Genomic DNA, 96,491 nt, shown 5'->3' on the forward strand with positions numbered 1-96,491 from the left:
GCACCCTGCTCCCACAGCCGCTCCTGCACCGCGTGATGCGCCTCGATGTCGGAGCGCGTCATGCTGATGTTCTCCGGCGCCTCGCTCACGACGGCGCAGAGCGAGTCACCGCTGACCGCCCGCACGGGAGCGTCGTCCTCGCCCACGCCGACCAGGCCGTCGAGGTCGAGCGAGTCCGACGACTGCGTAATGGCATAGATGTAGAGGGCCATCGTCAATCGCCGTCCTCCGAGGATCGCCGCGACGACCGGTGCTCACGGCGGCGGTCGTCATCGCGCTTCTCCCGATCGCGAGACCGCTCTTCCCGCTTCTCTTCCTTCTCCTCGCCCTGACCGGTCAGGGAGTCGGTGAAGGCCTCGACAGCCCCGGTCAGTGCACCCTTGGTCTTGCCCTTCGCTCCGCCCTCGGTCGTCTTCTCCATGACGTCCGTCAGCTGCGACGGGGCGTTCCTGCCGCTCTCCAGGTCGAGGCGGTTACAGGCCTCGGCGAAGCGGAGATACGTGTCGACGCTCGCCACGACGACGCGAGCGTCGATCTTCGCGATCTCGATCCCGACCAGGGACACCCTGACGAATGCGTCGATGACGAGGCCGCGATCGAGTATCAGATCCAGCACGTCGTAGAGATTTCCGGTGCCGCCGCCTTGCCCAGGCATTGCGCCACCCTGCTGCACCACAGACACGTTGTCCTCCCTCGGTCCGAGGGAGCGGCATGCTCAGCGGTCGTTCTGGTCGACCTGAGCTCGCGTATATCGCTTGCCGCGCTCGTACCCCAGCAACTGCCCGTCCGGGCGCAACGCAACCTCGTAACTTGCCAGGATGCTGGTGGTCTCCGGAATTCGTTCGATCTCGACGACCTCGATCTGCGCTGTCCAGCCCTCCTCGGTCGGCCTCAGGGCCGAAACCGACTCGGGAGTCCGGCCCAGAAGCGCGGTGAGCTGCTCCACGGCATTGCGGAGCGCTTCCGCGGCGGGCACTCGATCGGGTGCTCCGGTGGATTCGCCGGCGTCGTCGTCTCCCGACTCGCTCTCGGAGTCGGATTCAGCCCCCGCGTCCGCTTCGGGCGCGTCCTCGTCGTCGACGTCGTCCTGGCCGTCGTCCTCGATGTCGTCCTCGACGTCGTCGTCCCGGTCGTCGTCCCGGTCGTCGTCTTCGACGTCGTCGTCCTCGACGTCCTCGTCCGAGTCGTCGTCCTCGACGTCCTCGTCCACGTCGTCGTCCACGTCGACCTCGTCCGCGTCGTCCTCGACGTCGGAATCCGTGTCGACATCCATGTCGTCGGTCTCTTCGTCGGCGTCGGGCGGGAGTTCTTCGGGGTCGTCCTTCTTGTGCTTGTCGGCGTTAGTCGTGACGGTTCACCGCCAAAATGGGCCTGAAGTCCAGTGGACTCGGTCTGAATTCCACGATATCCCTCACGTTCAGCAGTCGCCACGAGTGCCGCAATGGCGCAAAGTATTCCCTGGATCACCCACGCATAAGTGCGGACGGCGCGGGAAGTTGCGCGATAAACGAGTGAGGGCGACGGAGGTGGCTCATGGAGATTTCGGGCATCATCAGCGCACTCGTGATCGGAACGATCATCGGCCTGCTCGGACGGTTGGTTCTGCCGGGCCGGCAGCATGTGCCGATCTGGCTGATGATCCTCGTCGGTATCGCGGCGGCGCTGGCCGGTACGGCCATCGCCGAAGCGGCCGACGTCGCCGACACGAGCGGGGTGGACTGGATCGAATGGCTCATCCAGATCGGGCTGGCCGCGCTCGGTGTCGCTCTGGTGGACAGGGCCAGGTCCAGATAGGGGATGCGGCAGGGAGGTCCGGGCGGCCGCTGCCGTCCGGACCTCGGGCCACGCGCGGTGGGGGCGGCCCGCCCGTCCATGAAGCGGCCCCTCGCGGACGTCTGACGCCCACTCGCGCCGGTAGGAGCCCCGCCAGGAGGTGGTCCGTGGTGAACGAGGTCCGACTCTCCCCGCGTGAGCGACGCGTCTTCGCCGAGATCGAGCAGACCCTCGGTGATCAGGACGAGATTTTCGCCGACCCCGAGCGCACGACGCGGCGGACAGTCGACCGGTGGCAGGCCCGATCCGTCGCCGGCATGCGGATGCCGGCCTTGAGCGGCTTCACCGTGCTGGTCGTGCGCTGGTGCCGTGGGCGGTCGGCGTCCCGGCGCAGGGCCTGAGCCGGCCCGCTCGCCGCGCCTCGCCCCCTCGGGCGAGGGACTGTCGGGCTCCTCCGGCACCCGGCGGGCATATCGGTGCCGAACGGGGGAATCCGCCCTGACACGCCGATGCGAGTGGAGGTGTGTCGTGAGCCTTTCCGACGAACGCGTCCGGGACGCGAAGCCCGACCCCGGGCAGCCCGGTGCCACGCGGATCATGCCCGTGGCCGACGGGCCACTGCTGATCGAAGGCCCCGTGGAGATCGTGCTTCCCGACGGGACGGTCCGCCGCTGCGAACGCCCCGTGATCGCGCTGTGCATGTGTCGGCGCAGTCTGAGGGAGCCGTTCTGCGACTCCAGCCACCGCCGTCGGATGCGGCGCACGGGCCGCGGAGGACGCGCCGGGCAGGCCGCGGCGGACGACGCGCGGTGAGCACCACGGCCCCGGCACGCGGCGAGGAGGCCACGCCATGACGACCACACACCCCCGCGAGACCCTCCTCGGCGGGACCGAGGAGCACACCCGCACGGCCCGGCCGGATCTGCCACCACCCCGTGGTGAGCTGTCGGCGGCCGTCGAAGCGTTTCTGCGGGGCAAGGCCCGCGCGCTCCCCGGGCGCCGGGCGACCTCGGACGCCGACCCCTTCGGCGCCGACCTGCACCTGGCCCTCCACCTCACCTACGAACTCCACTACCGGGGCTTCGAGGAGGTGCCGGACCAGATGGAGTGGGACCCGGACCTGTTGCGGCTGCGCGCCCTGCTGGAGCACCGCTTCGAGGACGCCCTGCGCGACGCCTGCGGGCACCACACGGGGGTGGACGAGGCGTTCGAGGAACTTCTCACCGAGCCGCCCGACGGCAGTGGCCTCTCCCACCACCTGCTCCGGCGCGGCACCCTGGAGCACGTTCGCGAGTACGCCGTCCTGCGGTCCGTGTACCAGCTCAGGGAGGCCGATCCGCACCTGTGGGTGGTGCCCCGGCTGCAGGGCCGCGCCAAGGCCGCCATGATGACGGTGCAGTTCGACGAGTACGGCTGCGGCCGTTCCGAGCGCATGCACGCGCGGCTCTACGCCGACCTGATGACCGACCTCGGTCTCGACGCCACGTACGGTCACTATCTGCCGCTGGTGGGCGCGCCCGCCCTCGCGACCGTGAACCTGATGTCGCTGCTCGGCCTCCACCGGGCCCGCCGTGGCGCCCTGGTCGGCCACTTCGCGGCTCTGGAGATCGCCTCCTCGCCCGCGTCCTCGCGGATCGCCGCCGCGCTGCGCCGACTTGGCGCCGGTGCTGCGGCGGTGCGGTTCTACGACGAGCACGTCGAGGCCGACGCCGTGCACGAGCAGCTGGTCCGCCGCGAGGTCGTCGGGGGTCTGCTGGCCGACGAGCCCGGCCTGGCCGGCGACGTCACCTTCGGCATCGAGGCCACCACCCTGCTCGAGGACACGTTCGCCCGGTCCGTCATCCACGCCTGGGAATCCGGCACCACCGCCCTGGAGGCACCGCTCGGCGACGGCGGGAGGAGGACCCCATGAACCTCACGGAAGGGCGCCGCGACGACGCCCGTGCCCCCCTCTCCCACCCGCACCGGCTCCGGCCGGGCGACGGGGGCGTCCGGCCCGGGCGGGCCGACCGGGCTCCGGTGCTTCCCCCGGACCACACCCAGGCCATCCTGGAGACCACGAAGGAGATCGCCGCCGTACTGAAGACCTCCGGCTGTCCCTTCGCCCTCGTCGGAAGCGTCGCGGCGTACGCGCACGGGATCCCGGTCCGGCTCCAGCACGACACCGACTTCGCCGTCCGCAGGCAGGACGCCGAGACCGTCACCGGACTGCTGCGTCAACGGGGGGTGCAGATCGTGGACCCCCCGGAGGACTGGCTGGTGAAGGCCCGCCGCGGGGGAGAGGAGGTCGACCTCATCTTCGCCCTGGCGGGCCGGCCCGTCACCGCGGAACTGCTCCGACGGGCCACGACGCTGCCCGTGGACTCCGTACACATGCCGGTCCTCGCCCCGACGGACCTCATGGTCGGGCGGCTCGCCGCCCTGTCCGAGCACCACTGCGACTTCGGTGCCCTGCTTCCCCTGGCCCGCGGGCTGCGTGAGCGCGTCGACTGGGACCAGGTGCGCCGCGAGACCTCGGAGAAGCCGATGGCGGCCGCCTTCCTGTATCTGCTGCAACTGCTCGACGTGATCCCGACCGACAGGGCGGCGGAAGGAGAGGCCGACGATGGGTGAGCACACCGCAGCCCACGAGGACGAGTACCGCATCGCACGGTTGCGCGAGCGGCTCGCCAGCGGCGGCACGGCCGAACTCGGCGTCCAGGTGGAACACCGGGGCGGCGCCGTGCTCCTGACGGGCACCGTGCCGACGGCGGCCCTGCGCGACGAGATCCTGCGGCTCGCCCACGACGAGCTGTCGGGACTGACGGTGCGCCCGGACCTCGCGGTGGCCTGCGCGGACGCGCCCGACCGATGGGAGGAGCTGCCGTGACCACGCCGACGACCGGAGCCGCCGCGGACGGGACCGCGCCCACGCCGGTCCCCGGCTCCACCACCGGATCCGGGGACGCGCACGACGCCGTCAGGGTGGCGGCCGTGGGCGACATCCACCTGAGCGCGGACTGCGCCGGACTGCTGCGGCCCGCCTTCTCCGTCCTGCCCGACTGCGCCGACCTGCTGCTGCTCGCCGGGGACCTGACCCGGCACGGCCTGGCGACGGAGGCCGAGGTGGTGGCGGGGGAGGTCCGTGAGATCGGGGTCCCGGTCGTGGCCGTTCTGGGGAACCACGACTACCACTCGGACGAGGAGGCGGCCGTCTCCCGGGTCCTCTCCGCGGCCGGGGTCAGCGTCCTGGAGGGGGACGCGGTCGTGATCGGCGTCGGCGGGCGGAAGGTCGGCGTCGCCGGCACCAAGGGGTTCTGCGGAGGCTTCGTCGGGCGCAGCGCGGGCGAGTTCGGCGAACCCGAGATGAAGGCCTTCGTGCGGACCACCCGGCGGAGCGCGGAGCGGCTGACGGCTGCGCTCGGTGACCTGTCCGCGGGCGGCTGCGCGGTGCGCATCGCGCTGACCCATTTCTCCCCCGTACCCGACACGCTGGCCGGCGAGCCGCTGGAGATCTACCCCTTCCTCGGCAGCTATCTCCTCGCCGAGGCCATCGACACCGCGGGCGCCGACCTCGCCGTGCACGGCCACGCCCACCTCGGCACCGAGCACGGCATGACGGCGGGTGGCGTACGGGTCCGCAACGTCGCCCAGCCCGTCATCGGCCGGGCGTTCGCGCTCTACCGACTGCCGGTGGACGGCCAGGGCGCCGCACCCGTGCTCCCCCTCTGAGGCGCGTTCCGGGGCGACCGCCCCCTGTCGGGGTGCACCCGCGCAGGAGACCCTCTCCGCCCACCCCGCCGGCGCCGCCCCCCGGTGCGGGAACCGGTCGGGCCCCCACTCCGCCATCGGCGCCGAGGGCTCCCCCCGGCGGGTCGCGCAGGGGCACCCCGTCCGGTGGAGGCCGCCGCGAAAACACCCCGAAGACGGGCGAGCGAGATCCCGGGCCGTGGGTACGGATGAGAAGTCGTCCCCTCCTGACGAGCCGAGCAGAGGAAGATCCCATGGACCCGTCCCCCCACCCCGACGAAGCGGCCGACGTCATCGTCGTCGGCGCCGGCCCCGCCGGCTGCAGCGCCGCCTACCACCTGGCACGGGCCGGGCACGACGTCCTGCTGCTCGAGAAGGCCACCTTCCCCCGCGACAAGGTCTGCGGGGACGGCCTCACGCCGCGTGCCGTCAAGGAACTCCTCGGCATGGGCATCGACGTGGCGGGCGACGGCTGGGTGAGGACGCGCGGCCTGCGTGTCCACGGCTCCGGCACCGCGGTGGAGATGCCGTGGCCCGTCGTCGCCTCCTACCCGGACTACGGGCTCGTACGGACCCGGCAGGACTTCGACCGGCTGCTCGCCCGGCAGGCCGTGACCGCCGGGGCGCGTCTGCTCGAGGGAACCAAGGTCATCGAGCCGCTCGTCGCCCCGGCCACCGGCCGGGTCAGCGGCGTCGTCGCCCGTCGGGACGGCGTCCGCCGCACCTACCGGGCGCCCTTGGTGGTCGCCGCCGACGGCGCCTCCAGCCGCCTCGCCGTCGCTCTCGGTCTCCACCCGCGCGCCGATCGGCCCATGGGCGTCGCCGTGCGCCGCTACTACACGGCACCGCACCGCAACCGGGACCACCTGGAGGCCTGGATCGACCTGGAGACCCGGGACAGCCGCGGAAGGGCCTCCATGCCGTTCGGCTACGGATGGATCTTCCCCGTCGGCGACGGCGCCTTCAACGTCGGCCTCGGCACCTTCCACATCGGACGCCGACCCGACGTCGACCACCGGCGGCTCTTCCGGGACTGGACCGCCCGCCTCCCCGCCGACTGGCACTTCGACGAGGAGCACGCCACCGGCCCGCTGCTCGGCGCACCGCTTCCCGCCGGGCTCAACCGGCGCCCGCAGTACACCCGAGGCCTGCTCCTGACCGGCGACGCGGGCGGAATGATCAACCCGCTCAGCGGCGAGGGCATCGACTACGCGATGGAGTCGGGCCGCCTCACCGCCGAGACCGTGACCCGGGCCCTCGCCCGCCCGACCGCCCCCGCCCGCGAGGAAGCCCTGCTGCGCTACCCCGAGGCCATCCGTGAGGCCTACGGGCGCTACTTCACGGTGGGACGGCTCGTCGTGCGTGCCCTGAACCACCCCCGGGTCATGCGGATCGTCGCCACCCGCAGCCTGAACCGGCCCGTCACCCAACGCTTCATGTTCAAGCTCTGGGCCAACCTGACCGACCCGCACAGCCCGGACGCCCTCGACCGGGTCATCACCGCCCTGCAACGCGCGGTTCCCGCCGCCTGACCCCCGGCCGGGCGGCGGCCCGCCCGGTGACCCGGCCGAGGTGTCCCTCTCCGTTCCGCTGGGCGGAGATTGAGTCGTACCTCGACGGGTACGCGCGGATCGAGCCCGTTTTGTCCAGGACGGTATGAGGAGGAATGACCGTGAGCATGGTGGAGCAGACCATCGATGTGGACGTTCCGCTGCGGAACGCCTACAACCAGTGGACCCAGTTCGAAGACTTCCCGAACTTCATGGAAGGTGTGGAGGCCGTCCGCCAGATCGACGACCGCCACTGTCACTGGAGCACCAAGGTCGCAGGAGTCCAGCGCGAGTTCGACACCGAGATCGTCGACCAGCTCCCCGACGAGCGCATCGCCTGGCGCACCGTGGGCGGTGACGTCAAGCAGAAGGGCGTCGTCACCTTCCAGTCCCTCGACCCGGACCACACCCGCGTCCGGCTGGCCATGGACATGGAACCCGAAGGCATGACCGAGAAGGCCGGCGACGCCCTCGGCTTCCTGGACCGCAGGGTCAAGGGCGACCTCAAGCGGTTCAAGGGCTTCATCGAGGAACGCGGGCACGAGACCGGCCAGTGGCGCGGCCGCATCCGTCCGTCGGGCGAACAGCACGGGGACACCACGGGCATGGGCGGCGGCGCGATGGGCTGACGCCACGTCCTGCCCCCTCGCAGCACACCGGTCGCGGCGCGGACCAGCACCAGGGGTCCCGCCGCGACCGGCGGTGCGCCGGGTCGCCGGCCCCCCCCGGGCCGCCGTGCGGCCCGGGGGGCCGACGACGCCGCCCGGCGGCCCCGACGCCGCCGCCGGGGGCGAGTGGTACAAGTGCCGCCTGCTTCCGGACGGACGGGTGCTCGTGGCCATCGGGGACGCCGCGGGCCACGGCCTCGACACCGTGGCCCGGATGGCCCAGCAGCGCCACGCCCTGGCCGGGCTCGCGCAGACCGGGGCCTCGGCGGGGGAGATCACGACCTGGCTGAACGAACTGGTCTGCAGCGATCCCGTCGGCCAGACCGCCACGGTGGTCGCCGGGCACATCGACGAGAGCCGCACCCTGCACTGGGCCGACGCCGGCCACCCGGCGCCCCTGCTGCTGCGGAACGGCCGCGCGGAACCCCTGGACCCGGCCCGGCGGGGCCCGCTGCTCGGTGCCCTCCCGGGGTACGGGTACGAGACGTCCTCGGTCCCGCTGCGGGAAGGTGACGTGCTGCTGCTCTACACCGACGGCATGGTGGAGCGCCGGGGCGAGGACGTGACGAAGGGCATCGAGCGCCTCGCGCACACGATGGGCCGTTCCTCCGAGCTCGACCCGCGGGAACTGGTGGACGTGCTCCTGGCCGACCCCGACCAGGCGGGGCCCGAGGACGACGCCTGCATGCTCGCGATCCGGGTGGAATGAACCGCAGGCGCGGGTCCGCCCTCCGGGCGGGCGCTGCGCCGAACGGGGAAGTCCCCGGCCCGGCCACCCGTGCGGAACGGAGGGAAGCGTCCAGATTCGACGCCATGGACAACACGGCCGTGGTGGTCATCGACATGCTCAACCCCTACCGGCACCGGGACGCCGACCTCCTGGTCCCCTCCGTCCGCACGGTGCTCCCCGCCGTGGTGCGGCTGCTGTCGGCCGCCCGGGAGGCCGAGGTGCCGGTGGTGTACGCCAACGACAACTTCGGCCAGTGGCGCTCCCACCACGGCGAGATCATCGACATCGCGATGGCGGGCGAGCATCCGGACCTGGTGGAGCCGGTCCTTCCGGACGAGGACGCCCTGTTCGTCGTCAAGGCCCGCCACTCCGTCTTCTACGAGACCCCGCTCGCCTACCTGCTCGGAACCATGGACATCACCCGCCTGGTCCTGGTGGGACAGGTCACCGAGCAGTGCGTGCTGTACTCCGCGCTGGACGCCCACATCCGCCACCTCGACGTCGTGGTGCCGACGAACGCGGTCGCCCACATCCACGCCGACCTCGCCGAAGCCGCCCTGCGCATGATGGAACGCAACATGGGCGCCCGGCTGATCGACGGATCCGTGCCGCTGCGAAGGTGACAGGGGGCGAAATCGGGGCACCCGCCTCCATGACCGTGACACCAGCGTCGACGAGGAGGTGCGTGATGCCCCGAGGATCCAGCGGCAAGCGTGAGCGCCAGTACGAGCACATCAAGGAGTCGGGCAAGAAGCGCGGGATGTCCGAGGACCGTGCCGAGGAGATGGCCTCCCGGACGGTGAACAAGGAACGCGCCCGCTCCGGGGAGAGCAAGACGGCGAGCCGCAGCTCGACCCAGGGCAAGTCCGCCTCGCAACGCGGCGGCGAGAAGTCCGGCGGTGGCGGTGGCGGCGGCGGTTCGAGCTCGTCCGGGCGCACCAAGGACGAGCTGTACGAGGAAGCCAAGGAGCGCAACATCCACGGCCGCTCGAACATGACCAAGCAGCAGCTGAAGAACGCCCTCGGCCACTGACCCGGGGGCCGGCGTCGCACCCGGCGGCGGACGGCACGGCGACCGGCGCCACCGCGGCGGGCCGGCGTACGGTCCGCCGCGGGAGGGTCGGGGCGGTCCTCACCGTGGCCGGCGGCCGGGCAGGAACTCCTGGACCTTGGCCTTGAAGCCCTGGCGGACCATGGCGGCCCGGTCGCTGTCGCCCTTCAGGACCGACGCGGCAGCGGCCTCGATCTGGTCGAGCGAGGCGTGCGGAGGGATCGGCGGCACGGCCGGGTCGGTGACGAAGTCCAGCACGCACGGCCGGTCGGCGGCGAGCGCGGACTCCCACGCGCCGCGCACCCCTTCGGGCGTCTGGACCCGGATGCCGTGCAGGCCGATGAGCCGGGCGAAGTCGGCGTACGGGACGTCCGGGAGCGACTGTGAGGGCAGGAACTGCGGCGCGCCGGTCATGGCGCGCATCTCCCAGGTGACCTGGTTGAGGTCCTGGTTGTTGAGCACGGCCACGATCAGCCGGGGATCCTCCCACTCCTGCCAGTACTTGGCGACGGTGATCAGCTCCGCCAGCCCGTTCATCTGCATCGCCCCGTCGCCGACCAGTGCGATCGCCGGACGGTCGCCGTGGGCGAACTTGGCCCCGATGCCGTACGGAACGCCCGGGCCCATGGTGGCGAGGGTGCCCGACAGCGAACCCCGCATCTGCCCGCGCAGCCTCAGATGGCGGGCGTACCAGTTGGCCGCGGAGCCGGAGTCGGCGGTCACGATGACGTCCTCGGGCAGCAGCTCGTCGAGCGCGTGCACGACGTACTCGGGATTGACCGGGTCGGCCTCGACCGCGGCCCGCCGCTCCATGACCTCCCACCAGCGGGCGGTGTCCTTCTCGATCCTCTCGCGCCAGCCCTCGGCCCTGCCGCCCGGCTCCAGCAGCGGCAGCAGCCGGCTCAGGGCCTCGCGGGCGTCGCCGACCAGGTTGACCTCGAACGGGTAGCGCAGCCCGACCATGTGCGGGTCGATGTCGATCTGTACGGCCCGGGCCTGCCCGAACTCCGGCAGGAACTGGGTGTACGGGAACGACGAGCCGATCACGAGGAGCGTGTCGCAGTCCTTCATCAGCTCGTACGACGGCCGGGTGCCGAGCAGACCGATGGAACCGGTGACGTACGGCAGGTCGTCGTCCAGCGCGTCCTTGCCGAGCAGGGCCTTGGCGACGCCCGCACCCAGGCGCTCGGCGACCGCCATGACCTCCTGCCGGGCGCCGCGGGCACCCTGCCCGATCAGGATCGCCACCTTCTCACCGGCGTTGAGCACCTCGGCGGCACGCGCGAGGTCCGCGTCACCGGGCACCGGCGCGTAGGCGGGCATCCCGAGGCTGGACGGGACCATCTTGAAGGCGTGCTCGGGAGGCGTGTAGTCGAGTTCCTGCACGTCGGCGGGGATGATGACGGCGGTCACCGACCGCCGGGCCTTCGCGGTGCGCATCGCGCGGTCGATCACGTTGGGCAGCTGCTCGGGAACGGTGACCGTCTCGCAGAAGTCGGAGGCCACGTCCTTGTAGAGGGCCATGAGGTCGACCTCCTGCTGGTACGAGCCGCCCATGGCGCTGCGATGGGTCTGCCCGACGACGGCGACGACCGGCACATGGTCCAGCTTGGCGTCGTACAGGCCGTTGAGCAGGTGGATCGCACCCGGTCCCGAGGTGGCGACGCACACCCCGACCCTGCCGGAGAACTTCGCGTAGCCCACGGCCTCCAACGCGGCCGTCTCCTCGTGGCGGGCCTGCACGAACCGCGGCTCGTCGTCGGCCCGGCCCCAGGCCGCGAGCAACCCGTTGATGCCGTCGCCGGGATAGCCGAAGACGTGTTCCACCTCCCAGTCGCGCAGACGCTGGAGGACATGGTCGGAGACCTTCATCGACATGATGCGACACCTTTCGGCAGTGGTCGGCGCCCCGGAGCGTCCCGGCCGGCCGGTCGACCGGCCGTGCGTCCCCGCCTACCCCCGGGCACGCCCCGCACGCGGGTCGCTGCCGGGGTCCTCCGTGCGCGGCACGCCAGGCCCGGGCCGGGAGCGCCGGGGCCCCCGCAGGCGCGGACCGGGACGTGAACGGTCCCGCCCTACCGGCCGGGCCGGGGAACCTCAACCGCTCCGGCCCGGTCGTGCGCCCGGTCGACGGACCCGAGGGGCGGCGAGACCTGACGGGCGCGCGGCACCGGTCACCGGCCCGCCCGGCCCCCGCCCCCGGCCGCCCCGTGCGCCATGGGGTGCAGGGCTCCGCCCGGGGCCGGGAGCGCGCGGGCCGCGGCGGCGAGACGCATCTCCTCCAGCACGCCCGCCTGCCGGTCCGCCCGCTCCAGCAGCCGCTCCAGAAGGGCGTGTTCGAGCCGCGGGTCGGCGTCGGCGACGGTCCGCAGGGCGGACCAGCCGGCGGCCTTGCCCTCCACGCCCAGACGCATGGCCTCGAACTCCAGGACGTCGCTCAACGGTGAGCGGGACACCAGGCGCCCGTTGAGCTTCAGGCGTCCGGCCAGCTCCGCCAGGGCGCCCAGGGCCGCCCGGGCGTGCCGGGCCGGCACGTCGAGGGTCCGCATGATGTCCTGAAGGCTGTCCCGGTCCTCCGCGATCTCCTGGGCGATGCGCGCCAGCGGAGCCTCCAGCGGCGTGCCCCGATGGCGCCGGACGATCCGACGGATCAGCGCCAGTCCGCCCCGCGAACCCGCCAGATGGTCGTTGAGATAGATGGCCAGCAGCCGCCCGGGATCCGGGGCCGCGAGATGTCGCCGTGCCATGACCGCGCCTTTCGCTCACGGACAGCCCGCGGCTGCCCGTCGAGGGCCCCGGCCACGCTCCTGCCCGCACGGTTCCGGACGAAACCCGGTGGGCCGCCGCGAGCCGCCCCGCGTACTCGTCGTCGGACTGGGCACTCGGCCGGACAGGAAGCCCGTCACTTCGACAAGGAGGGCCCGCGATGAGGGCACTGACCTGGCACGGCACGGCCGACGTGCGCGTCGACACCGTGGAGGACCCGGTGATCGAGCAGCCGGCCGATGTGATCGTCAAAGTGACGACCACCGGACTGTGCGGTTCTGACCTGCACCTTTATCAGGTCTTCGGACCGTTCCTCGACGAGGGCGACATCCTGGGCCACGAACCGATGGGCATCGTCCAGGAAACGGGCCCGGAGGTCACCGCCGTGGTGCCCGGCGACCGGGTCGTGGTGCCCTTCAACATCTCCTGCGGCACCTGCTTCATGTGCGCCCAGGGGCTGCACTCGCAGTGCGAGACCACGCAGGTCCACGAGCACGGCATGGGCGCCTCCCTGTTCGGCTACACCAAGCTCTACGGCCAGGTGCCGGGCGGCCAGGCGGAGTACCTGCGGGTGCCGTTCGGCGACCACCTGCCGGTCAAGGTCCCCGACGGCCCGCCGGACGACCGGTTCGTCTACCTCTCCGACGTCCTTCCGACGGCCTGGCAGGCCGTCCGGTACGCCGCCGTCCCCCCGGGCGGCAGTCTCGCCGTCCTGGGCCTGGGCCCCATCGGCGACATGTGCACCCGCGTCGCGGCCCACCTCGGCGTGGACCCGGTCATCGGCATCGACCTCGTACCGGAACGCCTGGACCGGGCCCGCCGGAACGGCGTCCGGGTCTTCGACCTCGACCGGGACGACGTCGTGGACGCCGTCCGCGACGTGACCGACGGCCGCGGACCGGACGCGGTCATCGACGCGGTGGGCCTGGAAGCCCACGGTGCGCCGATGGCGGCGGGAGCCCAGAAGGTCACCGGGCTGCTGCCCGGCCCGCTGGCGGCCCGACTGATGAAGCGCTTCGGAGTGGACCGCCTCTCCGCCCTGCACCTGGCCATCGAACTGGTCCGCCGCGGCGGGACCGTATCCGTGTCGGGCGTCTACGGGGGCATGGCCGATCCCATGCCGATGCTGACCCTCTTCGACAAGCAGATCCAACTGCGCATGGGGCAGGCCAACGTACGGCGCTGGATGCCGGACCTCCTGCCCCTCGTCACCGACGGCGACCCCCTGGGCGTCGAGGACTTCGCCACCCACCGGCTGCCCCTGGACGAGGCACCCGAGGCCTACGCCATGTTCCAGAAGAAGCAGGACGGCGCCGTGAAGGTGCTGTTCACCCCCTGACGCCGCGGCCATGACCACGAGCTCGCACACCGGGCCGTCCGCCTCCCGGACGGGGGCACGCCGATGACGCGCCAGGCGCGGTTGCGGACCAGCGACCCGGGCGGAGCGGGCTACCGACGGGTCCGCTGCGGCCGCGGCTTCCGCTACCTCGATCCCGCGGGCCGGACGGTGCCCCCGGGTGAGGCACGCGACCGGATCCGGGCCCTCGCGGTGCCGCCGGCCTGGCGGGACGTATGGATCTGCCCCTGGCCCGACGGACACCTCCAGGCCACGGGCACCGACGCCGCCGGCCGACGCCAGTACCTCTACCACCAGCGCTTCCGAGCCCTGAGGGAAGCGGCCAAGCACGACCACGCCCGCGAGGTCTCCACCGCACTGCCCCGGCTGCGGGCCGCCGTCGAGCGCGACCTCGCGAGCCGCGGCCTGACCCGGACGCGGGTGCTGGCCTGCGCCACCCGCCTGCTGGACCTCGGATTCTTCCGGGTGGGCTCCCAGGCGTACGTACGGGACAACAGCACGTACGGCCTGACCACCCTGCGCCGCGAGCACGTGGACTGCGGGCGCGGCGAGATCTGCTTCCACTACCCCGCGAAGAACGGCACCGAGCGCACCTGTCGCGTCACGGACCCCGCCGCCCGGACCGCCGTGCGCTCACTGCTCCGCCGCCGCGACACCGGCCCGGCTCTCTTCGCGTACTGGGAGGGCCGGGCCTGGCACGAACTGCGCGCGACGGACCTCAACGACTACCTGCGCGACCGCTCCGGCGCCGAGATGACGGCCAAGGACTTCCGCACCTGGAACGCCACCGTCCTCGCGGCCGTCGCCCTCGCCGTCTCGCGGCGCGCCGAAGCGCCCCGGCGCGCCGTGACCCGTGCCGTGCGCGAGGTGAGCGCCTACCTCGGCAACACTCCGGCCGTGTGCCGCGCCTCGTACATCGACCCGAGGGTGGTGGAGTCCTACGAGCGGGGCCGGACCATCGCCCCGGCCCTGGAAGGCCTCGGCGCACGGCCGGGACGTCCGGCCATCCAGGGCCCCGTCGAGGAAGCCGTCCGCCGTCTCCTGGCCTGACCGGCCGCCCCACGGCGCACGGCCCGGCGGACGTTACGCGGGACACCGGGCGGGTAGCCGCCCCTGACAGCGGGACCTCGCATCCCAGGAGGCGACCGACATGGTCACGTACCGCACGACTCCCGTGAACGGCGGGGCACCGTGATCGCCCGGGCCGCCAACGTGGGCGAGCGACAGGAGACCTGTGACGAGCGGGCCGACCGCCTCTGGTCGGAACTCATGCACGAACTGCGGGTCGTCCTGACCGTCGTGCAGCTGCTCCTGGCCTTCCTGCTGGCAGCGGCGTTCACCCCCGCGTACGGGCAGCTCGACCACACCGACCGACTGCTCTACCTCGTCTGCGTGCTGAGCGGCGCCGCCGCGACCGCGGCACTGACGGCACCGGTCGCCCTTCACCGGCTCGTCACCGGCCTGGAGGTCAAGTCCGAGACGGTCGCCTGGGCGTCCCGCCTCGTGGCGACCGGCATGGTCCTCCTGCTCGTCATGACCGTCCTGGGGATCCTCGTCGTCCTCCGTCAGATCACCGGGGCCCTCCCCGCCCTCCTCCTGGCCGCCGCCCTGGCGCTGTGGTGGGCCATGTGCTGGGTCCTGCCGGCCCTCCTCCTCCGCCGCCGCCGTGCGCGCGAACGCCCGGGCGGGCTCGGGAGCGCGGCCACGGCCGCCACGAGGGGACCGCGGACCGCGTGGCCCTGGCGGACGCGCCGCCGGGCGGGGCCGACGGTGTCGGCAGCGGCAGGGGTCCTGCGCGGCCAGGCGGCGCGCGTGCGGCCGAACGGTGCCGCCGATGGGCGCGGGCGCGCGGCGCCGCGCCACTCGCCCGTGCCCGGAGAGGCGAGCCGGTGACGAGGCGTCGCGGATCCATGGCCCCGCTGCGGGGCCTGCCGGGTGCCGGGCACGAGGAAGGACCGTCCCGCACTCCCGACCGGAGGAGCGGTGGAGGCGAGGTGCCGTGATGGCCGGACCCGATGAGGAGCTGGACGGAGCCGGGCTGCTGGACGCGGTGCTGGCCGACACCGTGCGCCGTACCGGGGCTTCCGCCGGGGCCGTCTACCTGCTCGACGAGGCCACCCAGGTCCTGGACCTGACGGTGCTGTGCGGAGTGCCGCTGGAGGTCGCGTGGCCGTGGCTGCGGGTGCCGCTGGGCGCGCCCGTCCCGGTGAGTGACGCCATTCGCGAGAACCGCCTGGTGTGGGTGGGCTCGCAGAACGCCATGGCCCGCGCCTATCCGCGCGCCGCCGCCAGCCTGCCGTACCGCTTCGCCCTCGCCGCGGCCCCGCTCGCGGGCCGCGACCGGTGCCGGGGAGCGCTCATGCTCCTGTGGCCCGCCAGCCACCCCGCCGACGCCTCCCGGCGCGAGCGCGGTCACATCGCCTCCGCCGCCCGGCGCACGGCTCGCGTCCTGGACGAGGTCCCCGAGCCGTTCACCGCCCCCGATCGGCCCCGCCTCGTCCCGGTCGGCTCGTCCGCCCCCGCCCGGGGCGGGCAGCCCTCCCAGCCGGCCGCCGACTACGTCGAACGCCTGCCCGAGGGAGCCCTCGGCATGGACCTGGAGGGCCGGATCACCTTCCTGACCGCCGAGGCGGCGTCGCTGCTCGGCCGCGACGCCGGGCGGCTGCTGGGCACCAGGCCCTGGCAGTCCCTGCCCTGGCTGGACGACGCGGTGACCGAGGACCACTACCGCACCGCCGTCATCAGCCGCGATCCCGTCGCCTTCACGTCCCTGCGCCCCCCGGACACGTGGCTGCGCTTCCAGCTCTACCCGGACGCGAGCGGCATCAGCGTCCGTATCACCCGGGCCGCCGTGCCGGAGCACGGCCCGCCGCCGCCCGCCGAGGCGGTGCCGGCCACGCGTTCCGCCCCGTCCGGCCCCGCGACGGTCGGACGTCTCTACCAGTTGGTCCACCTGGCGGCGGCCCTGACCGAGACCGTGGCCGTCCGCGACGTCGTCGAGCTGGTCGCCGACCAGGTGCTGCCCGCTTTCGGCGCCGACGGCCTGGTGCTGTCCGCCGCCGACGCCGGACGCCTCAAGATCACCGGACACCACGGCTACGACCAGGAGACCATCGACCGGCTCGACGGCCTGCCCCTCGACACGGACCTCACTCCCGCCGGGCAGACGCTCGCCGACGGCGTCCCGTCGTTCTTCGCCGACCCCGACGAGATGGCACGCCGCTACCCGAGGGCGCCACGGATCAGTGGCAAGCAGGCATGGGCGTTCCTGCCGCTGATCGTCTCCGGCAGGCCCGTGGGCTGCTGCATCCTCTCCTACGACCGGCCCCGAGAGTTCAGCGCCGACGAACGGGCCGTCCTGACCTCGCTCGCCGGACTGATCGCCCAGGCCTTGGACCGCGCCCGCCTCTACGACGCCGCCCGCGACCTCGCGCGAGGCCTGCAGCAGGCCCTCCTGCCACACCGGCTGCCCGTGCTTCCGGGGCTGGACGCGGCGGCCCGCTACCTGCCGGCCAGCCACGGAATGGCCATCGGCGGCGATTTCTACGACCTGATCCGCCTCGACGGCGCCACCGCCGCCGCGGTGATCGGCGACGTCCAGGGCCACAGCGTGGCCGCCGCCGCCCTCATGGGGCAGGTCCGCACCGCCATCCACGCCACCGCCGGAGGGCCACCCGGACAGGTCCTCGCCCGCACCAACCGCGTCCTGGCCGACCTGGACTCCGATCTCCTGGTCTCCTGCTCGTACGCGCACATCGACCTCGCCCGTCAGGAAGCCGTCCTGGCCAGCGCGGGCCACCCGCCCCCGCTGCTGCACCGTCCCGGCCAGCGGGGGCACGCCGTGGAGATCGAACCGGGTCCGCTGCTCGGCATCGACCCCGACCTCGCCTACCCCGTCACCACACTGCCCCTCGGCCCCGGTGCGACCCTCGCCTTCTACACCGACGGCCTCGTCGAGGCACCGGGGGTGGATCCGGACCGTGCCGCCCACGCCCTGGCCGGCCGTCTCGCCGAGCACGGGGGACAGGACCTCGACCGGCTCATCGACACCCTCCTGCACCAGGCCCGGCCCACCGGCCTCTACACCGACGACATCGCCGTGCTCCTGCTGCGTACCGCCCCCCGGCCCGCATGACGGGCCCTCCGGCTGCCACGCGACGCGAGGCCGCTGCGGTCACGTCGTGCCGTTCTCCGCGAAGTCAAAAAGACGGGTGGTGCCCGTGAGGTCGAAGAGGCGGCGGAGGTGGTCGGGCAGGGGACCGACGAGGACGAGCCGGCCGGGACCGTTGCGGGCGGTGACCAGGGTGTGGAGGAAGGAGGAGTCGCCGAAGGCGATGCCCGACAGGTCGAGCAGGACGCGGGTGCCCCCGGCGTTGCGGGCGTCGGTCAGGGCCTGCCGCAGGCAGCCGACCGACTCCAGGTCGAACTCGCCGCTCGCCCGCAGCATCGCGGTGCCGTCGGGCCGCGTGGGCTGCCGGTGCACGCTCGTCCCGCCGGGTGCGCTGTAGAGGTGGCGACCGTCGGCCAGCGGCGTGTGCCGGACCCGGCCGTAGGCGGTGCGGTCGGCGGTCATCATGACGATGCGCCTCGATGTGCGTCGAGGGCGGGAGTCCCGGTGCCGAGTGGGTGGGCCCGGGGACCAGCCCGCCCGAGCGGTCGTCGGCTGGTGGGCGGGGCCGTCACGAGACCGTCGACGACCTGGGCCCGGGGGACGGGCCCCGGCCGGGGGCCGGCGGAAGCACCGGCCCTCCCGGGCGGGGGGCGTGCACGGGGGCACGTCCACCGGCCTCGTGGCCCTTTCCACGCCGCGCCTCTACCCGGCTTCCGGCCCGGCCATGCCCGTCGGCATGCGGCCGGCTTCGCGCGGCCGCCCGTGTACCTGGCCGGCTCCAGGCGCGCGCCCGTCGGCACCCGGCCGGCTCCGGGCGTGCGCCTGTCGGCACCCGGCCGGCTCCGGGCGTGCACCGACGCTTGCCCGGTATGCCGACGGGTGCCTGCGCGGAGCCGGCCGGTGTCCCGCCACGGTTGGCGGACCGTACGGTGGGCAGAGGCGGGGTGACCGGTGAGCCTGCCCGGGTTCGCCGTGCTCCGTACGACGAAGGACGTCCCCGTGTCACGCGAAGTGCTCGCCCCCGTACGTGTGGCCGACCGCCTCCCCGCTGACCCGCCTCGGGGCAGCGGGCCGACGACCGTGGGAGTGGAGGAGGAGTTCCTCCTGCTGGACCGGCGGACGGGCATGCCCGTGGCCCGTGGTCCGCGTGTCGTCGAAGCCGCGCGTGCCGTCCTGGGCGAACGCGCGCAGTCGGAGTTCTTCGGGGCGCAGGTGGAGGTGTGCACCCGCCCCACGGCCTGCCTCGCGGAGCTGCGGTCCGAACTGGCGCTGCTGCGGCAGGTGATGGCGGAGGCCGCGGCCGGTGAGGGCTGTCTGCTGGTCGCCGCCGGAACTCCGGTGATCCCTCCCGGGCGCCCACCGACCGTGACCCCGGACGAACGGTACGGGCGGATGGCCGCACGCTGGCCGTCCCTCGTCGGCTCGTACGACGGGATGGTGTGCGGCTGCCACATCCACCTCGGGGTGACCGGGCACGACCAGGCACTTGCCCTGTCCCGCCACATGCGCCCCTGGTTGCCGACCCTGCAGGCGCTCGCCGCCAACTCGCCCTTCTCCCTCGGCCACGACACCGGCTGGGCGAGCCGGCGCTTCGTGGAGCACGCGCGGTGGCCCGGAGTGGGCCCGGCCCCCCTGCTCGACGAGGCCGGGTACGAGCGCCTCGCCGACCACCTGGTGCGGGTCGGTGCGCTGCTGGACCGCCGGATGATCTACTGGTACGCACGCCCCTCCGAACACGTCCCCACCCTGGAGATCAGGCTCTGCGACGTCAACGCCGACCTCGACGTGGTCGTGCTGCTCACCACCCTCGCACGGGGGCTCGCCACCACCCTGCTGCCCGAGATCGCCGACGGCCGGCCGGTCCCGAGCATCCCCGAGCCACGTCTGCGTGCCGCGCACCGGGGGGCCGCGCGGCACGGGCTGGAAGGGGAGCGACTCGACCCCGTACGCGGGGAGTGCGTGCCCGCCATGACGTCCGTGGAGCTGCTGCTCGCGCGGGCCGGACCCGGACTGTCCTCCCTCGGCGACCTGGACCTCGCGCACGGACTCCTCGACCGGGTGCGGCGTTCCGGCGGCGGAGCCGCCCGTCAGCGGGCTTCGTACGCGAGGCGGGGCCGTCTCGACGACGTGGTCGGCGACCTGGTGCGCGCGACCTGCGGCACCACGACGTGAGGGCGCACGGGAGAGTTGTGCGCCCCCTTCCCGTGACCCGGCGGCACGGTGAGCGAGGGGGCGCAGGCCGGGCACCGACCCTGTGGAACACCACGAAGCGCGAGGAGGCGCCGTGACGGAGTTCGACACCTTCACCGATCGGCTCGACGGCCCGATGTACGTGGTCACGGCCGCGTCCGGCGGCGAACGGGCGGGTTGCCTGGTGGGCTTCGCCTCCCAGAGCTCCATCGACCCGCCGAGGTTCACCGTCTGGCTGTCGGTCGCCAACCACACCTATCGCCTCGCGCGCGAGGCCGACCACCTCACCGTGCACCTGCTCCACCGGGACGACCGGGCCCTCGCGGAGCTCTTCGGAGGGGAGACGGGCGACCGGATCGACAAGTTCGCCAGGGTCGGCTGGCATCCGGGAGAAGAGGGCAGCCCGGTCCTGGAGCAGCCCTCCGTGTGGTTCACCGGCCGGATCGAAGGCCGCGTCGAGGGCGGCGACCACGTGGGCTTCCTCCTGGTCCCCGTGGCGGCGTGCCCGCCCTACGAGGGGCAGCCGCCCCCGCTGCTCCGCTACCGGGAGCTGCGGGACCTCGAACCCGGCCACCCCGCCTGAGGCGACGAGGAGGCCGGTGAGCCCGCTCAGCACGCGACCGACCTGGCCGGCGAGCTGCGGGCCGGTGACCGATGGGCGACCATGGAGTCAGCCGCCGAGCGGCCTGTTCAGCGGCGGCCCGACCGCGGGGGCACCAGTGTTGCCCTGGCGCGCTGAGGAAGGCGCCCGGAGGGAGTCTCATGGGCTCACCCGCCGACTCCGGCCCGCAGGGTCCCCGGCCCGGGGAGCCGGACCGCCCTCTGGACGCGCAGGAGCGCGCGGAGTACGAGCGCCTCCGCCGGCACGCCGGCCTCCGGCACCGTCGGCTGCGGACGTGCGTGGCCTCCGTCCTCCTCGCCCTCGCCGTTCTGCTGGCCCCCCTCGGCGTGGTCGGCGCGTGGGCGAGCTCGCAGATCAACGACGTCGACCGCTACGTGCAGACCGTCGCGCCGCTGGCCCGCGATCCCGCCGTCCAGGACGTGGTCGTCGAGCGGGTCACCGACGGCGTGGTCGCACGCGTCGACGTCCGCCGGATCACCGACGCCCTCGCCGACATCCTGGCCGACCGGGACGCGCCCCGCTTCCTCGTCGACGCCGCCAGGTCCCTGGACGAACAGCTCAAGGACGGTCTGACGACCGCGGTGCGCTACGTGGTGAAGAAAGCGGTCACCAGCGACGCCTTCGCCGAGTCCTGGGACAACGTCAACCGCGGCGCCCACACCGCCGCGATGGACGTCCTGACCGGTGAGGGCGGCGGCGCGATCGAGATCAAGGACGACGCCCTCACCCTGAACGTCGGGGCGGTGGTCGAGGAGATGCAGAAGCAGCTCGTCGGCACGACGCTCGTCGACGCCGAGCAGATACCCGGCGCCGACACCTCGATCGTGCTGCTGCGGAACGACCGGCTGAGCGACGCCCGGGACGGTGCCCGCTGGCTCGGTGTGCTCGGCCCCTGGCTGCCGGTGACCGTCGCCGCCCTCGCCGGCCTCGGTGTCTGGGCGGCGCCGTCGCGCCGGAAGGCGGTGATGTCCGCGGGGATCGGCATCGGCGTGATGATGTGCGCGCTGCTCGTCGGGCTGTCCGTCGTCCGGCAGGTGTACCTGGACGCGGTGGCCCCGGTCGTACAGTCGCAGGAAGCCGCGGCGGCCGTCTACGACACGGTCATCAGGTTCCTCCGGCAGGCCGCGGTGACCGTGCTCGTGATCGCGCTGATCGCCGCGCTCGCGGGCTATCTGTACGGGCCCGGCCGCGGCGCCACCGCCGTCCGCTCGGCCGCCGGCCAGGGCGTCGGTGCCGCCGGTCACGCGCTGGTCCGCAGCGGGTGGGACACCGGCCGCGTCGGCGCGTGGCTGCGCACCCACCGCCCCCTGACCACGGGCACGGTGATCGCGGCGGGGACCCTCACCCTCTTCCTGTGGAGCTACCCCACGCCCGCGGTCGTCGCGCTCCTGCTCCTGTGCGCCGTGTTCGTCCTGGCGATCCTGGGCGTCCTCGCGGCCGCCACGGACGGCGCGGAGAAACACTGAGCGCGAGCCGGGCAGGGGCCGGGGGGCGCGATGTCCCGTCGCGCGCCGCCCACGCCCCGTTCACGCCGAGCGGCTACAGGCCGCTGACCTTGGCCGTCGCCGAGAGCTCGTAGACCAGGGTGATCGTGCGCCGGCCGCCCGGCGGGAGGGGGACGGCCCAATGGGCGATGCCCTCGGGATCGACCCCGTCGGGCGCCGGAGAGCAGGCCTCCCCGCGGACGCGTACCTCCACCGCCGAGACCTCGGAGACCGGGATCCGCTCCCGCAGCACGACCACCCGGTCGCCCTGCTCACCGGGCCCGGCGAACCGGGACAGGTGCAGGCGGACCGTACGGGTGATCACCGTGCGCTGGGTGAGGCCGGTGGTGTCGCGGGACTCCTCGGTCTCCCGGACCACCCGGTGGTCGTCACTGCTGCCGAAGGCGAGTTCGACGGGGGCACCGGGCGCCGTGAAGTCCAGCGTGCCGCGGCCCGTGAAACCACTCCCGCGGACCAGGTCCACGGGCCCGGCGAGCAGGGCGTGGCCGGACCGGTTGGCGAACCGCACCACCTGGGTGACGAGCGGCGACAGCTCCGGCGAGGAGGCGTACTCACTGGTCGCGGACGTGGTGAAGGAGGACACCGCCACCCGGTGCGCGCGGCCGTCCGCCGGCACGGAGACCGGCCCGGGGGCACTCAGGACCCGCACCTCGCCGCCGTCGTCCACGCCGGGCAGTCCCAGGACCGAGGCCGGGCCGAGGTCCCCGATCTCCTCCTCGCGCAGCTCGACGTCGACCGTACGGCGCTCCGCGGCGGAGCGGTCCGTCAGTGTCAGCCTGTCCTCGGTGAGCCGCGGGGGATCGGTGGCCAGCGCCGACCGGGCGGTGGACAACGTGAGCCGTACGTCCGACCAGTCCTCTCCCGTGTGCTGCCAGACCACGGCGTCGGTCTCCAGGGTCAGCGAGTCACCGTCCAGTACGGCCCGGTAGGCCGGCCGCCACAGCGCGCAGGGCGTGAGGTGGCTCAGGCGCAGCCCGACCGGCCCGGCGGCCGCGCTCTCCACCGTCAGCTCGACGTACGCGAGCAGCTCGGCGGGCTCCGACCCGGCCGCGTCCATGGCCCGCCGGACCTCCCCGAGCTCGGCCGCGAGAGTCGTCAGGCGGGCCTCCGCGGCGCGCAGCTCCTCGCCGTACGTGTCGCGCTCCGCGTCGACCCGGTCCAGTTCGGCGGCCCAGCGCTGCGTCTCGGTCTCCCCGTGTCCGGTGCCCTCGCCGATCTCCCGCAGGATATCGGCGGCGAGCCGGCCGAGCAGGTCGAGGCGCGTCCGCAGCCGGTCCCGGCGCCGCTCCAGGGCGGTCCGCTCCTCGCCGAGCGCGTGGACGCGCCGTCGCAGCGCGGAGTCGTCGGCGGACGGGCGCGGCCCCCGTGGCGTCCAGACGCGCACGATCCGCGCGTCCAGGGCGGTCGCCGGATGGGCGGCGGTGAGCTCGGCGTGCAGGGTGCGGTCGACGGCCAGTGCGCCGACCGGCCCGAGACGCAGCCGCTGGACCCCGGCCGTCAGGTCGAGCACGGCGCTGCGCTCGACGTGGGCGCGGTCCTCCAGGCAGGTGACGGCCGTGACGGGAAGGGCGATCGGCTGTGGATCCGTGGACATGATGCGCGTCAGCTCCTGCGGTTGCCGCCGGTCAGGGCCTTGCCGGCCGGGATGCGGATCTCGTAGCCGCCGTCGAGGGCGGTGGTGCCGCCGGCGGGCAGGTCCACCCGCCAGACGCGGGTGCCGGGGGCGTGCCGCTCGGGCCCCGCGCCGTCCTCGGGGGCCGCCCAGTCGGCCCGCTCCTCGATCCGGACGTCCGGATCGGAGGTGACGGGCACGCGCTCGCGGACCTCGACCGTGACCGGCCGGGCGAGCCGGTTCGCCAGCTCCACGTGGACGCGGTGGTCGAGCACGGTGATGTGGTTACGCAGGCCGGCGGTCGACTCGTACTGGTTCGTGCGCCGGGTGACCCGGACGCCCTCGGCCGGTCCGAGCCCCACCCGCCGGACCCCGCCGGGGGCGAGCGTGGGCAGCGCGGCGGTCAGCAGGTGGTCGTCGTCGACGGTGACCTCCACCGGCCCGGCGAGGAGGGCCTGGTCGGTGGCGTTCGAGACGACCAGCGTCGCGTACACGGTCGGCTCGACGGACGGCACGGACAGGTACTCGGTGCGCAGTCCGACCCGCAGCTCGGCCACGGTGACGGTGTGCCAGGTGCCGTCCGAAGGGATGTCGGCGGGGGCGGCGGCGTCGAAACGGTGGTCGAAGGAACCCGCCGACGCGCGGGGCCGCACGGCGTGCCCGGGCAGAGGCAGGGACGCCACCGCCTCGGCCCGGCGGCGGTGCTCGCCCGCCACCGCGTCGACGGGCGCCGCGGGAAACAGCCGGCCCCGGCGGCCGCCCCGTTCGTCGGGCCCGCTCAGGACGAGCCCGGCGTAGTCGAGCTCGGCGCCGCTGGGCTGCGGCGGACCGGGCGGGGGCGGCGGTACGGGCGCGGGGGCCGCCGCGGGCGCGGATGCGGCGGCCCGCGCCTGCGGCGGGGCCATGCCGGGAGCGGCGGGGGCGGGCGGGGCCATGCGGTAGGCGTCCGGGGACCCGCCGTACCCGCCGCCGGGCACGGGCAGGGGGGACGGCGGTGCGCCGAAGGCGGCCGGCGCCCCCGGCGGTGCGGCCGTCATCGGCGGCGGGGGCGGTGCCGACGGAAGGGGAGCGGGAACGGGAACCGGGACAGCGGCGGCGACGGAGCGGCCCGCGACGGCCCGGGGCGCCGAGCCCGCCGCGACCGGCCGGGGGCCCGCCGCGTCGTAACCGGTGAACAGGTCCGCGAGGCCCGCCGGGGGCTCGCGCCAGCCGGACGGCGTGGCGGTCGGCTGACGGCGGCCGATCCGCATCGAGCGGAGCTTCGGCAGGTCGGTACGGCGCCGCAGATCGGCGGTCGCGAGGGCGAGGCGTACCCCGGTCCAGTCCTCGCCCGTGCGCTGGGCGACGGAGGCGCGCAGCAGCAGGCGGCCGGTGCCGTCGCCCTGGCGGTGCTCCAAGCGGTACGTCGGCACCCAGACGGCACCCGGAACCCCGTACTCCAGCTCCAGCTCCACCTCGCCGTCGGCGGGACCGTCGGCGAGGCCGTCGGGGAGATCGAGGGCCAGGACCGCCGAGACCGTGGTCCGCACGGAGTCGGTGGGCGCGTCGGTCGAGGCCCGGGCGAGCCGGTCGACGGCGATGGCGAGCTCGTGTTCGAGCGTGCGCAACGCCTCCTCCAGCTCGGCGAGGCGGGCGTGCAGCGCGGTGAGCCGCTCGTCGACGAAAGCGGCGAGGTCCAGCCACGCCTCCACCGGGGTGCGGCGGTGCGGGGCATCGCGCCGGCGGGCCGGCGGCACCGGGCGCAGCCCCTCGGTCTCGCTGATCAGGCCCGCCTGCCGGTCCCGGCGCGCCTGTGCCGCCGCGTACGCGTCACGCAGCCGGTCGACCTCGCGGCGCAGCTCATGGGGCGACTCGCCGTCGAGCGGCTCGGCCTCCGTCTCCACCCGGGCCTCGGTGACGCGCACGCCGACGGCGCCGCCCACGACACGCGCCCGCAGCGATCCCGGGTCCAGCGAACGCGGCAGTCCCGTCACGCGCAGCCGCCCGCCGGGCGGCAGGACGCCCCGCGCCACGCGGCGGCAGAGCGCGCCCTGCGCGTACACCACCACCGATTCGAGGGTCGACCCCCACGTCCGTGCCGGCACAGTCCCCGCCGTCATGCGTCCCGCCCCCGCCGTCGCCTCCGCCCACGCCCACGCGTGCTGCGCGAAGCCTAGCCGCAGAACCGCTGGAACCCGCTCCGGAACCCTGCGGTCGTCCACAGGTTCCGGCGGGCGGGCCGGCGCGTCGGTGCAGGCCGCTAGGCTTTTGGAATGACCCTCACCGACGCCTCCTCCGAGACCTCCGACGCCTTGCAGGTGCTCCGCCGCGTCTTCGGATACGACTCCTTCCGCGGCGAGCAGGAAGCGATCATCGAGCAGGTCGTCTCGGGTGGCGACGCCCTCGTGCTGATGCCGACCGGCGGCGGCAAGTCCCTGTGCTATCAGATCCCGGCGCTGGTCAGACAGGGCACCGGCATCGTGATCTCGCCGCTGATCGCGCTCATGCAGGACCAGGTCGACGCGCTCACCGCGCTCGGCGTGCGGGCCGGGTTCCTGAACTCGACCCAGGACCCGTACGAGCGGCAGGCGGTCGAGCAGGCCTTTCTCGCCGGCGAGCTCGACGTCCTCTACCTGGCTCCCGAGCGGCTGCGCACCGAGGGCACGCAGCGGCTGCTCGACCGCGGCACGGTCTCCGTCTTCGCGATCGACGAGGCACACTGTGTCGCCCAGTGGGGCCACGACTTCCGGCCCGACTACCTCGGCCTCTCGATGCTGCACGAGCGCTGGCCCAAGGTGCCGCGGATCGCGCTGACCGCGACCGCCACCGAGGCCACCCGCGCCGAGATCGCCGAGCGTCTCGGTCTGCGCGAGGCCCGGCAGTTCGTCGCCAGCTTCGACCGGCCGAACATCCAGTACCGCATCGCCCCCAAGGCCAACGCGCCCAAGCAGCTCCTCGAACTGATCCGGACCGAGCACGCGGGGGACGCCGGCGTCGTCTACTGCCTGTCCCGGGCCTCGGTGGAGAAGACCGCCGCCTTCCTGGTGGAGCAGGGGATCGATGCCGTGCCGTACCACGCCGGCATGGACGCGGCCTCGCGGGCGGCGAACCAGGCGCGCTTCCTGCGCGAGGACGGGGTCGTGGTCGTCGCGACCATCGCCTTCGGCATGGGCATCGACAAGCCGGACGTGCGCTTCGTGGCCCACCTGGACCTGCCGAAGTCGGTCGAGGGCTACTACCAGGAGACCGGCCGCGCCGGGCGCGACGGCGAGCCGGCCACGGCCTGGCTCGCCTACGGCCTCCAGGACGTGGTCCAGCAGCGCAAGCTCATCGACGGCTCCGAGGGCGACGAGACCCACCGCCGCTCGCTGGCCGCGCACCTGGACGCGATGCTCGCCCTGTGCGAGACGGTCGAGTGCCGTCGCGTGCGGCTGCTCGCCTACTTCGGGCAGGCGGCCGAGCCGTGCGGCAACTGCGACACGTGCCTGACCCCGGCCGAGTCCTGGGACGGGACGGTCGCGGCGCAGAAACTGCTGTCCACGGTGTGGCGGCTGGCCAAGGAGCGGCGCCAGAAGTTCGGTGCCGGCCAGATCATCGACATCCTGCAGGGCAAGAAGACCGCCAAGGTGATCCAGTTCGACCACGACGCCCTCTCGGTCTTCGGCGTCGGGGCGGACCTGTCCACGGCGGAGTGGCGGGGCGTCGTCCGGCAGCTGCTGGCGCTCCGGCTGCTCGCGGTGGAGGGCGACTACGGGACGCTCGTCCTCACGGACGGCAGCGGCGACGTGCTCGGTGGGCGCCGCAGCGTCCCCATGCGCAAGGAGAAGGCTCCGGCCGCCGCCCGCAAGGCGTCCGGATCGGGCTCCGGCAAGGGCGCCCGCGTGCCGGTCGACCTTCCGGCGGGCGCCGTGCCGGTCTTCGAGGCGCTCCGCGCCTGGCGGGCCGCGACCGCCCGCGAGCAGGGCGTCCCGGCCTACGTCGTCTTCCACGACGCGACCCTGCGGGAGATCGCCACGCGGCTTCCCGCCACGGTCGCGGAGCTGGGCACGATCGGCGGCGTCGGCGAGGCGAAGCTGACGAAGTACGGCGAGGGAGTCCTCGACGCCCTGGCGGAGCACACCGCCGGGGCCCCGGCCACAGCCCCGGCCCCGGCCCCGGCCCCGGCCGCCGTGCCGGCCCCCGCCGCCGCGGCCGCCGCGCACCCCGCGCCGCCGCGGCAGCCGGGCGCGCCGGACGAGGAACCGCCCTTCGACCCCTTCGACCCGGAGGAGGAGCCGCCGTGGGACGACTGGGAGTGACCCGGACGGACCGGGCCTGACCGGAGCGGGCCCGAGCCGCCGCCGCTCTCCCCGGGTCAGGCCAGCTTCTTGAGGACCTCGGCCGCGAGCGGGGCGGAGGAGGCCGGGTTCTGACCGGTGATCAGGTTGCGGTCGACGACCACGTTCGGGGCCCAGGGCTCGCCCGCCCGGACGTCGAGGCCGGCCTCGACGAGGCGGCTCTCCAGGAGCCACTGCGCCTTGTCGGCGAATCCGGCCTGCGCCTCCTCGGCGTTGGTGAAGGCGGCGACACGGTAGCCGGCGAAGGCGTTGGTGCCGTCCTCCCGAACCGCCGCCAGGAGGGCGGCGGGGGCGTGGCAGACGACGGCGAGCGGCTTGCCGGACGCGAGCGCGTCGACGAGCAGCCGGCCGGAGGTCGCGTCCACGGCCAGGTCCTCCATCGGGCCGTGGCCGCCGGGGTAGAGGACGGCGGCGTAGGCGTCGAGACGCACGTCCTCGAGGCGGATCGGGTCCTTGAGCTCGGTGAAGGACTCCAGGACGGCGGCGATCCGGTCGGCGCCGTCCTGCCCGCCGTTGACCTCGGGGGCGAGGCTGCTCCGGTCCACGGTCGGCACGACTCCGCCCGGCGTGGCGACGACGATCTCGTGGCCGGCGGCCGTGAACGCCTCGTAGGGTGCGGCGGCCTCCTCCGCCCAGTAGCCGGTGGGGTGCTCGGTGCCGTCGGCGAGGGTCCAGCGGTCGGCGCCGGTCATCACGAAAAGGATCTTCGACATCAGTGTCTCCCTGGGGGTGGGCCCGGTCCGGGCCCCGGGTTCGAGGTGCGGGGTACTCGAACGTAGGACGTCCCTCAGGGGCGTGACCAATGGGGAAACCGATGTCTGCCATCGGCATTCCGATGGATCTACGGGGAATACCGCCGGAACCCCCAGGTCAGGCGCTGACCTGCGGTGATGCTCACCCCGCCGTCGCTTTGACCGCGGGCGGGGTGCCGCGGAAGGTGCGCCGGTACGCGAGGGGAGAGACGCCGATCGCGGCGTGCAGGTGCTCGCGCAGCGAGGTCCCGCCGGCGAAGCCGACCTGCCCGGCGACGTCGTCGACGGCGAGGTCGGTGGTCTCCAGGAGGTGGCGGGCACGGGACAGGCGCTGCTGGATCAGCCAGCGGCCCGGGCTCATGCCGACCTCCTCGTTGAAGCGGCGCGCGAAGGTGCGCAGGCTCATCCGGGCGTGCCCGGCCAGCTCCGTCAGGGGCAGCGGCTCGTGGAGGTGCTCCAGCGCCCACTGGCGGGTGGCCGAGGTGCCGTTCGCGGTCGCCTCCGGCACCGGGTGCTCGATGTACTGGGCCTGGCCGCCCTCCCGCCACGGGGGCACGACACAGGCCCGGGCCACGTGGTTGGCGACCGCCGCGCCGTGATCCTCCCGTACGAGGTGGAGGCACGCGTCCACGCCGGAGGCGGCACCGGCCGAGGTGAGCACGTCTCCGTCGTCCACGAACAGCACCTCCGGATCGAGCGCCACCCGCGGGTACCAGGACCGGAAGACGTCCGCGAGGGCCCAGTGCGTGGTGGCGGGCCGGCCGTCGAGCAGGCCCGCCGCGGCCAGGACGAAGGCCCCGGTGCAGATCGACACGAGCCGCGCACCCGGCGGGACGCTCGCCAGCGCCTCGCCGACGCCCGGCGGAAGTTCCCGCGTGAGCACCGAGGGATCGATCGACGGCACCACCACGGTGTCCGCCGTCGTGAGGACCTCGGGGCCGTGCTCGACCGTGACCGAGAAGTCGGAGTTGGTGGCGACCGGCCCCCCGTCGAGCGAGCAGGTGAGGACCTCGTAGCGGTCCCGGGCCGTCCCGAAGACCCGGCTGGGGATGCCGAGTTCGAAGGGATACACCCCGTTCAGGGCGAGGACGACGACTCGATGGACAGTCATGGCACGATCCCGTCGAAGAATGGCATTCATGCCATGGTACGGGTCCCCGGCCGGCGGCCAGGCTGGGCGCATGACGAACGACACCACGATGCGCGCCATCAGCCAGGACACCCACGGAACTCCCGACGTCCTGAAGGAGGTCGTGCTGCCGCGGCCCGTCCCGGGCCCCAGCCAGATCCTCGTCGCCGTCCGCGCGGCCGGCGTGAACCCGACCGACTGGAAGCACCGCGCAGGCCGCCTCTTCCTCGACCGACTGCCGCTCGTCCTCGGCTGGGACGTCTCCGGCGTCGTCGAGGCCGTCGGCTTCGGTGTGACCCTCTTCAAGCCCGGCGACGAGGTCTTCGGGATGCTGCCCTATCCGTACGGCGTCGGCTCCCACGCCGAGTACGTCACCGCCCCCGCCCGCGCCTTCGCGCACAAGCCCGCGGACATCGACCACGTCCAGGCGGGCGCGCTGCCGCTCGCCGCCCTCACCGCGTACCAGGCCCTCGTCGACACCGCCGACGTCCGCGCCGGACAGCGCGTCCTCATCCACGCGGCGGCCGGCGGCGTCGGCCATCTCGCCGTCCAGATCGCCAAGGCCCGCGGCGCGTACGTCATCGGCACCGCCAGCGCCCCCAAGCACGACTTCCTGCGCTCCCTCGGCGCGGACGAGGTGGTCGACTACCGCACCACCGACTTCCGCGACGCCGTCCAGGACGTCGACGTGGTCCTCGACCCGCTCTCCGGCGACACCCGCAGTCGCTCCCTCGACGTCCTCCGTCCCGGTGGCGTCCTCGTCTCCATCCTCGCCGCCACCGACCCCGAGGACGCGGCCAGGGCCGCGGCCCGCGGGGTCCGCGTCGAGACCCTCCTCGTCGAGGCCGACCACGCGGGCATGCGGGCCGTCGCCGAGCTCGTGTCCTCGGGAGCGCTGCGCGCCCACGTCGAGGCCGTCTTCCCCCTCGCCGAGGCCGCGAAGGCCCACGCCCTGGGCGAGACGGACCGCACCACCGGCAAGATCGTCCTCACCGTGCCGTAGCCCGGGGCGCCCTGCACGGGTCCGGGCGCCTCCCGCTACGGACGGGCCGGCGGGGCGCCCGCCCGGTCGTCGGAGCCGCCCTCCTCGAACCAGCTCGGTGTGCGGAAAGCGCCGCCGTACATCGGCAGGGAGATGTCCGCGCCGTGACGCGCGAGCTGGGCCCACGGGCGGTTGATCCCGGCCGAGCCGTACGTGCGGACGCGGGACACGGTGTCCAGGTCGAGGACGTCCACCAGGACCTCCTCGCCGCCCCCGGCCTGCTGGCGGACGACGCCCTCGGGATCGACGACCGCGCTGGCGCCGACGCCCGCCGGGTCGGCGGCGTTGACGTTGACGACGTAGACCTGGTTGGTCCAGGCGTTGGCGCGGGCGCACACCAGTTCCATCTCCCGGTCGCGGGTGGTGGTGAGGGTCGGCTGCACGATGACCTCCGCCCCCAGCCAGGCGAGTTGGCGGACCGTCTCGGGGAACGAGCCGTCGTAGCAGACGGCGAGGCCGATCCGGCCCGTGCCGGGGATGTCGAACACGGTGAACTCGCGTCCGGGCGTGGTCCGTTCGTACGGCTGCCAGGGGAACACCTTGCGGTAGCGGGCGGCGATCCCGCCCTCGGGGGAGACGGCCACGGCGGTGTTGTACACGAGGCCGTCGTCCCCCCGCTCGTAGACGCTGCCGGGGACCAGCCAGAGACCGGTCTCCCGGGCGAGCGCGCACACCCGGTCGGTCGTCGGACCGGGGACCGGCTCGGCGGTCCGTTCCATCCACCCCTCCGGGGCGGGGCCGAGGAGCGGTCCCTCGGCGGCGAGCAGCAGTTCGGGGACGACGACCAGCTGGACGTGCGGGAAGAGCGAGCGGGTGGTCCGCACCTGGTGGGCGAAGCGCTGCCAGGTGGCCTCCGGGTCGTACGGGACCGGGGCGGTCTGCAGGGCGGCGACGGCGAGAGTGCGCATGGGGAGATCCTCGGTTCGGTCTTCGGCGATGACGAGCCGGGCGGTCACGTCGGCGCGCCCGGTACGGAAGAAACGGGGGAAGCGGGTCCGGGCGGCGAGGACGGCCCGGCCCCGGCCCCTCGATCGCCGACGGCCCGCGAGGACGGCCCGGCGCCGGGCCGTCCTCGCGGGGGCCGCTCCGGCCGGGCGCCCGCGGGTGTGCCGTATCCCGTCTTGACCTCGTAGGCCTCGGGTGAAACCTTCCGGCCGTGTGATCCGTCCTCACCTCTGGGAGACGGTCAAGAGCACACGGGGAGTGGGCATTCCATGGGGCTGAAGGGCAAGTACACCGCGCAGATAGCCGTGGTGGCCTCGGCGGTGGCACTGAGTCTGGCGGCCTGGGGAGCCGCCGCTCTGACGGACACCGAGGCCACCGCGCAGGCGGGGGACGGCGGTAAGGGGCGGGCGCCCTCGACGCAGGGCAAGGAGCCGCCGCGGGTGCCGCCGGTGAAGGTGCCCGAGAGCATCGCGCACGCCGCGGAAGCCGGCGGATCGGCCGTGAACATCACCATCGACGACGGCCCCGACCCGCGGTGGACGCCCAAGATGCTCGACATCCTCAAGGAGAACGACGTCAAGGCCGTGTTCTGCATGGTCGGTCCGCGCGCGCAGGAGTACCCCGAGCTGGTCAAGCGGGTCGTCGCGGAGGGGCACCGGCTCTGCGACCACACCGTCACGCACGACACGACGATGGACAAGAAGTCCGTCGCGTACCAGAAGCAGCAGATCCTCGACGCCAAGAAGATGATCGAGGACGCGGCCGGCGGCGCGAAGGTGGAGTACTACCGCGCGCCCGGCGGCGCCTTCACCCCGAACAGCCGGCGGATCGCCGCCGCCGAGGGCATGCGGCCGCTGGGGTGGAACGTGGACACGAAGGACTTCGAGAAGCCGGGCACGGCCGCGATCGTCCACACCGTCAAGAGCGAGCTGTCCAACGGCCCGACGATCCTCTTCCACGACGGGGGCGGCGACCGTGCCCAGACGGTCGCGGCCCTGGAGCAGGTGCTGCCGTGGCTCAAGGAGCAGGGGCACGCCTTCAGCTTCCCCGTACGCACGACCCCCTGAGCTCAGCGGCCCACCCGTGGGCCGTCGCGGCCGTCGCGGCCCAGGCCGTCGAGTGCCGCCCGCACGCCCGCCACGCCGTCCTCCCGCCGCAGTCGTTCGGCGAGGGCGGCGGCGCGGCGCCGGTACGCCGGGTCGCGGGTGGCGGCGGTCAGCGCCTCGGCGAGGGGCTGCGGAGTGGTGAACCGCCTCAGCGGTACGGGGCCGGGCGAGACGCCGACGGCGGCGAGCCGCGCGGCCCAGAAGCCGGCGTCGAACCACATCGGCAGCGGTACCGCGGGCACCCCGGCGCGCAGGCCCGCGGCCGTCGTCCCGGCGCCCCCGTGGTGCACGACGGCCGCCACGCGCGGGAACAGCAGCGAGTGCGGTACCTCGCCGATGCTCACCATGTCGTCCCCCTCGGCCTCGAGTCCGCTCCATCCGGCCTGGACCACCCCGCGCAGCCCGGCCGCCCGCAGGGCCCGCACCACCAGCGCGCTCACCCGCTGCGGCTCGGCCACCGTCAGGCTGCCCAGCCCGACGAAGACCGGGGGCGGTCCGGCGTCCAGGAAGTCGCGCAGCCGTTCGGGCAGTTCGGCGTCCGGCCGGGTGTGCGCCCACCAGTAGCCGTCGATCGTCAGGCCTGAGCGCCAGTCCGGCGGGCGCGGCACCACGAGCGTGCTGAATCCGTGGTGGACCGGCCGCGTCCGGCGCTCCACGGCCCGGCCCCGCCGCGTGCCGCCCAGCTCGGCCCGGACCTCGCGGGCGGTCTTGGCGAACACGAGTTCCAGCGCGGCGTCGACCGCCCGCCCCGCGAGCCGGTTGCCCGCACCCCCCAGGGACCGGGTGCCGAGCACGGACGGCGGGAGCGCGCGGGTGGGCGCGAGCGGTTGCAGGTGGAGTTCCCTGCTCGGCAGCCCGAGACCGTCGGCGACGGCGTGCCCCAGCGGAGCGACGGCCCCCGACAACAGGAGCACGTCACTCGCACGCGCCGCCGCCAGCATCCCCGGCGCGAGCTCCCCGGCCAGTCGCCGCGCCATCGCCAGCATCGCCGCGAGGCGCCGCGGACCGCTCCGGATGGTCTGCAGCCGCCGTCCCTCCTCCGAGTCCAACTCGGCGCGCGGGTCGACCGGCAGCCCGTGAAACCCGAGCCCGGCCTCCCGTACCAGTCCGGCGAACGACTCGTGCGTCACGAGCGTGACCTCGTGCCCCGCCCGCATCAGCCCGTGCCCGAGTCCGGTGAACGGCGCGACGTCCCCGCGCGAACCTGCTGTCATCAGTGCCACACGCATCGTGAGCAGTATGCCGGATGCGCCCCGAGGATCACGGGACCCGCGGCGAAGTGACGGACTCCCGGAGCGGTGACGGGGCCTCGGGTCCCCCAGGGACGCAGGGACCCCGAACCGGACTTCTAGGACGGGCGCCCGCCGAACTGCCAGTCGTGCACCTCGATGTCGGCGTACCGGTCCGCCGTCAGGATCGCGCGCGCCGAAGCGGCGTCCGGCGCGCGGAGCAGGGCCGCGGTGCCGAGCCACGTGGCGCCGTCGTCGGAGAGCAGGGGGCCGTAGGCGATCAGCTCGTCCGGGTCCTGGCCGGCCGGCAGGTCGAGGTCGGCGGGTCGGCCCGTGCCGAGACCGATCACCAGGAAGCGGTCGCCGCCGCTACGGCCGCCGGGGAAGTCCCACATGGTGCGCCCGAGGGTGTTGCGCCAGCGGCGCAGCAGGACGTCACGGTAGACGCCGGCCTGGTAGTTCGGCTCGTCGAAGGCGAACGCGCGGGCGGCGGCGAGGTCGGGGAGGTCGACGATGTGCACGCTGCCGCTGGGGGTCTCGCCGTCAGGGCCGAACGTCGGGCCCCGGGCGATCAGCTCCTTCGCGTAGCGGTCCATGTAGGACCAGTGCTCTTCGAGCAGTTCGTCGCGCAGCGGCAGCGAACCGGGCCGGTCGCGGTGGTACGTGAGGAATTCCATGATCGGATGATCCCCCGGGGCGGGGGGTCCGGGCCATCGAATTCGTCCGCGAACCTCCGCCCGGCACGCGGCACTTGCGCTGCGGTGTGCGGGCGCACGCGGGGTGACGCGCGGCTCGGGCGGGGGCGGCTCGGGCCGGACCTGCTTCGGGCGGGGGCCGGCTCAGGCGGTGTGCGGCGAGACCGGGCGCTCGAAGAAGGTCTCCAGGACGACCGTCGCCTGCGTCCCGCTCACCCCGTCGATGGCGTAGATCCGTCGCAGCACGTCCTGGAGCTGCTCGGTGCTCGTCGTCCTGACCTTGACGAGCACCGAGGCGCTCCCGGCGATGACGTGCGCCTCCAGGACCTCGGGCAGCGCGGCGAAGTCCTGCGCGGAGTCGCCCATCCACGCGGACGAGTCGACCATCACGTACGCCAGGACGCCGCCGCCCACCGCCGCCGGATCCACCTCCACGGTCGTGCGCCGGATGACCCCGCGCTCCCGGAGCTTGCGCACGCGCTCGTGGGCCGCGCCCGCCGACAGGCCCACGGCCCGGCCGAGGGCGGCGTAGGGCCGGGTGGCGTCCCGCTGAAGCTGCGTCAGCAGCTCCCGATCGATGTGATCCACGACTCTCCATTCGGTACATGCTTGTGAGGACCGTACCTCATCCAGCAATCTCGCCATCGAGCCGAAGATGATTCGGTACATCCCCGGGGAGGGACCGGACCCATGACCACCGAACGCCCTGCGCTGTACGAGATGTTCGACGAACGCTTCCGCACCGGCCGCTGCATGAACGGCGACGACGGCCTGGAGGTGCTGTACACCGGCTGCCGCTGGGCGGAGGGACCGGTCTACCTCCCGGCGTGGCGGCAGCTGGTGTGGAGCGACATCCCCAACGACCGGATGCTGCGCTGGGACGAGGAGACCGGAGCCGTCGGCGTCTTCCGCCGCGCGGCCGGGCACACCAACGGCAACACCCTCGACCGCGAGGGCCGGCTCATCACCTGCGAGCAGGGCAACCGCCGGGTGACCCGGACCGAGCACGACGGCACGATCACGGTCCTGGCCGACCGCTGGCAGGGCAAGCGGCTGAACAGCCCGAACGACGCGGCGGTGAAGTCGGACGGCTCCATCTGGTTCTCCGACCCGGACTTCGGCATCACCAGCGACTACGAGGGCTACCGCGCCGAGAGCGAGATCGGTGCCAACAACCTCTACCGCATCGACCCGGGCACTGGTGAAGTGCGCCTGGTCGCGGACTGTTTCGAGGCGCCCAACGGACTCGTCTTCTCCGCCGACGAGAGCCGGCTGTACGCCTCCGACACCCGGGCCGGGTACGTCCGCGTCTTCGACGTCCGGGAGGACGGCACGCTCTCCGACGGCACGGTCTTCGCCGACGCCTCCGCCCGCCCGGACGCCCGCTTCGACAACCTCCGCTTCGACGACGGCGGGCGGCTGTGGGTGGCCGCGATGAACGACGGCGTGCACTGCTACGACCCCGACGGCACGCTGATCGGGCGGCTGGACGTCCCGGAGGCGGTGGCGAACATCTCGTGGGGCGGAGCCAAGCGCAACCGCCTCTTCATCGCCGCCGAGACGAGTCTGTACTCGGTGGTCATGGCCGTCACCGGCACCCACCCGACTGGCCCCGGACACCGCCCCTGGCGGTAGTCCGCGTCCCGCGTGGCAGAGTGGAGGACATGAAGATCATCGGGCTGATCGGCGGCATGAGCTGGGAGTCGACCGCCGAGTACTACCGGCTGCTCAACGAAGGGGTCCGGGACCGGCTGGGCGGGCTGCATTCGGCCAGGTGCGTCGTGTACTCCGTCGACTTCGCGGAGATCGAGCGGCTGCAGGTGGCCGGCCGCTGGGACGAGGCCGGGGCCGTCCTCGCGGACGCGGCCCGCTCGCTGGCGGCGGCCGGCGCGGAGTTGCTGCTGATCTGCACGAACACCATGCACAAGGTCGCCGACCAGGTGTCCGCAGCGGTGGACGTGCCCCTGCTGCACCTCGCCGACGCGACGGCGTCGGCGGTGCGGGCGGCCGGACCGCGCCGAGTGGGCCTGCTGGGCACCGCCTTCACCATGGAGCAGGCCTTCTACCGTGACCGACTGGCCGCGCACGGCCTCGACGTCCTCGTGCCCGACGCGGACGACCGGGCCCTGGTCCACCGGGTGATCTACGACGAACTCTGCCTGGGCGTCATCAAGGAGGAGTCCCGTGCCGCCTACCGTCGGGTCATCGACCGGCTGGTGGCCTCCGGGGCGCAGGGCGTGATCCTCGGCTGCACCGAGATCGAACTGCTCATCGCCCCCGAGCACAGCCCGGTGCCGGTCTTCGCCACCACCCGCCTGCACGCCGAGGCCGCGGTGGCGGCGGCGCTGGCGCCGGCGGGGCAGGCGCAGGGGGTGTACCCGCGACGGCCGGAGGATGCCCGCGAGCCCCTGGACCGCTGACCGCCGGGGGACACCGCTGACCGGGCGTGTCGCCGACCGCGGGCCTTACGCGGCGACGGGCTCCCCGAGGCTCTCGGCGGCGGCCCGCCACGCCGCCGTCACCGCGGAGTGGGCCTGCGCGGTCCGTGCCGCCCCGTCGCCGCTCAGCAGCACCGGCGCCCCCACGTGCACGTGAAGTCCGGGCCGCCGCAGGGGTGAGGTGACGAGACCCGCCACCTGCTTCGCGGCGCCACCCGAAACGAGACGTCGCGCCCCCGCCTGACCGATCGGCACGACCGGAGCCCCGGTCCGCCGGGCCAGGCGGGCGATCCCGCTGCGGAACGGCCCCGGAGGTGCCTCGCCGGCGTCCCTGCGCCGCGGCAGCCCGCCCTCGGCGTAGATGAGCACCAGCCGCCCGGTCGCCAGCGCCTCCGCGGCGAGGTCGAGGGCCTCCGCGGCGCGGGCGCTGCCGCGATGCACCGGGATGTGCCCCTCGGAGGTGAGGGCCCGCCCGAGCCACGGCACCCGCCACAGCCCGGCCGTGGCCGCCACGACCGGCTGGACGCCGAGGCGGTGCAGTGCGGCGAGGACGATCGCCGGGTCGGCGAGCGAGGTGTGGTTGGCGACCACGATGCTGCCCGGGGCCAGTTCGGCACACGGGTCCATGCTCACGGTGAGCCGGCCCACGGCCGGCACCAGAGCTGCGGCGACGCTGCTGAGCACGTCATCTCTCCCCGAAGTCGGCGACGTTACGCCTTCCATGCTCGGCGCCGGCCGACCCGCCGCCCTGAGCGGCGCTACTCAACCTCCGGCTCACGTCGTACTCAGACGGGCCGCCAGTTCTCCGGGCAGGGCGTCCCTGCCGGCCGGGGTGACCTGGACGACCTCGATGTCGGGGCGGTGCTTGAGGCCGTCGGTGTACGGGTCGGGGCGGGCGTGGACCGTGGCGACGACGTCGACGTCCGCGGCGAACAGGGCGTCGACCGCGGCGCGGAAGGACGTGGAGGCCAGCTCCATCCGGCCGAGTTCGTCGACGAGCACCAGGCGGTGCGGCGTCCCGCCGGTGATCGACGGCAGCGCCAGGTCTTCCATGACGTCCAGGTCGACCCCGTACCTTCCGACGCGCGGCGGGCCGGGGAGGCCGACGTGGGCGAGCACCCGTCGTTCGCCCGCCAGGGTCTCCAGGGCGAAACCGACGCGGGTTCCGGCCTCGCGGATCTCCTCCGTGGTGAAGCCGGTGGCCGTGCCGGCGGGCAGCAGCGCGGCCAGTCGGCGCAGGGCGGTCGTCTTGCCGGAGCCCGGACGGCCCTCCAGCAGGATTCTTGTCGGCACCAGGGCATTCTGGCCGCGCCGCCGCGCAGCGGGCGCGGTGGGCTCGGCCGATCGGAGGGTTTGCGAGGCGGACCGGTGGCGCCGTCGCCGTACCGGGTAGGGCGGCGGCCATGAGCCGAATTGAACTCACCAGCTCCGCGTTCGACGACCACACCGTGATCCCGCGCCGTTACAGCGGCGAGGGCGAGAACGTCTCCCCGCCGCTGACCTGGTCGGGCGTGCCCCACGACGCCACGGAACTGGTGCTCCTCTGCGAGGACCCGGACGCGCCGCGGGCGACGTTCCTGCACTGGCTGGTGACCGGGATCGATCCGGGGACCGGCGGGGTGGTGGAGGGGCAGAAGCCCCAGGGCGGCCTGCCGTGGCCCAACGGCTTCGGGCACGTCGGCTGGGGCGGGCCGATGCCGCCACCGGGGCACGGGCCGCACCGCTACTTCTTCCGCCTGTACGCCCTGAGCGAGCCGTTGCCCCTGCACGGCCACCCGGACGCCGGCGAGGTGCACGCCGCCCTGAAGGGCAGGGAGCTGGCCTCCGGCGTCCTGGTCGGGACGTACCAGCGCTGACGGTCAGGGCGGCGTCCCCGCGTCCGCGTACCGCAGCAGCGCGCCCACCTGCTCGTGCAGCGGCAGCGCGCTCTCCGGTACGACGACCAGCTCGGCGCCGGTGCCCACGAGCGCCCTGACCAGGGCCTCGTCGGCGGGCTCCTCGCGCGGGGCCCGCACGCCGAAGGAGAGCAGCTCCGCCTCGGTGAGGGCGAGCTGGTGCGGCCGGGCGCCCACCCACAGCCGGCGCGAGGAGCCGGGCGGCCGGTTCAGGAACAGCGCCGCGACCTGGCCGCGCTGCAGCGCGGCGACAGCGGGGGCCAGGCCCTCCGACACCGGTCCGTTCACGGCCCGCCGGCGGACGAAGAGGTCCAGGAGCTCCAGGTCGTGGGTGGCCATCCGGCCGCGGAAGACTCCGTCGAGCTGCGGTTCGAGCAGGGCCCGCCCGGTGTCGGTGGGGGTGGGGCCGCCCACGCGGACGACCCGGTCCCGCAGGCCGCGGGGAAGCCGGCGGACCAGTACGTTGCACGCCCACTCGTCCCCGCCCACGACGACGGCGTCGGCACGGGCGTGCCGCGCCCGCTCGTCCAGGCGGTGACCGAGCCGGACGGCGGCGCGGTGCCAGGTCGCGACCGCGACCCTGCGGCGCATCCGCTCACCCGGGGTGACGGTCGACGCCGGCCAGGTGCCGGCCTCCGCCTCCAGCGTCACCCAACCGTGGGTCTCGGCGGTCGGCAGGCCGCCGTAGTGGACGACCACGGCCAGGTACGGGATCTCCGGCACGTGCTGGGCCACCAGGGGCATCGCGTCCGGCAGGGTGCCGTAGCGCGCCGAGTCGTGCTCGGGCGGCTGCGGCAGCTCCCCGTCCAGGACGAGCGCGTCGTGGGCCGCGAAGACGGCCTGCCCGTGCGCCCCGGGCACCTGCGCGTCGGAGCCCACCACCTCCTCCAGCGCGTTCAGCAGCGCCCGGCCCGCGCCCTGCCGCGCCAGGCTCTCGCGCAGGCGCCGCCAGCGCAGGTCGACGGCCCGCTCGGGCTGGTCGACGTCCCGCGAGGTGTCCAGGTACACGGAGACGTACGGTCCCGGCTCCGCGTAGAGGGGCTCAAGGAACGACAGTCGCATCGCCACTCCTCGTCGAAGGTCTCCCCACCTTCGATGATGCGCCCCCTCCCGGTGGACCCGGGGTCAGAGCAGTGCCGGAGGCGGACGGACGTCATGGCCCGCCGCGTCGCCGGGGCGTGTCCGTGGTGGGTGGCGTCCGCGGGCGCGGGCGTCGAGGGCGACGGAGGTGTGGGGGACCGACGGGCGGGGCCGAGGGACGGCGGGTGGTGGCCGGGGTGAGCGGCACGCTGGGCAGCCTGTCCGCGTTGCCCAGCGCCGTGGACGAGGCGCGGCGTACGGGGGCCGGGCCGGTGGCCGTACGGGCCTGGCTGCCACCGGACGCCGGTCCGTCGCCGCGTCGCTCGGTGCGGCCCGGGGAGCCGGACTTCCGCCGGGCTCCTGGAGGCCTTCGACGCGGCGTTCGGCGGCGGTCGCGGGGTGCCCGGGAAGGAGGCGGTCGCGTGCGCCCTGCCGGGTCCGGCTCCGGTGGGGTCGGCGGACCGCCCGGGCGGTCCGCTGGTGATCGGCGCGGGGCGGCGTGACGGTCTGCGCCGACTGCTGTTGCCCTCCGTGCTCCGGTGCCGCCTCGCGCAGGCCGCCTGCCCGGCGCTCGCGACACCGCCTCGCCCCCGCCGGCCGCCCTCGCCCCCGCCGGTCGTCCTCGCCCCCGCCGGCCGTCCTCGCCCCCGCCGGTCGGCGCCTCTCCCGGTGGCGTACGTTCGACGCGCGGCAGCCGGCGGAGGGCACGCCCCGGCACCGGCCGCGGCCGGGGGACGTCGTGACCGCGCCGCTCGGAAAGGGCGGGAGGGGCAGGCGCGGCACCGGGGCGGGCGTGCCGGGTGTGGTCAGCCGGTCACGCGGTCCACCAGCGCGGCGAGGAGTTCGGGCCGCTCCTCGGGCACGAGATGTCCGGCCCGCTCGACGACCTCGAGCTCGACGCCCAGCTTCCGCCGCACGACGGCGCCGAGGCGCCGTGGCGGCAGGAACACGTCCTGCTCCCCGGTGACGACGACACGGCGGGGCGCCGCCCCATCGGGCACGGTGGCGAGTCCAGGCGCCCCGCTGGAACGGGCGTGGCGGGCCACGAGCGTCATCCATTCCGCCAGTTCGGGCCGTGGCGTGCCGCCGGCGGCGTACATCGTGCGCAACAGCCGGGCGCTGTGTCGGGGGCGGGGCAGGCCGACCCAGGCGGCGGAGGCGTACAGCACGCCGGGGGTCAGGCGCAGCCCGGTCAGGCCGCCGGGGGAGACGAGCACCTGGCCGTCGACACGGGGCGAGGCGGCTGACAGGGCGATCGCCGCGCCGAAGGAGTGGCCCAGCACGACCACAGGGCCCGGGCCCGGTGCGCAGGTCTCGACCACCTGGGAGAGCCAGCTCCCGTACCAGTCGAGCCGGCCCTCCGCCAGGCCCCGCTCACCCGAACTCAGCCCCGGCTGCCCCGGCACGTCGACGACCACGGTCCGGTAGCGGGAGGCGAGGGCGGAGGTCAGCGGGAGCAGGGTCGCCGCGTTGAAGTTGGTGCCGGGAACGACCACGACGGTCGCTCGCCCGGTGCCACCGCCGGTGACGACGACATGGGTCTCGGCCCCCTGAGCGTCGAACACCCGGCGCTCGTGGGGCACTTGCCACACCGCCAGTCGCTCCGCGCACCAGGTGCGGACGGCTTCCTCGCCCGCCGTGCTCCGGTAGATGGATCTCACGGCGGCGAGTATCACACGGGCGCGCGACGGGCGCCCGGGTCACCTCACGCGGGACGTGCTCCCGCCGGTCACCAGCTCCGGTCGCAGCAGTCTGGGCCGGGGGGCGGGCGCGCCGGGGGAGGTGATCGCGCCGAGCGCGACGTCGACCGCCTGGCGGGCCATCTCCCGCTTGGGGAGCACGACTCCGGTGAGCGGGGTGCGGGACAGCGGACCCGCGGGCGTCTCGTCGTGGGCGACGACGGAGAGGTCGTCGGGGACCGAGCGTCCCAGGGCCCGGGCGGCCTCGACGGCGGCGGCCGCGAGGAGGTCGTGGGTGGCGAAGAGGGCCGTCGTGCCGGGGTCCGTGCGGAGGGCCGCCGTGGCGGCGGCGAGTCCGCTCCGGAAGGTGGGTTCCGCGGCGAGGTGGACGGCGCCGTCGGGAACGGCGATCCCGTCCTCGGCGAACGCGCGCCGGAAGCCCGCGACGCGGATCCCGTGGGCGGGGCTGGCCAGGACGGCCACGCGTTCGTGCCCCAGCTCGCGCAGGTGGCGGCCGGCGAGGTGCCCGCCGTGTTCGTAGTCGATCGTCACCACAGGGAAGCCGGCCGGGAGTTCGGACTCCCAGGCGCACAGCACGACGGGGAACCTGGCGTCCGCGAGCAGCGGCAGATGGCCGGTGAGGCCCTGGTCACCGGCGATGAGGAGGGCGTCGACGGAGCGGCTGGTCAGCCCGGCCAGATGGCGTCGGGCGCGTTCCCCGTCGAGGCGTGTGGTGCACAGCAGCAGACGGTAGCCGCGCTCCTCCAGGGCGTCCTCGGCCTGCTCGACCACGTCGGCGTAGAAGGGCGTGGAGACCGTCGGTACGAACAGGCCGACGGTCCGGGTGCTGCCGGTGGCGAGCGAGCGGGCCACGAGGTTGGGGACGTAGCCGAGTTCGGCGATCGCGGCACGCACCCGCGCCTCGGTGGCCGGGCGCACCGCCACGCGGCCCGAGAGGACGTTGGAGACCGTCTGCTTGGTGACGCCTGCCCGCTCCGCCACGTCCTGCATGGTGACCATGGCGCCCCCGTCGTGCCGATCGCGATTGGCTGGCAACGTAACCGTGCTCCTTGGCCAGGTCAAGGCGTGTCCCGGCCGACCCGGGCGGCCGGGACGGAGGGCGGCGGATCGGTCCGACTACCCGCAGCACAGGGGGATCTGAGGCTTCCTCACTCTTGTTTTACCGGTCAAATAGGCCCTAGGGTCCGAGCCACCCCGGCTCCCCCCAGCCAAGGAGTACTCGTGAACGCTCCTCGCACCAGACTGGCCGGCGCGCTCGCCGCGGCGGCCCTGGCCCTGACGGCCGGCGCCTCCCTGGCCGTCCCCACGGCCACCGCCGCCGGCGCCCCCTCGGCCACCGCCGCCTCGCCGACCGCCACCTACACCGTCACCGTCGGCGCGAAGGGTACGTGGACGCACCCCGACGACACCCCGGCCAGCCCGTACATCGACAAGGACGGGACCTTCTACTTCCAGCAGGCCCACGCCCTCTACGGCGCCGACGACCCCCGCAAGTGGACCTTCTACACCGGCACGAACCTGGACACCGCCACCCGGTCCGGCGCCATCAGCGACGCCGTCGACCCGAGCAACTCGGACGACCGCAACAACGACACCACGTGGCGCTGCAACAACAGCCCCACCGGCGTCCGGTCGACCCAGGCCCCCGCCGGCAGCGGCTACGCCCACCGCAACTACTGCGACCTCACGGGGATGTGGGTCGACCCGGACACCGGCGACTGGTACGGGCTCGTCCACAACGAGTTCACCCCGCAGCCCTTCGGTGACGGCATCCACTACGACGGCATCGACTACGCCGTCTCCACCGACCAGGGCAGGACGTGGACCATCAAGGACCACGTCATCACCTCGCACCACAGCACCGCGCGCGGCGACACCGCGGCCTTCCCGCAACAGACCTACCACTACGGGACCGGCGACCCGCGGCTCTTCGTCGACACCGCCTCCGGCTACTTCTACGCCTTCTACGGTTCGCGGATCGTGAACAAGGGCGGCGGCTGGGCCGCCTTCTACGGACACGTCGCCCGCGCACCCCTCTCCGGCAAGATGGCCCCCGGCTCCTGGAAGAAGTGGTACGACGGCACCTGGACCGAGCCCGGAGTGGGCGGTCGCGAGTCCACGATGGTGCCCGTCGGGGCGGGCAGCACCACGGGCTACGTGCCGACGGACAAGGAGTACGACCCCGCCGGCACCGGCACCGTCAGCCAGCAGATCGCCAACGGCCTGACGCCGCCCACCTCCCCGCTGTTCGTCATGGACATCACGTACAACGCCCACCTCGGGCTCTACATCGGCGAGCCGCAGGCCGTGGACCAGAGCGGCAACGCCCCGCAGGAGCTGTACGCCACCGACGACCTCACCACCCAGAAGTGGTTCAGGCTCGGTGACACCGGCAGCTACAAGAACGCCTCCTGGTACCGCTGGTTCCTCGACAGCGGCAACCGGACGGGCTCCGGGATCGTCGGCAGGAACTTCCGCTCCTACTGCTCGTTCGGCTGCTCCGGCGGCGCGAGCGGCGAGTACGTCAACCTGACGATCGACACCGGCACGCCCGCCGCCCCCGTCGACACCGGCACCGGCTACCGCATCACCAGCGCCGGCGGCCGGGTCCTCGCCCAGGTGCCGGGCGGCACCGCGACCACGTCCCTCGCCGCCGCGACCGGTTCGGCGCTCGAAGCGTGGACCTTCACCGCGAAGGGCGACGGCTCCTACCGGATCGCCAACGCCTCCACCGGGAACCTCCTCGGCGTCGACGCCTCCGGCCCGGGCACCCGCGCCTGGGGGACGAGGCCCACGGTCACCCCGGCGGCCGCCGGCACCGGACAGGACTGGTTCGTGGTCCGCGGCGCCTCCCCGGCGGACAACAGCCCCACCGGCACGTACAAGCTCGTCAACCGCTACAGCGGCCTCGTCGTCGGCCTCTCCGCCGACACCGGCCGCCCCGCCGAGACCACCCCCGTCCGCAGTTGGAGCAACGCCACCGGCAGCCCGGTCGGCGGCAGCCGTACCGCGGCCGAGCAGACCCTGACGCTGACCCCCACCGGCGCGGCCCCGGAAACGGTCACGGTCACCGACCCGGGCACCCAGGCCGGCACCCTCGGCAAGGCCGTCTCCCTGCAGATCACGGCCACCGACTCCCGGAACAAACCCCTCACCTTCACCGCCACCGGTCTCCCAGCCGGACTGGGCATCAGCGCGGCCGGTCTCGTCACCGGCACCCCGACGACCGCCGGCACGTCCACGGTCACGGTCACCGCCTCGTCCGGCACGGCGAGCGGCACGGCGACCTTCACCTGGTCGGTCTCGGCCTCCCTCAACGGAGTCCACACCCTCACCGCCTCCGGCAAGGCCCTCGACGACCCGAACAGCAGCAGCGCCAACGGCACCCAGCTCGTCACCTGGACGCCCAACGGCGGCGCCAACCAGAACTGGACCTTCACCCAGCAGGCGGACGGCACCTACGAGCTCAGGAACGGCTCGTCCGGCAAGTGCGCCGACGTCGACGGCGGCTCGACCACCAGCGGCGCCCGGGTCATCCAGTGGACCTGCCACGGCGGCGCCAACCAGCGCTGGAACGTCGTCCGGCAGGCGTCCGGCAGCTATGCGATCACCTCGGCGGCCGGTGGACTGGCGCTGACCACGGCCTCCACCGCCAACGGCGCCCCGGTCACCCAGCAGCCCGACACCGGCTCGGCGCTCCAGCGGTGGACCGTCAACTGAACGACGGGGCCGGATCGTTCGTCCGGGGGCCCGGGCATCGCCGCCCGGGCCCCCGGACGGCCGCACGGTGGCGCGGCGCGGGTGGCCGCGGCCCGGGCCCCGGAGGCCGGGACCCTGGTGGGGGCGATCGGGGGAACGCGTTCAGGAACCGACCCGTCGCAGCCGGATCAGGCTGCTGGCGTAGTCGCCGCCCGGAAGGCGCGGGTCGATGCCCCGGCCGACCAGGACCGCGCCGCTGTACTCCCGCTTCAGGTCCAGGTCCACGTAGCGTGCCCCGCGGTCGAGCGCGGGCAGTCGGACCGGGGCGGGTCCGTGGCCGAAGCGGGTGCCGGGGCGCCACGCGAGGAGCGCGTGCTCGCTGCCGTCAGGCGCCGCGTAGTGGACGGCGGTCAGCGGCCCGGGCGGGGTCAGACGGTGCTGGACGCCCCGCTGTACCAGCGGGCGGATCCTCTTGTACTGGGCGACGAGATCGGCGGCTTCCGCGAGTTCGTCCTCGGACCAGGACGTCAGGTCACCACCGAGCCCCAGCGCCCCGGCCATGGCGACGTGGAAGCGGAAGCGCAACGGGGTGCTCCGGCCCGTGGCGGGATGGGGGCTGTCCGTGACCCACGCGGCCATCGCCTGGGCGGGGAAGAGCTGGGAGAAGCCGTGCTGGATGCCGATCCGGTCGACCGCGTCGGTGTTGTCCGAGGTCCAGGCCTGGTCGGTACGGGCCAGCATGCCGAGGTCGACGCGCCCGCCGCCGCCCGCACACGCCTCGATGCGCAGTCCGGGGTGGTCGGCGCGCAGTCGGTCCATGATCCGGTGGACGGCCCTGGTGTGCTCGATCCACAGCCGGTCGGGATCGGGGTGACCGTCCCAACCGGCCTCGGTGAAGGGCCGGTTGGCGTCCCACTTGAGCCAGTCGACGGCGTGCTCGCGGACCAGGCGGTCGAGGGTCGCGCGGGCCCAGGCCTCGACCTCGGGCCGGGCGAAGTTCAGGACCAGCTGGTTGCGGAGTTCGGTCGCGTCGAGGTGCGGTGAGTGGACGACCCAGTCCGGGTGGGCGCGGTACAGGTCGCTGTCGGGATTGACCATCTCGGGTTCCACCCAGAGTCCGAACCGCATGCCGAGGCGGTGCACCTCGTCCGCCAGCGGACGCAGCCCGCGCGGGAACGCCTCGGGGCGCGGCGTCCAGTCGCCGAGCCCCGACCGGTCGTCGCGGCGGGTTCCGAACCAGCCGTCGTCCAGGACGAAGAGCTCCGCGCCGAGCCGGGCGGCCCGGTGCGCGAGGCGGATCTGGCCGGCCTCGTCGACGCCGAAGCCGGTGGCCTCCCACGAGTTGTAGAGGACCGGCCTGTCCCGCTCGGGCTCCGGCAGGACATGCCGGCGTACGTGGGCGTGCCAGGCGCGACTGGCCCCGCCGAACCCGTCCGGGGAGTAGAGCCCCGCGTACGCGGGGGTGCGGAGGCTCTCGCCCGGCCACAAGGTCCAGGCGACCCCCTCGTGACCGAAGCCGCCGGTCCACGTGGTGCGGCCGACCGGATCGCGGAGCACCGTGACGCGCCAACTCCCGCTCCAGGCGAGCGCGGTGCTCCACACCTCGCCCCGCTCCTCGTCGGCGGTGCCGTCGTCGAGGGCCAGCCAGGGGGCGGCGTGATGCCCGGTGAGTCCACGACGGCTCGTCAGGACGAGCTCCGCGACCGGCAGTCGGTCGCGCTGGAGCTGGAACTCGCTGTTCCAGCCGCCCACCAGGTGGCTGAGCCGGTAGTCGGGGAGCGCGGGAGCGGTCCAGGAGGCGGAGTCGAGCCGGTCCACGGTGATCGGATCCCGTCCGCCGGACGCCGGGCCGCCCGAACCGGGCTGATCCTGCGCGCGGTTCGGTTCGTCCACCGTCCCGGAGTGGGTCAGTTCCGTCCAGCGTTCGATCACGTCGCTGTCGGGCCGGACGCGGTAGCACAGCTCCGCCCGCAGGGGGCGGCGGCGGTCCTCCAGGCGCAGGCGTAGCTCGCCACCGTCGACGGTGTGGCCGGCGAAGCGCCACTGGGCGCCCCGGGTGCCGTCGGCGAAGCGGACCTGGAGGCCGGCCGGTCCGAAGCGCGCACCGGTCTGGGGTGCGAGTTCGTCGGCGGCGGCGTCGGCCTCGAAGCTGCTCGCGGCAGGGGAGACCGCCTCCGGCAGCGCGGCCAGGTCGTCGTTGTCCAGCGGCGCGCCCCAGTACACGTGCCGGGGGCTGCCGTCGGCGGCGACGCGCACCGCGTACACGCTGTTCGGTGTGCGCAGGACCGCGAGGCCGAGGTCGGGGTCGAAGGTGACGGGCGGGAGCGTGGCGGGCACGAGCGGATCCCCTGACGTGCGGTGGGAACAGGGCGGTATCCAGGGCGACGTGAGCGGGCCTGTCGCCGAAGTCGGCTTCCAGCGGCGGGAGATGGGCATGGAGGCGGGCCCGAGCGTAGGGCGGGCCCCACGCGTAAATCAATACTGGAAGAAGTTATTTATTTGCTCTACGTTGCCTCCGTGTTTCGACATCACTCCCGGCCCCTCGTCAGTGCCCCCGCCGAGACAGCGGTCCTCGCGCTGCTCCTCGCGGAAGGACCGCTCAGCAGGGTGGAACTGGCCCGGCGCACGGGACTCTCCTCGACGGCCGTCACCAAGGCGGCCCGCCCGCTCATCGACGACGGCTACCTGTACGAACTGCCGCCGGAGCGCACCGCACCCGGTGCCGGCCGGCCGGTCAACCCGCTCGCGGTCGCTCCCGACCGGGAGTACTTCGTCGGGCTGAAGATCAGCGCCGGCGAACTCTTCGGTGCCGTCTGCGACCTGCGGGCCGGCATCCGGGCCACGGCCGGCCGGCCGCTCGACGTGTGCACGCCGGAGGCCGTCGCCGTCCTGGTCGGGGAGCTGGTCGACGAACTCCTCGATGCAGACCCCGCGTTCCGGTCCCGCACCCGCCACCTGGGCGTCGCGGTCAACGGCGACGTGGACCGCGACAGCGGACGGCTCCGCCACTCCGGCCTCCTCGGCTGGCGCGACGTCCCGCTCGCCGAACTGCTCGCGGCCGCCACCGGCCTGACGGTCACCGTCGAGAACGACGTCAGGGCGCTGACCGTCGCCGAGCACTGGTTCGGCGAGGGCATCGGCACCGGCTACTTCGCCCTGGTCACCATCGGCTCGGGCATCGGCTCCGCCCTCGTCGTCAACGGACACCTCCTGCGCGGGGCGTACGGCGTCGCGGGCGAGGTCGGGCACCTCTGCGTCGACCCCGGCGGACCCCGCTGCCGCTGCGGCGCGCGCGGCTGCGTCGAGGCGATCGCCTCGACCGACGTGATCCTCGCCTCGGTCCGCGAGGCCGCCGGGAACCCGCGCCTCACGTTCGAGGAGGTCGTCGAGATGGCCCGGCAGGGCCGTACCGAAGCCGGCGAGGCCTTCGCCAGGGCCGGGCGGGCCATCGGGGTCGGCATCGCCGCACTGGTCAACCTCGTGGGACCGGAACGGGTCGTCGTCAGCGGCGAAGGGGTCGACGCGTACGACCTGTTCAGCCGCCACATCCAGGACGCGTACGCGGCACACGCCTTCGGGGCGGCGTCCCGCTGCCCGCTGTCCCTGCGTCCGCTGCCCTGGGAGGAATGGGCCCGCGGGGGAGCCGCCGTGGCCATCCAGGCACTCTTCCCCCAGCCCGGCGCCGCCTCCACGCTCGGCGCCGGCTGACCGATCGGGACGACCCTTCGCCCCGCACTCCCGTCGCGTACGACCCCCCGGCCGCCGCCCTCCTCCGCCGGCAAGCACGGTCGAGGGGGTCGACCAGGGAGCACATCCGCCCCGCACACCCTCACAGAAGGACATGCGACATGAGCGCACGCAGACCAGAGCTCAGCCGACGCGGATTCCTCACCGGATCGGTGCTCGTCGCCGCCGGAACGGTCCTCACGACCGCCTGCAGCACCGATCCCACCGGCGGCTCCTCCTCCGGTGCCAGGACCACCCTCAACGTCTGGTACCACGCGTACGGCGAGGCGGGGACCCAGCAGGCCGTGCTCCGCTACGCGACCGCCTTCACCAAGGCCCACCCCGACATCGCCGTGAAGGTGACCTGGGTCCCCGGCGACTACACCGGCAAGCTCAACGCGACCCTGCTCACCGACGCGGCCCCCGACGTCTTCGAGATCGGCGACTTCAGCGAGAGCCTGGCCCGCCGCGGCCAGATCGCCGCGCTCGACGACCTGTACGGCGCGGCAAGGAGCGACTTCAACACGAACGCCCTCGACTCCGTGACCGTCGACGGCAAGCTGCACGGCGTCAAGATGATCGACGACGTCATGATGCTCTACTACCGCAAGAGCGCCCTGGCGAAGGCCGGCATCGCCCCGCCCACGACCTACGACGCGCTCGTCGCCGCGGCGAAGGCCCTTTCCACCGGCCGGAACAAGGGCCTGTTCCTCGGCAACGACGGCCTCGGCGACAGCGCCGGCCTCGCCGTCTGGTCCAACGGCGGCGACCTCGTCACCCCCGAGGGCGAGGTGGCGTTCGGATCGGCCCGGGCCCTCGAGGCCCTGACCGGCCTGAGGCGCCTGCACGACGACAAGTCGCTGCTGCTCGGGTTCACCACCGACTGGTGGGACCCCGCCGCGCTCACCCAGGGCGTCGTCCCGATGCAGTGGTCCGGCCTGTGGGCGATGCCCGCCGTCTCGGCCGCCCTCGGCGACGACTTCGGCGTCCTGCCGTGGCCCGCCTTCAAGGCCGGCGGCACCGCCACCGTACGGGTCGGCGGCTGGACCAGCTGCGTCAACGCCAAGGGCCGGAACGTGGCCGCGGCGAAGGCGTTCGTGCAGTGGCTGTGGGTGCGGCAGTCCGACCTGCAGAAGGACTTCGCCGAGAGCTACGGCTTCCACGTCCCGCCGCGCACCTCCGTGGCGGCGCACGCGCAGAAGCTCGCCACCGGCCCCGCCAAGGAGACCGTCGGGCTGGCGGCGACGTACGGGAAGCACTACCCGGGCACCTGGGACACCGCCGTGAGCAGCACCTTCAACGCGGCGGCGGCGAAGATCGCGGGCGGTCAGGGCGATCCGGCCGCCCTCCTCGCCGACGCGGTGAAGAAGGCCCAGAGCGAGATCGACAAGCAGCTCGGCCGATGAGACGCACGAACCCGGCGCCCGACACCACGCCCACGCCCCGGCCCGCGGCCACGTCCCGGCACGACGTCGACCGGGCCGAGCACGCCGGGCACGGCGAGCACGCAGGGCGCCCCGCGGACCTCCCGCGGGGCGTCGCCCGCCCGGCCCGCGCCGGCCGCCCGGGCCCCGGCCCGGCCCGCGCCGGCCGCCCGGGCCCCGGCCCGGCACGTGCCGGGCGGTCCGGCCGGCTCGCGTTCGTGCTGCTCACCGCGCCGGTCTTGCTCGGGCTCGGCGTCTTCAAGTACGTCGCGATCGGCTGGAGCTTCCTGCTCAGCCTCAGCGACGCCCGCGGCACCATCGCCCTCGGCCACTGGGTCGGACTCGACAACTACCGCACGCTCCTGTCCGACCAGGCCTTCCGCGACTCGCTGCTGCAGATCCTGCTCTTCACGGCCTTCATCGTTCCGGTCACCTTCGCCGCGTCCCTCGGGCTCGCCCTGCTGGTGCACCGGATCCGGCGCGGTCGGGCCCTGCTCCGCACCACCTTCCTCGTCCCGGCGGCCGTCTCGTACGTCGCCGCCTCCCTGCTGTGGAAGATGTGCCTCTTCAACGGCCTGCCGGCGGGCATCGCCAACATGATCGGCGGATGGTTCGGTGCGGAGCCGGTGGCCTGGCTGCAGTCCACCTCGCCACCGCTCTACTGGGTCGTCCTCGTCACGCTGCGCCTGTGGCTCCAGGTCGGCTTCTACATGGTGCTCTTCCTGGCCGGGCTCCAGGCCGTCCCCAAGGAGCTCCACGAGGCCGCCGCCCTCGACGGCGCCACGGGCCGGCGACTCCTCACCGGGATCACCCTGCCCATGCTGCGCAACACCTCCGTCGCCGTGCTGATGCTGCTGTTCATCGCCGCCTTCCAGGCCTTCGACGAGTTCTACAACCTGTTCAACAGCGGCCTCTCCGGCACCGGGACCGCACCCGTCCAGACCCCGCTGGTCCACCTCTACAACACCGCCATGGGCAGCCAGAACTACGGCCTCGGCTCCGCCGGAGCCTTCGTGCTCACCGCCCTCGTCGTCGGAGTGACCCTGCTCCAGGGACGGTTCACCGGCTTCGGCAGGAGAGGAGAATGAGAAGCGCATGATCACCCTGCCCGGACTGACCCGAGCCGCCCGCCTCCTCACCCGCGGTCTGCTCGTCGGCCTGCTGACCACGGCCTTCCTGACGCCCTTCTACCTGATGCTCCGCAACTCCCTCATGGACGCCCGGAGCCTGACGTCGCCGGAGTGGACGTGGTGGCCCTCGACCATGCACGTCGAGAACTTCACCGCCCTGTTCGAGGACCCCACCGTCGCCATGGGGCAGGCGCTCGGCAACTCGCTGCTGATCGCCGCCGTCACCGCGCCGGTCTCCACGCTCCTCGCCTCGGCCGCCGGCTACGCCCTCGCCAGGATCCCGGTCCGGGGACGCGGCGTGCTGCTCGGCCTGATCGTCGCCACACTGATGATCCCCGGCTCGGTCACCTTCGTCCCGACGTTCGTCGTCGTCGGCTCCCTGGGGGGCGTCAACACGCTCTGGGGCATCATCGTGCCCGGCCTCTTCAACCCCTTCGCCGTTCTGCTCTTCCGCAACTTCTACCTGCAGTTCCCCAGCGAGATCGAGGACGCCGGACGACTCGACGGCCTCGGCTGGCTCGGTCTGTACGGCCGGATCGCCCTGCCGAGCTCCGGCGCGATGCTGGCCTCGCTCGGCGCGCTGTCCTTCATCGACAGCTGGAACGCCTTCCTGTGGCCGCTGGTCGTCGGCCAGGACCCGTCCGCCTGGACCGCGCAGATCGCACTGTCCACCTTCCTCACGTCGCAGACGATCAACCTGCCCGGCCTGTTCGCCGGCGCCGTCGTCACCGTCACGCCCCTGGTCGTCATGTTCCTCGTCGCCCAGCGCTACATCGTCGAAGGCATCGCCACCAGCGGCCTCAAGGGCTGACCCTCTTGCCGCACCGCACCGCACCGCACCGCACCGCACCGCACCGCACCGCACCGCACCGCACCGCACCACGCAGCACCCGCACGGCACCGCACCACGCAGCACCCGCACGGCACCGCACGGCACCGCACCACGCAGCACCCGCACGGCAGGTACACGTCCCCCATCCGCAAGGAGCCCCCGTGACACCCCGCATGACCTTGCTCCGACGCGCGACCGCGGCCCTGGCCACGTCGTCCGCACTCCTCATCGGCACCCTCACCCCGACCGCCGTGGCGGCGGACCCGGCGACCGCGCCGCCCCCGGTCCTCACGGGCGCGCAGCTCGCGGCCTCCTGGACCGCGCCGCTGTCCACCCGGGGCCGCTACGTCGTCGACGCGGAAGGCGACCGCTTCAAGCTCAAGTCCGGCAACTGGGCCGGAGCCCAGGGCACCTGGCAGGGCAGCGGCGACATCGACGACGTCGCGAACCACCAGGCGCGGCAGAACGCGCACCACATCCCGCTCGGCCTGGACCGCAAGCCGGTCGCCCAGATCCTGGCCGACTTCCACGCCATGGGCCTGAACAGCATCAGGCTGCCGTTCGCCAACGCGCTGATCCACGACACGAGCACCGTCCCGGACCCGGCCGTCGCCGCCAACCCGCAGCTCAAGGGCAAGACGCCGCTGCAGGTGTTCGACGCCGTCGTCGCGGCCCTGACCGCGGACGGGTTCGCCGTCATCCTCAACAACCACACCACCAGCTACCGCTTCTGCTGCGGCCTGGACGGCAACGAGCGCTGGAACAGCGGCCAGTCCACGCAGGCATGGATCGACGACTGGGTGTTCCTGGTGAAGCGCTACCAGGCCGACAAGCGGGTCGTGGGCGCCGACCTGCGCAACGAGGTGCGCCGCGACACCTGGAACGACCCCAACTGGGGCTGGGGCAACGACCACGACCTGAACAAGGCGCTGGAGGAGGCCGGCAACAAGATCCTGCAGGCCGACCCGGACATGCTCGTCATCATGGAGGGCATCAACTGGCAGGGCATACCCACCGACCTGACGAGCCACGGCCGCCCGACGCTCACCCCGGTCGCGACCCTGTCCAACACGCTGATCCGCTCAGACAAGCTCGTCTACTCGGCCCACTTCTACGGCTACACCGGTCCGAACCACACCGGCGCCACCGGCACGGGCGAGACCCACGACCCGCGCTACGAGGAGTTCACCCCTGAACAGCTCGCCCAGGTCGTCGACGACCAGGCCCTGTTCGTCACCCGGTCCGGCCAGCACTTCACCGCGCCCGTCTGGATCAGCGAGTTCGGCGCCGCCGGCCGCGGGGACGCCGACGCCCCGGAACGCGCCTGGTTCACGAACTTCACCGACATCCTGGTGCGCAACGACACCGACTTCGCCATCTGGCCGCTGGTCGGCTGGAGCGACGCCGACGGCACGCCGCAGGACAACTGGGCCATGGTCAACTACCGTGCCGACGGCACGCGCCTCGGCGTCATGGACGCGGGCGACTGGCGCGCCACCGACTGGAACAAGCTCGTCAACGCCCCCGGGAAGAGCGGTCAGATCGCCCGGACGCCGCGCTGGAACATGCTCAACCTGGACTACGCCGACTACAACGTCTCCACCACCATGCTGGCCGAGCCCGACTGGTCGCCCGGCAACCGCAAGGGCAACTGCCCCGACACCCAGCGCCTGGTCGGCCTCGGCCGCAGCGACAGCCGGGGCCTGTGCACAGACGCCGGCCAGCCGACGAAGGGCCCCGGCGCCTGGACCGTCGTCACCGACGAGCGCTACGTCACCGGGGGCGACTGGGCGAGCGGCTACAACAAGCTCCAGTGCCCCGACCGGACCTTCGCCGTCGGCTACAGCGTGAACGGCAACGCGATGTCCGCCCTCCTGTGCGCCCCCGCGGCGGAAGCCCTGCCCGCCTCCGGCCGCGTGCTCTGGTTCGACCGCGGTGACAACCGGCCCGCCACCGGAGGCTCGAACGCCAGCGACTGGGCACCCGGCTACTACAAGGGCCAGTGCGCCGACCACGAGTACCTCGCCGGCGTCGCGTACACCTGGAAGTGGCTGCACCACGGCGTCCCGGACGCCCTGCTCTGCCGCCCCCTCGCCTGATCCCCCCTCCGCACCCGCACGCACACCGAGGAGCACCCCGGCATGCCCCGACTGGAGATCGCCGAGGACGGATTCCGCCTCGACGGCCGGCCGTTCCGCATCATCTCGGGCGGACTGCACTACTTCCGCGTCCACCCCGGACAGTGGGCCGACCGGCTCCGCAAGGCGCGGCTGCTGGGACTCAACACGGTCGAGACCTACGTCCCCTGGAACCTCCACGCCCCCCGGCCCGGTGACTTCCGGCTGGACGGAGGTCTCGACCTGCCCCGCTTCCTCGGTCTCGCCGCCGCCGAGGGCCTGCAGGTGCTCCTCCGGCCCGGCCCGTACATCTGCGCCGAGTGGGAGGGCGGCGGCCTGCCCTCGTGGCTGCTCACGGAGGACGGCATCGAGCTGCGCAGCCGCGACCCGCGCTTCCTGGCCGCCGTCGACGGCTACCTGGCCGCCCTGCTCCCGCCCCTGAAGCCGTACCTGGCCGATGCGGGCGGGCCCGTCATCGCGGTGCAGGTGGAGAACGAGTACGGGGCCCACGGCGACGACGCCGGCTACCTCGCCGACCTCGCCGGGCTGCTGCGCGCCCACGGAGTCGACGTCCCCCTCTTCACCTGCGACCAGCCCGCCGACCTGGCCCGCGGCGGCCTGGACGGCGTGCTGCGCACCGTGAACTTCGGCAGCCGCGTCGAGGCGGGCCTCGACGCGCTGCGCCGGCTCCAGCCGACCGGGCCGCTGATGTGCTCGGAGTTCTGGATCGGCTGGTTCGACCGCTGGGGCGGCGTCCACACCACCCGGGACGCCGCCGACGCGGCGGCCGACCTCGACCGGCTGCTCGCCGCCGGCGCCTCCGTCAACATCTACATGTTCCACGGCGGCACCAACTTCGGCCTCACCAACGGGGCCAACGACAAGGGCACGTACCGCCCCACCGTCACCTCCTACGACTACGACGCCCTCCTCGACGAGGCAGGCGACCCCACTCCCAAATACGCCGCGTTCCGCGAGGTCATCGCCCGCCACGCGGCCGTACCCGACGAGCCCCTGCCCGCAGCCGCACCCAAGGCGGCGTACGGGCCCGTCGAACTCACCCACACGGCGGGCCTCCTCGACCGGGCCGACGTGCTCGCCACGCCGGCGAGGACCGCGGACCGCCCGCTGACCATGGAGGAACTCGGCCGCCCCTTCGGCTTCGTCCTCTACGAGACCGACCTGCCCACGGCGGGACCGGCCGTCCTGCACGCCGAGCAGGTCCACGACCGCGCCCAGGTCTTCGTCGACGGGCAGCCCGTCGGCGTGCTGGAACGCGAGAACCACGAGCACGCCCTCGCCTTCACCGTCCCGCACCCGGGAGCGCGGCTGGCCGTGCTCGTGGAGAACCAGGGACGCGTGAACTACGGACCAGGACTGCACGACCGCAAGGGCCTGCTCGGCCGCACCTCGGTGAACGGGCGGCCGCTCGCCGCCTGGCGGAGCCGTGCCCTGCCCCTCGACAGCCTGGACGCCCTCGTCCTCCGCCCGGCGGACCCGGCGCGGCCGCAGGTGGGCCCGGCGTTCCACCGCGGCACCTTCACCGTCGACGACCCCGCCGACACCTTTCTCCGGCTCGACGGCTGGACCAAGGGGATGGCCTGGGTCAACGGCTTCTGCCTGGGCCGCTACTGGTCCCGGGGCCCGCAGACCGGCCTGTACGTCCCCGGGCCCGTCCTCGTCCCGGGCACCAACCAGATCACGGTCCTCGAACTCCATGCGACCGCGGCCGGCCGGGTCCACCTGCGCGCCGCACCGGCCCTCGGCCCCACCGAGGAGTGACCGACGGCACGACGTCCGCCTCGCCAGGACGAGGAAGTGCGCCACCCGCCCCGGCATCCGTCGCCACCCCGGGCGCGGGGCACGACGCCCGCAGCGCCGCCGTGACCGGCGGCGCGGTGCGGAGGGCATGATCATGTCCGGTCGGCCCTCTGGAAGACTGGCCCGCATGCGCATCGGGTTATGGATCTTGGGGGCGGTCTACGCCGTGCTGCCGGGCGCGCGCGCCGTGTCCCTGTACCTGGACGGTCCGCCCGCCGGCATGACGGTCGTCCAAGTGGTGTCGGCGGTCCTCTTCGGGCCGCTCGGCGCCGCCGTGCTCCTCCGCGCGGCGTACGACCCGCTGGTCCGTGAAGGATGGCGGTACACGCCACGCGCCCTGCGCGTGCTCCTTCCGCTCCTGTACGTCGGGCTGTTCGTGTGCTTCGCGTTCGCCGCCCTGATGCTGCGGGCCACCCTCCTCGGCCCGGGGTTCTCTCCGGTCGAGAGCCCGCGGATCTGGTGGACGGAGACGTCCGTCCCCGTCCGCGAGCTGTGGCTCCTGATGGCGGGGCTCGCCGCCCCTCTGCTGGTCTGGGTTCCCGTGCTCCACTACGAGGGCCCCCAACTGGTCCTGCGGATGTACGTGTTCCTGGCGGCGGGCAAGTCGATCGGGTCCGGCGACGTGGCAACCCTGCGCCGCATCGTCGAGCCGCTGCGCGGACCCCGACGGCTGCCGAGCGTGACGGCGTTCAACGAGGCGATCGTGGCCTCCCTGGACGGTCTCGTGCTGCTGAACCGCCTGGGCGAGACCGACGATCCCGAGTCCCTGGACGCCTGCCTCGCGGCGGCCCGCCGCGGACTGGCCGGCATCCAGGCACTCCCCGGACGCCTCTCCGGCACCTTCCTGTGGCGGCTCCGGGACGCCCTCGGCGACGCGCTGTGGGAACGCCACCTCGACACGCTCAGCTCCGCCGCGCTCGACGAGGCGATCACCGTCCGCCGTGAGGTCGTCGCCGCCCCGCGCTGGACGAAGGGCGTCGACAGCCGGCCGTACCTCGTCCAGCTGAGCGAGGCGCTGGGCGCCCGGTTCGACCTGAACACGGACGAGCGCGACCTGCGCGAGGCGGTCGCGCTGGCCGAACGGGCGGTCCGCGAGCGTCCGTTCGGCCATGGCCGCGGGACGCGGCTGCCCGCACTGCGCTGCCTGGCCGCCCAGCACACCCGCGGCCTCCGGCAGGGGGTCGGCGGCCTGCCGGAGTGGGAAGCGGCTGTGGCGGCCCTGCGCGAGGGCGTCGCGTACGAGGACGCGAGCGGCGGCCTCAGCTGCCGCTACCTCCTGGTGTCGACGCTGCTGGAGACCCCTCGGCACGGGCAGCGGGCCGCCGCGCTCGCCGAGGCGGAGGATCTGGCCCGGGGGCTCGCAGACCGGGCCGGACCGGACACGCGGGCCGGGGGAGAGTACCGCTTCCTCCTGGGGCTGGCCCTGCTGGAACGGATCCAGGACGACCCGCTTCCGGTCCCCGCCTTGTGGGAGGAGTGCGCCGGTGCCTTCCGGGCGGCGGCCGGGAACGCGGCCCTGCCCGCCGGCGTCCGCCTGCACGCGGCACGCCTGTGGGGCATCTTCGCGGCCGGGACCGCCGTCGAGATCGCCACCGGCCGGGTCACGCCGGAAGAGGCCGGGGACACCGAGGAGCGCCTGTGGGCCTCCGGCGCGGACGGCCTCGCACTCGCCGTGGAACTGCTTCCCCTGGTGCTGTGGCGCGGCGTCGCGCACCACGACCAGCGCAGCTACCTCTCCGAGCTGGACGAACTCGCCGTCGACGCGGCGGCGGCCGCCGTCGGCGCCGGACGGCCCGAGCGCGCGGTCGAACTGCTGGAGCGAGGGCGGACCGTGATGTGGTCCCAGCTCCTGGACCTGCGCACCACCGAACTCTCCCGACTCCGGAACGAGGACCCGGATACCTTCGCCCGGCTCGACGCGATACGCGGAGAGCTGGACACCCCCTTCCCGGCGGACGGCGAGGAGAGCCCCGCCGTCGCCGAACAGCGCACCGCCCTGGCCCGCGAGTGGCAGACCCTGACCCGCCGGGCCGGCCTCCTCCGCAGCCCCGACTACGCCACGCTCCGCGCGGCCGGCGGCGAAGGGCCGGTCGTGGTGGTGAACATCAGCGTTCTGGGCTGCCACGCCCTCGTCGTACGGGACACGGGCGCCCCGGCCGTCGTACCGCTGGACGGCCTCACGCACCCGGACGTCCGGGAGATGCTGGACCGGGCCGCCGAGGCCGACGAGCGCCTCGTCGAGGCGCACGCGGCGCTGCGGAGCGCCCGAGGGCGCGCGGTGGACGGGGCCGCCGGATCCGGGGCGGCCGGGAGCGAGGCCGTCGAAGCCGCCGAAGCACTGGTCATCCGGGCCGAGATGCGTCGCACGCAGTCCTCCTTGCGGATGCTGGAACGACTGTGGGACCGCGTCGCCCGCCCGGTGTTCGACGCCCTTCCGGAGCTCGCCGACGCGGCCGGTGACGGGGGCGGCGAGCTGCCCCGGCTGTGGTGGTGCCCCACCGGACTGGCCACGTACCTGCCGCTGCACGCGGCCGCCGCGCGGCGCGGGGGCGAGCGGGAGTCCGTTCCCGGCCGGGCCGTGCCCTCCTACGCGCCGACCCTCACCTCCCTGCTGTACGCCCGCAGGCCCGTGACCCGCCCGGACACCCCGGGACGCCTGCTCCTGGTGACGGTCCCCGAGCCGGACCTGCCGGAGGTCGCCGCCGAGGCCGAGGTGGTCGCCCGGCACGTACCGGCGCTGCGCAGGCTGCACGACGGACAGGCGACCGTCGACGCCGTCACCCGGCTGCTGCCCGACCACTCCCGCCTGCACACCGTCTGCCACGGCATCGCCCGCGAGGGACTGCGACTCGGCGCCGGCGAGATCCTCACCCCGCTGCGGCTGTCCCGAGTCCCCGCCGGGGACGCCGAGTTCGCGTTCCTGTCGGCCTGCGACACCGCCGTACCGGACCCCGAGGTGCTGGACGAGGCGACCCATCCGGCGGCGGTGCTCCACTTCGCCGGCTTCCGGCACGTGCTGGCGAGCCTGTACCCCGTGCAGGACGCGAGCGCCCCGACGGTGACCGATGCGGTGTACCGGCGCCTCGCACGGGGCGACGGCGAGTTGGACGTGGCCCGGGCGCCCCGGGCGCTGCACGCGGCGCTCGCCGAACTGCGCGCCGCGCATCCGCACCAACCCAAGATCTGGATGCCGTACATCCACGTGGGGGCCTGACCCCGCTCGACATCCACGTGGGGCCCGACCCCGCTCGCCGTCCACCCGAGGAAGAGGAGAAGATGACCGACCGCGCCCTGGAGAAACGCGCCCGTACCTGGCTGTGCGACCACTACACCGAAGTGCGCGCGGACTTCGCGGAGGACGGCGCCCTCGACGAGTTCGACGACGCCGTCGACGAGGTACGGGAGGGCGGCAGCGCGCTGGAGGCGCTGCGGCAGCTGGGCCACGATCCGGCCCTGGTGCTCGGCGAACGGCGCAAGGACGGCATGGGCACGGCGGGCCTGTGGAGCGAGGAGACCGTGGTGGACAGCGTCTTCCGGTGTCCGCGGGCCACCGGCCGCTGCGGCGCCGGCCGCTCGCGGGACGCGTCCGGAGCCTGGCCGTTGTGCTACCTGGACCCGAACGACCCGGACGGCGTCCCGCTCAAGCCGGCGGCGGCGTCGGCGGACGGGAGCACGGCCTGATGGACGGATTCCTCGCCGAGGTCGGCAAGAAGATCACGGAACGCTGGCTGACCCGGATCGTGCTGCCCGGGCTGCTGTTCGTGGTCGCCTGTGCCGTGGCGCTGGCCCCCGGGCGCTCGGGCGCCGTGGACCTGGCCGCCGTCATCGACTGGCTGGAGCGGCTGCGCACCGGCCGGTACGCCTCCCCGTCGGGGAAGGCGGCCGCACTGGTGGTCCTCTTCCTCGCGGTCGTGGCCCCGGCGCTGTGCGCGGACTGGCTGGCGTCGGGGGTGGGCCGCCTGTGGGCCGGCCGGTCGCGGTCGATGCGGCGGTTGACCGGGCGGCTGAGGGGCGGCGGTCGGGAGGTCCCGGACCGGGCCACCTGGATCGGACGCAGGCTCGGCGCGGTCGAGGACCGCATACGGGTCCAGCACGGCGTTCACATGTCCTTGATCTGGCCCCGGCTGTGGCAACTGGCGCCCGACGGCACCCGCCAGGAGGTCGGCTCCGCCTGGGACCGCTACGCGGCGGCCGCCCTGCGCACCGCGTGGGCCGTCCCGTACGGCGCCCTGGCCGCGGCCGCCGTCTGGTGGCCGGGCCTCGTCGTCGCGGCCGGCCTCCTGGTGACGGGCGTGCGCGAGGGCCGGGCGGCGGTGACGGCCCTCGCCGTGGCCGTCGAGGCGGCCGTCGACACGGGCCTGAAGGGACTGGCCGAGGTCCTCGGGGTCCCGCTCCGGCACGGCCGGGTCCTGCCGGCCGACGGCACGCTGATCAACGAGCTGCTCAACAAGGGAAGTTAGGGACTGTCCGGCCCTGATCCGCCGGACGGGCCCGGCGCCGCGCCGTGTTCACGGGGAACAGGAACGCCGTTTGCCGGGACGGTCCGGGGATCTCCGGACACGGGGCACGGGGCGCGGGCGTGGAGACGGCCACCGGCTTTCCGGCGCCCCCTGCGTCACTCCGCTGCCGCTCGGCGCCCGGGCAGGCCACGGCGCGCTCGGCGCCCGGACGCGGCCCGTTGCTCGCGGGGTGGGGCGGGGCGGACCGCGCGCCCCCTTCGCGTCAGGCCTCCAGGACCTCGACGTGGTCGCCGATCGCGACCACCAGCACCCGCGCGCCGGCCTCGGTGGTGCGCCAGCGGTGCCGGACGCCGCCGGACAGCAGCAGCGTGTCCCCGCGCCCCAGCCGGTGGAGCCTACCGTCGGCCTCCACCTCCACCGCGCCGTCCACGACGTACATCAGCTCGTCGTTCCGGTGCCGGAACTCGCGGTCCGCCTCGTGCTCGCCCACGAACTCCAGCGCGTGCAGCTGATGGCGGCCACGGACCACCGGCCGGACGCGCGCCTCCCGGTCGAGACCGCCGTCGTCGCAGGCGCGCACCACGTCGACCGTGCGGGTCTCGTCCGAGGCCGCGAGCAGTTGGACCGCGGTGGTGCCGAGGGCGTCGGCGATCCGCTGCAGCGAACGCATGCTGGGGCGCGCCCGGTCGTTCTCGATCTGGCTGAGGAACGGCGAGGAGAGTCCGCTGCGCCCCGCCAGGTCGGCGAGCGTCAGGCCGAGCGCCCGGCGCCGGCGGCGCACGGCTGCTCCCACCCGCGGTGTGTTCGCGGCATCCATGGATCGTCCCGTCCTTCTCCGCCCCACGACGCCGTACTCCCTGGTAGGGGGCGCCTGACGGCACCTTACGCGGCGTACGGCGGCAAGCCGGAGCCGGTTTCGTACTCCTGACACACGCCCGTCACACCACGGCCCTAACGTCAAAGCCGGTTGCTCTCATCAAAGAAAGTTTGAAGTGAGGAGTTCCGACATGCCCCCGATCGACCAGAATGCACGCCGCCGACGCCCCACCGGGCTCATCGCCGTCGACGAGACGGCTGCGTTCGACGGCTACACCCTCTACGCGCCGCTCACGGGCACCGGAGAGGTCTACCTCATCGACCTCCACGGCCGCACCGTCCACCAGTGGAACCTTCCGTACCGCCCCGGCCGCCACGCCCGGCTGCTCCCCGACGGCTCCCTCGCGTACAACGGCGTGCTCCCGGGAGAGCAGGCCCTGTTCCCGATGTGGCACAAGTACCGGGGCGGCGTCATGCTCCGCGCCGCCCCCGACGGCACCGTGCTCCGGGAGCACCGCGATCCCCTCCAGCACCACGACGCCCACCACCTCGACGACGGCCGCGTCCTCTACACCGCCCTCGAACCCCTCACCGGCCCCGAGGCCGCGTCGGTACGGGGCGGAGTGCCCGGCTCCGAGGCCGCGGGCGGAGTCGTCTGGGCCGACACGATCAAGGAGGTCGGCCCGGACGGCGAACTCCTGTGGTCCTGGAGGGCCGCGGAGCACCTCGACCGCGAGTCCTTCGCCCTGCACGAGGCGTACGCCCGCGAGCACTGGCCCCTCATCAACAGCGTCACGCCCCTGCGGGACGGCAACGTCCTCGCCAGCCTGCGCAGCGTCTCGGCCGTCGTCGTGATCAGCCGCCGCACCGGCGAGATCCTGTGGCGCAGCCGCCCCGGCACCGTCAGCCAGCAGCACGCTCCCACCGAACTGGACGACGGCCGACTGCTGGTCTTCGACAACGGCGTCTTCCGGCCCGGCCACGACGTGCCGTACTCCCGGGTCGTCGAGATCGACCGGACCGGCGGTGACATCGTGTGGGAGTACCACGACCCCGCCCGCGAGTTCTTCTTCGCGCCCTTCATGGGCTCCGCGCAGCGCCTGCCGAACGGCAACACGCTCGTCACGGACTCCCCGTCGGGACGGCTCTTCGAGGTGACGAAGGACGGCTACCTCTGCTGGGAGTACGTCGTCCCGCACTTCGCCGGCTACGGCGAGAGCGAGGTCCGGGGCCTCTTCCCGTCCGAGCCCAACGCCGTCTTCCGCGCCTACCGCTACGCCGCGTCCGACATCCCGTGGCTGGAGGTGACGGGATGACGGCCACCCCGACCGGCCCGCCCGCCGCGACCCCCGCCGCGGACCCCGGGACCGGCCGCCCGGGCGAGGCCGTCGACGCACCGGTGCCGCTGCGCCGGCTGGCACCGCTCGCGGCCCAGCACGTCCTCGCGATGACCGTCGCCCCGGTCTCCACCGTCTTCCTCGTCGCCGGCACCCTGAGGATGCCGCCCGGCGCGACCGCCTCGCTGCTCAGCGCCGTCCTGCTGCTGTGCGGCGCGGGCGCCCTGCTCCAGTCCCTCGGCGTGTGGCGGATCGGCGGCCGGCTGCCCTTCGTGATGCTGCCCGGCGGCGCCGCGACGGCGTTGTTCCTGCAGATCGCGCAGGAGCACGGGGCGCCGACCGCGGCCGGCGCCGTCCTCCTCGCGGCGGCGCTGCTGCTCGCCGTGCTGCCGCTCTACGCCCGTGTCGTACGGTTCTTCCCGCCCCTGGTCATGGGCGTGACCGTGCTGCTCATCGGGATCGCGATGATCCGGGTCGCCGCCCGGCTCGTCACCGGACCGGACGGTACGGGCGAGCCGCGCGCGGTGCTCCTCGCCGCGCTCACGGTCGCGGCCACCGTCGCCGCGTACGTGCTGCTGCGCGGCGTCTGGCGCCAGACCTCGGTCCTCCTCGGGATGGCGGTGGGCACCCTCGTGGCGGTGACCACCGGCCTCGGCGCCTTCACCCCGGTGGCCGGCGGCGGCTTCGCGCTGCCCGCCCTCCTGCCCTTCGGGACACCGCGGTTCGACCTGGTGGCGGCCCTCCCGCTGCTCGTGTTCAGCCTCACGACACTGGCCGAGATCACCGGACAGACCGTGCTCAACAGCGAGATCGTCGGCCGGACTCCCGTTCCCGAGCGGGACGTTCCGCGCGTCGCCCGCGCCGACGCCCTCGTCTCCCTGGCCGGCGGACTCTTCGGCACGTCCCTCATGGTCACCAGCGCCGAGAACATCGGCATCGGCCGGCTCACCGGGGTCCGCAGCCGCTTCGTGACCGCCGGGGCGGGAGTGCTCCTGGTCGGCCTCGGCCTGGCGACGCCGGTGTCCCGGGCGCTGGCCGGCCTGCCCGAAGCCGTCGTGGGCGGCTCGGCCCTCGTCGTCTACGCCGTCATCGCGGTGATGGGCGTCGAGATGCTCCGCCGGGCCGACCTGTCCGGCACGGGGACGGGCAGCCTGACCGCCGCGCTCGCGCTCACCGCGGGACTGCTGCCGCTGCTCAGCCCGGACCTGTACGCGGGGTTCCCCGCGTGGGCCCGGACGATCCTGGGAAGCGGCGTCGTCGCCGGTACCCTCACGGCGGTCCTCCTCACCGCGCTCCTCGGGCGGTTCGGTCCCGGCAGGCGCGCACGGGAGTGACGTGGCCGGACCTCTCCCGGCGGCGCCGGCGGCGGGCCTCGCGACGGTACGCCGTCAGGACGCCGCCGGGACGCCCTCCGGGCGACGGCGTACGTCGCGTGCCCGGCCGGCGCCTCAGCCGGAGGCCGGCAGGACGGCGGGGGAGTTGGCGCCGGGGACCAGCAGCCGCGGCTCGCCCGAGCCGTCGGCGGGGACCGTCCACACGTCGTTGGTGCCGTCGGGGCGCTGGAGGGCGTACGCGACGGTGGCGTCGTCCAGCCAGGCCGCCTGGTCGTCCACGTTCCGCCTCTCGGCCAGCTCGGTGCGCCGGAGCGTGGCCAGGTCGAGGACGGCCACCCGCCAGCCCTTCGCCGGGTCGGCACCGACGGCCTGCTTGAAGGCGATCCGCCGACCGTCGGGGGACAGTGACGGGCACTCGACGTCGTCCGCCAGGGTGCGCAGGGTCCGGGCCGCGATGTCGCCCTCCACCAGGGAGCGGGTGCCGGCGCTGGAGACCGTCGCGTAGAAGCGGTTGTCGTCGGCCGCGAAGGTCACGCCCCAGACGTTGATGTCCGCGGCCCGGTGGCGACGGCCCTCCCGGAAGACCGCGAAGTCCTCCAGCGAGGGGATGACCCGGCCGGTGCGCGTGTCCAGGATTCCGGTGCGGGTCGAGAAGCCGCCGCCGGCGTACGAGTCACCGCCCACGAACAGCGTCCAGGCGACCATGCGGCCGTCGGGCGAGACCCGGGTGCGGTTGGGCAGCCCGGTCAGGGGGACGGTGCGCCGGGTCCGCTGTCCCTCGTCGAGGACCAGGAGCCTCGGGCCGCTGAGTGCTCCGGCGGGTGTGAGACAGGCGGTGGTGCCGCCCGCCGTGTAGGCGCGGTCGCAGTGCGTCGAGGTGACGGTGCGCGGCCCGGACGGGTCGGCGAGCGACACCGTGGACAGCAGCCCGTTGCTGAGCACCCGGACCCGGCCGCCGGGGTGGCGGGCGGCATCGGGGGAGGCCGCGGCGACGGCCGGGGTCCGGGCGTCGCCGGCGGGGTCGGGCGCCGCGTTCTGCCGGGCGCGGACGACGGTGGCGGCCGCCAGGGCCGCCAGCAGCAGGGCCGCGAGCACGGTGACGAGGATCTTCACGCGCTGGGTGGGGGCGTTCATGGCCTTCATGAGGAGGAGCCGGGCCTTTCGTGCGGGGTCCGGGAGTCCGGGGAAGCAGGGGAGTCGGGTCCGTCCGGGGGCGTCGGTGCGGTCCGGCGCCGCAGGGGAGCGAGGAGCAGCGCCGTCGCCGCCGCGACGACGACCACGGCCACCGCCGCTCCCCGGCTCGCCGCCGCCGGGCCCCACGCCTGCCACGCCAGGCCGAAGAGCACGGACGAGCCGAGGTACGCCAGCGCCTGGCCGCTCTGGACGAGGGCGATGCCCGTCGTCCGCAGGCGCTCCGGCAGGACGGGGCCCGCCAGGGCCATCAGGACGCCCTCGGTGGACGCGTAGAACAGGCCGTACAGGAAGAGGACCGTCACGAGGAGGGCCGGGCCGCCCAAGGGGCCGTGCAGCAACAGGTAGACCACGGCGAGGACGCCGTAGCCGCCGAGCATCACCGGCAGCCGCCCGATCCGGTCGGCCAGCGCCCCGAGGGGGGCCGCCAGGAGGAGGTAGGAGAGGCTCGTACCGACGGCGAGGAGCGGGAACCAGCCGAGGGACAGGGACTCGCGCCGCTGGAGCAGCAGGTACACGAACCCGTCGCCGACGGTGGCCAGTCCGAGCAGGCACGCGGCGCCCACCAGGCGCCGTACCGGCGCCGCGCGCAGCAGCCGGCCCACGGCGCGCGGGGAGACGGCGCCCGTCGCCGGCCGGGCCGTCCTGCGGTCCCGTACGAAGAGGAAGAGGACCAGCACGCCGAGGGCCGCCACGCAGAAGCTGCTGACGAAGACCGCCTCGAAGGACTGGGAGGCGGCCGTGAGCACGGCGAGGGCCACCAGCGGACCGGCGAAGGCGCCGATGCTGTCCATCGCCCGGTGCACCCCGAAGGCCCGGCCCAGGGCGTGCTCGGGGGTGGAGAGGGTGATGAGGGCGTCGCGAGGAGCGGTCCGCAGGCCCTTGCCCGCCCGGTCGGCGGTCAGGACGAGGCCGAGCGCCGTCACCGAGCTGCCCGCCGCCACCAGCCCGAGCTTGGCGAGCGCCGACAGGCCGTAGCCCACTCCGGCGACCGCCTTGCGCCGGCTGACCCGGTCGGCCACGTAGCCGCCGACGATCCGGAGCAGGGCGGTGGCCCCGGTGTTGAGGCCGTCGAGGGCGCCGTACGCGACCGGGCCGAGCTGCAGCCCGAGCACCAGGTAGAGCGGCAGCACGGCGGTGACCATCTCGGCGGAGACGTCCGTGATCAGGCTGACGGTGCCGAGCGCGAGGACGTTGCCCCCGACCGGCTTCCAGCGGCGCCGGCCGGGCGCCGGGGAGTCGGTCGGCAGTTCCGTCCTGCCGATCGTGGAGAGATACACGGGGGTGACGACCTCCGGGTGCGGATGCGGGGGCGCCGGACGCCGCCCGCGCCGCCGCCGGTGAGCGGGGCGGCGCGAACGGGTCCGGGCCGGGCGGACGGGGTCAGTGGCAGGTGCCCGTGCCGCTGTCGTTGTACGTCTTGCCCGCCTGCGGCACGAACTGCCAGTCGTAGCTGTTCGCGTGCAGGTTCAGCTTCAGGACGCCGAACGTGTCGTTGTTGCGGGCCTCGCTGTTGGGCTGGATGGTGCCGAAGCCGTAGAGGCTCGCGCCGCCCATGCCGGCCACGAACTGCCGCAGACCGCGGGCCGTGTCGAGCTGCCCGCTCGGGTTCTGCGGGGCGAAGCGCTCGTACTGGTGGTTGTGGCCGGTCAGGACGACCTCGGCGTTGTGGTCGTACAGGGCCTGGACCAGCGGACCCGTCGCGGGCTCCGGGGCGTGGCCGGAGCTGGACGTCCAGCGCGGCTTGTGCCAGTAGGCCACCGTGCACGGCTTGTCGCTGGCGGCGAGGTCGGCGCGCAGCCACTTCTCCTGGGCCGATCCGACGGCCATGGAGGTCTCGGAGTTCAGCGACACCACGTGCCAGTTGCCGAGGTCGTACGAGTAGTAGCCCTGGCCCGAGGGGCCCGCGGCGGCACCGAAGTAGCTGTAGTACGCGGACGCGCCGGAGGTGTTGTAGTCGTGGTTGCCCGGCGCCGGCTTGGTGCGCGCCTTGTGGCGGCCCCAGGTCGGCTCGTAGTAGGTGGAGAAGTCCGAGGCGGTGCCGTTGGGGTAGGCGTTGTCGCCGACCGTGAACACCGTGCCGGAGATGGTGTCGAGGAGGTTCGCGGTCGCGGTGTCCCCGGAGCCCGAGGTGGCGATGTCGCCCGCGCCGACGAGCACCGGGTCGCCGGTCGGCGGGGTGGTCGTGGAGGTGGGCGTCGGGGTGGTCGGCGTCGGAGTGGGCGTGCTGCCCGTCTCGATCACCAACTGCGGTGCGGTGGCGCCGGTTTCCCGCGAGTCGTAGTCGGCGCCGTTGCTGCTCGACGACGTGACGCCGAGGGCGAAGGTGCCGTTGCCCCGCACGTACGAGGTGACGTCGACCTCGTACCAGGTGTTGCGCGCGACCGCGCCGAGGGTGCCGAGGGTGGCGCCGTCGATGGCGGGTCGGTTGTTGTAGGTCACCGACGTCTCGGACCACGTGCTGTTCGACATCGCGCGGAACGTGCCGCCGCTGGTGGCTTCCGCGCCGGACACGTCGTCGACGTGGATCCGGAGCTTCGCGCTGGTCACCGGCTGCGTGAGGCCGGAGACGTCGAAGCGCAGCAGCATCTGCTTGACCGGGCTGTTGTCGACGCCGAGCTGCTGCGACGCGCCGTAGTTCGTGGCGGGGTTCAGGCTGTCGACGTACGTGTCCGCCGTCGCGGTGAACGTGGTGCCGGCCGCCGAGGCGGTGGGCGCGAGGCCGGTGAGGGCCGTGGCGGCCAGGGTGCCGAGGGCGAGGGTGCCGACGAGGGCCACCAGGGTGACCTTCCGACTGGGCATGACAAACCTTTCGTTCGCGGGACGAGGGCGTTCGGAACGTAGGGCGTGCGTGAAGATACCCGGTGTTGCCACAGAGTTGACCCGGTTGCGGTTGGGTGAACCGCGGGCGACGGTCCCCGGCCTGCGGTGCCTCCTCAGCCGCCCGAGCCACCCGCCCGCGGCCGGGACGGGACCCCCGGGCGCGGATACACCCGGGACTGCTTGACGCTCCCGAAGGCGAAACTGGACTCGATCGACGCGATGCCCGGGATGGCGTGGATCCGGGTGCGCACGAGGGCCTCGTACGCCTCCAGGCTCTCGATGACGACCCTGAGCAGGTAGTCGCTGCTGCCGGCCATGAGGTAGCAGTCCTGGATGTGGTCGATGAGCCCGACGTGCTGTTCGAACACGTTGACCGCCTCGGCCGTGTGGCGCTCCAGGCGGATCCGTACGAAGACGGTGATCGGCAGACCGTAGGCGACCTGGTCGACGGTGGCCGTGTAGCCGCCGATCAGGCCCGACTCCTCCAGGCGGCGCACCCGGCGCAGACAGGGGGAGGGGGACAGCCTGATCCGGTCGGCGAGGTCCTGGTTCGACAGCCGCCCGTCGGCCTGCAACTCGTGGATGATCTGGAAATCCACGGCGTCCATCGGTTCTCCCTGGCTGTTCTTGGCAGATTCTGCCCCCACGCTATGTCTGGAGGGCAGAACTGGCAATCATCTGCCCTGCCCGAAGCCCTACCGTTGCTTGTCGGGGCAAAACCGCACGTCGGTTCCGCCCGAACGGCTTCGTGACGACTTCGAGCGGGAGGAACAGGGCGGTGGCCGCAGCGCAATCGGCGGGGGTGCGAACGGTGGGGTCGCCGGCCTCGCGCACACCGTCCACGACGGGGCGGGCCGGGGAGCCCGGGCCCCGCACCGGCCCGCCCCGACAGCCCGGTACCGGGCCCCTCGCAAGGCTCTCCCCGCAGACCGTGGGCATGGGCGCGCTGGTGCTCACCGTCACCATCTGGGCCGCGTTCGCGCTCAGCGCCCGCGCCCTGAGCAGCTCCACGCTGCTGCCCGCCGACGCCGCGCTGCTGCGTTTCGGCGTGCCCCTCGTGATCCTGGCCCCCGCCCTGTGGCGGCGCCGGCGCCGGCTCGCCGCCGTCCGCTTCGGCCCCGCGGCCAAGATCGTCTGCGGTGCCGGGGTGCCCTTCTTCCTCGCCGCCATGTACGGCGGCTCCCTGACCTCGGCCGCGTTCGTCGGCGCGATCGTGCCCGGCATGGTCCCGCTCTTCGTGTCCGCCCTGATGATCGCGGGCGGCAAGAGCGCGCCGCGCGGCACGCAGGCGGCCGGACTGGCCCTGATCGTGGCCGGCGTCGTGGCCCTGGTGTGGCGCCACACCGCCGCCCTCGACTCGCACGTCCTGCTCGGCACCGGGACCCTGCTCGTCGCCAGCGGCCTCTGGGCCCTCTACACCGTGGGCCTGCGGGAAGTGGACCTCGACCCCGTAGGGTCCATCGGCCTCCTCTGCCTGCCTTCCTTCGCCGTCATCGCGCTGCTGGCGCTGACCGGTGTCCTGCCCACCGGCATCGCCCACGCGGCCGGCGCCGACATCGCGCTCTTCCTCGTCGTCCAGGGCCTGGGCGTCGGCCTGTGCGCCGGGCTGCTGTACGCGTTCGCCATCCGCCGGATCGGCCCCGAACGCAGCTCCGTCGTCGGCAGTCTGAGCCCCGTCGCCGTCGTCCTGCTCGCCGTTCCCCTCCTCGGCGAGTCGCCGACCCTGCCGGTCGTGATCGGCGTCCCCCTCATCACCCTCGGCGTCGCGCTCGCCAACCGCCGCCCCCGAACCAAGGTGTCCGCCGATGCTTGAGCTCCTGCCCGCCCCGCCCGCCGACCCGCTGTGGGACCTCACCGCCGAGTACGCCGCCGACCCGCGCCCCGAGCGCCTCGACCTCGTCCTCGGCGTCTACCGCGACCACACCGGGGTCACCCCCGTCATGGCGGCGGTCAAGGAGGCCGAGATACGCCTGGCGGAGAGCTCCGGCTCCAAGGAGTACCGCGGCCTGTCGGGCAACACCGCCTTCAACCGCGCGATGCTCGGCACCGTCCTCGGCACCGAGGCCCTCATCGCGCGGGCGACGGCCGTCCAGACCGTGGCCGGTACCGGCGCGCTGCGCCTGCTCGCCGATCTCGTCCGGCAGACGCGCCCCGGCGCCACCGTGTGGATCAGCGACCCGGCCTACGTCAACCACCGCCCCATCCTCGAAGGCGCGGGGCTCACCGTCCGCACGTACCGGTGGCTCGACCCCACGGGGCGGGCGGACGGCACGGGCATGCTGGACGACCTCCGCGAGGCGGGCCCCGGTGACGTCGTCCTCCTCCAGGGCTGCTGCCACAACCCCACCGGCGCGGATCCGTCCCCCGAGACCTGGGAGGAGCTCGCCGCGCTCGCCGCGACGAACGGCTGGGTCCCCTTCGTCGACCTCGCCTACCACGGCCTCGGCGACGGCCTCGACGCCGATCTGCGCCCGACCCGGATGCTGGCCGAACGGCTCCCCGAGGTGCTGATCGCCGTCAGCTGCTCCAAGAACTTCGGTCTCTACAGCGACCGCACCGGGTGCGCCGTCGTCGTCGGCTCCTCGGCACGCGCCCTCCGGCATGTCGAGACCGCCCTGCAGAACGCCGCGCGCACCCTGTACTCGATGCCGCCGGACCACGGCGCCGCCGTGGTCGCCACCGTCCTGGAGGACGAGCGCCTGCGGGCCGCCTGGCGCGCCGAGCTCGACGCGATGCGCCACCGGATCACGGCCAACCGGACCGACCTCGTCGCCCACCTGGGCGCTCTCGGTCACGAGGAGCAGGCGAAGGTCCTCGCCGGGCAGAAGGGCATGTTCTCGATGCTGCCGCTCGGCCCCGAGGCCATGCTGCGGATGCGCCGCCGCTCCGGCATCTACGGCACGACGGCGGGCCGGATCAACATCGCCGGCGTCCCGGCCCACCGGATCCCGTTCCTGGCCCAGGGCATCGCCGACGCGCTGCGCGCGCCGAGCGCCGCGGGGGCCCTCTGACGGGCGGTCCTCGACGGCGGCGGCGACGGCGCCGTCCGGGGCGGGGGCGGCCGGACGAGCGACCACGCTCCCAGATCATCTGATTCCGCCCATAGCACCCGTAGGCTGCCGCCCGTACAGGTCCGTCCACCTGAAGGGAGCGTCCCTTGGCATCTCGTCTCAACCCGTACATCAGCTTCTCCGGCGATGCGCGGCAGGCCATGGAGTTCTACAAGAGCGTCCTCGGCGGCACGCTGAGCCTGAGCGGCTACGGCGACTTCGGCTCGGAGACGCCGCCCGGCTACGAGGACAAGATCATGCACGGCATGCTCGAAACCCCCAGCGGCTACACGCTGATGGGGGCGGACAACCCGCCGGGCATGGAGCACCGGCCCGGGACCAACTTCTCGGTGAGCCTGAGCGGCGACGACGGGGACGAGCTGCGCGGCTACTGGGACAAGCTGTCCCAGGGCGGCACCGTCGCCGTACCCCTGGAGAAGCAGATGTGGGGCGACGTGTTCGGCATGTGCACCGACAAGTTCGGCATCACGTGGATGGTCAACATCACCGAGCAGGGCTGAGTCGGCCGAGGGTGCGCGGGGTGGCCGTGGGCCGCCGTGCGCACCGTCGCCGAGGTGCGGCCCGGGGCGGGTTGCAGAGGGCCGGTGCATGACGCAGCGGAGGTGTGGTTGACGCGCGTCGACCCGGGCGGCCAACCTTCGGGGGGCGGCCCCGCTCCGAGGGCCGTCCCAGGCCCGTTCGGTGATGGAGGTTCGATGCCCGGATCCACCGCTCAGTCCCGGCCCGTACGCCTGCTCCTCTCGATTGTCATGTTCGCGTCATCCCTCTTCCTGGGGATGGCGGCCACCGCCGGAACCGCCCACGCGGACGGCTGCTACACCTGGTCGCGCACCCTCTCGCAGGGCGCGTCCGGCGCCGACGTGACGGCCCTGCAGATCCGCGTGGCCGGCTATCCCGGCTACGGCGGCGTCCTGGCCGTCGACGGCTCCTACGGCCCCGCCACCGCCGCGGCGGTCAAGCGCTTCCAGTCCGCCTACGGACTGGCCGCCGACGGCGTCGCGGGCTCCGCGACCTTCAGCAAGATCTACGCCCTCCAGGACGACGACTGCACCCCGGCCCACTTCTCCTACGCCGAGCTCAACGACTGCAACTCCACCTGGGAGGGCGGCGCGGTGAGCGCCGCCACGGCCAAGGCCAACGCACTGCGCACCATGTGGAAGCTGGAAGCCCTCCGCCACGCCCTGGGGGACCAGCCCGTCACCGTCACCAGCGGCTTCCGCAGCTACGCCTGCAACGACGCCGTCGGCGGCGCGACGTCGAGCCGTCACCTGTACGGCGACGCGGCCGACCTCGCCGCCGGGCCGCACTCCCTGTGCACGCTCGCCCGGCAGGCCCGCAACCACGGCTTCAACGGCATCCTCGGGCCCGGGTATCCCGGGCACAGCGACCACACCCACGTCGACCACCGCGCCACCCGCTACTGGTCGGCCTCCGGATGCGGCATATGAGCCGCGTCCGTGTCGCCGCCGTCCCCTCCTGAGGCGCCGCGCCCCGGGCCGTCGGCGTCGGTCGACGGCCCGGGGAGGGGCCGCGGGCGGCGGATCAGGCCACGGTCAGGACGATCTTGCCGGTGGTACGGCCCCGCTCGCCGATCTCGTGCGCCTTGGCCGCCTCGGCCAGCGGCAGGACGGTGTCGACCACCGGCCGCAGCGCGCCCCGCTCCACCAGCGCGGCGACCTCGCGCAGGCCGAGGTGGTCGGGCTCGACCAGCACCCACAGGGCCCGCACCTCGTCGTGCGCGGCGGGCACGTCGTCCGGCCCCGGCAGGGTGACCAGCCGCCCGCCGGCCCGCAGCACCTTCACGGAGCGCTCGGCCGTCTCCCCGCCGAGCCCGTCGAGCACGACGTCGACGCCGGAGACGACGTCCTCGAACCGCTCCTCGCGGTAGTCGATCACCTCGTCCGCGCCCAGCTCCCGCACGAGGTCGTGCTTGGCGGCGCTGGCGGTGCCGATGACGTACGCGCCGCGGGCCTTCGCGATCTGCACCGCGAAGTGGCCGACGCCGCCGGCCGCCGCGTGCACCAGCACGCGCTCCCCGGGCCGTACGTCCGCGGCGTCGACCAGGGCCTGCCAGGCGGTCAGCGCGGCGAGCGGCAGCGCCGCCGCCTCCACGTGCGTCAGCGACGCCGGCTTGCGGGCCAGGTGCCGGGCCGGGGCCACCACGTACTCCGCGTAACCGCCCGCCTGCCGCGGGAACAGGGGCATGCCGAAGACCTCGTCGCCGGGGCGGAACAGCCCGACGCCGGGTCCCACCGCCTCGACGGTGCCGGACACGTCCCAGCCGACGACCGGCACGTCGCCCCACTCGACGAGGGCCCCGCTGGCGCGGGTCTTCCAGTCCACCGGGTTCACCCCGGCGGCGTGCACCCGCACCAGGACCTCGTTCAGGCCCGGCTCCGGCCGCTCCACCTCGCGCTCGACCAGGTTCTCGGGTCCGCCCCACTGCTCCACGACCACCGCGCGCATGCTCTCTCCGCCTCGTTCCGTCTCGATCCGAGTCCCGCCGGATCCCTTCCGGCGGCGACGGGTACGACGATCCGGGATGCCGGCACTCCGTGGTGTTGGCCGTCCGGCCACTATGTGACAGGATTTGGCCATGGAGGAAACGCGGGACACGGTGAGGAACGGCGAGCAGGACGGCGGCGGCGCACGGGAGCCGCGGCCCAGGCATCGCGTCGCCGTGCTCGCCCTGCCCGGAGTGCCGCCCTTCGAGCTCGGCATCCCCTCCAGGGTCTTCGGCAGCGTGGAGGACGCCGAGGGCCGCCCCCTGTACGAGGTCGTCGTGTGCACCGCCGACGGCGGGCCCGTGCTCAGCGACGCCGGCTTCGTCGTCCAGCCCGCGGCCGGCCCCGAGGCCCTCGCCGCGGCCGACACCGTGATCCTCCCGCCCACGCACGCCATGCCGCAGCTCGCCGAAGGCGGCCCGCTGCCGCCCGAGGTCGGTGCGGCGATCGCCGGGATCCGCCCCGGCGCCCGCCTGGTCTCGATCTGCTCCGGCTCGTACGTCCTGGCCGCGGCCGGGCTGCTCGACGGGCGACCGGCCACCACCCACTGGAACCTGGCCCCGGAGTTCCGCCGCGCCTATCCGAAGGTCAGGATCGACGAGGACGTCCTCTTCGTCGACGACGGCGACGTGCTCACCTCCGCCGGCGTGGCCGCCGGCGTCGACCTCTGCCTGCACATGATCCGCCGCGACCACGGTGCCGCCGCCGCCAACCGGGCCGCCCGCATGTGCGTCGTGCCCCCGTGGCGTGACGGCGGGCAGGCCCAGTTCATCGACCGCCCGGTTCCCGAACCCACCCTCGCCAGCACCACCGCCACCCGCGCGTGGGCCCTGGAGCACCTCGGCGAGCCCCTGCCCCTGGGCAAGCTGGCCGAGCACGCACGGATGAGCCTGCGGTCCTTCACCCGCCGCTTCCGCGACGAGGTCGGGATGACCCCAGGACAGTGGCTCACCGCACAACGGCTCGAACTGGCCAAGCAGTTGCTGGAGACCACCGACCTCTCCGTCGACCTGGTCGCCCACCGGGCGGGCCTCGGCTCCGGCAATTCGCTGCGCGCGCACATGAAGACGGCCTTCGGCGTCTCGCCCGCCGCCTACCGGCGCGCGTTCAGCCCGATCGCCCCCGGCTAGGTCGCCCGGGGTCGTCGACCTCCAGGGGGATGACCTCGACCTGCGAGCCGACGGCCCGCTGGGCCGCGGCCACCTGCTCCGGACGGGCCATCATCACCACGGCCTCGTACTCGCCGACGGCGCGGGCGATGCGGGCGATGTCCTCGCGTAGGGAGGGCAGTTCGTCGCCCCACACGGAGGCCGAGGGTCGGCCAGGACATGAACGTCCGCGTGGGGCCGTCCCCCTCGGCACCGAGCCGGCGCCCGTCGCGCGCGCCGGGAGAGGCCGCCGCGCCGCTCGGGCCGGTGGTCCCCCGCCCGGGTGGCGCTGTCGGAGCCGTCGGAGCCACAGGCCGCGGTGCCGAGGGCGAGGGCGCCGGTGAGCACGGCGACGGCGCGCAGGGTGCCGCCCCGGGTGGGGAAGAGCTGGGACACGCCGTCTCCGATCATCGGCTGGCGAGGCCATCCGGCGGCGCCGGGCGGGGCGCGAGGACGCGCGCGACGGCGCCGGTCGCGGGCCCGGGCTCCACGCGGGTGCCGGCGGCGCGGCCGCCCCGCCGGGCAAGGGGCGGTGCTCGTCGACCTGTCGTTCGACCTGCGTTCACACGGCAACCGGGCCGCCGCCGACCGCTGTTCGGCATCGGCCGGGACCCTCGTCTCGCCCAGCCACCACTTGCCTCCTCCTCCAGGGACGGACACCGTGCTCGAAGTACGCGCTCCCCGCGGGCGTCGTCGCCACGCCCCCCTCCGCCGCGCCTCGCTCCGCCTGGCCGTCGCCGGTACCGCGACGGCCGTCGCCGCGGCGGTGCTCGCGCCCACGGCCCACGCGGCCCCCGCGGACGACATCCGCATCAACGAGGTGGTGACGACCGGCGGCGTCAACGACTCGATCGAGCTGTTCAACAAGGGCGCCGCCGCCGTGGACGTCTCCGGCTGGATCCTCAAGGACGACAACAACAGCTCGAAGTTCACCGTGCCGTCCGGGACGACCGTCGCCCCGGGCGCCGTACGCGCCTTCGACGTCTCCGCGTCGTTCGGTCTCGGCTCCGGCGACAAGGCCCGGCTCTACCTGCCCGGCGGCAGCACCCTGGTAGACAGCTTCACCTGGACCAGCCACTCCGCCCCGTCCTGGTCGCGTTGCCCCGACGGCACCGGCGCCTTCGCCCAGTCGGCCCTGACGCTCGGCGCGCTCAACAACTGCGGCGGCGGCACGGGCCCGGAGGCCTGGCCCGGCGGCAGTTCCGTGGCGACGGCCGACGGCACCGACGTCTTCGGTTCGGACCTCAGCGGCCTGTACGAGGAGGGCTCCGTGCTGTGGGGCGCCCAGAACTCCGGCAAGCTGTGGCGGCTGGTCCGTGACGGCGCCGGCGGCTGGCGACCGGACACCGCGAACGGCTGGACCTCCGGCAAGGCCCTGCGCTTCCCCGGCGGCACCGGTGCCCCCGACAGCGAGGCCGTGACCCTGACCGGCGCGGGAGCCGCGGGCGGCGCCTACGTGGCCAGCGAGCGCAACGGGGACGCGTCCGGCACCAGCCGCCTGTCGGTCCTGCGTTACGACGTCGACACGGGCACCGGGACCACCCTCACCGCCACCAGGGAGTGGAACCTCACCGCCGGCCTGCCGGCCGTGGGCTCCAACGCCGGCTTCGAGGCCATCACCTGGATCCCCGACGCCACGCTCACCGCCGCGGGCTTCAAGGACGGGACGACCGGCGCGGTCTACGACCCGAGCCGCTTCGGCGCGCACGCCGGCGGCGTCTTCTTCGTGGGTGTCGAGGGCACCGGGGCGGTCCACGGCTACGTCCTCGAGGACAGCGGCGCCGCCACCCGGATCGCCACGACCAGCAGCGGCATGGCCGGCGTGATGGAGCTCCAGTGGGAGCCGCAGGCCGCGCGCCTGTGGGTCGTCTGCGACGACACCTGCTCCGGCCGGCACCGGACCATGAAAATCGGCGGCGACGGCGGCTTCGCCCCCGCCGCCGACTACAACCGCCCGGCCGGCATGGCCGACCTGAACAACGAGGGCTTCACGCTCGCCGCGGCCGACGAGTGCGTCGCCGGCACCAGGCCCGTCTACTGGGCCGACGACAGCAACACCGGCGGTCACGCGATCCGCAGGGGCACCGTCGCCTGCTGAGCCGGGTGACTCGCGACGAGCGAGGGCGTGTCGAGGGCGCCCGACGCGGCCCCGCCGGCGTCGGGCGCCCTTCGACCTCGTGGAGGGGCAGGGGGCGGACGGCCGCGCACCCGGAGGTGACGGAAGGTCATCGTCGCTCCGTGCGAGCGGCGTTGTCAGTGGTGCCCGATAGCTTCGGAGGTGTCGGAAGAAGCCGATCCTGACAGGGGGCACGTGATGGCTGAGGGCTGTGTGGAGACGACGCTCAGGGTGGTACTGACGGACGTCAACGAGCGTGTGGTGGAGGCGTGGCGGGCGGCGTTCGCCGACACGCCGGGCATCGAGATCCGCCGGGGTTCGATCCTCGACGAGAACGTGGACGCCTGGGTCACGCCGACGAACGCGGCGGGCCGGATGGACGGCGGCGTCGACGCCGTGATCAAGCGGCACCTCGGGGCGGGCATCCAGCTGCGGGTGCAGCGGGCGATCCGGGACCGGTTCGCCGGGAGCCTGCCGGTGGGCAGCGCCGTGTGCGTCCCGTCGGGCGCGGAGGTGCCGCGTTTCCTGATCTCGACGCCGACGATGGTGAGCTCCTCGCAGAACGTGAGCGAGACGCTGAACGTGGCCATGGCGTGCGCGGCGGCCTTCCAGGCCGTGCACCGGCAGAACCGGCGGGTGCCGGGCAGCGTCCGCTCGGTGGCACTGGTCGGGATGGGAGCGCAGACCGGCCGCGTGCCTGCCCGGGTCTGCGCGAATCTGATGTGGACCGGCTACACGCTCTTCCACGACCACTGGTTCGAGGACGACGACGAGCTGCGCGCCACGATCGCCAGCCAGCTCGCCGGCATCGACCAGGCCCCGCCCACGACGCGGGTGCGGATCATGCCGCCGAAAGGGCATTCCTTTCGCCGCTGACCACGGCCCCGCCACGCCGCCCGCCGGCCCCCTCCACCCCTCAGGCACGACGACCGGGAGTTCCTCCGCCATGAGCGACGCCACGCCCACCCCGCCGCAGCCCGACGCGAACGACCCGCTCGGCCTGGCAGCCCTGTTCACGGGTGGCGGGGAGCCGTGGCTCCCGGTCCTGAAGCCCGTCATCGAGGCGCGGTCGGACGCCGCCGAGTTCATCGGCCCGGGCCGCAGCCCCCAGGTCGTCCCCGTGCGGGAGCTGACCTTCCAGGCGCTCAAGCCCAACCCGCCGCACAAGTGGAAGGTCGTCGCCTTCGGCCAGAACCCCTACCCGCGGCCGGAGAGCGCCACCGGCATCGCCATGTTCGACAACACGTTCAACGACTGGAAGGACAGCCAGTTCGGACGGGTCGTCAGCATCCGCTGCCTCATCAAGGCAGCGGCCATGTGGAAGTACGGGATCGCGAAGAAGACGCCGGTCGGCGAGGTCCGCACGCTGCTGAAGGAACGGGACACGGTCCAGCCGCCCGAGTGGTTCCAGGCGATGCTCACGCAAGGTGTGCTGCTGCTCAACGCCTCACTGACCGCCTCCGCCGACGGCGCCATGGCGACCGACCAGCACACCGGGTTCTGGCGGCCGGTGGCCGAGCGGATCGTCGAGGAGATCCTCCGGGCCAAGCAGGACGCCGAGGACGAGCAGGACCGCGGGGTCGTCTTCGCCTGGTGGGGGGCGCACGCCCGCAGCCTGAAGCGGACCGTCCTGCGCCTGCAGAAGAAGTACCCCGGCGTGGAGGTCCGCCACATCGACCACGCCAACCCGGCCGCGCAGGGAGACCTCTTCTGCGAGGGCGACCACTTCGCCACGGTGAACGACGCCCTGCTGTCGCTCGGCGCCGAAGCGATCGACTGGCTGCCGAGCAAGGGCTGGAACCGGCCGACCGCCGGCACCGGCGCCGCGGGCGGCGCCGGCTCGGGAGGCCCGGACGCCGATGTCGCCGCGCGCATGGGCGCCTTCATCGCCTCGACGATGGAGCTGCACCAGCTGTACCTGGAGCGGCTGACCAGCGTCCAGGACGAGGGCCACGTCCTGCCGCCGGTCACCGGCGTGTTCGACACCCCGCTGATGCCCTTCGAGGACGCAGTCGCCCCGGTCACCGCGGTGCTGTCCGGGCTCGGCCGGCACGTCGACCGTTCGCGCGAGTTCGGCAAGCGGCGGGCGGACGAGCAGGCCGGGGGAGGGCTGTCGGCGGACGCCATCGCCGCACTCTTCCTCTACACCTGCGAGTCCGGCTTCTACCGCAACATCAACGCCGTGCTGCGCTCGCCGGACCGCAGCCGCGTCGTCCCCTACCTGCCGTATCTGCGCCTGCTGTTCTCGGCGGTCTCGGGGCTGCCCGCCCAGCACAGGCCACTGTGGCGTGGTGTCGGTCTGGACCTGCGGCGGCAGTACCCCGTCGGCGGGACGGTGACCTGGTGGGGCGTGTCCTCGTGCACCTCCGAGCTGAGCGTCGCACGGTCCTTCCTCGGCAGCCGCGGCAAGCGGACGCTGTTCGAGGTGACCCCGGCACGCGCGGTGGGAATCCGCAGCTTCTCCGCGTTCACCGGTGAGGAGGAGTACATCCTCGCCCCGGGCACCCAGCTGGAGGTCACCGACGTGACGACCGAACGCGGCGGGCTGTGCACGGTCAAGCTGACCGAGGTGGACGCCCCGCTGGTCTCCTGATCCCACGACGGAACGGTGGTGCCCCCGGCCGCCAGGGCCGGGGGCACCACCGCGTTCACTTCCAGGGTCAGGACAGGAACTCGTACGACGGACCGTCAGGCGCGCGGTCGCGCACGCACAGCGTCACGTCCCTCCCCTTGAGATAGGCCAGCAGCCACTCGCTGAACGTCATCTCGTAGAGGGTCCACGCCGGACTGTCCATCTCCTGGACCACGACCCGCCAGGGCGACGAGGTGTCGTCGGGCACACGCAGGAAGATCCATTCCCCCGTCGCCGCCGACGCCACCGGCATCAACTCGCCGGGGTTCGCCCCCACCGGACCGGGGAGCAACTCCGCCATGTCCTCCTCGCGCCAGAGCTCCAGATCCCCCCGGATGGTCTTTCCCAGGCTGTGCAGAAGGTGTCCGGCCGGGTGCTCCAGGTACAACTGCTCGTTGATCATGATCGACCCGTAGGCGTTCACGATCTCACGGAAGTCCGCAGGGAATTCGATGCCGAATTCCTGCTGCAGTTCGTTCCACGGAGCCGGATCGGACCAGTTGAACCTGGGTTCACCCAACAGGGCCTGGATCTCTGGAAGCGTTGCCACTACTGGGTCCCTTCTAGCACGTCGAGCCCATGCCGCTCTGGGAGTTGATCGCCGTGCACGAGAACGTGCCCGCGATGTCCCCGTTGGGTGCGTACGCGGTCATTCCGACCTGGACGAGGGTGGGAACGGCCGAATGGGGATCACCGTAGATGGGCACGACCGACATGATGAGCTTGTTGTCGCCGGTCAGATGCTTCCACCCGAAGGCTTCCACCTTGCTGGCCATCCTCGCGTTCGCCCTGCCGTGCAGGGCGACCAGGTTCCTGACATCCTGACCGGTGCCCTTGCCCCAGTAACCTATCAGGTGGCCGGCCTGCGGCTTCCCGCCTCCTGCCCGGATCTCCTCCATTCCCTCGGGACTGACGGACGGCTCGCATTCGGGGCACTTGGGCAGACCGTTCGCACCGGTGCGGGACCGGCGGTCGTCCTTGGTGAGGAAGGCCCAGGCGCCGGTCGCCCGGCAGCCCTTCCTCCCCGTGTGATCCGTGTACTCCTCCAGGCCGCCGTAGATCCGTCCGTCGTCGATCAACGGCATCGCGTTGCACTGCGGGTTGTTGGTCTCGGTGGGCCGCGGCACGGGCCGGGGCTGGGGGTTCGGTGACGGCTGGGGCGTGGGGCCCGGACGCGGCTCGTTGTCGGACGAGTCGTCGGAGTCGATCTCGTCCGCGCGCGGCATCAGGAGGCTGCCCAGGGCCGCCCCCGCGTCCGCCAGGTTCTGCTGGCCCTGCGGAGTCGCCGCGTAGGCGGCCGTACCCGCGAGCGCCGCGGCCGCCCAGTAGACGAGCGGGATCCCGAACCAGACGAGGTGACCGTCCAGTTCGACGCCGCTCACCGGGTTGCCGCCGGTGAAGGCGTAGCGGTTGCTGGTGTACGGGTCCGCGCCCAGGCTCATGTCGGAGAGGGCGCCGTTGTACATGTCCCGGGTGGTGAAGCGGTTGAGGCCCGGGTTGTAGTCGCGGAAGCCCATGTCGTACGTGCCGGACTGGGCGTCCCAGCGCTTGGAGTTGAAGCGGTAGGGGTTGTACTCCTCCTTGTCCGGCTGGCCGGCCTCGGGCTTGTCGATGCCGGTGAACTCGGTGGCGTCGTTGTTGCCGTAGGCGGTGTAGCCGTAAGTGGCCTTGGTGTCGCCGTTCTTGTCCGTCAGCGTCTCGACGTCGGTGTGGCTGTTGTAGCCGTAGTAGCCGTCCTCGGTCGTGCCGTCGGTGTTGTGCTTGCTCTGGGACAGCCGTTCGCCCCAGGGGCTGTACTGGAACGACTTGGTCAGCGCTCCGGCGACCTTCTCGTCGAGGACCTCACCCGACAGGCCCAGGTACTCGAAGTCGGTCGTCTTGCCGTCCGCCGTCTTCGACGCGGTGCGGTCCAGCGGGTCGAAGGTGTACGTCGTCGACTTCATCACGCCGCCGGCGTCCGCCTTCTGGGACTCCACGACGTGGTCGAAGCCGTCGTAGACGCTCCGCTCGATCACCTTGCCGCCGGAGCTGACCGACTGCTGGCGGCCGAAGGGGTCGTAGGCGTACTGGGCGGCGACGCCCGACGTCGTCGCGGTCAGCAGCCTGTTGCGGTCGTACTGGAACGTGGTGCTCGTTCCCTTGAGCGTCTGGCTGACGACGTTGGCGTTGTCGTCGTGCACGTACATCTCCGTGCCGGCACCGTTACCCGTCTTGACGGACCTGGTGAGGCGGTCGGCCGGGTCGTAGGTGAAGTCCGTCGTGGAGTCGAGGTACGCCGCCCGGTCGTCGGCGTTCATCTTCTTCGCGACGTCCTGCGCCTTGTTGCCGTTGGCGTCGTAGGCGTAGGTGTGCGAGGCGACCAGCGTGGTGCCGTCCGCCTTCTTCTCCGTCGTCGACTTCACCGAACCGTCGAGGTAGTAGGTGTAGTCGACGGTGTTGCCGTTGGCCTTGGTCTCCTTCAGCTTCTGGGCGCGGTCCGTGTAGGTGTACGAGGTGACCTTGGGGGAGCCGTCCGTCGCGGACTTGCCGACGGACACCGTCTTGACCTTCTCCCGCAGGTCGTACGTGTACTTCGAGTACTGGCTCGGGTGACTGACCGTCTCCGACTGCCCGTTGGCGTCGTACGTGTACGACGTCGCCTTCTTCTCCACACCGGCCAGCGACTCCGTCACCTTCCGGACCTGGTTGAGGTCCGTGTAGGCGATGGCGTAGGCATCGACCTTCGCTCCGGACGACGTGTCGCCGATCGACGTCAGGTTGCCGTTGGCGTCGTAGGCGTAGTCGAAGGTCCGCTTCTCGGTGTCGGTCTCCGCGGAGTTGTCACGGACCAGCTTGACGCCGTCCGCGACCACGAGGCCGGTCCCGTTCTGCTCCAGCTTCAGCCTGGTGTCCTCGCCCTGCTTGAGGGCGTAGTTCCCGAGGCTGACCCAGGTGCCGGTGCCGGCGTTCTGGTCCTTGGTGACCGCCGGTTCGGTGGTCGTGCCGTGGGAGAGCGTGTACTTCGCGGTCGTTGCGGCCCCGGTCACCTTCGGGTACTTCACGTACGCGGTGTACGTGCCGTCCTTGGGGATGTCGAGCGTCCACGTGAAGGCGTCCGTGCCCGTACCGGCCGCGTGGGTGCGGTGGTCGTAGCCCTGCTGCCCGGCGGTGTTCCCCGTGGCCCAGGTGCCCGTGGAGGAGGTGTGCTGGGTGTCGGAGTTGTCCACCAGGACCACCGACCTGCCCACCGGAACACCGTCGTCGGAACGGGACCTGATCTTTCCGTCGGGGTAGAACGACCACGTCATCGTGCGGTTGGACGAGCCGCCGGCGGACGTCAGCGTCCTGGTCGTCTGCTGGCCCACGTCGTTGTAGTCGTAGGTGGCGGCGATGTCCCACGGGTCCGTGGAGCTCTTCGTCCAGCCGTTGTCGAAGTAGGTGAAGGTGGTGTCGTTCCGGACCGTCTGCCCCTCGGAGGGCGGCAGGGAGGTCTTCGCGACCCGGCCCACGGCGTCGTACACCGTCTCGGTGTAGACGGCGGGGTCGTTGTGGCGGCTGTCGGCCGGGTCGTACGGCTGGTACTGCTTGACCGGTCGGTTGAGCTTGTCGTACTCGGTACGGACGGTGAACGCCGTGGTCGTGCCCGCCTCGACGGCACGCGGGGTGATCACCTTGGTGCTGTTGCCGACCTGGTCGTACTCGTACCGGGTCGTGCGGTGGACGATCGGCGAGGTGCCGCTGCGCGGGACCTTGACCTCGGTCTGCTTGCCGCGCTCGTCGTAGCTGACGAGCGTGGTGTTGTTCTCGGCGTCGGTCGTGGAGATGACCAGGGAGTCCTTGTCGTAGGCCCTCCTGGTGGTCTTGCCCGCGGCGTCCGTGACCGACGTGACCCGGTGGTTCAGGTCGTAGGCGGAGAGCCTCGTGTAGTCGGCCGGGTCGGCCGTGAGGTTCTTCTTCGGGTCGACGACCTTCGTGGTGTTGCCGGCGTCGTCGTACTCGTAGCTGACCCTGTCGCCGTTCGCGTTGGTGACGGAGGTGAGCTGGTAGATCTCGTTGTAGTAGTTGGTCGTGACGAAGTCCGTCGCGTCGGCCGTGGTCAGCGTGCCCTTCGGCTCGGTCGTCGTCCGGAGGTTGCCGACCTTGTCGTAGGTGTACGTCGTGCGCCGTTCGTCCGACGTGGTGGTGTACTTCGGAGCGGTCGCCGAGGTGATCTGGTCGGCCGCGTCGTACACCGCGGTGGACACGGCGCCGTTCGGCGCGGTCGATGTGGTGACGTTGTCGTTGGCGTCGTACACCGGAGCCGGAGCGGTGATCAGGTCACCCGCCGCCTGGTCCTTGGGCTCGGTCTTGACCAGCGGACGTCCGAAGGTGTCGTACGTCTGCGTGACCTTCTTGCCCAGGGCGTCGATGACCTCGGTGACCTGGCCGCGCTCGTCGTAGACGAACGTCGACGACTTGTTCAGCGCGTCCGTCATCGTCCTCGGGAAGCCCGTGGGCCCGAAGTCGCCGTTGGTGTCCGCGTTGCCGTTGGCGTCGGTCGCCTTGGTCAGGTTGCCGTACACGTCGTACTCGTACGACGTGGTGTAGTCGCCCGCGGTCGAGGTGGCGAGGCCCTTGGGGTCGGTGACCGTCTTCAGGTTGCCGAAGGTGTCGTAGCCGAACTGCCACTTCCGGCCCTCGGGAGAGGTCTTGGTGAACAGATCGGCCGCGTAGCCGTCGGCACGGGTCTGGTACACGTACCGGGCGGAGTTCGCCGGGAAGGTGCCCGGGGCGCAGTCCGAGGACGGCGGCACCCCCGCCTTGTTGTTCTCCGCGTCGCGCTTCCAGAGCGGGTAGCCCGTCCTCTGGTCGTAGCAGTACGCGGTCTTGGCGCCGTTGTTCTCCTCCATGTAGGTGACGTTGTTGTCCGCGTCCCACGACAGCTTCATCGACTGGGACTTGGCGTTCGTCGACTGGAGGGCGCGGCCGAAGTCGTCGGTCACGTAGCCGGAGGTTCGCGCCTCCGCGTCGGTGACCTGGATGTCGGTGAACTTGGCGTTGCCGGCGTTCACCGCGTACGTGAAGCCCGTGGTGCCCTGGAGACGGTCGGTGATCGTCTTGGTCCACCAGTGGTACTTCGGATCGTCGCCGGTCCTCGGCGCGTGGTAGGCCATGGCCGTCGCGTTGCCGCGCGGGTCGGTGGCCTTGACGAGCTTGACGTTCTTGTTGCCCTGCTCGGCGTCGTACTCGAAGCCGAAGACCTTCGGCTGGGTCGAGCCCGCACCATCGGTGATCTTGGTGAGCAGACCCTTGTCGGAGTAGTCGAAGGTGATCCTGCGGCCCGAGATGTCGGTCATCGACCTGATGTGGTCGACGATCTTCGGGCCCACGCCGTCGGCCTTGGCCCAGTACTCGACCGTCAGCGACCGGCGGCCGGCCGGGTCCGTGACGTACGAGAGGAACTTGGTGGGCTTGTTGTTGGACTTGCGTTCCTCGTACGTGTACGTCTGCGTGTTGCCGTTCTTGTCGACGAGCGACGTCATGTAGCCGTCGCAGCCGAACAGGAACCGGGTGCCGTCGGGGCGGGTCATCGTCCAGGCGTCGGGGATCGGGTCCTTCAGCGGCGTGCAGTCCAGACCGGGCTTGGCCGTGAGCTTGTAGTGGACGCCCGCCGGCGCCTTCCAGGAGCCGTCGGGCTGCTCACGGAAGACGTGGGTCGTGCCGTCGCCGTCCGGGAGCCTGATCTCGGTCGGGTGCGGCTTCGGGTGGAACTCCAGCGGCGCGCCGAGCCGGATCGGGCCGGCGGCCTGGAAGGACCAGCCGTGGCCGGAGACCGTGTCGGAGGTGTCCAGGCTGTTGTACGCGAACCGGGCGAAGGTGGTGACACCGCGGCCCGGGTTGGTGAAGGCGTTGTACTGCCAGACGCTGTTGCCGGACGCCAGGTTGTTCATGACCGTCGAGCCGGCGCCGGTGTTCTTGCCCGAGTAGACGTAGAACTTCTCCATGCCCAGCTGGTTGGAGGTCGGGTCCTCCACCGCCACGTTCTGCTGCAGACCGGGGATGCCGGAGGTCCCCGAGGTCCACGTGCCGGCCGTCTTGTCGAGGACGTCCCAGGTCAGCACGTAGTCGGTGCGCTTGTTGCCGTTGTCCGAGTTGATCGGCGTCCGCACGACCGCCTGCAGGTTCACCGAGGCGCCGGGGACGACGTCGGAGGGCAGGACGGTGCGGACCTGGTTGCCGCCGTTCGTGACGTCGGTGCCGTCCGGCAGCGTCCACCGGTAGGTGAGGACGTGATCGGCCGCCTTCCACGCCGCCGCGGTGGTGTTGGTCAGCGTGAAGTCGATCGTGTAGTCGGTGTTCGGCGTCATCCGCGCCGGGGTCTGCGGCGCGTAGTACGTGGACTCGGTCGTCGAGTCGATGTAGGTGACGACGATCCGCGGACGCAGCCGCTGCTCGGTGCCCTCGGAGGACAGGAACAGGGTGCGCTCCTGCGACGCGGCCTCGTCGGCCATCTTGATCACCACGCCCTGCTGGGAGGCCGGGGTGGTCACCCAGGACTGGGCCATCGAGACGACGCTCCAGTCGTGCCGGGCCGGGTCGTTGGTCTTCGCGCCCGTGTCACCCGCCACGGCGCCGAAGTCGCCGCCCTGCGCCGTCCAGGAGGTGGCCGCGTCGGCCTTCACCCAGGTGGCGGCGGACTCGTCGAAGTCACGCGTCAAAGGCCGGAGTTCGTACACCGCGCCGGCGGCGTCCTGCGCCGTCTGGGTGCTCCACAGCCGTACCTTGGCGTCCAGCACCCGGGCCGTGGCCGGAATGCCCAGGGCCGGGAACTTCAGCAGGGCGCGGGTGTCGCCGTACGTCGCGGAGTTGTTGCCGACGCTGAGCCAGTTCTTCGGGCCGCCGTCGTCGATTGTGTCGTGGGTGAGGGTCGGGCGCGCCGAGGACAGGGTGGTGTCCTGCGTGGCGTCCAGGACCTTCGTCGTCCGGCCGGCCTTCGGCAGGCGTACGAGCTGCGTGGGCGCGGCGACGACCTGCCCGTCCTGCGTCCGGACCGCGACCATGTAGTAGTACGCGCGGCCGAACGGGTCGGGGTCGTCCGCCTTCGTCGGCACCGCGGTCGTGTCGGTGAACGACGTGGTCCCCGGCTTGACCGGCGCGACGAGCGTCGCGGCCGACGGGGTGAAGGCCTGGTTGATCGAGCGGTGGACCTGGTACTCGACGAGGTCGTCGCCGGTGCCGATCGGGTCCTTGTCCTGGTATGCCGACCAGGTCAGCTCCGCGCCCGTGTCGTGGATGACGGACGGGGCGGCGAGGTCCACGCCCTGCCGGCCGAAGGTGAGGACGAGACGGGGGTAGTTGGCGACCTCGCCGCCGTACCCGAACTCGCTGCCCTCGTACCGGGGACCGCCCTTCGGGCCGTTCGCGGACTCGTCGCCGGCCTTGACCACGAAACCGTTGTTGGCGTAGGTGCCGTCGAGCCACTGCTGGACCGTCTTCGTGACGGGGAAGCTGTGCCAGGTGTTCAGCTCACCGGGCCGCTTGGTGACCACGCCGCCCTTGGTGAAGCGGACGGCGTCCGCGAGCACGGCCGTCGTCGTCGAGGCGGGGCCGTCGCCGAGCACGACCTTGCCGAGCGTGCCGGCCTTGAACGGGTGGGTGCCCAGCGTCTTCCACACCCCGGCGGTGCCGGCCTGCTGGTTCACCAGGTACTGCTGGGAACCACCGTCGTAGGTGACCGTGTACGGCGCGTTCGTGGCCCGGTCCGAGGCGGGCACGTAGTGCGCCTCGACCTGGTAGGCACCGTCCTCCGGCAGGCTCGGCTGCCAGGCGTACGTGTCGCCCGCGACCGAGTCCTTGTTGTACTGGTAGGTCTGGTTGACCGCGTACTGCGTGTACGCGGTGTTCGCCGACGCGGGCCAGGCGCCCACCGCGGCGGTGCGGCCGGCCTCGGCGTTGTCGACCACGACCGACGTGCCGGACAGTTCCCCGGTGATGCCGTTGGCGCTGTTCCAGGTGGCCTGGTCCTCGGTCCACGCCTGGGTGGCGCGATGCGCCTCCAGCTGGACCTCGGTGTCGGTCGTCGTGTGGGTCTGGTCGTAGTACAGCCGCAGGTCCGCGGAGTCCAGTCTGGTGCCGGCCGGGACGCCGGTGAGCGGGAACCGCAGCAGCGCGCGCGAGGCGCCGGTGGACGTGTTGCCGACCGAGAGGCGCCAGTTGTCGTCGTAGTTGGTCGTCGGGCCGTCCGACGAGATCATCACGTCCTGCGCCGTGCTCGGCGTCGGCGCGATGGAGATGGTCGGGTCGATCGTGACGGGATAGCGGCGCTCCGGAGCGGCCAGCCACTTCGCGTCCGGCGTGACCGTGAGCTGCCAGCCCCTGCCCGCGCGGCTGAGCTTCTGCTCGACGGCGGAGCTGTAGCCGGTGCCGTACGGCGACCGCGGGTCCTTTCCGGCGTCCGTCATGAACGCGGCCGGGATGACCAGGACCGGATCCGCGCCCTCGCCGTAGAGGCCGATCGAGCCGTCCTTCGCCGCCCTCGGCGTCAGCCCGCCCGCGTCCAGCGTGAAGGTGAACGTCACGGGGCCGGCGGGCCGGCTGCCGAGGACGATGTTCTCCTTCACCCGGCCGGGGCCGACCTGGTACGTGAGATCGGCGCCGGCCACCGCGTTGCGGTAGGTCACGGTGTCGTCGTCGGCGACCGGAGTGAGCCGGCCCGCGCCCTTCAGGCCCAGCGTCACGGGGTGACCGTCGGCGGCCTGGAAGCGGAGCAGTCGGCTCGGGTCCGTGCCGAACCACGTGCTCGCCGCGTTGGTGGTGTTGGCGAACGGATAGCCCGCGGTCCGGCTCGCGGTGACCGTCGGGTCGATGTCCTTCCAGGAGGTCCCCGCCCGGTAGGCGGTCGGGACCGCCGACACCTCGGCCTGCACCCGGCCGTCGGACAGCTGCCAGTAGCGGGCGGTCGCGGTGCGCCGACCGGTCAGCTCCGCGACGCGCCGGGGCTTCGGCGCGGCCGTGCCCCGGGGAATCTTCTCCCGACTGGGCAGCACCGGAGTGCCGCCGGTCGAGGGCTGTTCGGGAGCGGTTTCGCCCGGATCGGCGTCCGAGAACCAGCCTTTGAGGGAATCGACGATACCCCCGCCGTCGTCCCCGGAAACTCCTGAGGTACTCGTCGCCGCCGCATATGCGGCTTGCGGCAGCATCGCCGATGTCACCGCCGAAACCACGAGACAGGCTATTGCCCGCCCGAATCTCACTTTCACGCCGATCCTTCCCTTGACCGAAAACGCCTCCCCTGCTCCGGGGCAGACGGTGGGCTTTCTAATCAGAGGGTCGACGTGGAGTCAACCACTCTCAGAATTCGGGCATCTGATGGTGTGTCGGCAGATGGCGGGAGTTCGGGAAGGTGAATTCGTCCGATTCGTTCGGCCCCTGGATCTCGTCGATCTCGGTGGTGTATAACGCAGCGGAATTTCCGCCGAGCGAAAGAGCAGTCATGCCGCCCACAGAGGACCCTGTGCACCCGGAGGGATCCGAGAACCCCGAGAACCCCGAGAACTTCGGAAACACCGAAAGCCCCGAAAGGCCTGGATCCGCACAGGAATCGCGTCGCCGCGGCCGCCGATTCGCGGCGACGGGCGTCGGGGCGCTGCTGCTGGTGTGCGGTGCGCTGCTCGCGTACGGACTCGTCGGCTCCGGCGGGCCGGCCGGGGACGAGCGGGCGGCGGGGGACGGTACCGGGGGCCGCACCACCGAGGTGGCGTACGAGGTCCTCGGCGAGGGCACCGCCGACATCTCCTACCGGGAGGGCGGCGCCGAGGACGTCGTCAGGAACGCCCGGCTGCCGTGGCGCAAGACCGTACGGCTGCCCGAAGGCGCCACCCCGGCCGTCAGCGTCACCCTCGGCGCGAAGGGGGGCCGGGCGAGCTGCGGTCTCAGTGTCGCCGGGCGCCACGTCCAGAGCTCCACCGCGGAAGGCGTCTTCGGGCGCGGCACCTGCGCGGGCGCGCGGCCCGACGCCCCGACCTCCACCGGAACCGACCTCGAAGGAACCCCGTGATACCGAACCTCCTCCGCCGCACCGTCCGCGCCGCCACCGTCGCCGGACTTGCCGCAGTGGTCCTGGCGTCCACCGGCCTGGCCGGGCCCGCGGGAAGCGTCGCCGGCCCCGCCCCGGCACTCGCCGCATCCGCCGCCTGGACGGGGCACGGCGGTCTGACCAGCATCGCGCTCGACGGCGCCGACCCGGCCCGCCGCACCCTCTCGGCCCGGCGCACCGCGCCCTTCAGCATGGTCGGGCTCACCTGGGCCGACCCCCGTGCCGAACTCGGCGGTACGGCGGAGGTCCGCACCCGTGACCACCGCACCGGCGCCTGGTCCGGCTGGCGCGCGCTCGACCAGGACGTCCGGACGCCCGGCGCGGGGCCGGACAGCCGGGGCGCCGGGGTGCGCGCCGGGACCCAGCCGCTGTGGACCGGCGCCTCGGACGGGGTGCAGGTGCGGATCGCCGCGGCAGGCGGCGCCGGGGCGGAACTGCCCGCCGGGCTGCGCGTCGACCTGGTCGACCCGTGGACCGGAGCGGGGTCCGCCGGGGCGCGGCCCGCCGGGGCCGCGACCGCGGGCGGGGCGGCGGAGGGCGCGACGGTGCCGGACGCCCCGGCGGCAGCCGCGGCCGAGCGCCCCGCGATCACGCCGCGGTCCGGCTGGGGCGCGGACGAGTCGCTCGTCGTGGCCCCTCCGACGTACACCACCGAGACGAAGGCGGTCTTCGTCCACCACACCGCCGGGACGAACGACTACACCTGCGAGCAGTCGGCCGACGTCATCCGCGCGATCTTCCTGTACCACGTGCAGGGCCAGGGCTGGAACGACATCGGCTACCACTTCCTCGTCGACAAGTGCGGGACCGTCTTCGAGGGCCGCGCGGGCGGCGTCGACAAGCCCGTGCTCGGCGCCCAGACGTACGGCTTCAACACCGACACCGCCGGCATCGCCGTCCTCGGCAACTACAACGAGGCCGTCTCCACGCAGCCGGTGCTGGACGCCCTCGCGGGCGTGGCCGCCTGGAAGCTCGGCCTGTACGGCCACGACCCCGCCGGGACCGTGGACCTCACCGCGGCGGCGGACAACGGCCTCTACAAGAAGGGCCAGGTCGTCACCCTGTCGCGGATCTCGGGCCACCGCGACGGCTTCCCCACCGAGTGCCCCGGCGAGCACCTCTACGCCGACCTGCCCGCCGTCCGCCGACTCGCCGTGGCGGAGCCGGTCCAGGTGTCACCGCTGGGCTGATGTTCCGTCACATCCGTTGTGAGCAGCGTCACCTTGCCGCCCCGTGACGTTCCGCGCGCGCGATCCGCTTGATCATCCGGCGGGGTCCCTCCGGGCCCCGCCGCGACGCGTCGAGCGGCAGGGGTGATCAGGAATGGCTCGCGAAGAACGGGCACCGAGGGCGGCCGAGATGGAGCGGTACGCGTCCGAGTTCGTCGGACGCGTCCTCGCGAGGGCGCGCCTGCCGCTGGACTACAGCGCGACCAGCCTGGCCGTCGTCGACCGGCTCATCGACGGCCTGAGACGGGGCGGGGCCGGACGCAAGGACGTGGCCGGCCCGTTGCTCGGCCTCGGCGCCTACGTGGGCGAGGTGCTGGTGCGCCAGGCCGGGGCCGAGTGGGTGGACCTGCCGCCGGACCACCCGGTCCGGACCGCCTTCGGGCACCCCGTCGCCGTACGGATGCCCGACGGGCGCCTCTGGAACCCCCTCGGCCGGACCGTCAACCGCTTCGAGATCGGCCCCCAGGAGTCCCTCCGGACCTACTTCCTCACCCTGCACGGACGTCGGCCGCCACGGCCGCGTCGTCGCGGCTGCCCCTCCGACGGGCTGACGGCGGGCCGGTGCTGACGGTCTGACAGGATGAGAGCCTTCCGGTTCCGCGGGCGCAGCCGGAGTTTCCTGACGGGACCGGCTGTGAAGAGGGACGTGTGAGCGAGGAGGCCGGCGGTCGTGCGCCCACGGAGCCCCGCGACCTCCGACTCGGCGCGGCCGTCGAACGGGCGCAGCGCGGCGACGAGGAGGCCTTCGCCGAGGCGTACCGGACGGTGTACCCCGGACTCCTCGGCTACGTCCGCGGACTCGTCGGCGCGGACGCCGAGGACGTGGCCGCCGAGGCGTGGCTGGAGATCGCCCGCGACCTCGGGCGGTTCCGCGGCGACGGCGCCGGATTCCGCGGCTGGACCGCGACCATAGCCCGCCACCGTGCCCTCGACCATCTGCGCCGCGAGCGCTCCCGCCCCCGCGCCGCCCCGGTCGACCAGGACCTCCTCGATCTGCCGGCCGCCGCCGACACCGCAGGCGAGGCACTGGAGACCCTGTCGACGGAGCAGGCGCTCGCGCTGGTCAAGGGCCTGCCGCGAGACCAGGCCGAGGCCGTGCTGCTGCGCGTCGTCGTCGGCCTCGACGGGCCCACCGCCGCCCGGGTGTTGGGCAAACGACCCGGTGCGGTACGGTCCGCGGCACACAGGGGACTGAAGCGACTCGCGCGAGAACTCAAGGGAAGAGGGAGGTGACGGACATGCCGCACGATCACGAACACCGCGCCCTGGAGGACGCGTTGCGCACCGCGCTGACCCGGGACGGCGCGCACCCGGAGCTCGGCCCCGCCGCCCTCGGCGCCTTCCGCGAGGCCCGCGACGCCGGCCTGCCCACCCGCCGCCGCGACGACTGGGCCCCCGCGACGGACCGCCGTCTTCGGCGGCGCGCGCTGCGCGCGGTGCTCGCCGGACTGCTCGCGGGCCTCACGCTCGGCGGCGCCGCGCTGGCCTCCGGAGACCTGCCGAGTCGCCTCGGCGACGGCCCTGCCCCGGATCCCGATCCCACCACCACCGCCCCGCACCGCGGCACCGGGCGTCCCGTCCCGCGACCGCCCCGCCCGGAGCCTCCTGCGCCGACCGTGCCCGATCCGGACGCCGACCGCGAGGAGCGCGACGGGAAAGCGCGGGGGGCGGGGCACGGACGGGGACAGGGTCGGGCGCCCGGAGAGCCGAACCCCGGCGCGGACCGGGGAGCGAAGAACGGGTGGCTGAAGAACGGCAAGGCCGCCCGACCCGCCCTGAAGCCGGGCGAGACCCCCGGAAGGCCCCCGGTGCCGGGCCACGCCGACGTCACGCCGCGTTGACCCGGGCCGTTCCGCCGGGACCGGACCCCGGCGGCCCCGCCGGCCGGTCAGTCGCCGAACGAACCGTGCCGCCCCGCCCCCGCGCTGAAGCGCGCGGCCCCCGAGGAGGTCTCACCGGCCGACAGCGGCACCATGCCGTGCCGCAGTTCCGCCGCCAGGGCCTCGGACTCCGACAGGCCGTGCTGCTCCCGCACGGACAGGCGGTCGTGACGCAGGCAGAGCTGCGGGAAGGCCGCGATCTCCCGGGCGAGCTCCTCCGCCGCGGCCCGGGCCCGGCCCGGCGGAACCAGGCGGTTGGCGAGCCCGATCGCGTACGCCTCGGCCGCCGGCACGGGCCGGCCGGTGAGGACGAGATCCATGGCACGGCTCTCGCCGATCAGCCGCGGCAGCCGTACCGTGCCGCCGTCGATCAGCGGTACTCCCCATCGGCGGCAGAACACCCCGAATACCGCGTCCTCCTCGACCACGCGCAGGTCGCACCAGAGCGCCAGCTCCAGCCCGCCCGCGACCGCGTGACCGGCGACGGCCGCGATGACCGGCTTGGTGAGCCGCAACCGGGTGGGCCCCATCGGGCCGTCGCCGTCGGGCGCCACCCGATTGCCCCGTCCGGTGCCGATCGCCTTGAGGTCGGCACCCGCGCAGAAGGTTCCTCCCTCGCCCCACAGCACGGCGACCGAGGCCTCGGCATCCGCTTCGAACGTCCGGAACGCAGCGGCCAGTTGACGGGCCGTCGGACCGTCGACGGCGTTGCGGGCGGCGGGCCGCGACAGGACGACGGTGGTCACGGGTCCCGCACGTTCGACGCGGACGGCGGGTGTCGCTGAGTCATCGGTCATGGGCGCATTCTGTCGGGGCCGTGATCAGGGGGCCAGGGCCGCACGTCGGCAGGAACACCCGGTTGGGTGACTGCGCCGCGAGGGAGGCGGAGGCCAAGATCATCGACGTGAGAGCTTCCCTGACGCGCCGCGTCTGCGCCGCAGCCCTGCTGCTGACCTCGACCCTGGCCCCCGCGATGGCCGTGGCGGCCCAACCGGGCGGCCCCGACCGCCCGTCCGAGCGTGCCGCGACCGCCCGTCTGCTCGGCGAGAAGATCGTCCCGCACAAGCTCGATTTCGAGGGCACCACCGTCGGCGGCTTCTCCGGCGTCGACCGCGACCGGTGCACCGGCGAGTACGTGTTCCTCAGCGACGACCGCTCGGTCCTCCAGCCCGCCCGCTTCTACACCGCCGAGCTGGACGTCGACGCCGGCGGCGTGCACTCCGTCGACTTCACCGGCACCCACCCGTTCCTGCAGCCCGACGGCTCGGTCCACCCGTCGCCGTCCGCCGGCGACGGCAAGGCCGTCGACCCGGAGGAGATCCGGGTGGACCCCCGCAGCTGCACCTACTGGTGGGCGCAGGAGGGCGACCGGCCCAAGACGGCCGGCGCCGGACCGGTGATCCAGCCGTCCGTCCAGTTCGCCGACCGCACCGGCGGGTACCGCGGTCAGCTGCGGCTGCCGGCGAACTACGAGATCACCATGGAAGAGCGCGGCCCGCGCCGGAACCAGGCGGTCGAGGCCATCACCTTCGGCTCGCACGGCCGGGTGGTCACCAGCGCGGTCGAGGGCCCGTTGCTCCAGGACGGGCCCGTGCCCGACCTGCAGCACGGCGCGCTCGTCCGGGTCACGCGGCAGACCCGCGACGGCCGGGTGCTCGGTCAGTTCGCGTACCCCATCGAGAAGATCTTCACGGAGTCCGACCCGACCAGCCCCTGGGGCCCGGACACCGGCGTCCCGTCCATCCTCGCCTTCCCCGACGCCCCCGACCGCTACCTCGTCCTCGAACGCACGTGGGTCGCCGGCGCGGGATACAAGATCCGCCTCTACGACACCACCACGCGCGGGGCGACCGACGTGCGGGCGACGGACTCCCTGGCCGGGCAGCCCGTGGTGCCGATGCGCAAGACGCTCGTCGCGGACTTCGACACCCTGGGCCTGTCCACCGTGGACAACACCGAAGGCATGACGTGGGGACCGGACCTTCCGTCCGGCGAACGGACGCTGATCCTGGTCAGCGACGACAACTTCGTCGAGGACGCGGTCACCCAGATCGTCGCCCTCGCCGTCCGCTGAGCACGGCGCGCCCGTCACCCGGGCCCGCCGAGCGGCGGGTTCAGGGCAGCGGCGGGTGCGTGGCCAGCCAGTGCCGGGCGATCTGCTCGCGCGTGGCGAACCACGCCCCGCCGCGCCGAGCGACGTGCCGCAGGAAGCCGTCCAGCGCGCGGACGCGGCCCGGGCGGCCGATGATCCGGCCGTGCAGGCCGACGCTCATCATGCGGGGGCGCTCGGCGCCCTCCGCGTGCAGGGCGTCGTAGGTGTCGACGAGGTAGGCGAGCATGTCGTCCGCGGTCGTGAACCCGTGGACGAGCAGGAACTTGAAGTCGTTCGCGTCGAGGCTGTACGGCACCACGAGGTGCGGCCGGCCGGCTGCCTCGACGTAGAACGGCAGGTCGTCCGCATAGGAATCGGAGTCGTAGAGGAAACCGCCCGCCTCGACGACGAGGCGCCGGGTGGCGAGGCTCGTCCGGCCGGTGTACCAGCCGACCGGCCGGCGCCCGACGAGTCGCTCGATCGCCTCCACCGTACGGGCGATGTCGGCGCGCTCGACCTCCTCGGGCACGTCCCGGTGATCGATCCAGCGCCAGCTGTGCCCGGCCACCTCCCAGCCCGCGGTGCCCATCGCCCGCGCCGCGTCCGGATTGCGCTCCAGGGCCTGGCCGACGGCGTGGACGGTGAGGGGCACACCGTGCGCCTCGGCCGTACGGAGCACACGCCAGAAGCCGGCCCGCGAGCCGTAGGCGAACATCGACTCGACGTTCAGGTCCCGGCCCCCGACCACCGGGGGAGCACCGACCACCTCGTGCAGGAAGGCCTCCGAGGCGGGGTCGCCGTCGAGGACGTTGTGCTCGCCGCCCTCCTCGTAGTTGAGGACGAGGCTGACGGCCACGCGGGCCCCGCCGGGCCAGTCGGCCCTCGGCGGCTCGGCGCCGTAGCCCGTGAAGTCGCGCAGATGCTCGGACACGGCGGCACCCTACCGCCGCTCGCCCGCCCCGCGGACGAAGGAACGGGACGAACACCACCGCGTAGAAAAGGAAAATGGTGCGCTCCTGGTAGAGGAGCCACGGCGCCCAGCCGGCCAGGACGCCGCAGGCGAT

General features: G+C 73.4%; 83 protein-coding genes (1 of these 83 running past the window's edge). 51 read left to right on the forward strand and 32 right to left on the reverse strand.

Going from position 1 to position 96,491, the window contains the following annotated elements; translation table 11 throughout:
• The 3 genes in view from AB0M16_RS06260 to AB0M16_RS06270 are tightly spaced (at most 33 nt apart) and all read right to left on the reverse strand, a layout consistent with a single transcriptional unit that may run on beyond the window.
• On the reverse strand, positions 1-212 hold the start of the coding sequence (locus tag AB0M16_RS06260; protein WP_365339307.1) for a GvpL/GvpF family gas vesicle protein. Its footprint begins 502 nt before the window's first position; 212 of the gene's 714 nt are visible here — the first part of the coding sequence; it begins with the start codon at positions 210-212; the stop codon falls past the left edge of the window.
• Positions 213-214: 2 nt separating this feature from the next.
• Positions 215-682, reverse strand: a complete 468-nt coding sequence (gene gvpJ, locus AB0M16_RS06265; RefSeq protein WP_365339309.1) for a gas vesicle protein GvpJ — start codon at positions 680-682, stop codon at positions 215-217.
• Positions 683-715: 33 nt separating this feature from the next.
• The gene (locus tag AB0M16_RS06270) at positions 716-1,273 is read right to left on the reverse strand and encodes a gas vesicle protein (RefSeq protein WP_365339310.1); all 558 of its coding nucleotides are present in this window, start codon (positions 1,271-1,273) and stop codon (positions 716-718) included.
• 260 nt (positions 1,274-1,533) lie between these two features.
• Between AB0M16_RS06270 and AB0M16_RS06275 the strand changes: the two genes are divergently transcribed.
• The 12 genes from AB0M16_RS06275 (at position 1,534) to AB0M16_RS06330 (ending at position 9,483) form a co-directional block, all read left to right on the forward strand.
• Positions 1,534-1,794, forward strand: a complete 261-nt coding sequence (locus AB0M16_RS06275) for a GlsB/YeaQ/YmgE family stress response membrane protein (RefSeq protein ID WP_365339312.1) — start codon at positions 1,534-1,536, stop codon at positions 1,792-1,794.
• Between the two features lie 146 nt (positions 1,795-1,940).
• Positions 1,941-2,174 (forward strand): DUF3040 domain-containing protein, encoded by a 234-nt coding sequence (locus AB0M16_RS06280; RefSeq protein ID WP_365339314.1) that lies wholly within the window; start codon positions 1,941-1,943, stop codon positions 2,172-2,174.
• A gap of 127 nt (positions 2,175-2,301) precedes the next feature.
• Entirely contained in the window at positions 2,302-2,586 is a 285-nt protein-coding gene (locus AB0M16_RS06285; protein WP_365339316.1) for a CDGSH iron-sulfur domain-containing protein, read from the forward strand.
• 37 nt (positions 2,587-2,623) lie between these two features.
• A complete protein-coding gene (locus tag AB0M16_RS06290) occupies positions 2,624-3,685 on the forward strand; it encodes an iron-containing redox enzyme family protein (protein WP_365339318.1) in 1,062 nt (353 codons plus the stop codon).
• Positions 3,682-4,386, forward strand: a complete 705-nt coding sequence (locus AB0M16_RS06295) for a nucleotidyltransferase family protein (RefSeq protein WP_365339320.1) — start codon at positions 3,682-3,684, stop codon at positions 4,384-4,386. Before AB0M16_RS06290 ends, AB0M16_RS06295 begins: the two co-directional genes overlap by 4 nt.
• Positions 4,379-4,642, forward strand: coding sequence for a BON domain-containing protein (locus tag AB0M16_RS06300; RefSeq protein ID WP_365339322.1), 264 nt, complete (start codon positions 4,379-4,381; stop codon positions 4,640-4,642). Before AB0M16_RS06295 ends, AB0M16_RS06300 begins: the two co-directional genes overlap by 8 nt.
• Before the next feature lie 95 nt (positions 4,643-4,737).
• A complete protein-coding gene (locus AB0M16_RS06305; protein ID WP_365339493.1) occupies positions 4,738-5,484 on the forward strand; it encodes a metallophosphoesterase in 747 nt (248 codons plus the stop codon).
• Between the two features lie 272 nt (positions 5,485-5,756).
• The gene (locus AB0M16_RS06310) at positions 5,757-7,034 is read left to right on the forward strand and encodes a geranylgeranyl reductase family protein (protein WP_365339324.1); all 1,278 of its coding nucleotides are present in this window, start codon (positions 5,757-5,759) and stop codon (positions 7,032-7,034) included.
• 140 nt (positions 7,035-7,174) lie between these two features.
• Complete coding sequence (locus AB0M16_RS06315) at positions 7,175-7,681, forward strand: SRPBCC family protein (RefSeq protein WP_365339495.1); 507 nt, start codon at positions 7,175-7,177, stop codon at positions 7,679-7,681.
• A 199-nt stretch (positions 7,682-7,880) separates the two neighbouring features.
• Positions 7,881-8,429: a PP2C family protein-serine/threonine phosphatase gene (locus AB0M16_RS06320; RefSeq protein WP_365339326.1), complete on the forward strand. Its 549-nt coding sequence runs from the start codon at positions 7,881-7,883 to the stop codon at positions 8,427-8,429.
• 104 nt (positions 8,430-8,533) lie between these two features.
• The gene (locus tag AB0M16_RS06325; protein ID WP_365339328.1) at positions 8,534-9,073 is read left to right on the forward strand and encodes an isochorismatase family cysteine hydrolase; all 540 of its coding nucleotides are present in this window, start codon (positions 8,534-8,536) and stop codon (positions 9,071-9,073) included.
• A 65-nt stretch (positions 9,074-9,138) separates the two neighbouring features.
• Positions 9,139-9,483 carry a plasmid stabilization protein gene (locus AB0M16_RS06330; protein ID WP_365339330.1) on the forward strand — a complete coding sequence of 115 codons (345 nt, stop codon included), beginning with the start codon at positions 9,139-9,141 and terminating at the stop codon, positions 9,481-9,483.
• Positions 9,484-9,582: 99 nt separating this feature from the next.
• Here the strand turns inward: AB0M16_RS06330 and AB0M16_RS06335 are convergent, their stop codons facing one another.
• Positions 9,583-11,379: a thiamine pyrophosphate-requiring protein gene (locus tag AB0M16_RS06335; RefSeq protein WP_365339332.1), complete on the reverse strand. Its 1,797-nt coding sequence runs from the start codon at positions 11,377-11,379 to the stop codon at positions 9,583-9,585.
• A gap of 296 nt (positions 11,380-11,675) precedes the next feature.
• Positions 11,676-12,248 (reverse strand): hypothetical protein, encoded by a 573-nt coding sequence (locus AB0M16_RS06340; RefSeq protein ID WP_365339334.1) that lies wholly within the window; start codon positions 12,246-12,248, stop codon positions 11,676-11,678.
• Between the two features lie 179 nt (positions 12,249-12,427).
• Here AB0M16_RS06340 and AB0M16_RS06345 point away from each other — a divergent pair, with 179 nt between their 5' ends.
• The 4 genes from AB0M16_RS06345 to AB0M16_RS06360 all read left to right on the forward strand — a co-directional run bounded on the left by AB0M16_RS06345 (position 12,428) and on the right by AB0M16_RS06360 (position 17,759).
• Positions 12,428-13,606 (forward strand): alcohol dehydrogenase catalytic domain-containing protein, encoded by a 1,179-nt coding sequence (locus AB0M16_RS06345; RefSeq protein WP_365339336.1) that lies wholly within the window; start codon positions 12,428-12,430, stop codon positions 13,604-13,606.
• 63 nt (positions 13,607-13,669) lie between these two features.
• Positions 13,670-14,674: a DNA topoisomerase IB gene (locus AB0M16_RS06350; RefSeq protein WP_365339338.1), complete on the forward strand. Its 1,005-nt coding sequence runs from the start codon at positions 13,670-13,672 to the stop codon at positions 14,672-14,674.
• A 141-nt stretch (positions 14,675-14,815) separates the two neighbouring features.
• Positions 14,816-15,517, forward strand: a complete 702-nt coding sequence (locus AB0M16_RS06355) for a DUF6328 family protein (RefSeq protein WP_365339340.1) — start codon at positions 14,816-14,818, stop codon at positions 15,515-15,517.
• Between the two features lie 109 nt (positions 15,518-15,626).
• Entirely contained in the window at positions 15,627-17,759 is a 2,133-nt protein-coding gene (locus AB0M16_RS06360) for a SpoIIE family protein phosphatase (RefSeq protein WP_365339342.1), read from the forward strand.
• 39 nt (positions 17,760-17,798) lie between these two features.
• On the opposite strand, the gene AB0M16_RS06365 is transcribed toward AB0M16_RS06360, so the two are convergent.
• Positions 17,799-18,200, reverse strand: coding sequence for an STAS domain-containing protein (locus tag AB0M16_RS06365; protein ID WP_365339344.1), 402 nt, complete (start codon positions 18,198-18,200; stop codon positions 17,799-17,801).
• A gap of 534 nt (positions 18,201-18,734) precedes the next feature.
• On the opposite strand from AB0M16_RS06365, the gene AB0M16_RS06370 reads away from it, so the two are divergent.
• From AB0M16_RS06370 to AB0M16_RS06380, 3 genes are all read left to right on the forward strand, one after another.
• Positions 18,735-19,907, forward strand: a complete 1,173-nt coding sequence (locus AB0M16_RS06370; protein WP_365339346.1) for a YbdK family carboxylate-amine ligase — start codon at positions 18,735-18,737, stop codon at positions 19,905-19,907.
• 112 nt (positions 19,908-20,019) lie between these two features.
• Positions 20,020-20,508: a flavin reductase family protein gene (locus AB0M16_RS06375; RefSeq protein ID WP_365339348.1), complete on the forward strand. Its 489-nt coding sequence runs from the start codon at positions 20,020-20,022 to the stop codon at positions 20,506-20,508.
• 179 nt (positions 20,509-20,687) lie between these two features.
• Positions 20,688-22,013, forward strand: a complete 1,326-nt coding sequence (locus tag AB0M16_RS06380; protein WP_365339350.1) for a hypothetical protein — start codon at positions 20,688-20,690, stop codon at positions 22,011-22,013.
• Positions 22,014-22,086: 73 nt separating this feature from the next.
• Here AB0M16_RS06380 and AB0M16_RS06385 read toward each other — a convergent pair whose 3' ends face one another.
• Positions 22,087-23,646, reverse strand: coding sequence for a mucoidy inhibitor MuiA family protein (locus AB0M16_RS06385; RefSeq protein ID WP_365339352.1), 1,560 nt, complete (start codon positions 23,644-23,646; stop codon positions 22,087-22,089).
• 8 nt (positions 23,647-23,654) lie between these two features.
• Positions 23,655-25,763 (reverse strand): DUF4139 domain-containing protein, encoded by a 2,109-nt coding sequence (locus AB0M16_RS06390; RefSeq protein ID WP_365339354.1) that lies wholly within the window; start codon positions 25,761-25,763, stop codon positions 23,655-23,657.
• 153 nt (positions 25,764-25,916) lie between these two features.
• Here AB0M16_RS06390 and recQ point away from each other — a divergent pair, with 153 nt between their 5' ends.
• Positions 25,917-27,941, forward strand: a complete 2,025-nt coding sequence (gene recQ, locus AB0M16_RS06395) for a DNA helicase RecQ (RefSeq protein ID WP_365339356.1) — start codon at positions 25,917-25,919, stop codon at positions 27,939-27,941.
• A gap of 56 nt (positions 27,942-27,997) precedes the next feature.
• Here the strand turns inward: recQ and AB0M16_RS06400 are convergent, their stop codons facing one another.
• Complete coding sequence (locus AB0M16_RS06400) at positions 27,998-28,693, reverse strand: type 1 glutamine amidotransferase domain-containing protein (RefSeq protein ID WP_365339358.1); 696 nt, start codon at positions 28,691-28,693, stop codon at positions 27,998-28,000.
• 181 nt (positions 28,694-28,874) lie between these two features.
• On the reverse strand, positions 28,875-29,843 hold the full coding sequence (locus AB0M16_RS06405) for a helix-turn-helix domain-containing protein (RefSeq protein WP_365339360.1): 969 nt from the start codon (positions 29,841-29,843) through the stop codon (positions 28,875-28,877).
• 70 nt (positions 29,844-29,913) lie between these two features.
• On the opposite strand from AB0M16_RS06405, the gene AB0M16_RS06410 reads away from it, so the two are divergent.
• Positions 29,914-30,864 (forward strand): NADP-dependent oxidoreductase, encoded by a 951-nt coding sequence (locus tag AB0M16_RS06410; RefSeq protein WP_365339362.1) that lies wholly within the window; start codon positions 29,914-29,916, stop codon positions 30,862-30,864.
• Positions 30,865-30,899: 35 nt separating this feature from the next.
• Here the strand turns inward: AB0M16_RS06410 and AB0M16_RS06415 are convergent, their stop codons facing one another.
• Complete coding sequence (locus AB0M16_RS06415; protein WP_365339364.1) at positions 30,900-31,811, reverse strand: carbon-nitrogen hydrolase family protein; 912 nt, start codon at positions 31,809-31,811, stop codon at positions 30,900-30,902.
• A gap of 306 nt (positions 31,812-32,117) precedes the next feature.
• Between AB0M16_RS06415 and AB0M16_RS06420 the strand changes: the two genes are divergently transcribed.
• Complete coding sequence (locus AB0M16_RS06420) at positions 32,118-32,915, forward strand: polysaccharide deacetylase family protein (protein WP_365339366.1); 798 nt, start codon at positions 32,118-32,120, stop codon at positions 32,913-32,915.
• 2 nt (positions 32,916-32,917) lie between these two features.
• Here AB0M16_RS06420 and AB0M16_RS06425 read toward each other — a convergent pair whose 3' ends face one another.
• From AB0M16_RS06425 to AB0M16_RS06435, 3 genes are all read right to left on the reverse strand, one after another.
• Positions 32,918-34,183 (reverse strand): glycosyltransferase, encoded by a 1,266-nt coding sequence (locus AB0M16_RS06425; protein ID WP_365339368.1) that lies wholly within the window; start codon positions 34,181-34,183, stop codon positions 32,918-32,920.
• Between the two features lie 119 nt (positions 34,184-34,302).
• Complete coding sequence (locus tag AB0M16_RS06430; RefSeq protein ID WP_365339370.1) at positions 34,303-34,860, reverse strand: YciI family protein; 558 nt, start codon at positions 34,858-34,860, stop codon at positions 34,303-34,305.
• 162 nt (positions 34,861-35,022) lie between these two features.
• Positions 35,023-35,466 (reverse strand): Lrp/AsnC family transcriptional regulator, encoded by a 444-nt coding sequence (locus AB0M16_RS06435; protein ID WP_365339372.1) that lies wholly within the window; start codon positions 35,464-35,466, stop codon positions 35,023-35,025.
• A 102-nt stretch (positions 35,467-35,568) separates the two neighbouring features.
• On the opposite strand from AB0M16_RS06435, the gene AB0M16_RS06440 reads away from it, so the two are divergent.
• Both AB0M16_RS06440 and AB0M16_RS06445 read left to right on the forward strand, forming a co-directional pair.
• Complete coding sequence (locus AB0M16_RS06440) at positions 35,569-36,513, forward strand: SMP-30/gluconolactonase/LRE family protein (protein ID WP_365339373.1); 945 nt, start codon at positions 35,569-35,571, stop codon at positions 36,511-36,513.
• Positions 36,514-36,542: 29 nt separating this feature from the next.
• The gene (locus AB0M16_RS06445; protein ID WP_365339375.1) at positions 36,543-37,298 is read left to right on the forward strand and encodes an aspartate/glutamate racemase family protein; all 756 of its coding nucleotides are present in this window, start codon (positions 36,543-36,545) and stop codon (positions 37,296-37,298) included.
• 45 nt (positions 37,299-37,343) lie between these two features.
• Here the strand turns inward: AB0M16_RS06445 and AB0M16_RS06450 are convergent, their stop codons facing one another.
• Together AB0M16_RS06450 and AB0M16_RS06455 are read right to left on the reverse strand one after the other, a co-directional pair.
• The gene (locus AB0M16_RS06450) at positions 37,344-38,000 is read right to left on the reverse strand and encodes a lysophospholipid acyltransferase family protein (RefSeq protein ID WP_365339377.1); all 657 of its coding nucleotides are present in this window, start codon (positions 37,998-38,000) and stop codon (positions 37,344-37,346) included.
• Positions 38,001-38,090: 90 nt separating this feature from the next.
• Complete coding sequence (locus AB0M16_RS06455) at positions 38,091-38,609, reverse strand: nucleoside-triphosphatase (protein ID WP_365339379.1); 519 nt, start codon at positions 38,607-38,609, stop codon at positions 38,091-38,093.
• 110 nt (positions 38,610-38,719) lie between these two features.
• On the opposite strand from AB0M16_RS06455, the gene AB0M16_RS06460 reads away from it, so the two are divergent.
• Positions 38,720-39,172, forward strand: coding sequence for a YbhB/YbcL family Raf kinase inhibitor-like protein (locus AB0M16_RS06460; protein ID WP_365339381.1), 453 nt, complete (start codon positions 38,720-38,722; stop codon positions 39,170-39,172).
• 3 nt (positions 39,173-39,175) lie between these two features.
• On the opposite strand, the gene AB0M16_RS06465 is transcribed toward AB0M16_RS06460, so the two are convergent.
• The 3 genes from AB0M16_RS06465 to AB0M16_RS06475 form a co-directional block, all read right to left on the reverse strand.
• Positions 39,176-40,273: a hypothetical protein gene (locus tag AB0M16_RS06465; RefSeq protein WP_365339383.1), complete on the reverse strand. Its 1,098-nt coding sequence runs from the start codon at positions 40,271-40,273 to the stop codon at positions 39,176-39,178.
• Positions 40,274-41,097: 824 nt separating this feature from the next.
• Positions 41,098-41,952 carry an alpha/beta hydrolase gene (locus tag AB0M16_RS06470; protein ID WP_365339385.1) on the reverse strand — a complete coding sequence of 285 codons (855 nt, stop codon included), beginning with the start codon at positions 41,950-41,952 and terminating at the stop codon, positions 41,098-41,100.
• Between the two features lie 39 nt (positions 41,953-41,991).
• Positions 41,992-43,026, reverse strand: a complete 1,035-nt coding sequence (locus AB0M16_RS06475; RefSeq protein WP_365339387.1) for a LacI family DNA-binding transcriptional regulator — start codon at positions 43,024-43,026, stop codon at positions 41,992-41,994.
• A 186-nt stretch (positions 43,027-43,212) separates the two neighbouring features.
• On the opposite strand from AB0M16_RS06475, the gene AB0M16_RS06480 reads away from it, so the two are divergent.
• The gene (locus AB0M16_RS06480; RefSeq protein ID WP_365339389.1) at positions 43,213-45,711 is read left to right on the forward strand and encodes an RICIN domain-containing protein; all 2,499 of its coding nucleotides are present in this window, start codon (positions 43,213-43,215) and stop codon (positions 45,709-45,711) included.
• Positions 45,712-45,852: 141 nt separating this feature from the next.
• Here the strand turns inward: AB0M16_RS06480 and AB0M16_RS06485 are convergent, their stop codons facing one another.
• Positions 45,853-48,027: an alpha-galactosidase gene (locus AB0M16_RS06485; protein WP_365339391.1), complete on the reverse strand. Its 2,175-nt coding sequence runs from the start codon at positions 48,025-48,027 to the stop codon at positions 45,853-45,855.
• Between the two features lie 180 nt (positions 48,028-48,207).
• On the opposite strand from AB0M16_RS06485, the gene AB0M16_RS06490 reads away from it, so the two are divergent.
• The 9 genes from AB0M16_RS06490 (at position 48,208) to AB0M16_RS06530 (ending at position 61,200) form a co-directional block, all read left to right on the forward strand.
• A complete protein-coding gene (locus tag AB0M16_RS06490) occupies positions 48,208-49,398 on the forward strand; it encodes an ROK family transcriptional regulator (RefSeq protein ID WP_365339393.1) in 1,191 nt (396 codons plus the stop codon).
• A 140-nt stretch (positions 49,399-49,538) separates the two neighbouring features.
• Entirely contained in the window at positions 49,539-50,822 is a 1,284-nt protein-coding gene (locus AB0M16_RS06495; RefSeq protein ID WP_365339395.1) for an extracellular solute-binding protein, read from the forward strand.
• A complete protein-coding gene (locus tag AB0M16_RS06500; protein ID WP_365339397.1) occupies positions 50,819-51,928 on the forward strand; it encodes an ABC transporter permease subunit in 1,110 nt (369 codons plus the stop codon). Before AB0M16_RS06495 ends, AB0M16_RS06500 begins: the two co-directional genes overlap by 4 nt.
• A gap of 7 nt (positions 51,929-51,935) precedes the next feature.
• Positions 51,936-52,781 (forward strand): carbohydrate ABC transporter permease, encoded by an 846-nt coding sequence (locus AB0M16_RS06505; RefSeq protein ID WP_365339399.1) that lies wholly within the window; start codon positions 51,936-51,938, stop codon positions 52,779-52,781.
• A gap of 194 nt (positions 52,782-52,975) precedes the next feature.
• Positions 52,976-54,901, forward strand: coding sequence for a cellulase family glycosylhydrolase (locus tag AB0M16_RS06510; protein WP_365339497.1), 1,926 nt, complete (start codon positions 52,976-52,978; stop codon positions 54,899-54,901).
• Between the two features lie 42 nt (positions 54,902-54,943).
• Positions 54,944-56,701 (forward strand): beta-galactosidase family protein, encoded by a 1,758-nt coding sequence (locus AB0M16_RS06515; RefSeq protein ID WP_365339401.1) that lies wholly within the window; start codon positions 54,944-54,946, stop codon positions 56,699-56,701.
• A 166-nt stretch (positions 56,702-56,867) separates the two neighbouring features.
• Entirely contained in the window at positions 56,868-59,954 is a 3,087-nt protein-coding gene (locus AB0M16_RS06520) for a CHAT domain-containing protein (RefSeq protein ID WP_365339403.1), read from the forward strand.
• A gap of 62 nt (positions 59,955-60,016) precedes the next feature.
• Positions 60,017-60,421, forward strand: coding sequence for a hypothetical protein (locus tag AB0M16_RS06525; RefSeq protein WP_365339405.1), 405 nt, complete (start codon positions 60,017-60,019; stop codon positions 60,419-60,421).
• Complete coding sequence (locus AB0M16_RS06530) at positions 60,421-61,200, forward strand: hypothetical protein (RefSeq protein ID WP_365339407.1); 780 nt, start codon at positions 60,421-60,423, stop codon at positions 61,198-61,200. Before AB0M16_RS06525 ends, AB0M16_RS06530 begins: the two co-directional genes overlap by 1 nt.
• Positions 61,201-61,462: 262 nt before the next feature.
• Here AB0M16_RS06530 and AB0M16_RS06535 read toward each other — a convergent pair whose 3' ends face one another.
• Entirely contained in the window at positions 61,463-62,017 is a 555-nt protein-coding gene (locus tag AB0M16_RS06535; RefSeq protein WP_365339409.1) for an XRE family transcriptional regulator, read from the reverse strand.
• 190 nt (positions 62,018-62,207) lie between these two features.
• Between AB0M16_RS06535 and AB0M16_RS06540 the strand changes: the two genes are divergently transcribed.
• Complete coding sequence (locus tag AB0M16_RS06540; protein WP_365339411.1) at positions 62,208-63,332, forward strand: aryl-sulfate sulfotransferase; 1,125 nt, start codon at positions 62,208-62,210, stop codon at positions 63,330-63,332.
• Positions 63,329-64,687 carry a solute carrier family 23 protein gene (locus AB0M16_RS06545; RefSeq protein WP_365339413.1) on the forward strand — a complete coding sequence of 453 codons (1,359 nt, stop codon included), beginning with the start codon at positions 63,329-63,331 and terminating at the stop codon, positions 64,685-64,687. The genes AB0M16_RS06540 and AB0M16_RS06545 overlap by 4 nt, the downstream gene beginning before the upstream one ends.
• A 114-nt stretch (positions 64,688-64,801) precedes the next feature.
• Here the strand turns inward: AB0M16_RS06545 and AB0M16_RS06550 are convergent, their stop codons facing one another.
• The 4 genes from AB0M16_RS06550 to AB0M16_RS06565 form a co-directional block, all read right to left on the reverse strand.
• Positions 64,802-65,821, reverse strand: a complete 1,020-nt coding sequence (locus AB0M16_RS06550; RefSeq protein WP_365339415.1) for a hypothetical protein — start codon at positions 65,819-65,821, stop codon at positions 64,802-64,804.
• A 5-nt stretch (positions 65,822-65,826) separates the two neighbouring features.
• On the reverse strand, positions 65,827-67,158 hold the full coding sequence (locus AB0M16_RS06555) for an MFS transporter (protein WP_365339417.1): 1,332 nt from the start codon (positions 67,156-67,158) through the stop codon (positions 65,827-65,829).
• Between the two features lie 103 nt (positions 67,159-67,261).
• A complete protein-coding gene (locus tag AB0M16_RS06560) occupies positions 67,262-68,680 on the reverse strand; it encodes a DNRLRE domain-containing protein (RefSeq protein ID WP_365339419.1) in 1,419 nt (472 codons plus the stop codon).
• Between the two features lie 134 nt (positions 68,681-68,814).
• Positions 68,815-69,309, reverse strand: a complete 495-nt coding sequence (locus tag AB0M16_RS06565; RefSeq protein ID WP_365339421.1) for an Lrp/AsnC family transcriptional regulator — start codon at positions 69,307-69,309, stop codon at positions 68,815-68,817.
• Positions 69,310-69,638: 329 nt separating this feature from the next.
• On the opposite strand from AB0M16_RS06565, the gene AB0M16_RS06570 reads away from it, so the two are divergent.
• From AB0M16_RS06570 to AB0M16_RS06585, 4 genes are all read left to right on the forward strand, one after another.
• Positions 69,639-70,514, forward strand: coding sequence for a DMT family transporter (locus AB0M16_RS06570; RefSeq protein WP_365339423.1), 876 nt, complete (start codon positions 69,639-69,641; stop codon positions 70,512-70,514).
• Positions 70,507-71,712, forward strand: coding sequence for an aromatic amino acid transaminase (locus AB0M16_RS06575; protein WP_365339425.1), 1,206 nt, complete (start codon positions 70,507-70,509; stop codon positions 71,710-71,712). The genes AB0M16_RS06570 and AB0M16_RS06575 overlap by 8 nt, the downstream gene beginning before the upstream one ends.
• Before the next feature lie 146 nt (positions 71,713-71,858).
• Entirely contained in the window at positions 71,859-72,272 is a 414-nt protein-coding gene (locus AB0M16_RS06580; RefSeq protein WP_365339427.1) for a VOC family protein, read from the forward strand.
• Between the two features lie 249 nt (positions 72,273-72,521).
• Entirely contained in the window at positions 72,522-73,220 is a 699-nt protein-coding gene (locus tag AB0M16_RS06585; protein WP_365339499.1) for a D-Ala-D-Ala carboxypeptidase family metallohydrolase, read from the forward strand.
• 94 nt (positions 73,221-73,314) lie between these two features.
• Here the strand turns inward: AB0M16_RS06585 and AB0M16_RS06590 are convergent, their stop codons facing one another.
• A complete protein-coding gene (locus AB0M16_RS06590) occupies positions 73,315-74,238 on the reverse strand; it encodes an NADP-dependent oxidoreductase (protein WP_365339429.1) in 924 nt (307 codons plus the stop codon).
• Positions 74,239-74,368: 130 nt separating this feature from the next.
• On the opposite strand from AB0M16_RS06590, the gene AB0M16_RS06595 reads away from it, so the two are divergent.
• Entirely contained in the window at positions 74,369-75,406 is a 1,038-nt protein-coding gene (locus AB0M16_RS06595; RefSeq protein WP_365339431.1) for a helix-turn-helix domain-containing protein, read from the forward strand.
• On the opposite strand, the gene AB0M16_RS06600 is transcribed toward AB0M16_RS06595, so the two are convergent.
• Entirely contained in the window at positions 75,384-75,581 is a 198-nt protein-coding gene (locus tag AB0M16_RS06600; RefSeq protein ID WP_365339433.1) for a hypothetical protein, read from the reverse strand. The two genes, AB0M16_RS06595 and AB0M16_RS06600, sit on opposite strands and share 23 nt — an antisense overlap.
• A 504-nt stretch (positions 75,582-76,085) precedes the next feature.
• Between AB0M16_RS06600 and AB0M16_RS06605 the strand changes: the two genes are divergently transcribed.
• The 3 genes from AB0M16_RS06605 (at position 76,086) to AB0M16_RS06615 (ending at position 80,133) form a co-directional block, all read left to right on the forward strand.
• On the forward strand, positions 76,086-77,522 hold the full coding sequence (locus tag AB0M16_RS06605) for a lamin tail domain-containing protein (protein ID WP_365339435.1): 1,437 nt from the start codon (positions 76,086-76,088) through the stop codon (positions 77,520-77,522).
• Positions 77,523-77,738: 216 nt separating this feature from the next.
• Complete coding sequence (locus AB0M16_RS06610) at positions 77,739-78,416, forward strand: macro domain-containing protein (protein ID WP_365339437.1); 678 nt, start codon at positions 77,739-77,741, stop codon at positions 78,414-78,416.
• 70 nt (positions 78,417-78,486) lie between these two features.
• Positions 78,487-80,133 (forward strand): ADP-ribosyltransferase domain-containing protein, encoded by a 1,647-nt coding sequence (locus tag AB0M16_RS06615; protein WP_365339439.1) that lies wholly within the window; start codon positions 78,487-78,489, stop codon positions 80,131-80,133.
• Between the two features lie 67 nt (positions 80,134-80,200).
• On the opposite strand, the gene AB0M16_RS06620 is transcribed toward AB0M16_RS06615, so the two are convergent.
• The 3 genes from AB0M16_RS06620 to AB0M16_RS06630 all read right to left on the reverse strand — a co-directional run bounded on the left by AB0M16_RS06620 (position 80,201) and on the right by AB0M16_RS06630 (position 89,625).
• Positions 80,201-80,722 carry an SMI1/KNR4 family protein gene (locus tag AB0M16_RS06620; protein ID WP_365339441.1) on the reverse strand — a complete coding sequence of 174 codons (522 nt, stop codon included), beginning with the start codon at positions 80,720-80,722 and terminating at the stop codon, positions 80,201-80,203.
• A 13-nt stretch (positions 80,723-80,735) separates the two neighbouring features.
• Positions 80,736-89,330, reverse strand: coding sequence for a DNRLRE domain-containing protein (locus AB0M16_RS06625; protein WP_365339501.1), 8,595 nt, complete (start codon positions 89,328-89,330; stop codon positions 80,736-80,738).
• Positions 89,331-89,481: 151 nt separating this feature from the next.
• Entirely contained in the window at positions 89,482-89,625 is a 144-nt protein-coding gene (locus tag AB0M16_RS06630; RefSeq protein ID WP_365339443.1) for a hypothetical protein, read from the reverse strand.
• Here AB0M16_RS06630 and AB0M16_RS06635 point away from each other — a divergent pair.
• From AB0M16_RS06635 to AB0M16_RS06655, 5 genes are all read left to right on the forward strand, one after another.
• Positions 89,624-90,187: a hypothetical protein gene (locus AB0M16_RS06635; protein ID WP_365339445.1), complete on the forward strand. Its 564-nt coding sequence runs from the start codon at positions 89,624-89,626 to the stop codon at positions 90,185-90,187. The two genes, AB0M16_RS06630 and AB0M16_RS06635, sit on opposite strands and share 2 nt — an antisense overlap.
• Positions 90,184-91,416, forward strand: a complete 1,233-nt coding sequence (locus AB0M16_RS06640) for a peptidoglycan recognition protein (protein ID WP_365339447.1) — start codon at positions 90,184-90,186, stop codon at positions 91,414-91,416. The genes AB0M16_RS06635 and AB0M16_RS06640 overlap by 4 nt, the downstream gene beginning before the upstream one ends.
• A gap of 133 nt (positions 91,417-91,549) precedes the next feature.
• The gene (locus AB0M16_RS06645; RefSeq protein WP_365339449.1) at positions 91,550-92,023 is read left to right on the forward strand and encodes a hypothetical protein; all 474 of its coding nucleotides are present in this window, start codon (positions 91,550-91,552) and stop codon (positions 92,021-92,023) included.
• 80 nt (positions 92,024-92,103) lie between these two features.
• On the forward strand, positions 92,104-92,688 hold the full coding sequence (locus AB0M16_RS06650; protein WP_365339451.1) for an RNA polymerase sigma factor: 585 nt from the start codon (positions 92,104-92,106) through the stop codon (positions 92,686-92,688).
• A 5-nt stretch (positions 92,689-92,693) separates the two neighbouring features.
• Complete coding sequence (locus AB0M16_RS06655) at positions 92,694-93,296, forward strand: hypothetical protein (protein ID WP_365339453.1); 603 nt, start codon at positions 92,694-92,696, stop codon at positions 93,294-93,296.
• A gap of 47 nt (positions 93,297-93,343) precedes the next feature.
• On the opposite strand, the gene AB0M16_RS06660 is transcribed toward AB0M16_RS06655, so the two are convergent.
• Positions 93,344-94,132, reverse strand: coding sequence for a crotonase/enoyl-CoA hydratase family protein (locus tag AB0M16_RS06660; RefSeq protein WP_365339455.1), 789 nt, complete (start codon positions 94,130-94,132; stop codon positions 93,344-93,346).
• 107 nt (positions 94,133-94,239) lie between these two features.
• Between AB0M16_RS06660 and AB0M16_RS06665 the strand changes: the two genes are divergently transcribed.
• Positions 94,240-95,409 carry an esterase-like activity of phytase family protein gene (locus tag AB0M16_RS06665; RefSeq protein WP_365339457.1) on the forward strand — a complete coding sequence of 390 codons (1,170 nt, stop codon included), beginning with the start codon at positions 94,240-94,242 and terminating at the stop codon, positions 95,407-95,409.
• A gap of 40 nt (positions 95,410-95,449) precedes the next feature.
• Here AB0M16_RS06665 and puuE read toward each other — a convergent pair whose 3' ends face one another.
• Complete coding sequence (gene puuE / locus AB0M16_RS06670) at positions 95,450-96,358, reverse strand: allantoinase PuuE (protein ID WP_365339459.1); 909 nt, start codon at positions 96,356-96,358, stop codon at positions 95,450-95,452.
• Positions 96,359-96,491: the final 133 nt, after the last annotated feature.

It is taken from the genome of Streptomyces sp. NPDC051921 (assembly GCF_040680975.1).
GTDB lineage: Bacteria > Actinomycetota > Actinomycetes > Streptomycetales > Streptomycetaceae > Streptomyces.

Coding starts and splice junctions, on each gene's coding strand:
- AB0M16_RS06345 (WP_365339336.1), top strand. CDS start 12,428: ATGAGGGCACTGACCTGGCACGGCACGGCCGACGTGCGCGTCGACACC.
- AB0M16_RS06385 (WP_365339352.1), bottom strand. CDS start 23,646: ATGTCCACGGATCCACAGCCGATCGCCCTTCCCGTCACGGCCGTCACC.
- AB0M16_RS06380 (WP_365339350.1), top strand. CDS start 20,688: ATGGGCTCACCCGCCGACTCCGGCCCGCAGGGTCCCCGGCCCGGGGAG.
- AB0M16_RS06445 (WP_365339375.1), top strand. CDS start 36,543: ATGAAGATCATCGGGCTGATCGGCGGCATGAGCTGGGAGTCGACCGCC.
- AB0M16_RS06415 (WP_365339364.1), bottom strand. CDS start 31,811: ATGCGCACTCTCGCCGTCGCCGCCCTGCAGACCGCCCCGGTCCCGTAC.
- AB0M16_RS06550 (WP_365339415.1), bottom strand. CDS start 65,821: ATGAACGCCCCCACCCAGCGCGTGAAGATCCTCGTCACCGTGCTCGCG.
- recQ (WP_365339356.1), top strand. CDS start 25,917: ATGACCCTCACCGACGCCTCCTCCGAGACCTCCGACGCCTTGCAGGTG.
- AB0M16_RS06340 (WP_365339334.1), bottom strand. CDS start 12,248: ATGGCACGGCGACATCTCGCGGCCCCGGATCCCGGGCGGCTGCTGGCC.
- AB0M16_RS06545 (WP_365339413.1), top strand. CDS start 63,329: ATGACGGCCACCCCGACCGGCCCGCCCGCCGCGACCCCCGCCGCGGAC.
- AB0M16_RS06420 (WP_365339366.1), top strand. CDS start 32,118: ATGGGGCTGAAGGGCAAGTACACCGCGCAGATAGCCGTGGTGGCCTCG.
- AB0M16_RS06465 (WP_365339383.1), bottom strand. CDS start 40,273: ATGCGACTGTCGTTCCTTGAGCCCCTCTACGCGGAGCCGGGACCGTAC.
- AB0M16_RS06540 (WP_365339411.1), top strand. CDS start 62,208: ATGCCCCCGATCGACCAGAATGCACGCCGCCGACGCCCCACCGGGCTC.
- AB0M16_RS06630 (WP_365339443.1), bottom strand. CDS start 89,625: ATGACTGCTCTTTCGCTCGGCGGAAATTCCGCTGCGTTATACACCACC.
- AB0M16_RS06495 (WP_365339395.1), top strand. CDS start 49,539: ATGAGCGCACGCAGACCAGAGCTCAGCCGACGCGGATTCCTCACCGGA.
- AB0M16_RS06525 (WP_365339405.1), top strand. CDS start 60,017: ATGACCGACCGCGCCCTGGAGAAACGCGCCCGTACCTGGCTGTGCGAC.
- AB0M16_RS06575 (WP_365339425.1), top strand. CDS start 70,507: ATGCTTGAGCTCCTGCCCGCCCCGCCCGCCGACCCGCTGTGGGACCTC.
- AB0M16_RS06275 (WP_365339312.1), top strand. CDS start 1,534: ATGGAGATTTCGGGCATCATCAGCGCACTCGTGATCGGAACGATCATC.
- AB0M16_RS06295 (WP_365339320.1), top strand. CDS start 3,682: ATGAACCTCACGGAAGGGCGCCGCGACGACGCCCGTGCCCCCCTCTCC.
- AB0M16_RS06270 (WP_365339310.1), bottom strand. CDS start 1,273: ATGGATGTCGACACGGATTCCGACGTCGAGGACGACGCGGACGAGGTC.
- AB0M16_RS06610 (WP_365339437.1), top strand. CDS start 77,739: ATGGCTGAGGGCTGTGTGGAGACGACGCTCAGGGTGGTACTGACGGAC.
- AB0M16_RS06290 (WP_365339318.1), top strand. CDS start 2,624: ATGACGACCACACACCCCCGCGAGACCCTCCTCGGCGGGACCGAGGAG.
- AB0M16_RS06645 (WP_365339449.1), top strand. CDS start 91,550: ATGGCTCGCGAAGAACGGGCACCGAGGGCGGCCGAGATGGAGCGGTAC.
- AB0M16_RS06300 (WP_365339322.1), top strand. CDS start 4,379: ATGGGTGAGCACACCGCAGCCCACGAGGACGAGTACCGCATCGCACGG.
- AB0M16_RS06570 (WP_365339423.1), top strand. CDS start 69,639: ATGGGCGCGCTGGTGCTCACCGTCACCATCTGGGCCGCGTTCGCGCTC.
- AB0M16_RS06560 (WP_365339419.1), bottom strand. CDS start 68,680: ATGCCCAGTCGGAAGGTCACCCTGGTGGCCCTCGTCGGCACCCTCGCC.
- AB0M16_RS06505 (WP_365339399.1), top strand. CDS start 51,936: ATGATCACCCTGCCCGGACTGACCCGAGCCGCCCGCCTCCTCACCCGC.
- AB0M16_RS06410 (WP_365339362.1), top strand. CDS start 29,914: ATGACGAACGACACCACGATGCGCGCCATCAGCCAGGACACCCACGGA.
- AB0M16_RS06335 (WP_365339332.1), bottom strand. CDS start 11,379: ATGTCGATGAAGGTCTCCGACCATGTCCTCCAGCGTCTGCGCGACTGG.
- AB0M16_RS06365 (WP_365339344.1), bottom strand. CDS start 18,200: ATGATGACCGCCGACCGCACCGCCTACGGCCGGGTCCGGCACACGCCG.
- AB0M16_RS06390 (WP_365339354.1), bottom strand. CDS start 25,763: ATGACGGCGGGGACTGTGCCGGCACGGACGTGGGGGTCGACCCTCGAA.
- AB0M16_RS06460 (WP_365339381.1), top strand. CDS start 38,720: ATGAGCCGAATTGAACTCACCAGCTCCGCGTTCGACGACCACACCGTG.
- AB0M16_RS06635 (WP_365339445.1), top strand. CDS start 89,624: ATGCCGCCCACAGAGGACCCTGTGCACCCGGAGGGATCCGAGAACCCC.
- AB0M16_RS06500 (WP_365339397.1), top strand. CDS start 50,819: ATGAGACGCACGAACCCGGCGCCCGACACCACGCCCACGCCCCGGCCC.
- AB0M16_RS06350 (WP_365339338.1), top strand. CDS start 13,670: ATGACGCGCCAGGCGCGGTTGCGGACCAGCGACCCGGGCGGAGCGGGC.
- AB0M16_RS06535 (WP_365339409.1), bottom strand. CDS start 62,017: ATGGATGCCGCGAACACACCGCGGGTGGGAGCAGCCGTGCGCCGCCGG.
- AB0M16_RS06425 (WP_365339368.1), bottom strand. CDS start 34,183: ATGCGTGTGGCACTGATGACAGCAGGTTCGCGCGGGGACGTCGCGCCG.
- AB0M16_RS06405 (WP_365339360.1), bottom strand. CDS start 29,843: ATGACTGTCCATCGAGTCGTCGTCCTCGCCCTGAACGGGGTGTATCCC.
- AB0M16_RS06655 (WP_365339453.1), top strand. CDS start 92,694: ATGCCGCACGATCACGAACACCGCGCCCTGGAGGACGCGTTGCGCACC.
- AB0M16_RS06530 (WP_365339407.1), top strand. CDS start 60,421: ATGGACGGATTCCTCGCCGAGGTCGGCAAGAAGATCACGGAACGCTGG.
- AB0M16_RS06590 (WP_365339429.1), bottom strand. CDS start 74,238: ATGCGCGCGGTGGTCGTGGAGCAGTGGGGCGGACCCGAGAACCTGGTC.
- AB0M16_RS06565 (WP_365339421.1), bottom strand. CDS start 69,309: ATGGACGCCGTGGATTTCCAGATCATCCACGAGTTGCAGGCCGACGGG.
- AB0M16_RS06615 (WP_365339439.1), top strand. CDS start 78,487: ATGAGCGACGCCACGCCCACCCCGCCGCAGCCCGACGCGAACGACCCG.
- AB0M16_RS06625 (WP_365339501.1), bottom strand. CDS start 89,330: ATGCTGCCGCAAGCCGCATATGCGGCGGCGACGAGTACCTCAGGAGTT.
- AB0M16_RS06330 (WP_365339330.1), top strand. CDS start 9,139: ATGCCCCGAGGATCCAGCGGCAAGCGTGAGCGCCAGTACGAGCACATC.
- AB0M16_RS06400 (WP_365339358.1), bottom strand. CDS start 28,693: ATGTCGAAGATCCTTTTCGTGATGACCGGCGCCGACCGCTGGACCCTC.
- AB0M16_RS06520 (WP_365339403.1), top strand. CDS start 56,868: ATGCGCATCGGGTTATGGATCTTGGGGGCGGTCTACGCCGTGCTGCCG.
- AB0M16_RS06360 (WP_365339342.1), top strand. CDS start 15,627: ATGGCCGGACCCGATGAGGAGCTGGACGGAGCCGGGCTGCTGGACGCG.
- AB0M16_RS06430 (WP_365339370.1), bottom strand. CDS start 34,860: ATGGAATTCCTCACGTACCACCGCGACCGGCCCGGTTCGCTGCCGCTG.
- AB0M16_RS06660 (WP_365339455.1), bottom strand. CDS start 94,132: ATGACCGATGACTCAGCGACACCCGCCGTCCGCGTCGAACGTGCGGGA.
- AB0M16_RS06585 (WP_365339499.1), top strand. CDS start 72,522: ATGTTCGCGTCATCCCTCTTCCTGGGGATGGCGGCCACCGCCGGAACC.
- AB0M16_RS06515 (WP_365339401.1), top strand. CDS start 54,944: ATGCCCCGACTGGAGATCGCCGAGGACGGATTCCGCCTCGACGGCCGG.
- AB0M16_RS06325 (WP_365339328.1), top strand. CDS start 8,534: ATGGACAACACGGCCGTGGTGGTCATCGACATGCTCAACCCCTACCGG.
- AB0M16_RS06310 (WP_365339324.1), top strand. CDS start 5,757: ATGGACCCGTCCCCCCACCCCGACGAAGCGGCCGACGTCATCGTCGTC.
- AB0M16_RS06595 (WP_365339431.1), top strand. CDS start 74,369: ATGGAGGAAACGCGGGACACGGTGAGGAACGGCGAGCAGGACGGCGGC.
- AB0M16_RS06510 (WP_365339497.1), top strand. CDS start 52,976: ATGACCTTGCTCCGACGCGCGACCGCGGCCCTGGCCACGTCGTCCGCA.
- AB0M16_RS06440 (WP_365339373.1), top strand. CDS start 35,569: ATGACCACCGAACGCCCTGCGCTGTACGAGATGTTCGACGAACGCTTC.